Origin of the sequence: Paraburkholderia aromaticivorans (assembly GCF_012689525.1) — a bacterium.
GTDB lineage: Bacteria > Pseudomonadota > Gammaproteobacteria > Burkholderiales > Burkholderiaceae > Paraburkholderia > Paraburkholderia aromaticivorans_A.
This window is the reverse complement of sequence record NZ_CP051516.1, coordinates 2,692,896-2,805,942: the sequence shown is the minus strand read 5'-3', so window position 1 is coordinate 2,805,942 and position 113,047 is coordinate 2,692,896. Positions and strand designations below refer to the sequence as shown.

Here is a 113,047-nt window from a genome sequence, read left to right as displayed (position 1 = left end):
GCCGTGCTTTTGCTGAAGCATTCTCCGATGTTGGGGCAGGAGGCTTCTTCGCAGACCGTGTGTTGTCCGTGTTCCCGCAGGATCCGCTTGACGTCGCGGAACGTTTCGCTGTTCGACAGCCGGACATGGATCCAGTCGGGTTTCGTGAGCGCGGTGGGCGGCGTGGTCTGATCGTGGATCGGCCATACGCGCCTCGTTTTATGTACGCCGCGCTGGCCTTCGGGGAGGGCAGCCATCGTATTTGCTTGCAGGTCAAAGCCAGAATGCCAGCGGAGCATCGGCGGATCGTCCGGCTTGCGAGCGCTCCGAGGCGGCGTCGACCACCGCGACCGCCGTCATGTTGACGATGCGCTGCACGGTCGACGACGGCGTCATGATATGCACCGGTTTCGCCGCGCCCAGCAGGATGGCGCCGACCGTAATGCCGCCGCCGGCAGCCATCCGCAGCAGGTTGTGCGCGATGTTCGCTGCGTCGACGTTGGGCATGATGAGCAGATTCGCTTCTTCCACCAGGCGCGACTCCAGGCAGACGTCGTCGAGAATGGCCTTGGATAGCGCCGCGTCGCCACGCATTTCGCCGTCGACCGCAAGCGTGGGAGCGCGCTCGTGAACCAGCGCCAACGCGTCTCGCATCTTCAGCGCCGACGGCGCGTTCGAACTGCCGAAACTCGAATGGGACAGCAGCGCGACACTCGGCGTGATGCCGAAACGCCGCACGGCTTCAGCGGCGAGCAGCGTCATCTCCGCGATCTGTGCCACGGACGGTTCGAGGTTGACGTGCGTATCGCAGATAAACAGCTGGCGCTCCGGCAGGATCAGCATCTGCAGCGCGGCGAACGTGCTGACGCCAGGGCGCATGCCGATCACATCGTTCACGTACTTGAGGTGGTCGGCATAGGTGCCATAGGTCCCGCACAGCATGGCATCGGCTTCGCCGCGTCGCACCAGCATGGCGCCGATCAGCGTCGTACGGTTGCGCATCTCGTCTCTCGCGAGCGCACGCGTCACACCCTTTCTCGTCACCAGGGCGTAATACTCATTCCAGGTCTCCTGATACCGGGGATCGTCGAGCACGTTCACGCATTCGCAATTCTCGCCGAGCTTCAGACGCAGTCCGAAGCTCTCGATGCGCTCGGCAATGACGTTCAAACGGCCAACCAGCACCGGATACGCAATCCCTTCGTCGACCACGATCTGAGCCGCGCGCAAGACCCGCTCTTCCTCGCCCTCGGCGTAGACCACTCGTCTTGGGTTTTTTTTGCCGCTGCGAATACCGGCTCCATCCTGCTGCTGCCGGACTGATAGATGAAACGCCGCAGCTTGAGCCGGTAGGCCTCGAGGTCGGCGATCGGTTGCGTGGCGATGCCGCTGTCCATCGCCGCCTTGGCGACCGCTGGCGCAATGCGCTCGATCAGCCGCGGATCGAAGGGCTTGGGAATCAGGTATTCCGGACCGAAGCGCAGACCCTGGGCGCCATAGGCGCTGGCGACCACATCGGGGATCTCGGCATGCGTGAGATCCTTGATCTTCACTTCCTTGACGATGCCGGCTTCCGATGCAGGCACTTCCATCGTGGCCTTGTCGGACTCGATCGTGATCAGCGGATCTTCGAGCTGGACGGTGTCGCCAGCCTTGATAAGCACTTCGATGACCGGTATGTCGTTGAAGTCGCCGATGTCCGGAACCCTGATCTCTTTGATAGTTGCCATGTCTTCCCCACGAACGATTCGATGTCGATGCGTGAGGTGACGCCGTAGCCGGTATCACCTCAAACGACTTGTCTGAATGCGAGCGCAGACTGCGCGCGACTAGACAGTCCAGGGATCGGGCCGCTCGGTATCGAGGCCGTAAGTCGCGCGACGCGGCTGACGGCTACGATGGCGGCTGGGTCGCCCACCCGGGGCTTGTGCCGATCGCGATGGCCGAGTTCGTCAAGGTGCTGGGCGACGAGCCGAACCAGATCGGCAAGCAACGCGATGACGTGCAGGTCAGCGCGAAGGACCTGCTCGACTTCAGTCCGGAAGGGCCGATCACCGAAGCGGGTTTGCGCAACAACATCAACGTCGGCATTCACTACCTGGGGGCGTGGCTTGCGGGCAATGGCTGCGTGCCCATCCACAACCTGATGGAAGATGCCGCGACCGCGGAAATCTCGCGCTCGCAGGTATGGCAATGGATCCGTTCTCCAAAGGGTAAGCTCGACGACGGTCGCAAGGCTACCGCCGAGCTCGTGCGCAACCTGACCGGCGAGGAACTGGACAAGGTGAAGAAGGAGGTGGGTGGCGACACGACGCAGTATGACCGTGCGGCACAGATATTCGAAGAAATGTCGACCTCGGAGCAGTTCACGGACTTCCTGACACTGCCGCTATACGAGGACATATAAAACAACCCGCGCCTGTAGCCAGGCGTATCCGCCGAACGGTTCGGCCGTGGAAAGGACTGATCAGCCTGGGCGATGCGCGGGCGCTCGCCTGCCGGCCGGTAACGGTTGCCAACAGCGTGTGTTCATGTCGTAATCATACGACCACGAACTGACACAACCCAGGTACAGCAAGGTTCGCTTGTAAGCGGATTTTCCATTCTGCGATTGCAATGCAAGCGTAATGTGAAAAGCGCGTGCGGTTCAGCCCGCTGGAGCGCGAAGTCAGGCAGAATCCCAGCATGAATGCCGGTCTGTGGCGCAGTTCGCCAATTCACTTCACGTTCTTGAGGCAATGAATGGCTACCCAGCAACCTACCATCATCTACACCCTGACCGACGAAGCGCCGCTGCTGGCCACGAGTGCCTTCCTGCCCATTATCCGCACCTTCACCGCGTCGGCCGGAATCCACGTCGCCGCGAGCGACATTTCAGTGGCTGGCCGCATTCTGGGGGAATTTCCAGAATTTCTGACCGAGGCGCAACGGGTGCCCGACAACCTGGCCGAACTCGGTCGCCTGACCTTGCTGCCCGATACCAACATCATCAAACTGCCCAACATTAGTGCCTCCGTGCATCAGTTGGTCGGTGCGATCAAGGAGTTGCAGGGGAAGGGCTACAAGGTGCCGGATTTCCCCGAGGAACCGAAGACCGAAGCCGAGAAGGCAATCCGTCAACGTTACTCCAGGTGCCTGGGCAGTGCCGTCAATCCCGTGCTGCGCGAGGGCAACTCGGACCGCCGCGCACCCGCCGCCGTGAAGAATTTCGCTCGCAAGAACCCGCACAGCATGGGCGAGTGGAGTATGGCGTCGCGCACCCACGTGGCCCACATGAAGCACGGCGACTTTTACCATGGCGAAAAGTCCACGACGGTGGATCGCGCTCGCGACGTGAAGATGGAATTGCTGACACAAAGCGGCAAGGCTATTGTGCTCAAGCCCAAGGTGTCGCTGCTGGACGGTGAGATCATCGACAGCATGTTTATGAGCAAGAAAGCGCTGTGCGACTTCTACGAAGAGCAAATGGAAGACGCCCGCAAGACTGGCGTCATGCTGTCGCTGCACGTCAAGGCCACGATGATGAAGGTTTCGCACCCCATAGTCTTCGGCCACGCGGTGAAGATTTTCTACAAGGAGGCCTTCGAGAAGCACGGGAAGCTGTTCGACGAACTGGGTGTGAACGTCAATAACGGCCTCGTCAATCTGTATGACAAGCTGGAAAGCCTGCCCAGCTCGAAGCGCGAAGAAATCATCCGCGATATGCACGCCTGCCACGAGCACCGCCCCGAACTGGCGATGGTGGACTCGGCCAAGGGTATCTCCAACCTGCATGCACCCAACGACGTGATCGTGGACGCCTCGATGCCGGCCATGATTCGCATCGGCGGCAAGATGTGGGGCGCCGATGGCCGTCCGAAGGACACCAAGGCTGTAATCCCGGAGAGCACGTTCGCCCGCATCTACCAGGAGATCATCAACTTCTGCAAAACCAACGGCAACTTCGACCCCGTCACGATGGGCACGGTTCCCAATGTAGGGTTGATGGCCCAGCAGGCCGAGGAATACGGCTCGCACGACAAGACCTTTGAAGTACCCGAAGCAGGTGAAGCCCGCATCGTCGACCTCGCCACCGGCGAAGTGCTGCTCACGCAGAACGTTGAAGAAGGCGACATCTGGCGCATGTGCCAGGTCAAGGACGCGCCGATCCGCGACTGGGTCAAGCTGGCCGTCACGCGCGCCCGCAACTCCGGTATGCCGGCTATCTTCTGGCTGGACCCGTACCGCCCGCACGAAGCCGAGGTGATCAAGAAGGTCGAGACCTACCTCAAGGACCACGACACCACGGGCCTGGACATAGAGATCATGTCTCAGGTGCGAGCCATGCGTTACACGCTGGAGCGCGTCATTCGCGGGCTGGACACCATCTCGGTCACGGGCAATATCCTGCGCGACTACCTGACCGATCTGTTCCCCATCATGGAGTTGGGCACCAGTGCCAAGATGCTCTCCATCGTGCCGCTGATGGCCGGCGGCGGCATGTACGAAACCGGGGCAGGCGGCTCGGCTCCCAAGCACGTGAAACAACTGGTGGAAGAAAACCACCTGCGCTGGGATTCTTTGGGTGAATTCCTGGCGCTGGCGGTGTCGTTGGAAGATCTGGGTATCAAGACTGGCAATGCCAAGGCCAAAATACTTGCAAAGACGCTGGATGAGGCCACTGGCAAGCTACTGGAAAACAACAAGAACCCGTCTCCAAAGACAGGACAACTGGACAATCGCGGCAGTCAGTTTTATCTCGCCATGTATTGGGCCCAGGGACTGGCTGCGCAAACCGAAGACGCCGCTCTTGCCGCGCATTTCGCGCCGTTGGCGAAGCAACTGACTGAGAACGAGCAGGCCATCGTGGCCGAGTTTTCGGCAGTGCAAGGCCAGCCGGTAGACATCGGCGGTTACTACCAGCCCGACACCCAAAAGCTCGACGCCGTGATGCGTCCGAGCAAGACGTTGAATGCGGCGCTGTCGGCGACTGAGGTTTAAGGAATGCCGGCTGCCCTGTCAATCAGGGCAGCCTTTGACGCTTGAATGACCGCTACCTCTCCACCCTCGATGCCACGTCAGGCTGGTAATGATCCCGTTATGTCCGGCTGGCAGATGTACACGCCGAAGTGAAGCCTGTGCCTGCAGCGGTCATGCGCTACCCATCCGCGAGTTTTCTGCCAGCGCCCATTCGAACAACTCGCGCTTCGTGCGAACCCCCAGTTTCGCGAAGGCTACGCTTCACGTAGGACTCCGCTGAGGATAGCTTGACGCCCAGGTAGTCCGCCGCATCGGGAATCGTCCTTCCGTTTAACAGTAGCTTGCAGATTTCATACTCGCGACGGGACAACTGCATGTTTTGCGCCGCCGGCCGCTCATCGAACCCGGCGTTTGGTGTTGTATTGGTAAATTCCATATCACCGCGCGATGCGAGCGGCACCAATGCCAATGACGCGACCGACCGGCCTGTGGACGCATGTGCGATGGCTTTCTGTTTAGCGCACTCGCGTAAGTCACTCTTCTTGCGCCAGCCGTACGAGGACGTCGGCAAGGGCACGAATCTTCGGCTGGGCCGCACGTTGAGATGGGTAAACGAGAAAGTACGATGCACTGTTTCGTACTACTTCTCGAAATGGCGTCATCAGGGAACCCACATCAAGCCTTTCTTGCGCCATGTGTGGGTCGCCGATTGCAACCCCATGACCTTCTGCTGCGGCAGTGAGCGTCAATTCAAGTGTATCGAATACAAGCCCCTGTCGAGCATTGATGTGCGTCGCCCCGACACCATCAAGCCAACCACGCCATTCCGCATAACCAGGTCCAGGATGTAGCAATATCGCGTCCGCAAGATCAGCGACCGACTTGAAAGATGCAGCCAATGCGGGTGTGCACATTGGCGCGAGCGTCTCGGCAAACAGCGGTACCGCTTCTACGCCCACCCACTGTCCGTTGCCACGCACGACAATGGCGTCGACATCCGGCGCGGTGAAATCCGGCGTGTCGTCAGCGGATGTCGAGATGCGCAGTTCAGTTCCGCCCAGCGCATGGTTGATTTCTGCCAGCCGCGGGAGCAACCAGCGAATCGCAAACGTGGACGGTAACCGCAGCGTAATCACCGACGTCGCGCCCTGCTGAATGGCAGCATGCTGAACGAGTTGCGTCAGCACGTGGACTGCCACCGTCAGCAGCGTGTCTCCCTCTGCCGTCAATGCCAGCCCCGACGCGTGGCGCACGAACAGCGCACATTGATAGTGCGCTTCCAGTTGCTGGATCTGCCGACTGACCGCTCCCTGCGTGCGGCACAGATGATCAGCGGCCTTACTCACGCTGCCAAGAGACGCCGCGGCGACGAACGCCTGAAATCCAGCTAGCGACGGCAGCGGGCGGGTCAGATCTGCCAGCGGGTATGTTCCGGGTGCATACCCCGCTTGCGGATTTTTCGATTGTTCGGTCATCGGCGGGTCGCTATCGTGTTCAACCAGGGGCGTGCTCGTTTGACCGGGCCGCATCTTTAACGAATTATCGGAGGTTACTGTGGTGTCGTCGCCGGAATTACTCTATACGCAGCAGGTTCGCACCTACCTCAAAGAGTTGGAGCGCGGCGACGTCGCCGCGATCTGTGCCCTGTTTGCACCGGACGCACAGATTTTCTCGCCGTTTCTCGGTTGGATGCAAGCTGCACCGTTCTTTGCCAAAGTCAGCGAAGCATCGGGAGACAGCACGATCAGGCCTATCGACATCTGCATGAGCACAACAGGCGCTCGGCGTGCGACGGGTTACTTCATCTACGATTGGGTGCTGAAAGACGGTTCCGCCGTGAGCTTCGAGTGCGTCGATGTGTTCGAGTTCGACGCCAATGGTCTGGTCGAGCGCATGATAATTGTGTACGACACTTATCCCATCCGCAGCACTGTCGGCGATAAGTACGCGTAGTTTGCCGACTAGTCGTTTACTCGGTCATGTCTCGCCCCACTCTCCACGCATCGTGACCAGCATCACGATGGGCATGCGGCATTCGTGTTGCAGCGAGAGCATGTTGATGCAGTTGCCCACGCCGCTCGATTGCAGCAGCAGTACGCCGCGCTGGCCACCGACCCATGCGCCGCCCATCATGGCCACGCCTTCTTCTTCGGTGGTCAGCGAAACCGCATGGATTTCGGCATCTGCTTCGCAGAGTTCGATACGACGTTTGTGCCCCGCATCCGGCACGTAGGCCACTTGCCGCACGTCAGCGGCTTTGAAGTGCTCGAAGATTGTTTCCGGCCAGTTGACTGACATGATGACGAGTTTTGGTAGGTCGATGAAAACGGAGAGCCGTCGCGCCAAGCAGGGCCGATCGATTACCTTGCTTTGATGAGTGATAGCGTGCATCAGCAAAAGTCGTCGCTCAATTACTGATTGCGGAAGGCGCGATTAGGCTGGGGTTAACGGGGTTGGCCGACGTGAATTCACGCACAGATCCTTTCCGTGTTGGCTGGCGTCGTGTGCATTCGATCGCCTGAAATGCGGTGTTCCAGAATGCCGAATTCCAACCCTCGGTTCGAGTAAGCACACTAGCGTGCAAACCGATTGGAGAGGGAACCATGAAGATTGTTGTGCCGGTTAAGAGAGTGGTCGATTGCAACGTGAAGGTCCGGGTGAAATCGGACGGCACGGGCGTTGACCTGGCGAACGTAAAAATGTCGATGAATCCGTTCGATGAAATCGCGGTTGAAGAAGCGGTGCGATTGAAGGAAGCGGGCGTGGCGACGGGTGTCGCTCAATCGCAAGAAACGCTGCGCACGGCGCTGGCGATCGGTGCGGATCGCGCGATTCTGATCGAGTCGTCTGAGGACCTGCAACCGTTGGCGGTTGCGAAGGTGTTGAAGGCGCTAATGGATAAAGAGCAACCTTCTTTGGTCATTCTCGGCAAACAGGCCATCGACGACGATTCGAACCAGACTGGTCAGATGCTGGCTGGTTTGCCGCAAGCGACCTTTGCATCGAAAGTTGTCGTCGCTGACGGCAAGGCAACCGTTTCGCACGAAGTCGACGACGGCGCTGAAAATCTCGGGTGCGATCCAGCATCTGGCCGGGATGAAAGACAGCAAAGTCATCGTCACGATCAATAAAGACGAAGAAGCGCCGATCTTCAGCGTCGCCGATTACGGTCTGGTGGGCGATCTGTTCTCGGTCGTTCCGGAGTTCGAGGCCATGCTGTCTTAAGCGTACGTCGAGGGAAAGTCCAGGTCGGATGAGGTGAAACGTGAGCAATTTGAATGATATGAGGCATGTCAGAGCGGCGGCGGCCTTAGCCGCTAATGCCGAAGATGCCTCCATTTGGCGGTGGTTCGCATTGCTGCTTGAAGAGCGAAGGATTCGCTGGTGCTGTAGCAGTGGCCGTTGGCTCGTGAGCGTTGACAACCGGCACGTCGCCACGGATAGCAGCTTCGACAAAGCCATCCGGATCGCGAGGGAAACCGTAAAGTCAAAGGAGACCATGCAGTCGTGAGCGCTGACGCCGCCCAAAAAGATCTACAAGGTTGCCCATCAGATATCGGCCCAGTTGTCCCCGAAGACCAGCGCTAGCGCGATTCCGCGGCGCCGGTCGCCGCCGGCGCTCCGCAATGGCGACGCCTGTTCTGGCGATTAAACCCTCACGAGCAACTTGCCGATGTTGCCGCCTTCGAACAGGCTATTCAGCGCAGCAGGCAGTTGTTCGAATCCATCGACGAAAGTCTCCTTGAATACGATCTCACCGCTCTTAACCCAAGGCGCCACTTGCGCCACCATTTCGTCCATACGATTGGTGTAGTCTCTTGCCAGCACGCCCTGGATGGTGGCGCGCTGAAAGAGCATATGCTGTAGAAATCGTGGTCCCACGTCCGGCGTGTCCAAGCCACCGTCGTATTGACTGATCGCTCCGCAGATCACGATGCGGGCTCGGCGCTTGATAAGGGGGATCACGGCATCCGTGATCGGGCCGCCGACGTTGTCGAAATAAACGTCCACCCCTCCTGTGGCTTCGAGCAGCGCGCTCGTCAAGTCTTCATGTGTCTTGTGTTCCCGATAGTCGACCGCGCGATCCAGTTTCAGTTCGTCGAGCAGGAATCGGCACTTGTCTGGACCGCCGGCAATGCCCACGACCTTGCAGCCCGCCTTTTTCCCGAACTGCGCAACCAGCGAGCCGACGGCCCCGGCCGCACCGGAAACAACCAGCGTATCGCCGGGGCGCGGCCGGCCGGCTTCCATGAGGCCAAACCAGGCGATACGCCCTGGCATGCCGAGCACACCGAGTGCCGTGGAAACTGGCGCGCTTGCAGGATCGAGTTTGGTGAGTTCGCTGTGATGGCACCGCGCATATAACTGCCAACCCGAATAAGTCGACACCCAGTCGCCTTTGGCGAACAACGGGCTAGCCGACTCGACCACTTCGCCCACGACACCGGAGCGTTGCACGATGCCGAGGGGATGAGGCACGTCATACGTATTGCGCTCGTGCTGCTGGATGCGAATGTACGGGTCCACGCTGATGTATCGTGCGCGAACGATGACTTCGTTCTCCGCCAACGGTCCAGAGATTTCGCTTTCACGAAGCTCGTAGTGCTCCGATCCAACGCGACTCGTGGGACGTTTTACATAGAACCATTGGCGATTCGAATAGGGTGCGTTCATGGATTGGATTTCCGGTGTGAATTGCGATGCCGTGGGAACGATTCACATGAGTCGCTTGAGGTCTTTGCGATGTTGGTTTGACGGATTCAACAAGGCAAGGGCAGCGATCTCTGGCGGCTGGTTTCGCGAAGTGATATTTTAAGTTTTTTGGACAGCCACCGTCGAATCATTATTTATCCAGCTTGGCAGTAGTTTTTCTACTGTCTGGCCGCGTTCGCTTTGCTGTCGCGGGTTTTAGTTCATATCGGGCCTGCGTGATCAGCCAGTCCCGCATTGCCCGAATAGTCTCCGAATCGCGCCGGTCCTCGGGATAGACGACGTAATAGCTCAGCGAGAGATGCAGCGCGAAATCGAAGAGGCGGCACAAGCGGCCTGCGGCGAGATCCCGTTCCACGAGTTGTTCGCTGGTCAGAGCGATGCCTTGGCCCGATATCGCGGCATCGATTGCAAGGGCGGACTGGCTGAACCGAGGACCCTTACTCGGATCGACATGTCCTCCTTCGTTCAGCGCTTCGAGAAATTCGGGCCACAGGTCGTGTGAATCATGCAGCAAAACGTGATGCTTCAGATCGGACGGCTTCCTCAGTGGTCGTTTTGAGTCGGCCAATGAAGGGCTGCAGACAGCATAGATATCGACCGGAAAGAGTGGATCGGCAGCGAGTCCTTTACCGAAAGGCGGCTTGCCGTGGCGGATCGCGATATCGACTCCGTCGCGTTTAAAAGTCGAGAGTTGTTGATCCGCGATCACACGCACTTCAATGGATGGATAAGCGTCCGTAAATGTGGCCAGCCGTGGGATGAGCCATTTCGACGCAAATGAAGGCGTCGTGCTGACCGTCAAACTCGATGCCCGGTGCGCGAGCGCTTCCGTTGCGTTCGCGATGATCGTCAGCGCGCGCTGCACCGATGAGAAGTAGATCGAACCATGGGTAGTCAGCGCGAGCCCGCGCGGTAGGCGATCGAACAGCTGAAGTCCAAGAACGTCTTCGAGATTGCGCACCCGTTGGGCAACTGCACCTTGAGTGACGCCTATTTCCTCTGCCGCGACACGGAAGTTGAGGTGACGCGCGGCGGCTTCGAATGCCCGCAGCGCGTTTAAAGGGGGAAGGCGTGGCGCCTTGGTTGGGGACGGCATACAGTGGAAAAACTACAGCCTTGGAGTAAGCAATGGTTCGACGCGATTGGCGTCCGGCCGCGCTAAGTTAGCATATCGTGGCGCGAGCAAGGGCGTGTTCGCTTTGCGGCCAGGCCAGGCACCAGCCTCTACCCCTTGGGTTTGCAGGCATTTCGATCAATCGAACTTGGCCAGGTCCTGAAAAATAAGCTGAGCCCACGTGTTGCCGCGTGCCTGGACGAGCAGGCCGCCTTCGCCGATCTTCCCCAACTCGATCGGCGCAAATCCGAGCCGTTCGACAAGTGCCGCCACCGAGGCGCTAGCCGCACCATCGTCGCTGGAGATGAAGACGACTCGCCGGCCGCCTTGGGGAGTCTTCGACCCTTGGGCCAGGACGGCGGCTGGCAGATGATTGAAGGCCTTCACCACCTTCGCCCCTGGGAACGACTTCGCGAGGGCGGCAGTCGATGGCAGTCCGCCCAGTTCTTCCGGGGGAACGCCGAACGCATTGGTGGCGTCGATCACGATCTTCCCCTGCCAGCTTTCAGCTGCGCGGCCGATATCCCGGTGGTTCGCAAACGGAACGGCCAGAATAACGACGTCGGCCTTGACTGCGTCCTCCAGCCGTCGAGCAACGATTGACGGGCCTATTTGCGCCGCGCTCGCGTCCAGTGGCCGCCTGCCTGCCACAACTACTTCGATATCCTGATTAGCGAATGCCTGGGCGATGGCCGTGCCGATCTTGCCAAGCCCGATAATTGCGTAGCTCATTGAATTCTCCTTTGTGTATCGAAAGGTCTTGGCGGTGACTTTGCGTCTCAGACCTGACCGATGCCGCCATCGGTCATCAGATCCGCACCCGTCATGTAGGAACTCTGGTCGGACGCGAGAAAGAGCGCCGCGTTGGCCATTTCGTCGGCCCGTGCGAGTCGGCCGATCGGGACCATGCTCTGGTACATGGTCACCAGATCCTCGCGTGTCGCCGACTGGGCGTCGAGAATCGGGGTATCTGTCACGCCAGGGCTGAGCAGGTTGACGCGAATGCCGCGATCCTTGAATTCCGCGGCCCAGGTGCGCGCATAGGAACGCAACGCAGCTTTGGTCGCCGCGTAAGCGGTGTGGCCAGGAATGCCCATGCCGTGCATGGCGGATGAGACTAGAACGATCGAGCCGCCAGCTGCCATCATCGGCAACAACTTCTGCACCAGGAAGACGGGGCCGCGAGCCATGAGATTGAACGCCTTGTCGAAATGCTCGGGCGTGAGGGTGTCGATCGAAGCCTGCTCCGTAAAGCCCGCGTTCGACACGACGATGTCGACGACTCCTTTTTTGTCCCTGACTGTTGCCGCAACGCGGTCGAGGTCGTCGAGATTGGCGGCGTCAGCCTGGATCGTGGTGACGTTGCGTCCAATCAGTCCCGCGGCCTCGTCGAGTTGTGCCTGCCGACGGCCAAAGATAAAGACGTGAGCGCCTTCGGTGACAAACCGCTGGGCGATCGCCAAACCAATACCGGTCGTTCCGCCGCTAATGACGGCAATCTTGCCTGCGAGGGTGGACATTGAAATCTCCTGTCTGTTCGTGAATGACAGGACCATAGTAATTCTCGTCGTGGACGATGATAATCATTGGATTTTTCATAAGATTCATGCTCTAAGAGAATAGGTCAACCGAGGGGAGCGTTATGGATCGGTTTCACGAAGTGAACGCCTTTATTGCCGTCGTCGAAGCCGGCGGCTTTTCCGCTGCGGCGCGTAGAACCGGCGACTCACAATCCGTCATCAGTAAGGCAGTCGGCGCGCTGGAAAAGCGCCTTGGCGTCATGCTGCTCAATCGAAGCACTCGCAGCGTGACCCTGACCGACCAGGGGCAGCGATACTACGATCGGACCAAACCGCTCATCGACGAAATGGACGAAGCCGACGGCGAACTGACCAGCAGCACGTTTAATGTCTCGGGTCTCATCAGAATCGCTGTGTCCGGCACGTTTGGCCGGCTTCACATCCTTCCGCTGATACCGGAGCTGTTGTCACTCAATCCCGGCCTGCAGGTGGATCTGATCCTCTCTGACTTCGTGCGGGATATGGTGGAAGACCGGATCGATCTGGCGATCCGGGTGGGCCCTGTGAACGATCCTGACGCGGTCGTCAGACGCGTGGCGAGCACCCCCTTGGTATGTGTCGGATCTCGCCGCTACTTCGAGCAGTACGGCATACCAAAGACGCCCACCGAACTCGCCGATCACAATTGCCTTTTATATGGCGGCCTGGTGGAGTCGGCGAATTGGCCATTTGTGGGACCGGAGGGTCGATTCAATGTGTCCGTTCGCGGCAATCTTTCGTCTAACAGTGTCGAAACGATCCGCGCAGGCGTTTTGGCCGGCGTTGGCATCGGCCTGTTCGCCAAGGTCTCTCTGGCCGATGAACTGCGGCATCCGGACGTGATCACGGTTCTCGACGAATTCATCAGCGACGTCAGAGACATTAGCCTTATCTGGCCAAAACGCCGGTTTGTACCGGCACGCGTGCGCAGCGCGACTGATTTTTTTGCCGCTGCGCTGGCACAGCGTATTCAGGATTAGGGCTCTGCCGCGACCTGCACGACGACTTTGCCGAAGTTGCGCCCTTGCAGCATGCCGAGAAATGCTTCTGGGGCCTTCTCCAGACCATCGACGATATCTTCCTTGTAGCGAATCCGTCCTTCGCCAATACCGTTGGACACGATGCGCAGAAACTCGGGATAGTGTTCGTCGGCAAACTCGTAGTTGATGAAACCTCGCACCAGAAGGCTTTTAGTCAGTATCTGGCGCATCGTGGCCGCAAGCTGGCCGTTGGCGTTTTCCTGATCGCCGCTGTATTGCGCGATGAGGCCGCAAACTGGCACACGCGCGAAGCGGTTGAGCAGAGGCAGCACTGCCTGCCATATCTTGCCGCCGACGTTCTCGAAGTACACATCGATTCCATCCGGACAAGCCGCAGCCAATTGTTCGGCCATGTCGGGCGCGCGATGGTCGATCGCGGCGTCAAAACCGAGTTCGTCCAGCACGTAGCGGCACTTCTCCGAACCGCCGGCGATTCCTATTGCCCGCGCCCCGGCTATTCGCGCAAGCTGTCCGACGAGTGAGCCGACCGGACCGCTGGCCGCTGCAACCACGACCGTATCGCCGGGTTTGGGCTTGCCGATCAACATGAGGCCGGCGTACGCGGTGAATCCCGGCATGCCGAGCACGCCGAGCCGGGCTGACGGTGACGAGAGATCGGGGTCGACCTTGCGTAATCCAGTACCGTCGATCACCGCATAGTCGCACCATCCGGTTGGAGCAAGTACGAGTTCACCTGCGCGATAGTCCGGATGTCTGGATTCGATTACCTCGGCCACGGCTTCGCCGACCATCTTGTGATCGATTTCGACCGAAGGCGCGTACGACTTGCGCGCATCCATTCGGCCGCGCATGTACGGATCGAGCGACAGGTACAAAACACGGAGCAGCAGACCATTCGGTGGCGTGTCCGGCAGAGTGGCTTGCTCAAGACGGAAATTGTCGACGGTTGGCTGTCCATCGGGTCGAGAGGCAAGAACGATCTGTTTGAAAGTGTCTATTTTCATGGTAGATATCCGCTTCGTCAGGACATTGGCCCATCAGATCCGTACGTTGCTATTGCAATACCGAAGCACAAAGCTTCGCCAGCCGATCGTCGAGTGAGCGGCCTTGAACGTCGATCTGGGCGCTGTGGAACTGGCTGAGTTGAGTCGACGGCTTATCGTACTCGATCGTCGTGCCACCCTGTGCGTTTTCGTAAACCATGATACGCAATGGCGCATACAGTCCTGCCGCCATATTGACGCTGGTCATTTCAGTCGCGGTGAGAACATTGCCGGTGAAATACTCGGTGCCGTTCCTGCGCTGTCCTTTCAGCATGAGCCAATCTCCATGCAGCCCAATGTAGTGAATCACAAGACCGTCGTTGCCGGCGGCTTTCTGAAGGGCGGCGCGCAATTCGTCGACCTTGTCCTGTTTCAGCAGCGTGCGGATATGATCGTCAAGTCGACCGAGACGGCTCTCCAGATCCTGTTTGACGGAAGCGTAGGGTTTGCTGGAAGAGACGGTCACGTGATCGATAATCGTCTTTGTTTCCGATACCTCGACGGTCGCCGCCATCGCGGGCGCGCAGAACACGTTCATGCTGATCGCAGCAACGGCAGCCGTCGACAATGCAAGTCGTGAAGCGGCAGTACGTAAGTTAATCACTGGGTGTCTCCTTGTTGGACAGGTAGGTAGATTGCGCGCTCTCGCGTCAGTGTTCCGACGCGGCTTCCGCTCCAAGGCCGCTTAGCATTCGAAGTTGCTGAGCATCGAAGGAACCGTCGCCGGCGTTCTGACGTGTCGTGACCGATCCGAGCCAGCCCGCGATAAAGCCCACCGGAATGCTGAACAGACCGGGATTCGAGAGCCAGAAAGGCGGGGTGGAATCCTTGAAGATGATGCCTTTCGCTCCGATGACGGCCGGCCCCAGGAGCACGAGGCCAATCGAGGAAAGGGTGCCGGCGAGCACCGCGGCCACTGCGCCTCGATCCGTAAAACGCCGCCAGTACATCGAGAAGAGAACCACGGGCAAGTTTGCGCTTGCCGCGATGGCGAACGCGAGCCCGACGAGAAACGCGACATTGAAGGTCTTGACGAGCAGCGCGAGTCCCATGGCGGCGATACCGAAGACTATCGTGGCGATCTTCGCGATTACGACCTGCCGGCGCTCCTTATCGCGAGACGCCGAGAAGAGATGGCCGAAGATGTCGTGAGAGATGGTCGAGGCCGAGGAAATCATGATGCCCGAGACAACCGCAAGAATGGTCGCAAAGGCAATTGCTGAAACGCACGCGAGCAGAAGTTCGCCGCCGGCAGAACCCGCACCGCCGCCGAGTGTCGTAGCGAGCAGGGTGATGGCGCTGTTTCCGGAACTGTGTGTGGCGAGAATCGCCGCCGGTCCCACGATCGCGGTGGCGGAAAATCCGAGCACGATCATCATTACCGCAAAGGACGTCATCACAATCAGGCCGATTTTCGCGGACTTTCTCGCCGCGACGGCGGACGGCACCGTGTAAAACCGGGTCATGACGTGTGGCAGGCCTGCCGTGCCCAACGCGAGGGCGAGCGTGAGTGACAGCGTATCCAGCGGATCCTTGAAGTAGCCGCCCGGCACAAAGTACTGCGCTGGATGCAGCGATGACAGGCGAGCCTTATTGAACAGTGCGCCCACGTCGAAGGAGAAATGCGCCAGAGCAAACAGCACGAGCACCGCGCCGGCAGTCCAGACGAGCACGGCCTTGACGATCTGCACGTAAGTCGCGGCCACCATTCCGCCGAACAGCACATACGCGATCATGAGTACACCGATCAGCACGATCGCGGCGTTGGTGCCGATCGGCAATAGCAGACTGGCCAGCGCGCCACCGCCAACGAGTTGCGCGAGTAGATAGGCTAACGAAATGATCAGCGAAGAACCCGATGTGGCCGCTCGCACTCCGCGGCTGCGCAGACGGAGTGCGACCACATCGGAGAGGGTGTATTTGCCGCAGTTTCTGACCGGCTCGGCGACGATCAGCATGATCATGATCCATCCGGCGATGAAGCCGACCTGATACACGATGCCGTCGAATCCGAACAGGGAAACGAGTCCCGTCACACCGAGAAACGATCCGGCGGACATGAAGTCTCCCGCCAGCGCGAGGCCGTTCTGAAACGGCGACAGATTGCGTCCGGCCACGAAAAAGCCGGAGGTTCCACGCGATCGGCGAGCACTCCATCCGGTCAGAATGAGGCTGAGTCCGATAAATCCCACGAAGGCGATGATTCTGAGCCCGCCATGACTGATCAGATTATTCATGTCGATCACCGTTCGATTGTGCAAACGCGCTGCGAAGCAGTTCGGCCGCTTTCGGGTCGTAGGCTCGCTCGGCCCATGCACAGTAGCCCCAGAAAGTGGCGATCGTGAGCGCGAACTGAACGACTACCGCGAGCAGTCCAAGGTTGAGCTCGCCGTAGACGGATAAGGACATCACGCCGGGAAACTCCAGCACTGCGATTAACAGGCCGAAATAGATGCCTAACGACGTGTAAAGCAATGACCATACGAAGCGGTTCCGAAACTTTGCGAGCGCTTGCGTCTTCTCGACAAGGGACAAGCCGGATGATCTGACTTTCGTCACGTTTTGCCTCTCGAACTCCGCGTTGATTGATTCCATCGATTGCATGTCGGGTCTCCTCCGTTATGGTGCTCATGACAGACCTATGAAGAGGTCATCGCGAGAGTTTTGCCGGCAAAACTTCGCCGCGGCTCTCTCCAAATCCGATTCGTGCAAAGCCTGCTTTCTCACAGTAGCCGCGCAGGATAATGGCGTCGCCATCCTCCACGTAGCTGCGCTTTTCACCCGTACTCAGCGTGAGCGGCTCGCTTGCGTTGCGTGCAAGTTCCATCAGCGCGCCCGCTTCCGATTTCTCCGGGCCTGAAATGGTGCCGCTGCCAAGCAGATCTCCCGGACGCAGATTGCAGCCGCCCACGGCGTGATGCGTGACCATCTGTGCGATGCTCCAGTACTGATGCTTGAAACTCGTGAGTGAGAGTTGCGCCGCCGGGAGATTCCCGGCTCTATGGTGAGCAGTCTCCATGCAGACTTCCAGTTGGATATCGATGGCGCCAGTCGTGCTATTTCTGTCGGAATCCAGATAAGGCAGCGGCTTTCCATCCGCGTCCGGGCGCGGCAGGGGAAGCCTGAACGGAGCCAGTGCCTCCATGGTCACGATCCACGGCGAAATGGTGGTGGCAAAATTCTTTGCCAGAAACGGCCCTAATGGCTGCATCTCCCAAGCCTGAATATCGCGAGCGGACCAGTCGTTGAGAAGACATAGCCCGAATACATGACTGTCGGCCTGATCCAGGTCGATCGGCTCGCCGGCCGCGTTGCCTTGTCCAATGTAAATGCCGAGTTCAAGCTCGTAGTCCAGCTTGCGCGACGGCGAGAAGATCGGCGCTTCTTCGCCCGGAAGCATGATTTGACCCGCCGGGCGCCGGAACCGCTGACCACTTAGCCCGATGCTCGAAACCCGGCCGTGGTAAGCAATGGGTATCGATTTGAAGTTGGCGCCCACACCGCTCAGGCCGAGTAGCTTGCTGATGTTGGTCGCGTGATGAATCGAGGTATAGAAATCCGTGTAATCGCCGATCTGCGCAGGCAGGCTGTATTCCATTTCCGCTAGCGGGACCAGACATGCCTCGATCGCCGCGCGATCGTCCGAAGGGGCGCGCTCGTGAAGCGCCGCGAATAGCGCGTGTCGCAATGCGCGCCATGCGGACGGACCCATTGAGAAGAACTCGTTGAGCACGGGCTGCGCGCACGCCCGCGCAGCCTCGCCCGCGATTCCATTCAGACCGGCACGAGACGCCCAGGCGGCGATATCGACCACCTGATCGCCGATAGCGACCGCACCTCGAAACGCCTCATCGGAATGCTTTCTGCGGATAACCGAAAACGGCAGGTTCTGGATTGGAAAGTCACACGCCTGTGCATTGGCGGACTCGACCCAACTGCGCGCAGCGGGATCATGCGTCTGATTCAGAGTGTGTTGCATGTTCGTCTCGATTCATTCGGGGTAAGGTGCGAGTCGTGCGCGTCAAGGCATCGACGTTCAGTCGAACGGGCGCGTGGGGCTGTGCCTGCTGAGAAGGATTCCGCGTTCCTGCAAATCCCGAATGAACGCCGCGCTGAGCTTGCGTTCGGAGAGCACCTCGGCGTTATGCTCGCCCTGGAAAGCGGGGCTGCCCGGCTGCGGCAACTCGGACTGGCTGAAATGCCACGGCGCGCCGGGCATGCGTGTCGTGCCGCCCGATCTGTCGTCTACATCGACTAGCGCACCCCATTCCCGCACCCACTCGGAGTCGGCGAACTCGTTGACGCTCCGGACCACGCCAATGGCCAATCCCGCTTCGCTGACCTGCGTCTGGAGCTGATCCAGGTCGTTGAACGTGAGAAGCCACGCGCGGACTTCGGCCAGCAAATCAGCAATGTTTTGCCGCCGCAAAAGCGCCGTGCCGAAGCGGGGGTCACTCAGCAAATCGTTGCGACGCATCATCGCGCAGTAACGCGAAAACATCGGTGTGTAGATCGGGCTACCCGCGATGGTGAGTTGGCGTCCATCGGGCAAATCGAAGATGTGCGAATCAGGCGCCGAAAGAATGATCGGTTCGCCCTCCGTATCGATTTCCGACAGTTGTGCGCCCACGCGTTCGTTCACCGATAGCATGGTGGCGGCCATCGAGACATCGACATGTTGCCCCTCGCCGGTTCGCACCCGATGCTGAAGCGCGGCCAGAATGCCGATGACGCCGTGAAGTCCGGTGTACATGTCGGCGTGGCTGCATGCGTCGTTACGGACTTCGGTGAGCGCGTCGCCAAAATGGTGCTGGACGATGTCGGTCAGTCCTGACTCGGCTTGTACGGTCGGCGCGAACGCCGGACGGTTTCGCCATGAGGTCGATTGTCCATAGCCACTCAAAGAGGCATAGATCACGGACGGGTTGAAAGCGCGCACCTGCTCATAGCCGAGCCCAAACCGGTTCAGCGTCCCGGGGCGAAAATTCTCGACGATGATGTCCGCGTCCCGGCACATGTCGACCATGATCGAACGCGCCTCCGGGAAGTTGAGATCGAGGCTCACGTTGCGCTTGCCGGCGTTCTGCTGCACGTAATACAGCGACATGTCGCCGATATGCGGCATGCTCACGCGGCCGATGTCGCCGGAGGGTGGCTCGATCTTGGTCACGGTGGCGCCGAGATCGAGGAGAGTTTTGGTGCAATGCGGTCCGGCCAGCACTCGCGTGAAATCGATCACGCGAATGCCTTCGAGCGGTGCTGACATGATCAGTCTCCCTTGAATTCGGCGGTGGCGGGCCCGGTCGAAAAGAACGAAGCGAAACCTCGTTCGCGGTCGCCCGTCTTCCAGATCATGTTGTTGAGGTTGATCTGTTCCAGGTCTGCGCTGCGCACGCCGCCGTTGGCGGCGAGATTGGCCTGCTGCTTGATGCCGTTGAGGACTTTGGTCGGGCCCGCTGCCAGTTGCCGGGCGAACGACATGGCGGCAGTCTGGAGTTCGGCTTCGGGCACGACGTGATTGATGATGCCCCAGCGTTCGAATGCTTCCGCCGGGTGCCGCCGTCCGATCAGCGCGATTTCCTTGGCGCGCACGACGCCCGCTCGCTGAACGAGTCGTTGCGTGCCGCCGAGCAGCGGAATCAGGCCCACGATGCTCTCGACCTGGCCGAAGTAGGCCGTATCCGCGGCGACGATCATGTCGCAGGTGAGCGCCAGTTCGAGGCCGCCGCCAAGCGCGGCGCCGTGAACGGCGGCGACTGTCGGGACCGGTGCGTTCTCCAGCACGTCGAGGAACTCGAAGAATTGATCGGCGTTGTGCTGGATCACCGTCTTGCCATCGGTGAAGGAACTCATTTCCGCACCCGCGGAAAAGTGCCGCATGTCGCTTTTGAGCACGATCGCGCGGGCCCCTTCGGCGACTACGCCGCGATACGCGGCGAGCAGATCCGCGATCATCGCGTCGTCGATCAGGTTGTGCGGTGGCTTGGCTAATGAAACGATTCCGACGGCGCCATCCATTTCAATCTTTACTGTGGTCATGGTTCTCTCTGCAATGTGCGATAGCGGAGCAAAGGCCGCTGGCTGTAAGCGGCGTTTGCGACGTTGTGGGAGTGTCGGCTGACGAATCCGTACCGATGCGTTACACCGAAGCCGCGATAGCTCGAATCGGCGGAGCGTGTTGCGTCGCCGCATGGACGGGACCGATCGCGCCATCCATGTGTTCCGGATGGGCATCGATCAGGGTTGTCGTTAGTGCCGGAGCGGGGTTGACTGAGGGCTTCATGGCTTGTCTCCATCTGTTTTTCGGCTTGCGCCGTTGATGGTTACTATCTCAGCGAGCTCATTGAGCGGCAACGTCCAACCCTGCCAATTGCCGTGTCAAAATGTGCCAAACGTGCCCGGCGAAGATCGGAAAAATGTGCGAGCATGTCTGCAACTGGAGTGAGACACATCGTGCGACCACCGAAAATCATCACGCCGTTGCACCCGGATCTCGACGCGCCGACGCAGAGTCTTCTGGGCTTGGCCGCGCTCGCCGCCGAACTGGCCGCGGAGGGCGTTTCCGTCAACAAACTGTTCGCGAATACGGGCGTCCATGCGAATCAGTTGGAGGATTCGCAGGCGAGAATTTCGCATCGTCAACGTCTCGCCATTTATCGAAACGCTCAACGGCTTGCTACAAGAGCCGATGTTGGATTGCTTGCGGGTGCGCGTCAGAGGATCAGTGACTTCGGCATATATGGCTATGCCATGGTCAGCAGTACGACCTTTGGAGACGCCCTGAAATTCAGCGTCGAAAATGTCAGGATGGCCGGCGCGGTTTTGCAGATCCGCTATTCCACCGAAGGGAATACCGGCATTCTGAGCAGCCACGGGCTCGCATCGCTTGGCGACATGTTGCCGTTTGTCGCCGAATTCTGGCGAAGCTCGATGACGGTGTTATTCAGCCGGGTGCTGGAAGCGCCTTTTCCGTCGAAGCGGATGGTCATGGCGTATCCGGCGCCGCCACATTGGCGAAATTACGAAAGAATGTTCGACTGTCCCGTGGAGTTCGGCGCCGATACGATGGAGTGGCATTTCGACGTGCATGTACTGGACCGTCCGTGTCCGAATGCGAATCCGATTACCGCGCAAATCTGCCAGCAACTGTGTGATCGCATTCTCGAAGAACGGGATGGCATTCCCGAACTTCCGCGGCAAATCCGCATGGCCTGCCTGAACGCACCGGGCGTGTTCCCATCCGCCGAGAAGATGGCTGCGCAACTCGGCATGTCACTGCGGACCTTGCATCGACGGCTGGCCGACGATAACTACTCGTATCAAACCTTGTTGAACGATGTTCGCCGGTCGCTCGCCATCGAATTTCTGGAGAATACGAGGCTTCCCATCGATCAGGTCGCCGAGCGCATTGGATTCTCGGATGCGGCGAGCTTTCGCCGGTCTTTCAGGAAGTGGACTGGAAACTCACCCAGTCTGTATCGGAAGGGAACGGGCGAGGATGGGTGAGGGAAGCGGCGCGCCGTTACGCAATCGAGTTGCATAGGTCTGCGCATAGTGCCATGGCGAGCGCCGGTGATCGTCCAGTTGCAGAGCTTCAACATGTCGGTCGGAATTGACGACCTTGTTCCCAAGGTACGATTGCGGGTGGTGCTCCACTGTCGGAGATGCCGCTGACTCTAAAAGAAAACATGAGACGACTATTCCTCGCTTCACTCGCAGCCATCTCTTTGGTGACCTCTGTTCATGCGCAAAACAACGCGCCCGGGCCGCTCGACACGCCTTCTGGCGCACTGGAATTCGTGCGCGCCGACCGTGATTTCGTGGGGATGCTCGATAAGGAAGTTTTCGATCGCTTCGGCGCGAACGCGCTCACGCATTTTGATGAGATCGGTAACGCAAGCGACACCGTGACGCGCACGCTCGTGCAGACTGATTCCGGTCCGGTGCTGTACGACTTTCGCCATCGTCCGCCACTCGTGCAGCGCTCGGGTAAGCGCATGACGGTCAAGCGCGTGTTCTGGCAAGGCGATGAGGTCGTGATGCAAAGCTCGCAAGGCTGGTTCAGATTCAAAGGCGGTGTGCTGACGAAGCTGCAGTCGTCTACGACGACGTACCATTGATTACGCGGGTACGCCTAGCGTAAAGCGGTGAGTGTAGTAGACCGCTGGCATGCGTCGCACACCGATCCCGGCTTCAGGCGCGGCGATAGGCGTCAGTGCGTGCGCGAGGCATCAGGCTTCTGTGCGCTGTTCCTTGAACAGCATCAGCGCACAGAAGCTCACCGCACACGCCGGCGCCACATACCAGGCCGCAGACATGGGATCGCCGGTCCATCTGATCAGTCCCGTCACGATGAATTGAGCGGTGCCGCCGAACAAGGCGACATGCAGCGCATGCGAAACAGCCATGCCACTGGCGCGCACCCGCGCAGGAAGCGCTTCGAGCACAAGCAGGGCGACGGCGACAGCGCTAAGCGCCACCATGGTGCTAATGAGCGCGACGCCACACAGGATAGGCAGCGCGTTGGTCGCACGGGTGATCATCAGAAAGACCGGATAGACCAGAATCGCGGTGCATCCCGAGGCGAGGAGGGCCAGCGGCTTGCGGCGAGGCAGACGGTCTATGAGCCGGCCGGCCAGCGGCGGAATGACGATCAGCAGCAGCGCGGACAACGCGGAAGCCAGGAATCCGGTGATGGCGGGCATGTGGATCACGCGAGTCACATAACTCGGCATGTAGTAGACGATCGCGTAGACCGGTATGGTTTGCCCCGCCATCATCAACATCGCCAGCAGGATCGTCGCGCCATGTTCGCGGCACAGTTCGACGAGCGGTGTACCGCCATTTCTGGCGGCTGCGGGAATCGGATCCTCAGGAAGCCGACGCCGAATGTAAAGACCGACTGGCGCGATGAGCAGACCGATCAGGAATGGAATCCGCCAGCCCCACGAGGCAAGCGCACTTGATGACAGCGTGCTGGTAAGTAGCACGCCCAGGGTTGCGCCCAGCAACGCGGCCGCGCCCTGGCTAGCGAGCTGCCAGCTGAGCAGATAGCCGCGCCGCGACACTGGTCCTGCCTCCATCATGAGGGTCGCGGCAACGCCGATGTCGCCGCCGACGGCAAAACCCTGCAACGATCGGCCGGCGATGATAATGAGCGGGGCAATCAGGCCTATGCTGGCAAACGACGGGCACAGGCCGAGCGCCGCCGTCCCCAGGGCCATCATCCAGGTGGTCCTCGTCATCGCTGCGCGGCGTCCCACGCGATCCGCGTAAGCGCCAAACATGATCTCGCCAAGAGGTCGCATGAGAAAGCCGACGCCGAAGGTGCCGACTGCCCACAGTAACGAAGTCAACGGATCTTTCGCGGGAAGAACTGGTCTCCGATCATCACCGCGAAGAAGCCGAAAACGGTGAAATCGAACATTTCAAGGCCAGTCACAAGCGACGCTGCGACAACGGTTTTGAGAAGCTCGCGGGAATTTCCCCGATTGCCGGACGGCTGGTCGCACGTCGCGAGGGGAGGCGTGAACATTCTTTTGTAAGGCCGTCAGTAAGGGCGCGTGAGTTTCATGTTGAAAACGCATTCTCACTGCGCGACGCGTCACACGATATCACGCGCGCCCCTTCGCTGATCGGCTGCTCACAGATAACTCATCGGTGTCATTGCAGAGGACAGCATCAGTCCCGCATTGACGACGTCGTCAATCGTGAACTCGCCGATCCCAACCAGGCGCCGACGCCGACGATAGAAATCGCGGGCCAGCACGACACGTCGTTTCTTTAGTGCCGCACCCGGCTCCCATGCAGCCAGTTGATGCTCGCGAAGAGCAGCACGGCGAACACGATCAGCATCGTCGCCACGGCGAGGATCGACGGGTCGATCGAGTCGCGAATCCCGCTCCACATCTGCCGCGGCACGGTTCTTTGATCCGGGCCGCCAATGAACAGAATGACGATGACTTCATCGAACGAGGTCGCGAAAGCGAAGACGCTGCCGGTCGCGACCGCAGGCGTGATGAGCGGCAGGGTCACGCGCCTGAATGTGGCCCAGGGCGTCGCGCCGAGCCCGGAAGCGGCGCGCAACAGACTCTGATCGAACGACAGTAGTGACGCCGTCACGGTGATCACGACAAACGGCGTGCCGAGCGCCGCATGCGCCAGCACCACGCCGGGATACGAGTTCACGAGGCCCAGTGGCGCAAAGATCAGATAGAAACCCGCGGCCACAACGACAATCGGCACGATCATCGGCGAGATGAGGATCGGCATGATTAGCGAGCGCAGCGGAAACTGCGTGCGCGAAATGCCCAGCGCGGCGAGCGTGCCGAGACACGTGGCGATCAGCGTTGACGCCGCGCCGATGCCGATGCTGTTCAGCAGCGATCGCTGCCAGTCCGCGCTCGTGAGCGCCTGCTCATACCAGCGCAGCGAAAAGCCTTGCAACGGGTAGGAGAAGTACGAGCCCGAATTGAACGAGAGCGGGATGATCGCGAGAATTGGCGCAATCAGGAAGAACAGCACAAGCGCTGTATGCAGCCGCACCCAGCGCGCGGCGACGCGTTCCGTCAGCACCTTGTTGCGTTGCTCTTGCATGTCGTTCCCTGGTATGTCAGCGTGTTTAACCGAAGCGCAAGCGGTCGATGCCCACGATGCGGTTGAACAGAAAATAGAAAATCGCCGTGAAGATCACGAGATACGCCGAGAGCGCTCCGGCGAGGCCCCAGTTGAGTTGCGTGTTGGTCTGTATCGCAATGAGCTGGCTGATCATCTCGTCGCCTGCGCCGCCAAGCAGCGCGGGTGTGATGTAGTAGCCGAGCGCGAGCACGAACACGAGGAAGCAGCCCGCTCCCACGCCGGGGAGCGTCTGCGGAATGTAGATCCGCACGAACGCTGTGAACGGGTGCGCCCCGAGCGATTGCGCGGCCCGCACGTACACGGGCGATACGCTTTTCATCACCGAATAGATCGCGAGAATCATGTACGGCAGGAGCACATGCGTCATGCCGATGAGCACGCCGGCGCGGTTGAAGATGAGCGGCAGTGGATGGGTGGTGAGTCCGAGACCCATCAGCAGGCTGTTGATGACGCCGCCCGGTTGCAGCAAAACGTACCACGCGGTCGTGCGCACGAGCAGCGAGGTCCAGAACGGTACGATCACGAAGAGCATCAGGCGGTTGCCGCTTTTCGCGGGCAAGTTCGCGAGCAGCCATGCGACCGGATAGCCTAGCACGAGGCACAGCAGCGTGACCGTGGCGCTGATCGAGATCGTGCGCACGAACGCCTGCCGATAGACCGAAGCGTTGTCCGGCACGAACGCGACCGCGCCTTGCGGTGTCACATGCGCATCGACGGCCGCAAGCAGATAGTCCGGCGTGGGCGACGTGGCGGCGCGCTTCAGCAAGCGCCAGGTCTCCGGCGAATTCCAGCGTTGGTCGAGTTCGACGAGCGCCGGTTTCCACGCGGGCGGCGCATCGGCGGGCAACTGGCGCGCGGTGCGCATCAACAGGCTACGGAACTCGGCCTGATCGAAGTTCAGCCGCCGCGCGACAGTGCCGAGCTGTCCGCTTTGCTGCGCCTCCCTGAGCCCCGCGGCGAGCAGGGCGAACATGCGCTCGTCCGGCACGCCGCTCCCGTCCCATGCATCGAGCGCGCGGGTAAGCGCGGGCATGCTGTCGGGCACTTCGCGGTTCTCCACGCTGCGCGCGAGCAGGAGCGCGATCGGCGCGATGAACGTCGATAGCAGAAACACGATCAGCGGCAGCGCGAGCAACAGCGCCTGCACCGAAGCGCGGCGGCGCGCCTTTTGAAACGACGCGCGGCCGTCGGCTCTCGTCGGAGAGCCCGGGGCCGTGGCGCGGGCCGAAGCGGGCATGTGAGTAGTCAAGTCGGGCTCTCGTCGGACGGTTGTATTACTGCGTCAGCCACACCTGGAAGCGCTTATTGATCTGGTCCGCGTTGTCGGCCCAGAAGTTCGCGTTGATCTGCAAGGCGCGCTTGAAGTTCTCGGGCGCGGTCGGCAGATCGGCGAGGCGTTGCTTGTCGATCAGCGCGATCGCGTCCTTGCGCGGCGGCGCATAGGCGATGTACTTCGACAGATCCGCATACGCCTTCGGCTGCGAAGCGGAGGCGATGAATTTCGCGGCGGCGTCGGCGTGCTTCGCGCCCGTCGGAACGGCCCACCAGTCGAAGTCGTAGACCTGCGCGTCCCACACGGTCTTGAATGGCTTGTTGTCCTTCTTCGCGGCGTCGGAAATGCGGCCGTTGTAGGCCTGCGTCATCACGACCGCGCCGTCCGCGAGCAACTGCGGCGCCTGGGCACCCGCTTCCCACCACACGATGTTCGGCTTGATCGTGTCGAGCTTCTTGAACGCGCGATCCACGCCGGCGGGCGTCCCGAGCACTTTGTAGACGTCCTTCGGATCGACGCCGTCCGCAATCAACGCCCATTCCATGGTGACCTTCGGCGACTTGCGCAGGCCGCGCTTGCCCGGGAATTTCTGCAGATCGAAGAAGTCGTTGAGGGTGGTCGGGGCGGTCTTGAGCTTGCTCGCGTCGTACGCGTAGACCGTGGACCAGACCATGCTCGCGACCGCGCAATCGCTGATCGTTCCGGGGATGAAGTCGCTCGTCTTGCCGATCGTCTTCTTGTCGAACTTCTGCAGAAGGCCTTCGTCGCAGGCGGTGATCGCATCGTTCGTTTCGAGGTCGATCAGGTCCCACGTGGTGTTCTTCGCCTGCTCCATCGCGGAGAGCTTCGCCAGGCCGCCGTCATACGATTCGGTCGAGAAGCCGATGCCGGTGGCCTGGGTGAACGGTTCGAAATAGGCCTTCTTTGCCGCCGCTTCGTATGCACCGCCGAAGGTCACGACGGAGAGCGTTTCCGCCGCCTGGGTGGTCGCGGTGGTAAAAGCGGCTGCTGCGAGTACTGCGAGTGCGACGTTTTGTGTTTTGATGAGAGTGCGCATTTTAGTTGGCTCCTGCAGGTGCGGTCGTGATGATGGAGGGTGAGAGCGGGGTGGATGCGGGGATCACGGGCGCGCTACGTGGCACGCTCATCGCGAGAATCTTGCAGTCGTCGTGGCGCCATGCGATCTCGATCTCGCTGCCGGGCGAAGGCAGCGCATGGCGCTGTGTATTGGGCACTTTCACGACAAAGGAATCGCGCGAACCGAGCGCGAGGTGCACGCGGTGATGATCGCCGCAATACACCAGTTCCTGGACATGTGCGCGCACCACGTTGCTGTGTTCATCGACGTGCGCGCCTTCGCTCGGGATATGCGCGCGTTCGGGGCGCAGCGCCAGCATCGCTTCGTCACCCGCGCGCAGGCCGGGTTCGCTGCGGCCGCGAATGACGCTGCCGTCCGAGAGCGCGAGCGTCGCCCAGTCCTCGCCCACACTGACGACGCGCCCAGTCAGCCCGTTGTTCTCGCCGACGAAGTTCGCGACGAAGGCGTTCTGCGCGTTCTCGTAGAGTTCGCTGGGCGTGGCGGCTTGCTGAATCCGGCCGTCGGAGAACACGGCGACGCGGTCCGACATGGTCAGCGCTTCGGCCTGATCGTGCGTCACGTAGACGATCGTCAGCGACAACTCGCGATGCAGACGCATGATTTCGTATTGCATGGTTTCGCGCAGGCGCTTGTCGAGCGCGCCGAGCGGCTCGTCCATCAGCACGACACTCGGCTCGAACACGAGCGCGCGCGCGAGCGCCACGCGCTGCTGCTGTCCGCCGGAGAGCTGCGCGGGACGCCGGTTCGCCAGATGCGGCAGCTCGATCATTTCGAGCGCGCGCTTCACGCGCGTTTTCTGGTCAGCACGGCTGACGCGCCGCACGGAGAGCGGAAACGCGACGTTCTCCGCAATCGTCAGATGGGGAAAGAGCGCGTAGTTCTGAAACACCATGCCGATGTCGCGCTGATGCGGCGGCTTGTCGTCGAGCCGGCGGCCGTCGAGGCGAATCTCGCCGTGCGTGGGCGATTCGAATCCCGCGAGCATCATGAGCGTAGTCGTCTTACCCGAACCGGACGGGCCGAGCAGCGACAGGAATTCTCCCTTGCGCACGTCGAGGTTCAAGTCATCGACGACGTATTGGGCGCCGTCGTACGATTTGCTCACGCCCGAGAACGAAATGAAAGAAGGGTTTGACATCGTGATCGCGTCCTGTCGATGGTGCGTCGTAATCAATGCGTGCCAAGCGGCGTCGCGCCGATCTTGCTGGCGATATAGCGCGCGAAGTCATAGTTGGGACGTTCGAGAGGGCTCAGGTGACCGGGCTTCGCGAGCGGCGCATGCACGCCGTGAAAGACGGCTTCCACGCCGCGTTTATCTTCCGCGTTCACTTCGTCGAGCAGCTTCTTCAACGTCGTCATATGCGCGTTGGCCTCGGGATCGGCGATGAACTCCGGCGCAAGGCCGCCGCCGAAGCGGATATGCACGCGCTCCACGCCTTGAGGCTGCAGCACGAGATACCAGAAGTAACCCGGCGTCAGCGTGACGAGATGCGTCGGGTAGATCGCGAGCAGCGCCGTGGTCTTGCGCCAATGTCCCGTGAGGCGCGTGTTGTCCGGATGCGCGTTGCCGATGGGCAATGACGCTTCCTTGGTGATCCAGTGATAGTTGAAGGCGGGATAACCCGGCGGGCATTCCATTTCTTCAAGCCGCGAATGCGGTCCTACCGTCGCGCGATGCAGCATGGGCAGGTGGTAGCTTTCCATGAAGTTTTCCGCGAGGATCTTCCAGTTCGTGTCCCACACGTGCTCTTCATGGAAAGTTTCGATGTAGTCCGACATGCCGTATGCGCCGATGAGTTCACTCAGTCTGGCGAGCTGCGCCTGAACGGGCGGCGCGTGTTCGTCGAGTGTCACGTAGATCCAGCCTTGCCATTCTTCACAGCGTACGGTGGGCAGCCTGTAGCTTTCCTTGCAAAAACTCTCTTGCCGATCCATGAGCGGCGCGCCTTGCAATGCGCCGTCCAGCGAATAGTTCCACGCGTGATAGGGGCAGACGATGCGGCGCACGTTGCCACGTCCTTCGAGCAGCACCGACATGCGATGCAGGCACACATTCGACATCGCCTTGAGCTGCATCTGTTCGTTGCGCAATACGACGATCGGTTGCGCTCCGAGCCGCGCCGTCATGTAATCGCCGGGCACTTTGAGCGCACTGGCGCGGCCGACGCATTGCCATTCACGCTCGAATATAGCGCGCTCTTCCAGTGTGAGGAATTCGGGCGACGTATAGACGCCGGGCGGCATCGCATGCGCATCGCCGAATGGCCGTTCGCAACCCGTCTGCAGTTCGTCGACAAGTGCTTGCACTGCGATCGTCCTTGCCGGGTTGGCCATGGTGTCCCCCTTGATTCGTCACGGTGAGAGCGCGTCAACGCGAGGCTTTACGGCGTAGCGCTCAACATGCACACCAATCTATCAAGCCAAATTGCAAGCCAAAATATTGTTTTCAGATACAAAGCAAAGCTTTTGCCTATGCAGCGTGCGCAGGCTTGAAGCAGACAATCGCGCTTGCCTCATCATGCGTCGAAATGCAGCCTCTGGATATAGGTCTCGCAGAACGACGCGAAGCGATGCACAACCTGGCGCGGCTTCATCGTGCGCGATTGCGCGATGCCGAGCATCGTTGCATTGACGTTGTCTTTGAAACGCTTAATGACGAACTCTTCGCCATCCACAGTGCGATTCGATTTGAGCGGAAAGTTCAGGAGGCTGTAGCCGAGACCGTTGGCCACCATGCCGCGCACGACCTCCGGCTGCGACGAACGGAACGCGGGCACGGGACGGCTGCCCACCGAATCGAAGAGTGCGGCGAAATACTCGCGGCTGTGCGGCAGGTCGAGCATCACATACGGCTCGGACAAGAGGTCGGCGAGCGATACCTTGCGCGCGCGTGCTAGACGATGCGTCTTCGGCAGGATCGCATAGGGCGGCAGTGAGAGCAGCGGCGTGAAGGCGATCTCCTCGGTCAGGTCGAGGCTGTAGGTGAGGGCAATGTCGAGCGAGCCGTCGTGCAGGCCGCGTAAGAGGCCATCCTGATGCGCCTCGACAGTGCGGAACGAGATGCCCGCGTGCTCGTCGATGAATCGGCTGATTAGCCGCGGCATGAGCGGCGGCGCAAGCGAGACGAGGCAGCCGAGCGTGATGGCGCCCGTCATGCCGCCGTCCATTTCCTTCGCGGTCGTCTGCAATTCCTCTGCAAACTTCAGAAGATTGCGCGCTTGCCCGAGCAGATCGCGACCGGCTTGCGTGAGCGAGAGACCGCTCGCGTGATGCCGTATGAAGAGTTGCACGCCGAATGATACTTCGAGATCCGCGAGCGCCGTCGAGATCGACGGCTGTGAAATGTGCAGGCGCTTCGCGGCGGCGGTGAAGGACAGCACTTCCGCAGTGACCACGAAATAGCGCAACTGACGCAACGAGTAGCGTAACGGTTGACTCTCCATCGACGACGCTCCGTGTTCCAGGTCTCCAATGGGCGGCATTGTGAATTGGTCAAAAAGCCTTGCATAGGTAAATCCGATGCTATGCATTTTTTAAATATATTTTTCAAATTCTGATAGGGCGCGTAGATTTTTACGAGAGACAACGGACCGGGCGGCAACGCATTGTCGGAAAACACGACCTGGTCTGCAACGATTGCGAGGCGCTCAAAGGCCGCGACGCCGCGATCAAATCGAAATATTCCGCCTTTTTTAGAAGGACACAGCCATGACAGTGGAAACAACGTCAATCGACACGCTCGTAGTCGGCGCCGGTCAGGCCGGCGTCGCCATCAGCGAACATCTGAGCAAGCTTGGCGTGCCGCATCTCGTGCTGGAACGCGCCCGTATCGCCGAGCGCTGGCGCACGGGACGCTGGGATTCGCTGGTTGCCAATGGCCCCGCGTGGCACGATCGTTTTCCCAATCTCGAGTTCGCGGACTTCAATCCCGACGCATTCGCTTCGAAGGAGCAGGTCGCGGATTATTTCGTCGCTTATGCGAAGAAGTTCGAAGCGCCGATCCGCACTGGCGTGGAAGTGAAGAAGGTCGTGCGCAATGCGGGGCGGCAGGGCTTCACCGTCGAAACCTCGGAAGGCACGATCGAGGCCAATCGCGTGGTGGTCGCAACCGGGCCTTTCCAGCGTGCCGTCATTCCGCCCATCGCGCCGCAAGATTCGAGTCTTACGCAGATTCATTCCGCCGACTATCGCAATCCCGATCAATTGCCCGAAGGGGGCGTGCTGGTGGTCGGTGCGGGATCGTCGGGCGTGCAAATCGCGGACGAGTTGCAACGCGCGGGTAAGCGCGTCTATCTGTCGGTCGGCGCGCACGATCGTCCGCCGCGCGGCTATCGCGGCCGCGACTTCTGCTGGTGGCTCGGCGTGCTCGGCGAATGGGATGCAGAGGTCATGAAGCCGGGCAGGGAGCACGTCACGATTGCGGTGAGCGGTTCGCGCGGCGGCCATACGGTGGACTTCCGGCGTCTCGCGAATCAGGGCATCACGCTCGTGGGTCTGACGAAATCGTTCGATGACGGCGTGGTGACCTTCGAAGCGGATCTCGCGGAGAACATCGCGCGCGGCGACGAAAACTATCTGTCGCTGCTGGATGCGGCCGACGCCTATGCCGAGCGCAACGGTCTCGATCTTCCCGAAGAGCCTGAAGCGCGCGTCATTCCCGCGGATCCGGAATGCGTGACGCACCCGTTGCACGATCTCGATCTGGCGAAAGCCGGCGTGACGTCGATTATCTGGGCAACCGGTTATGCCGTCGATTTCAGCTGGTTGAACGTCAACGCCTTCGATGAAAAGGGTAAGCCGAAACATCAGCGCGGCGTATCGAAGGAGCCTGGCATTTATTTCCTCGGTCTGCCCTGGCTATCGCGCCGTGGCTCCGCATTCATCTGGGGCGTGTGGCATGACGCGAAGCACATCGCTGATCACATCGTCACGCAGCGCAAATACGCGGCTTATTACGGCGACGCGCAACACCAGGCACAGAGCTGCGGCGAGGAAAGCGTTGAAAGCGTTGAAAACACATCCGCCGATTCACGCGTCCACAAAGTCAGCGAGTTCGGCGTGAATTGATGCGTACGCTCTCTAATCCGCGATCCATTTCTTCCTAGCATTAAGGTGCATTGATGAACCAACCTACGCATACCCGTATCCGCATGTTCAACACGAAGGATACATATCCGAACCAGACGCTCGACAACGATCTTTGCCAGGCCGTGCGCGCCGGCAACACGGTCTATGTGCGCGGTCAGGTGGGCACGGATTTCGACGGCCGCCTGGTCGGCATCGGCGATCCGCGCGCCCAGGCCGAGCAAGCGATGAAGAACGTGAAGCAGTTACTGGAAGAAGCGGGCAGCGACCTGTCCCACATCGTCAAGACGACGACGTTCCTGACCGACATCCGCTACCGCGAGCCGGTCTATCAGGAAGTCGGAAAGTGGTTGAAGGGCGTGTTTCCTATTTCGACCGGCCTGGTGGTGGTCGCATTGGGTCAGCCGCAGTGGTTGATGGAGATCGACGTCGTCGCGGTCATTCCGGATGGATGGACGCCGCCGAAAGCCTGAGGAGCGGAACATGACATTCTCAATCGTCGGACGTTGTCCGGAGTCCGGGCAGCTTGGAATTGCGATCAGTTCGTCCAGCATCGCGGTGGGCGCTCGATGCCCGTGGGTCCGCGCAGGCGTGGGCGCGGTGGCGACGCAGAACATCACGCTGCCCGCGCTAGGCCCGCAGATTCTCGATCTTCTGGAGCACGGGCAACTCGATCCCGCCGCGGCATTGGACCGCGTGCTCGGTGCGAGCGAGTGGAGCGAATACCGCCAGGTCACAGTGATCGACGCGCAGGGCCGAACGGCGTTCTTTAGCGGCAAGGAAGCGCTGGGCACGTATCACGCCGTCGCCGGCAAGCAGTGTGTAGCGGCAGGCAACATGCTCGTTGGCGTCGAAGTGATCGAGGCCATGCTTCCGGCGTTCGAGCAGGCATCCGGCACGCTTGCCGATCGCCTGCTCGCGGGCATGCATGCCGCGATAGCCGCCGGCGGCGAAGCCGGGCCCGTGCATTCGGCGGCGCTCAAGATCGTGGGCGACGTGAGCTGGCCGATCGTCGATTTGCGGGTCGATTGGGCGGATGACGACCCCATCGGCCAGCTCGACGGCCTATGGCAAGCGTATCGGCCGCAGATGCAGGACTACCTGACCCGAGCGTTGAATCCGACCGCCGCGCCGAGCTACGGAGTGCCCGGCAATGAATGACAGATCTAGCCGCGCGCTGCTCGAACGGCTGATCGGCTTCGCCACGGTCAGCCGCGACTCCAATCTGGACATGATCGAATTCATCCGACGTTACCTCGATCAGCTCGGTGTCGAGAGCGAGTTGTTCTACAACGCCGAACGCACCAAGGCGAATCTGTTCGCGACCATCGGTCCGCGTGAGGGCGGCGGCATCGTGCTGTCCGGCCATACCGACGTGGTGCCCGTCGATGGCCAGGCATGGACCGTCGATCCTTTTCGCCTCACCGAGCGCGACGGGCGGTTATATGGCCGCGGCACGGCCGACATGAAGGGGTTTATCGCTTCGGTGCTGGCGGCGGTGCCCGGGTTGCTCGAACACGAGTTGAAGCTGCCGGTCCACCTCGCTTTTTCGTACGACGAAGAAGTTGGATGCCTCGGGGTGCGACCCATGCTCGCGGAATTGGCGCAGCGTGCGCACAAGCCGGCCCTGTGCCTGATCGGCGAGCCGACCGGGCTTAAGCCGGTACTGGGCCACAAGGGCAAGCTGGCGATGCGCTGTCAGGTGAAAGGCGCGCCTTGCCATTCGGCCTATGCGCCGTATGGCGTCAACGCCATCCAATACGCGGCGCGGATGATCGGCCGTCTGGAAGAGATCGGCGAGCAGTTGGCGCAGCCCGAACATCACGACGAGCGATTCGATCCGCCGTTCTCGACCGTGCAGACGGGCGTGATCAACGGCGGCCGTGCGCTCAACATCGTGCCGGCCGAATGCGAGTTCGACTTCGAAGTGCGCGCGCTGCCTGGCTTCGACGCAAACCAGGTAGCCGACCAGTTGCAGACCTACGCCGAGGCCGAGTTGCTACCGAAGATGCGCGCAGTGAAGTCCGACACCGACATCCGCCTGCAACCGCTGTCTGCCTATCCGGGATTGGCCACTTCTCCCGACAGCGACGCGGCGCGTCTTCTGGCGCTGCTCAGCGGCTCTATCGAGTTCGGCACGGTCGCATTCGGCACCGAAGGCGGCCTCTTCGATCAGGCGGGCATTCCAACCGTGGTCTGCGGACCCGGCAGCATGGACCAAGGGCATAAGCCGGACGAATTCGTCACCGTGGAGCAATTGCGCGATTGCGATGCGATGCTGGCTCGCCTGGCGGATTACGTTTCGGCCGCATCCTGAGACGTGTACATCGAGGACGCATGGGACCGGAGTAAGGCGCTGAAGCGCCAACTCCGGTCGACACAACAGAAGGAGACGAACTTGAATACTTCGGAACACAATGCCCCGGCATTGATCGAAAAACACACCATCGGTTATGTGCCGCCCGAGGATCGCCATGGCAAGGTGCGCGATCTGTTCACACTATGGTTCGGCGGCAACATCGCTCCCTTGCCCATCGTCACCGGCGCGCTCGGCGTGCAGATCTTCCACTTGAACTTGCTGTGGGGCATCGTGGCGATCGTCGTCGGTCAGGCCGTCGGCGGCGTGCTGATGGCGTTGCATTCGGCGCAGGGCCCGCAAATGGGCATCCCGCAGATGATTCAGAGCCGCGCGCAGTTCGGTTCATGGGGCGCGCTGCTGGTCACCGTGATCGCAGGCGTGATGTACGTCGGCTTCTTCGCGTCCAATATCGTGCTCGCCGGGAAGTCTCTTCATGGCATCGAAAAGGGCATTCCGGTTCCTGTCGGCATCGTGATCGGCGCGTTGGGGTCAGGGCTGATTGGGATCATCGGTTACCGGATCATCCATATCCTGAACCGCATCGGAACCTGGGTACTCGGGATCGGCATCTTCATCGGATTCGGCTATATCCTCACGCATATCGCGACGGACGATTTTCTGACGCGCGGCGGATTCAACATCGCCGGCTGGCTCGCGACCGTTTCGCTGTCGGCGCTCTGGCAAATCGCTTTCGCCCCGTACGTTTCCGACTATTCGCGCTATCTGCCGCAGAACGTGCGCGTCGCATCGACGTTCTGGGCGACCTACCTCGGCTGTACGATCGGCTCGACGCTCGCGTTCGTTTTCGGCGCGGTAGCCGTGCTCGCGGTGGCGCCCGGCGCCGACGCGATGGACGCCGTCAAGCAGGCCACCGGACCGCTCGGGCTGCCGATGCTCGTCCTCTTCCTGCTGAGCGTGATCAGTCATAACGCGCTGAACCTGTACGGCGCGGTGCTCGCGGCCATCACGTCGCTGCAGACATTCGCCTATCGCTGGATTCCCACGGCGAAAGCGCGGGCCGTGCTGTCGATTGCGATTCTCCTTGCATGCTGCTATGGAGCGATCGGCGCGTCGACGAATTTCGTCGGCAACCTGGTCGATCTCGTGCTTGCACTGCTGGTCGTGCTGGTGCCGTGGACCGCGATCAATCTGATCGACTTCTATGTGATCCACAAGGGCAAATACGACATCCAGTCGATCTTCCAGGCGGACGGCGGCATCTACGGCCGCTTCAATCCACAGGCGCTGATTGCCTATGGGATCGGCATCCTCGTGCAGATTCCGTTCATGAACACGCCGATGTATGCGGGTCCCGTGCCGAAGTATCTAGACGGTGCGGATCTGTCGTGGGTTATCGGACTGCTTCTGACGTCACCGCTGTATTACTGGCTCGCGTCGCGGGACACCGAATATCGGCGCAGGCAAACGGGTGCAGGTGTCACAGGTTGTGCGGCGAGACAGTCATGACTGTTGGGGGGCTTGCGCGTGGGAGCATGGAGACGCTCAGTGTATGAAGACGAGTGTCCCCATCAGCGGCCGCGCGGCGAGCGCCGCGTGCCCTTGACCGGAGGCTTCGACACCGTACTGTCGGGTTCCTCAAGACCCGGCAGTACGAGTTCTTCCATTAACGCCAGTGTCCGCAGGCAGAACTCGTTGCCCGCAGCGCGTTCCGCCTCCGAAAAGTGTGCCATCGCAGGCGCGATCGACGACTCTTCCGCCAGCTTGACGATCGCCTTCTCAACGACATCAAGGCCTTTCCTGGTCAGATGCACGATGAATCCGCCGCCGTGACTTGGGTCATGCTGACGTTCCACCAGGCCAAGGCTCGCGAGACGGTCGATCTTTTTGGTTATTGCGCCCGAGGTCACGAGTAGCGCCCGGTACAAGTCCGTCGGGCGCTTCGCGTACGGGTGGCCGCTGCGGCGCAGTGCCAGCAGCACACGCATGTCCGACCCGCTAATACCACACAGGCCCTGGCACATTTTGTCGAACGACTGCTCTACGAGCGTGCCGAGCCGCATGAAATAGATCGCGAGCAGGAAGTTGGAGAGATCGAGCCCGCTGTGTTCACGTTGCCACTGCAGCGTGATGAATTCGATCAGGCTGCTACCAGGAAGATGCGGTTTCCTGGCGGGCTCCGACTGTTCCACTACCGCATTCTTGCGGGTTCGGGTAGACGCGGGTCGCTTGGGTGCGGCGATGCTCATCTCGATGACTTCCTTGGAAGGATATTCACTCCCGGCAAATTGTAGCGGGACTGGCTCAATATGGCCGCGCACAATTGTACGTAAAATTTCCGGCAGCGAGTCAAAGATCAGGCGCCCAATGGGCGTCGTTATACCGCTTGCACCGCGTTGCGCAATACGTCGGCTATCTGGCGCTGGGCCAACGTCGCCGCGTCGACCTGGCCGCGCATACTGTAAAAGGTATGCAGCATGCCGAGGTATCGCACGCACGTCGCCGGAACGCCCGCTTCGGCCAATTTCCGCGCGTAGGCTTCGCCATCGTCGCACAAGGCATCGCACTCAGCGGTGATGACAATGGCCGGTGGAAGCCCCGCATGGTTGTCGGCAAGGAGCGGCGAGAGCTTCCAGCTTGTGGGCGTCACACCATGATCCAGTGCATACGTGCGAAATGCGTACTCGACGTCGGCCTTGCGCTGCATGAAGCCTTCGGCATAAGTGGACAGCGAGGCCACCTGCTGACGGGCATCGGTTGCCGGATAGACGAGTGCCTGGGCGAGAATGCGCGGCTTGGCGTGGTCCCGCGCAAGCAGGCAGACCACTGCCGCGAGATTGCCGCCGGCCGACTCGCCGAACACGGTCAAGCGTTCAGACGGAAGCCCCTGTTCGTGCCCGTGCTCGGCGACCCAGCAGGTCGCGGCCCACACATCGTCCAACGCTGCAGGGAAGGGGTGCTCGGGCGCGAGCCGATAGTCGACACTGACCACCGCCAGTCCGGAGTCGTTGGCCAGATGCCGGCATACCGCGTCGAAGCTGTCCCGATTGCCCATCAGCCATCCGCCGCCGTGAAAGGCCATCGTGACCCCGGTGGCGCCTTCCGGATGGTAGATGCGTACGGGGATTTCGGCGTCGAAACCCGGAATGACGAGATCGAAAACCTTGTCGATACGGGGCCCGGATTCCCGTGCGGCAGTGCGTGCGGCGATGCCTGCGCGCGCCTCCTCGGGGCTCACCTCGGCCATGCTCGGTTTCGCCGCGGCGTTGGCGGCGATAGCTCGAAGCGACGGGTGAATGGGGTTTTGAGAGGAAGAAGACATCGTCGATTTCAGGGAGTCGGAGTCGCCGAGGGAGCGAACGTGATGGAGGGAATGGCGGCAAGGACGCTGAGGCCGCCATCGACAGTGATGATTTCACCGGCCATATGGGCGCTCAGGTCCGAGGCCAGGAACAACAGGTGGCCCGCGATTTCTGCCGGCGTGGCAGCCCGGCCAATCGGAATCGCCTTACCGACTTTGGCCCACGTCGCTTCGTCCAGCCGCTGATTCAGTCGTGGCGTGCGGACGAAACCCGGCGACACTGCATTGATGCGCACGTTGTGAGGGGCATACTCGACGCCCGCGCAGCGCACGAGGTGATGCAATGCCGCCTTCGACGCCGCGTAGGCAACCTCGTTCGGCACAGCGCGATCGCCGGCGAGCGAGCCGACAAACGCAAAGGTGCCGCCGCCATCGGCCTTCATCATTTCGCCGGCAATCTGAATCGCGAGGTACGCGTGGCGTACGACGATATCGAATTGCTGGTCCCACGACGCATCGTCGACGGCGGATAGCGGTTTGATTCCCGCGACACCGATGATATCGACGACGCCATGGACGCGGCCGAAGTGCTGGCGCGCAGTGTCGAATACGCGCTGCATGTCGACGCGAGATGTTGCGTCCGCCACGCACGGTATCCCGGCCACGGCGTCTGCAATGTTCCGGGCGAGCGCCTCGTCGCGGTCGACGCAGAGCACGCGAGCACCGGCCTGTGCCAGTGCGCGAACGGTCTGCTCGCCGATACCCTGGCCGGCGCCAAGCACGACAAAACCGCGACCGTCGAGTCGCAACAAGGACAAGTAGTCCGGAACGTCGTTGTAGGTGTTGTTGGTCATGCGAGTCTCCTTCTCAGGCTGCCACTACCTGGCGATGTGACGGCAGCAGGTCTTGCCAGGCCACACCGTCTTCGAGTTGTCGGTCGCAGGCGCTCACGCCCCGGAGGTCGAGGCCGAGCGCGGGCGGTTGCTGGTTTTGCGTCACGCGCTTGATCGAATCCAGCAGCACACGGCGCACGCGCACGACAGCCTGGTCGGCGGGCACCAGATGCTCGCGCGAGCGGTCGTAGAGAGGGCCCTGAGACAGCCCGATCGTTGCGTCCTCTACCTCGACGCCGCGCAATCCGGTCCAGCTTTCCTTCATCAACTCGCGGCTCTGGCCAAAGGTGTCCGTCCAACCCGCCGTGAACGTGCAATTCTTACGGTCATAGTACGCGGGGTCGTTCAGCCCGAGCAATTCGATGATCTTCTCTTCACTCACTGGGGCGTCGCCGTGAACGACGATGTAGGTGCTGGTGTGCGTGTCGTCTTCGGGGACTTCGAGGACGGTGAACTGAAACGCCGGGGCCGGGATGATGCGGCCATACGGGACGATAAATGGGACCACGCGTGCGTTACGGACTCCCGGGTCATCGGTCTTGCGCAGAGCGACATAGTGGAAGCCGAACGCCGTCTCTTCGATTTTCAGAGCCGGTTCCAGGTCATTAGATGCGAGCGCCGCGGGATTGATGACGTCGGGGTTGCGTGTGAACTCGTTGTCTTTCCAGCCGGGGCGCGCCATGTTGGTGTGCAGGACGCCGACATGAGAGCTGTCCTCGCCACCTTCGACCAGCTGCAGATAGTTGCAGGAGACGTTGACGCGCAGCACGACGCGATGGTTCGGTTCTGCGTCCATGAAGGCATAGCGGGAAAACGCCGGGAGCAACTCGAGCGGCCCGACATACGCCCAGACAATGCCGCCTTCCTCGCGTACTGGAAAGGCGGGTGCCTTCATCCGCGACGCGTACTTCGGATCGGCGTGGTTCGGCGTTTCCATGACGGTGCCGGACGCGCTGAACTTCCAGCCGTGATACAGGCAGCGGATGCCGCCTTCCTCGACTCTTCCAAGTGCGAGCGATGCGCCCCGGTGCATGCACAACTCTTCCAGAAAGCCGACCTTGCCCTCGGTGTCGCGGAACGCGACATAGTTCTCGCCGAGCAGACGGACGCGCAGTGGCGCGCAGTCCGTATGCGGCAACTGGGCTGAGGTGCACACTGGGTGCCAGAAGCGTCGCATCAAGGTGCCTCCAGGAGTATCTGGACCGATACGGCAAAGAATTTCGTTGTCTTGGTGACTCAACATGTATAGCTCCTTTCTTGACTGTCTTTATTGACTGCGCTCTGCGCGTGTACCGTGGGATGAAACGATCCGATGGTGTGGAACCAGAGTGCGCCAGTTCTCGTCGATACCGATCTCACCGGACACGCCGATTGCGCTGCCGGAATCCGCTCGCAGCGCGGCTATGTCCTGCTGGTCGCGGGCCGCTCGGGCGTACGTCAGCAAGCAGCGCTGAAGACGACTGATCGCGATGTCGGCAGTGGATAGCATTTCCTGCGACCGGTCGCGAATCGCGCCGCTCGACACGCTGCACGCGGCGTCTTCCTGCGTGATGCCGTCAAAGCCGGTGAAGTGACCATTCCGCTGCAGCCCGCGGTCCTGGCGGTAGCCATTGGCGACGGACATTGCGGCCGAAGAGTCACAGGTGTCGGCCGTCATGCCGTATTTGCGCAGCGTCGGCTCATCCAGGCCCACGAACGTGAGTTGCTCACTGCGCAACGGTTCTTCGCCAATGCGCTTGTCGGCGTCCCACCACACGTGATACAGATTGCAGCGCTCGTCGCTCACCGGGACGATTGCAAGCCAGACATCCCCGTTCGCGTTGGCGATGAAGCAGGGTGCGATGAACGCTGTGACTCGAGCGATACGTTTGTCGCCGGTTTGGCGAATTGCGACATAGTGGAAACCGAAGTCGGTCTCGTCTGCTTCGATCTTTGGGGTTGCGTCGAACTGCATGTGCGAAGTCTTTTTCGCATAGTCGAGATTGGAGTCGTTAGTCCTGGCCAGCGCGGAACTATGAAGGACGGTCAAATGCGATGAGTCGACGAGACCTTCCATCACCTGAACAAAATTGGCGTTGATGACTGCGCAGGCGTTGATACGGTGTGCGTCCGGCTGGTCCATAAAGGCCGTGTGCGGGAAGGGGGGTTCTTCACCCTTGGGACCCAGATAACCCCAGACGATCCCACCCGCTTCCCGCACCGGGTAGGTTCGACCCTTGATACGCTCCTTGAATTTCGGGTCCTCGATGTTCGGGGTCTCGAGAACAGTCCCGTCCACCGCAAACTTCCAGCCGTGATAGATGCAGCGCAGGCCATCGCCTTCCGAGCGGGCCAACTGCATTGAAGCACCCCGGTGCAGGCAACCCTCCGCATAGAGGCCGGGACGACCCTGCTGGTCGCGCCACACGACAAATCGCTCGCCCAGCAGCTCGATCGTCTGTGGCTCTCCATTCGCCTGCGGCATGTCCGACGACTGGATGACGGGCAGCCAGAAGCGGCGCATTGCCTCGCCCATGGCCGTACCTACTCCGATGCGGCACATCAATTCGTTATCTTGCTTGGTCAACATGTTGATCCCCTCGCTACAGTGTCAGGCAGTGAGTAACAGGCGGCCTCAAAGATCGAGCACCAGCCGGGAAGTCCTGGCGCGCGAGCAGCACGGCATGAAGCTGTCGTTGCGTGCCCGCTCTTCGTCCGTCAGATAAAGATCTCGATGGTCGGGTGCGCCGGCCAGCACCTTCGTCATGCAGGTGCCGCAGACACCCTGTTCGCAGGACAGTGGCAGGTTGAACCCGGCGTCGAGCAGAGCGTGCGCGGCGCTTTGATCCGCGAGAACCTCGATGACCTGGCCGCTGCTGCCGATCTCGATTTCGAATCGTCCGTCCTCCGAAGAATCGATTGGCGCTGCCGCGAAATATTCACGGTGCAGGTGTCCCTCGTCCCAACCGAGTTCGCGCGCGGTCTGCAGGACGTGGTCCATGAAGCCGTTGGGTCCACACACGTAAAGATGCTTGTCGGAAGATGGCGAGCCGATTGCGGAGCGGGCATCGAGTTGCTGGTCGGGGGCGCCGTCGTCGACGTGTACGTGCATCTGCGACTCGTCGCCAGATTGCGCGTGTTGCAGGCGATCGATGAAGGCCATGCGCGACAGCGTGCGCCCACAATAGTGCATCGCGAATGGACGATGCTCGCGCGCCAGTTGCTGCGCCATGCACAGGATCGGCGTGATACCGATGCCACCCGCGAACAGGATCGAACGGTCTTCCTGACCGTTGTGCAGGCTGAAGTGGTTGCGCGGGGCGCTGATCGTGAGCGTGTCTCCCGCCTGCACGTTCTCGAGAAGCTTCACCGAACCGCCGCGGGATTGGGGATCGCGCAGCACGCCGATCCGGTAGCACGGGTTTTCGCCCGGTAAGTCATACAAGGAGTACTGACGTACCGGGCCGCCGGGTACGTGTACGTCGATGTGCGCACCGGCTTCGAAGGCAGGCAATGCATCCTCCGACAATGGCGTGAGTTCATAGCCGGCAATGTCGTCTGCCAGCCAGGTCCTGGCAGAGACTTTGACTTGCAGCACAGTGTTCATAGGAGTCGATTTGTGTTCCATGACGGATATAGGCCCAAAATGAGGAGAGCGTGTCAGGCGGCGATGTGAAGTCGACGCCGGATGACTACTGGCGAGGCGCCAAGCTGTCGCTGAACCAGCCAGCGCGCCAGACCTTGGTCCATCACGCGAACATGCTCCGGAAACCAATCCACCAGCGCTCGGGCAAAAGAGCGGACGACCTCGGTCCGTCCATCGGCCAACATGGCCCGAACATCGTCGAGGGATCTCAACACGGCGGCGTGCTCCTCGATATGGCAGCCCGCTGAACCGTAGGTTGTCTCGCGCATCGAGGCGTCCTCGTCGTCAAAGTGGCGGCGCGCATGCTCGGCAAACGCTTCGAGCGCACTCACGAGATTTTCATCATCCGTTGTCAGCAGCGCGTGTACGCATGCGACAAATTCGTGGTGGGTCTCGTCCATTGCCGGATGGCCAAGGGCATAGTCGTCATGCCAGGCGAAGCCGGGGAGCACACGATCCTTCGCCCAGGTTTGTGCCGCTGTCTGCTTGTCTTTCAACTGCATCATTTTCAACGAACTCCTGCTCAATCGATCACGTTCATTCAATACGTCTTCCATGGAAGATACGATTTTGTGCGGTGAGTGTCGAGGTAGGGCAAACGCTAATACGTGAAAATCTCGTAATACACCGCGAATTATGCGGACTAATCTCGTTGTGTCTGGCCATCATAGGGCTTCGTCGCATCCAGATGAGGGTAACTCCCAACGGCAAATCGTTTGACATGGAAGACGACTAAAATTTATCTTCCATGGAAGCATATAACCAAAGGGAGACAGATGATGAGTACGCGGTTGAGTCTTACGGGATGTGCCTTCTCGTGGCGTCAGGCAATGTGGTGGGGATTTTCCTCTCTTGCGGTATGCGTGCCGGCGGCATCGCAGGCACAGAGCTCTGTCACGCTGTACGGGATTATCGATACGGGGGTCGAGTATGTGACGAACGTCGGCGCTCACCAGTCCAGCGTAGTGCGTATGCCGTCGCTCACGGGGTCGATACCCTCGCGGTGGGGTTTCCGTGGCAAGGAGGATCTGGGCGGCGGTCTCAGCGCGGTTTTTGTATTGGAGTCGGGCTTCGCGCCGTCACAGGGCACACTGAATCAAGGTGGCCGCCTGTTTGGCAGGCAGGCCTATGTCGGACTGTCAGGGCGGTGGGGGACCTTATCCCTGGGCCGGCAATATTCTCAGATCTATTGGGCTTTGCCGGGCGACACGATGGGGCCGAATGTCTATGCCGCCGGTGATCTGGACCCGTACCTGTCTCAAGCGCGACTCGACAACGCTGTCGCCTACAGCTTCACGTCATCGGGGCTGACCGTGGGCGTGACCTATTCGCTCGGGCGTGACGCGGTGGATTCCGCGCCGGCCGGCGGATGCGCCGGGCAGTCGCCGACGGACTGGCGGGCCTGCAAGTCAATGTCTGCCATGGTGAAATATGAAGCGGCGACATGGGGCGTGGCGACGGCTATCGACCGCAATTACGGCGGTGGCGGCATCGGTTCGCCCCAGCCCAATACTTCGCAGACCGATACACGTGCGGTCATCGACGGCTACATGAAGCTCGGTACCTCGACGATCGGTGCGGGATTCCTCCATAGAATCAATCACGGGGTGCAGACGCCGACTGTTGTCGATGCGGTCAGCAACTACTGGTGGTTTGGTGGGACCTATTTCCCCGTTCCGCAATTCGCCCTCGATGCCCAGTTCGGACATATATCGGTGAACGGCGGGAGTTCCGCGGGAGCCTCCGTGATCGCTGCGCGCGCGACATACTTATTGTCCAAGCGCACTTCCGTGTACCTCACAGCGGGGCGTATGTTCAACCAGCGCAATGCAGCGTTCACGATTGACGGCGGCGTGATTCCTCCCGCTTCTACGCCATTGCCCGGGGTGGATCAAACGGGGGCGATGGTGGGTGTTCGCCACCAGTTCTAAATGGATAGTGAACGCTCGATGTCACTGCGCGGCAGTCGGGCGTTCACACTGGAATTCGTGAGCGCGTTCTCGCCACGTCGCGTGGTTGGAATTGTTCGCCCCTTATCCGAAACGTGGCGCTCGATACAGCGTGACGCGTGCTGAATACGTGTTTGCCGCGGCCCGACTTCCACGCGAATAGCCGTCGGCCACACGACGACACTTCGCCCCATCCGCATCCCTCTAGTCCGCTGAAACCCCCGTCAAACAAGGCTTGCTGAAATGTGGCATGGACTCTGCATTACATAGCGTCCGGCCGTAGCACGACACGCCCATCCATCGAACCCGGATGTCCCGCATCGGATGCACGCCTGGAACCCAGGTATCGCGCCCCGTTCGTGCCGATACGCAATCGACCCGCTCGCCGACCGGAGGACGTCTTGTTCATCTATCTATACCCGCTGTTGAGAAAGGCGCTTGACCGTGCTGAACACAATCGTCGTGACGCGTACCTCGCGTCCGCTGCCGACATGAGCGAGCTCGAACGCCGCATGCATTGGACAGAGATTGACCGCTGAGATAACACACCAACGCGCCCTCTATCGATCAGTCTGGACGCCTGGACATGCGCGCCGGCGTTTCGATCATAGCCAGCCGCCCGCGCCGCGCCGATAGTGGAGACTTCCGCGTTCCGGCGTCCGTGCGCCCAACTCCTGAGCTCGTGAACCCTATGAATAGCACTCTCGCATCGCAAACCTTCTCATCCGCGACGTCGGTGATCGCACTGCATTGCTCCGGGTCGGGAGCGGCTCAATGGCGCAAGCTTGGCGAGGCGCTCGGCTCGCGCCACGCGTTCGTCGCGCCCGAGCACTACGGCTGCGATAGCACGGGCCCGTGGAACGGCGAGCGCGCGTTCACGCTCGCCGACGAGGCGGCGAGGACCATTGGCATCATCGACGCCTCGCGTGGCAAGGTGCATCTCGTCGGCCACTCGTATGGCGGTGGCGTGGCGTTGCGCGCGGCCGTCGAACGGCCGGAGCGCATCGCGAGCATAACGCTCTACGAGCCCTCGGCGTTTCATCTGCTGAAGGTGATGGGCGCACACGGCGCGCATGCGCTCGCGGAAATCATCGATATTTCAAAGCGCACCGCCGATGGCGTGACTTGTGGCGACTATCGGGGCGCGGCGGCTTCGTTCGTCGATTACTGGGGCGGCCGGGGCGCATGGGAAGCGCTGCGGCCCTCGGTGCAGGCGGCGCTCACGCGCTGGGCGCCGAAGGCGCCGCTCGACTTCCGCGCGCTGCTCGACGAACGCACGCCCGCCAGCGCGTACTCGGGCCTGCGGGTCCCGGCGCTGATCCTGCGCGGCCAGCACGCGCCCGTCCCGACGCGCGCGATCGCTGAGCGGCTGCCGATGCTGCTGCCCGCGGCGCGTCTCGCGATCGTCGAGGGTGCGGGACACATGGGACCGCTCACGCACGCCGACAGCGTCAACGCGATGATCGTGCGGCATATTGCCGAGGCGGACGCGACAGCGTTCGGGGACAAAGCGCCATTGTGGGCCGACTAAAAACCTGGTTGGAACGAGTCTGCTTCCCCACCTGAGCGCACAACTACGCGTTTCAAAGCCGAGCGATTTGCTCGCACCGTTCCAGCGTGCGCACACGCAGTCAGCTTTGCGACGCGGTCAGCATCCGGAGTTGCTCCAGCAACTTCACTGCCGGGCCAGGCAAAATTCCCTGCCGCCGTCGGAAGGCCGTCAACGTGCGCCGTCCCACCACGCCGGCAATCGCCAGCGTATCGAACACGCCGGCTGCGGCCTCGGTGTCGTACATCGGCGTGGCCATCCAGCTCAGAAATCCCGCGCGCGTCACGAGGCTTTTGAGTACGGTGATCGAGCGCGTCTCGACCGCGATCGGTGGCATGCCGAACTTGGAGAATGGCACCGTTATTACGCCATTTTCGATCTGTCCTTTGAGTTCTGATCGAGCGGGAAGGGTGTTCGCCTACATCGCGACGCAGAGGCGATATGCGTCATAGATCGCTGTGTGAATGTCGCGCGACGCCACCGCGTCGCCGATCCGGTAAAGATGGAACTGCGCATCGCCATTCGCGGCCTGCAAGACCGGCTGGGCGTTTCCGCGCGCGAACGCGGCGAGGTCCATCTGGCCGTCGTTGACCGAGTGCACGCGGGCGGCCTCGAAGAGATCGTCCACGGCAAGGGTCCCGCGTTCGACGACCACGTGCTCCGCTTCCATCTCCACGAGTTCGTCGGTCAACTGGTGCCTGAAGATCGCACGCAGCATGCCGGCGTCGTCGTGCCGCACTTCGACGAGTTCGAGATGGGCGCGCACCGGCACCTGCCACTTTTCGAGGTTGCGAAGCCACACGAGGTCGTCGCCCTTGCCGCCGGTTTCCTGCGCGGGCAATGCGTCGAGTACGGCGAGGCGCACGTCGAGTCCCGCCGACACGAAGCGCTCGGTGCATAGATACGCGTTGTGACGGCCGGTGCCATCGTAGACGAGCACGCGTCCGGCGCTGGGCGGCGTATCCGACAACGCATCGACCACCGAGCGGCACGATTCGCCGCCCGGCAACGCGTCGAGATCGGGCGTGCCGCCGGTTGCCACGATCACCACGTCCGGGCGCTCCTGGAGTACGTCGCCGAGTTCGGCGTACTGGTTGTAGCGGATCTCGACGCCCATCCGTTCCAGTTCGGCGAGACGCCAGGCGACGATACCGATCAGATCCTTGCGCCAGCTTCCCGACGCTGCGAGCAGCACCTGTCCGCCTGCGCGGTCGGCCGCTTCGAGCAGCGTGACGCGATGGCCCCGGCTCGCGCAGACGCGCGCCGCTTCGAGTCCGGCCGGCCCCGCGCCGACGATCAGCACATGGCAAGGTGTCGCGGACGGCTCGATGTCGTGCGGCAGGAAGGTTTCGCGCGCGCTCGCCGGGTTGTGGATGCAGGTCGCCTTCGTATTGCGGCAATGCGAGCCGCCGACGCAAGGGCGCGCGGCCGCCTCGCGGCCCGTCTCGATGAGCCGCACGAGGTGCGGCTCGGCGATGTGTGCGCGCGTCATGCCGACCATGTCGATGAGGCCCTCGCCGATCGCATAGCGCGCGGTGGCGAGATCGGCGATCTTGGCGGCGTGAAAGACCGGCAGCCGCACCGCGCGGCGGAACGCGGCGGCCTTGGAGAGCCAGGGCGCCGACGGCATGAACATGCCGGGCATGCTGTTGACGACCAGCGACATCTTCGTGTCCATGCGGCCGTAGACCACGTTGAAGAAGTCGAAAATTTCGCTCTGCTGCAGGATGCGGGCCAATTCCAGACTGTCTTCGAAGCTGCAGCCGTCTTCGAGTGCGAAGCGAAAGCCGACCGGATACGCGTCGCCGACTTCCTTGCGGATCGCCTCGTGAACCTCGATCGCAAAGCGGCACCGGTTCGCCGCCGAGCCTCCATAGCGATCGCTGCGCAGGTTGACGGCCGGGCTGAGGAATTGCCCGATCAAATGGCCGCCCGCATGCGTCTCCAGACCATCGAGGCCGCCTTCCAGGCAGCGGCGCGCCGCGCGTCCGAAGTCGGCCACGATGCGCTTGATGTCGTGCTCGTTCATCGCTTGCGGGATCGCGCGATGCAGCGTTTCGCGGCGCGGCGACGGCGCGAGCATCGGCAGCCACGGTTCGGCATAGGGATCGCCGCGCCGGCCGAGATGGGTGATCTGACACATCAGCGCGGCTCCGTGGGTGTGCACGCGTTCGGAGAAGTGCCGCAGATGCGGGACGACTTCGTCGACGCCCATGTTGATCTGCTGGAACGTGTTGGGACTGTCGATGCTCACGTTCGACGAGCCGCCGAACATGGTGAGCCCGATGCCTCCCCTGGCCTTCTCCTCGTGATAGCGTTGATAGACTTCCTGCGGGAATTCGTTTTGAATGAGACGGCTCGCGTGGCTCGTGCTCATCACGCGGTTCTTCAGCACCAGATGCCTGAGCGTCAGCGGTTGCAGCAGGGGATCAGACGAAGCGGCCGGCCGCGCTTCGTCCGCGTTGTGCTCTGTCATGTCGGGACTCTCTCGATGGGTCTGCCGACAAAGTAGAGTTGGCCTGAAAGCGCGTCAATTTACATGTTCGTCAGCGGGGATAACATGGTGTTAGCAGATGGGACTTAGACTTCCTTCGCTTCAGGCGCTGCTCGTTTTCGAGGCCGCCGCGCGTCACATGAGCCTCACGCGCGCGGCGCTCGAACTGAATGTGACGCCGGTCGCGGTGAGCCGCATGGTGGCGCGTCTCGAAGACGCGCTCGGCTTCATGCTGTTCAAGCGCACGAAGACCGGGCTTGCCCTCACCGACGAGGGCGCGAAACTGCATGTCGCGGTGGCCTTGGGGTTCGGCCAGGTGAGCGACACGATCACCGAACTGAAGAGCCGCAAGGAAGAGAGCGAGACAGTCACACTCTCCATCTCCAGCGGGTTCGCTTCGCAGTGGCTGCTGCCGCGCCTCGAGCGTTTTCAGCATGCGTTTCCGTCGGTGAACCTGCGCTTGCAGGTGATGGCGAGCCGCCTGTATGGTCCACTCGACGGCGCCGATCTCGGTATCCGTCTGCATAAGCCTGGTTCGGAGCACGATGCGCTCTGTTTCTGTCCGGAGCTGATCATCGCCGTATGCAGCCCGGACTATCTCGCGGAGCACGGCCCTCTCGACGCGCCGCGTCAGGCGTGCGGTCACACGCTGATTCACCTCGAACCGACGACGCACACCTGGGCCGACTATTTCGAGCTGACGCGGGTGATGAACCACGCATCGGCGAAACACGCCAGCTATTCCGATCCGGGCCTTGCGCTGCAGGGTGCCATGCTCGGACACGGGGTGCTGCTCGGCTGGCTCCTCGCGGTCGCCCCTCCGCTCAATACTGGGGCGATCGTTCCCGCGTCGGACCGGCTGGTGGAGACGGGTTGCAATTACGTGCTGGAATGCCGTACGCGCGAGCCATCGGGATCGGTGCGCCAGGTGTCGCAATGGTTGATCGACGAGATGCGCGCGGAGCTGGCGAAGGTCGCGCCGATACTGGCTTCGCTGGAGCGGATAAGGAGTGGGGCAGCGAATTGATGCTGGCAGCACGGGCCGAACGTGTGAGTCGATCGGCGCCCGTGCGGCGAATGACGGTGTTTCGTCGAACTCCCTCCGTAACCCGCTATCATCGTTTTTCGTCCCCAAGGAGAACAAGCGATGGGTCGCCCCGATTTCATCAAACACTGGACCGAACTGGAAGAACCCCATGCGCATTGCTATCGCGGCGATTCCGAGCCGATGGGCCTCGACGCGCCACTCTCCGCCGCGATGGGTATTACGCGAATCGGCATTCATCATGTGAGGCTTCTGCCGGGTCGGCGCACGTCATATCCGCACGCCGAAAGTACCGAGCAGGAGTTCGTCTACGTGCTTCATGGCAAGCCCGAGGTCTGGATCGACGGCGTTCTGCATCCTCTTGCTGAAGGCGATTCGGTTGCTTTTCCGGCCGGCACCGGTATCTGCCACACGTTCATCAACAATACCGACGACGACGTCAGGCTGATGGTGATCGGTGAGCGGCCGCGCGAAGACAACCGTATCCGCTATCCGCTCAACGAAGCGCGCGAACTGACGCGCGCGGACCGCTGGACGGACTGGCCTATTAGACCTCTCGGTGAGCATGACGGGATGCCGGACTAATGCTTTCGGGATCGGTCGCGGGAGCAGTCATTTGGCGGCGTCGTGAATTCAAAATTGTCCTCTGAAGTGGCTGTGCCATATCGTCAGGGAAACTGCGCGACCCGTTGATCGTCATGTATGTGGTAATTGCGCGACCCACAGGACGCTCGCGCACAGGGGATCGAGACGACCTATCAGAATCTCGCGCTCGCTGACAACCTCGATGTCGGCAGCAACATCTCCTCGGATGCGAGCCGACGCGCTGAAAGCGCAGGGCGTGTCCGTGATTCTGACCTCGCATACCTTCACGATTGAGTCGCGCCTTATGACAGCGCGAGATTATTTAGATAATAGAAAAATTATTCATTGGGAAACAATTAATAACCGCAAATTGAGTTGTCGGAATAGCAATGGAATGCAAAAATCTTCTCTTTCACCAATATAGAGCTGTGACTGTTCTCGGCAAATGTCCTGTCAAGCCTGACGGGGCTTGCTTCTTTATCGGTTCATGCCGGGTGGGCGCATTCGCACTCCACCTATCGTCAGACAATACGATCGTCCTTTTTTATTTCATCGAAAACAATAAACTTTTTGCGAGGTTTGTCGTTATAGCATTGCGCGACCAAAAAAATGGCCGGCCCGTCATTTCATTTGGAAAAGTCAGAAATCGTGCTGGCGTCGTCAAGCGTGCTGCCGAAGCTCCTGATCATTCAGGTGCACTGAGAGACCCGCGTTCGCCTGTGCAGTGTGAAAATGAACCATGGATCGAACCAATTACGCCACGAACAGCACCAGATCCTCCCGCCACGCGCTAATTCTGGTGCCCGCGCTGACCGTCCTGGTCCTCGGCATATTGTGGGTAACCATACTGTTGCGCCTGCAGGTCGAGAAGGCGTCCGTGATGCGCGACACGCGCGTGGCTGCCCGCACGCTGGCCGATGCTTTAGAAACCCATACGTTGAAGACTGTCCACGATGTCGATGAGATCGCGTTGCTGGTCAAATACGGATACGAACGTACCCCGCAAACCTTCGATCTTGCAGCGTACCGGGCATACGGGTTGATTACTGCGGACACGGCACTGCAGGTCACCATTGCGGGTGCCGACGGCCGCGTGATTGCATCGACTTTGCCATTTTCGGGTACGGTCGATCTCAAGGACCGGGAACATTTCCGGGTCCACCTTTCCCCGGCAAACATCGGGCTGTTCATCAGCCAGCCTGTGATTGGACGTATATCCAGGCAGTGGTCCGTGCAGGCAACGCGCCGTATCGACCGTCCCGACGGAAGTTTCGGTGGGGTAGTGATCGTCTCGGAAGATCCGGCTTATCTGACCGATGGCTTCTACAACAATCCTGCGCTGGGCGAGCGCGGCATGATTGCCGTTTTGTCCGGTCGTGGGTTCATGTTGTCGCGTCGTGCGGGGAATTCACCGAGCCGGTCTGGCGAGGCGCTGCCGAGCAGCTACGTGCCCCTCGGCAAAACCGTGCTGGCCGACTTCTCCGATCCTATCGATCATGTCGAACGTGTGGTAGCGAGTCGTCATCTCGAGAAATATGGTTTGACTGTCGTCGCCGGCCTTTCCGTCGATGAGGCGCTGGACGATTACTTCAGGATGCGCCGCGTGTATGTGACGATGGCCTCGACCATCACGGTGATGCTCGCTGCACTATCGGCCTGGATTACTGCTCTGATCGTCAAACTCCTCAACGGCAAAGAAGAATTGCGGCGTCTTTCTCAAACGGACCGACTGACGGACTTGCCGAACCGCGGCAAGATTGTGGACCTGCTGGATGAGGCGATCGCGGCACCAGATGCGGTCGGAAAAGTCGCTGTCATTTTTGTCGATCTGGACAACTTCAAGGAACTCAACGATACGTACGGCCACCAGTGCGGCGACGAAATTCTGGCCATGTTAGCGGCGCGCCTGCAGGCTACCGTACAGGAGCGTGGCGTAGTAGGGCGACTCGGCGGAGACGAGTTCCTCGTTGTACTCAAGGCTGACGCTATGTCCGACGTAGTCGAGCAAATGGTCGCTGAATTGACGGCTGCTCTGCAGGTTCCCCTGAATTCACGCTGGGGGGTTGAGACGGTCGGTGCGAGCTTCGGTATGGCTATGCTGAAAGCGGGCGAGGACTCCAATGAACTCATCAGGAAGGCGGACTTCGCGATGTACCAAGCCAAGAATCGCGATCCCGCTTGTCGAATAAACTCTAATAAAGACCGCATTCTTGCCGGGTGAGTCTTCCATTAAGCGGAGCAAGAGAGATTGGTGGGCATCCTTCCGGATCGGCTCATCGAAGAAGGCGATCCATCGTCAGCGCAGCATTATTGGACTGGTCAGTAAGATCAGGAAGCTGAGATAGATCGCCATCCTAATCGATGCTTACCTGCCTTGAATCAACATGCCAAGCGGAGCGAGCGGGCCGACTGGCAACAGATCGAACGTCATCAGGTCCGCAGCGGTGAGCGGCAATGATACGGGGACGCCGGAGCAGTTGATCCCGGCGCTCAGTCGACCGGACGTGAGGACGGCCAAAGCGCAGCTGCTGGAATGGCATGCTGACGGCGCGCGTATTGCCGCGTCCTGCATCGGGACGTTTCTTCTGGCGGAAACCGGACTGCTCGATCATCGGGAAGCGACGACGACGTGGTGGCTCGGTCCGCTGTTTCGGCAGCGCTACCCCAATGTTTTGCTCGACGAGTCTCGCATGCCGGCGCCGACAGACGTGGGCGTGACAGCCGGCGCAGCGATGGGGCATCTCGATCTCGCCCTGTGGTTGATACGCCAGGCTAGTCCCGAACTGGCAGCCGTCGTCTCTCGCTACCTGCTTGCCGACATTCGCTCCTGGCAGGCGCCTTACATCATTCCGACTCATCTGGCGCAGGCGGATCCCCTTATTCTTCGCTTCGAACGGTGGGCGCGAGACCATCTCAAGGCCGGGTTCTCGCTGCAGTAAGCCACCAACGCTTTGGCGACGAGCGCGCGGTCATTGCAACGCCGGTGTCAGGAGGTGCTCGGCAAATCGCCGCTGGCTTACTTCCAGGATCTGCGTGTCGAACGTGCGCAGTCTCTCCTGCACGGCAGCGGTCTTGACCTCGACGCCATCGCAGCCGAGGTCGGTTACGTCGACGGAGCGACGTTACGAACACTGTTGCGCCAGCGCCTGGGACGGGGGAGTCCGCGATCTTCGCGCCGACCTGCGCTGACGGCGCTTACTTCTTTTTATGGGGCGGATATTGCGGTGATTCAGGTGGCCACGCGCCGTCGTTGGTCGGGGTCCGCTTTCGGCGCGGTAACGTTGCGCAGGTTGGTGATGTCGTGCGTTTCCGCGCTACGCCAACGAGTTCGCCAGGGTGCGCAGAGTCTGGCTCGGATCCTCTTCGATGGGTGAACCGTGCGACACGAGAATGCGTTTCAGCGACTGAAGTTCCGCCCATTCCAGAAGCTGGGCACGCAGCGCCTCTTTATCCGCGACGAGGATCAACTTCACCGGTTTCGGAATATGCGGTTCGTCTCCCGCGAATCCCATCATGCGCAGGAACCAGCCGCCGAACCCGGATTCATGGCGAATGTTGCCGACCAGATCGTTCAGCACCAGCGTCGTGCCGTTCGGCGTGCGTATGACGAGCGCCGCCTCATGTCCACGCGTTCCGGGTACCGTCACGAACTGCACGTTGGGATCGCCGAAGCCGGGGTCCGTCGTGTCGACGTGCACCGTTTCTTCCACCTTCGTCCGCGAGCCTTCGGGCGCGACGACCTGCATCAACGGATAGCGCTCTTTCCAGATTTTCGCGTCCAGCCGATGATGGTCGTTGGGCACCACCAGAAAGGCCGGACGCCCGTAGTCTTCGAGTGCTTGCATCTCGTCCTCATCGAGCGCAATTGCGCTGAATATGACCAGTCGCGAATCATTCAAACGCGCCACCGTCATACGTCGCGGGAGGTCGGTGAGCGGCATATGGAGTTCGCCGGTCACCGTGAGAACGTTTTCATCGACTTCCGTGAGCTTGCCGTGCGGCAAGACTTTCCACTGCTGAAAAGGCTTGGTCATCGTCGGGCTCCTTGTTTGGAGGCGGTCACTGTAGATAGGCAGTGTGCGCGCAAATAGAGGACGGTCAAGCGGATGATGTGAATGACAACGCTCTTCGAACCCGATATTGCAAGCGGAACTATTCGAAAATTCTCTTCGTCGCCGCGCATGCAAGTGCGATGTACACTTTCCTGCAGGGGCATTCCACGGTTTCAGGACCGGGTAGAACACGCAGGATCGTCAATGAAAAGAATCTACGGGTACAAAGGCTTCGAGGTCACCGTGGAGCTAGAACCAGTGTGGGAGACCGCGGGCAGCGTTACGCTGTTGCCTCCGCGCGGCTTCGTTGCCGTCGTGCAAGTCAGAACGATTGGTGCGGTGGGCGCAACGCGCCCCGTGGTTGCGCCGATCCGCCTCGGGGCGACCGTCCAGCAACCGTTCCCGACCCAGGCCGAGGCGCTCATGGCAGGATATAGCGCCGGGCAGCGGGTGGTGGACGATACGTTCGCGCGCTGACGCTAGTTTCTGGACGAAAAAAAGCCGCAGACATCGCTGCGGCCCGAACACACACGCCGCGCATGGGGCGCTGACGTGGGTTCCATCCTACACATCCGCATTTCCGAGGCAATCAGGTGTCTCGTCTGAATATTTGCGCGCGGCCGCGTTGCCGCATCTGCCGTGGGACGGGCCTGGGTCGTCGCTGACGCAGGCGTTGCGGAATGGCCACAGGGCCAGTCGTCCGGCATCGGGACCACGGTATTCGGAACTTTATCTGGCTGGGGCTTTCGCCTGTATATCGTTCCGGCGGGTCAACGAACCAGGCTCCGTAATCGGGAGGTGATCGTCGCGCGCGTCGATCCACTCAATTGCCCATTGCCGCGCGACCTCGATTGCCTCGTCTTCGGTTTCGAACCAGGCAAGATTGCGCTCGATGTGCATTTCAGTGTCCACATCGTCGTCAGGTGATGTTCGGATGATCCGCGCATGCGCGAAGAACTGACCAAGCGAAAAATCCGCGGTTGCGTCAATGACCCAGCCGCCGTACTCGTACTTCATGTTGCCTCCGATACCTGCTAATCGAGATTCGAACAGACAAAGCATGGATTCATCAAGCTGTCTTCGCTAAACCTCCACGGGTGAATTGCCGACTTCGGGGTCGGCCGGCCGGGCAGCACGCAGCCCGTCGACTCCGCGGCGCCATATTGTTATAGATCATTCGTGGTCGAACTGGCCGCGCGGAGCAGAGGCCAGCGGTGTACACAAGGATATTCTTGAGACTTGTCAGCGGTGCTTCTGGTTCTGGAAAAGACGCCTGGTTTGCAAAAAAATTCAGTGTGTCAATGCCGGCGAGCTTCTCAGGCTTGTTCAGATCGGCCGCGCGGAACGCGGCCGCGCGGCGTCACCCAAACACGCAGGGCGCTCAATTGTCGTCCGACCTGCTCGGCAGATGCTCGTGCGGCACCGGTTCCGCTTCCACGGCATCAGGAACATCGACCGTAGTGCGTGGCGCAGATTTAGGAGCCGGCGACCGGGTGCCCGGCGTAACGCCGCGGATGGGGTGGTCCGGAATTCCCGGCCGGTGAATGGGGCGTGTGGGCGGGGTTGAGGGCATGATTTCCTCCTACGCAGACGTGACCAGCAACAACCATCATACCTCTGTCGAAGACACAGAACGCACCGGCCCGAGCCAGTATTTGACTACCCCTCAACGAGACCGCAGACATGGCCCGCCGAGCGCTCCCGAGCGGTAGCCCCCGTGTTTACCCGGCAAACGAGCTCAATGCGTGCTCTGTAATAAATATTTCGCAATTTTGGGGTAATGCTAACTAACATGCCGCTGGCCTATGAATATACGATTCAAATATAAACCCGGCAATGGATTCGCGATAAATCGGCGTCATCAAGTAAGTGAGTTATTAAAACAATAATAGGTAATCCTGATAAATACAAGCGAAGCCAGTAGGGCGTTTCAGCGATAGTGTTGACAGACGTGACATGCTTATAGTTGCTATCCGATATAAAAAGAAAACCGATTGCCGTAAAAAAAGCATTCCGCATATTGCGTTCAAAAATTGAGCGGTTATGATGGCGTCTCCGTGACCCGATTTCTCGCATGATTGCTTCACGGAGGGGGCGGCAGGAATATTTGCCGGCATTCACGCAGGAGAGGTAATTAATGCTCTCCGCGCAGAGAGACTAAATCGAGGAGACGCTATGTTGAGTCCCCATGAATTCGCCACCTTGATGCTCATCAAGGACGCACCGGACCAGATCGAACTAGGCCGCGCCGAACTCGACACGCTGCTGGAGAGGCAACTCATCTCGCTGGAAAACTTTGCGTCAGGACGCCCGCGTGCTCACGTTACAAGCGACGGCGATTCCGTTCTCAAGGCGGTCGCCCGGATCCGCTAGACATTCGCGGCGTGCGCCTCCCGGCGAGCGCGCCGAAGACGCAGTCATGAACGCAGCGTTGTGACTGCGGGTTGGTTTGTAGTGCCTGTTGATGTAACGACCGTCGAAGTTCTCGCGACGCATTCTGCCTGACAGGCGTCCTTGCGCTTTGATTTATCCACCATCGCGATCCGTCGCAACACACCCGTCCGATCGGGGGTTTCGTGCATCGGATCGAATTTTGAGGAATTCAACTATGGCTCTATCGAGTCCCGACCAAGCCGCTGCCGCGAAGGCCAGCCTCGACGCATTTTTCGGGTTAACCGGAAAGGTCTTTGAAGGCGCGGAGAAACTGGTTGCGCTGAACCTGCAGGTCGTCAGGTCCACGCTGGCTGAGGCGCAGGATATGACGAAGGCGCCCGGCACGACAGACCCGCTGCAATGGTTCGCGCTGCAGTCAGGCCTCACCGGGCCTTTCGCGGAGAAATCGCTGTCATACGGCCGGCAAGTGTTCGACATCGCATCGAGCACGCAGGCTGAACTCACTCAATTCGCGCAGGCACAGTACGAGCGGCATAACGCACGTGTGCAGGCATTCGTCGAGGAAGCGGCGAAGAATGCTCCGGCAGGTTCCGAAGCAGCGATCGCCGCGTGGAAGTCCGCGATCGGCGCCACCGCCACGCTTTACGAAACGCTGCAGAAAACCGGGCAACAGGCCGTGCAGGTCGCCGGGAGTAATTTCGATGCGGTCACAGCCACAGCGTCAAAGGCCGCGCGACGCAACGCCGAGCAGGTTCCCGTAGCCGCCGGCGCGAAGGGATAAGACCGACGCGGGCAGCGATGCCCGCGTTGCCGTTCTTATTTTATATGAAGGAATACTGACGGAGTGGCGGGTTCCTGTTTCCAGTACATCAAGTTCTTGACTGAATGCAGTGTGGCTCCAGATATCTACGAGGCCGATTTTTTGCGAGGACGATTCGATGGCAAAGCAGATCGCGGTGGTGACGGGTGGAATGGGCGGACTTGGTGAAGCAATCAGCATCAAGCTGCATGACGCCGGGTATGCGGTCGTGGTCACCTGTTCGCCGGCCAACACCGGCGCGGACGAGTGGCTCGCACGGATGGAAGCGCAGGGACGACAGTTTCGCGCGTACGCGGTTGACGTCGGCGACTACGACTCGTGCGACAGATGCATGGCGCAAATCAGAGCCGAAGTCGGCCCGGTCGATATCCTGATCAATAACGCCGGCATCACGCGCGACGCGAGCTTCAAGAAGCTGGACAAGATCAACTGGGACGCGGTAATTCGAACCAACCTCGATTCGGTGTTCAACATGACGAAGCCGGTGTGCGACAGCATGGTCGAGCGTGGCTGGGGCCGCATCGTCAATGTGTCGTCGATCGTCGGCTCCAAGGGCGGCTTCGGTCAGACCAACTATGCGGCGGCGAAGGCCGGCATGCATGGCTTCACGAAATCGCTGGCGCTCGAGGTGGCGAAGAAAGGCGTCACCGTCAACACGATCTCGCCAGGTTACATCGCGACGAAGATGGTGATGGCGGTGCCCGAGGAAATCCGCGAGACGAAGATCATTCCGCAGATTCCGGTCGGCCGGCTCGGGCAGCCCGACGAAGTCGCCGCACTCGTGCTGTATCTGTGTTCGCGCGAAGCCGGTTTCGTCACCGGAGCCAACATTGCGATCAATGGCGGCCAGCACCTGCAATGAAGCGGATAGTCCGCAACGGAGGTTCCGATGGATGAAGCAGTGGCAATCGTCGTAGGTTCGTTCGTGATGGCGACCGCATGTGTGTTCGTCGCCGCTCACTATCACCAGGAGAAAATGCGTCGAAAGCGGCTTAGACAGATGGGGCACCATCACTACTGGCCGCATTGGCGGAGCGCCCGGCATTGAGCCGAGCTACCGCGCTCTCAGGCGCGGTGAAAGCCCGCGGATTCTGCTGGTCCTCTCGATCAGCGGAATTCCTTGAACCAGCGCAATGAAACACACTTTCTTGGTAACGCGACACGCCTACGCCTGATCCTCCCAGGCGCGCCATCCGACCGGATGCGATTCCCGATATCGGTTCACCGCCTGCAGCATCCGAATCGCCTATGTCGCGGCCCACGCCCCATTTTTTGTAGCAATAAAAGTAGGAACTTCCGCGATCCACGCCTTGCCCACGAAGCTCGCCGCCAGCCGATCGGCCGGCATGAACCGCGAGGAGGATGTATCGAAGGAAAAAGGAGGTGTTGCCGCGCTCGACGTCGGTCGGGCGCTCGCGATCGTCGGTGTCGTTGCAGTACACCCGTCGTTCCAGCTTGCGTTCTCGCGCGCGTCCGACCGCATCATTCAGGGACGCGCGACGCGTCTGTCGCGCGGCATCCTCGCCCATGTCGACGGGTGCTTTCACCGGCGCAGCCGGGGCGTGATGAACTATACGTGCAAGCGATCCTGAGGCACGTCGGTTGCTGATAGATAGCAGGGCCATGAATGAGAATCGGAGTTCGGCCGCGAACACGCCTGTCTTCTTTCTCGGGCCATGTCTTTTGGCATTTTCCGCGCTATCGTGATGCATGGTTAGGCAGCCCCCGTGACAGCGAGCCGCTGCACAACGAGGGGAGAAGCACTGTGCATGAAGATCTGGCGGTGTCGCGCGAGAGGATGGTCGAGCGGCAACTGATCGCGCGTGGCATCGCGGAGCCGCGCATTCTCGACGCGATGCGGCGCGTGCCGCGCGAGGCCTTTCTGAGTCCCGATCTGCGCGCATGGGCTTATGCGGACGCAGCCCTTCCGATCGAAGCCGGCCAGACCATCACGCAACCGTTCATGGTCGCGCGGATGCTGCAGGCGGCGCGGCTCAAGCCGAGCGACCGTGTACTGGAAATCGGCACCGGTTCCGGCTACGCGGCCGCCGTGCTCGCGGAAATGGTTGCACACGTCGATACGATTGAACGTCATCCGCAACTGGCTGAGAGCGCCGCTGACCGGCTCAACACGCTCGGCTACGCCAACGTGAACGTCTACACCGCGGACGGCACACTCGGGCTGCCGGCGCGTGCGCCGTTCGATGCAATCGTCGCCACCGCATCCGGCCCGGGCGTGCCACCCGCGTGGAGCGCGCAACTCGAGATCGGCGGCCGAATCGTGATGCCGGTGGGTCCGGATTCGGACCATCAGCGGCTGATCCGGCTCACTCGCGACAGCAGCACGACTTACCACGAGGAGATGCTCGACCTCGTGCGTTTTGTGCCGTTGATTGGTGCTCAGGGCTGGGGCGACGTCGCAGGGCGGTAAGTCGGCGCGGACACAGGCGTCAACCGACGCGCCTTCGAAGGCTCCGCCCGCGTCAGGCATTCGTCAGGCGGCGGATTCCAGCAGGAAATTTCTTACCCTTGCGGCAATGCACAGGGACAAAAGTACGCATCGAGCGCCCACGGTAGCGCGACCAGCCGGCCCACCATCGCCGCGAGTGTATCGGGCGACACCGCCGCAAACGTAATGGACATTTCTTCGTAGCAGTGACGGCGATCCACACGGATCCGGACGTGGTCCGCCTGGGGTGCCTCGCAACCGAGAACCTGCCAGGCAGCAACGACCCTCAGATTCCCTGCCTTTGCGCGCACGGTGAGCCGGTACCGATCGTGCTGGCCCGGTGTGCTGTTCCCAACCGTCATCCCCTTCATGGAGGGATCGTCCGGTGACACTTCGATTTGCTCGTCGGTCGCTTGCATTCTGAACTCCGAATGGCCAGTCATGCGGGACAGGAGCTAGAGCCGATCGGCCGCTCGCAGGACGTCCGCTGTATGAGTACCGTTATAGTCCGCGAGTTCACCGAACGTTAGGACTGCGCGCCGAAATCGGCGACGGTCTATGCGTCGAGGCGTGCTCAGTCGTTCGACAATACTGCGGCTTGGCGTGTCGTTGCCATGCTGCGACCGCTCCGTCGAAGAAAGGGTAACCAACGATATCGTTGGCTGAATCCCTTAGCGGTTTATAGAAGAAGCACATGTCGTCGGATTTTTACCCCGCATTGCAATTTGTGCAAAGCACCGTATGCCGTGAGAAAACCGCATCTTCGCGACGTTTCTATAGGTATGTTTTTTGCGGCGTGCTGAAGGGCCCGGCGTATTGTCAGGCACGAGTACGGCAGCGAGTACGAAGGTGCCTTTTTTGCCGAGCAAGCGGACGGTTAGGGGGCTCCATCAATGGAATATGCGTTCGAATTCCGGCGTACCGTCGTGTGGCCGCCGATCCATCACACTTCCCTTCGCGGGACAGCGGACAGCGGACGGCGGCGGCGACGAACCATGCAGAAGATTGAGCCGATCGGGAAGGACAGCGAAGCGCCGAACGCGAAGCGATACTGGCTCGCATCGCAGCACGTTATGTATAGCGCGTTGCCACGCGCATTTTAAGGAGAAACGCAGCATGGACAACGATTTCGAAGCCCGCATTCGCACCCGGGCGTATCGGCTCTGGGAAAACGATCCGTCACCGGACAGCAACGCTGAAAAGCACTGGGAGGAAGCGCGCCGGCAGATCGAGGCCGAGGGTGATGACACGCAGGACAGTGCTGAACCCAACGTCGATCAATCGGCGGATCGGGAGAAGGGCGGTCGGATCGCACCGGAAGAGCAGTTGCAGGACTTGTCAGGCGGCGATGCGGATGCCGCATCTCGAGAAGAACGGTAGCGTCGGCGTGGCCAAGGCGTTCGGATTTCCGAAATGTGCCGTTCGTCTTTGCTCGTTCAATGCGCTGCGCGCAAGCGACGCCTGGCGTCAGTGATGTCAGTGTCTTTCGGCTTTTGACACAGCGAAGAAGTGACGTCCGCGCTTATTCAACGATGAATCTGCTCCAGACACACTGCGTTCGCTGTCGACGGTTCAGTGCAATTCGAGCCACATCGGCTGATGATCCGAGGCCTGGCTGTCCGGATCGACCTCGCAGGCCGCAATGCGCGATGTCAGATCTTCCGTAACAAAAATGAAATCGCAGGCGAATGGACCATCCGGCCATTGCTCGTGATCATATAAGCCCACCGTCGGGGCGCGCGGCGCGCGAGGATGCGCGCTGGCCCACGCATCGATAAAGCGCGGGGCGTCGGCAATCGGTTCTAGCATCCGGCAATATGCGTTGCTTTCGAATGCACTGTTAAAGTCGCCACAGACCACCGCGCTCATAGGCCGCGCCGTGTCGGAAAACGGGCTGTCGATTTTTTCCGCCTTGGCGGGCGCCCGCGCGTGGTCGCAGGCTTCCCTGTGCAGCTCCCGCAATCTGGCGAGTTGCGCGAGCCGCTGCTTCTCCGAATAGAACTCGAGATGCGTGGAGACCACCCGTGTCGCGCCGATATCGGTTTCGATCACGGCTTCGAGCGCCACTCTCATCATCGACGGTTTGACAGGATCCGCAGGCCAAGGCAGCGAGTGACGCAGCACTTGTCTGACGGGCAAGCGCGTCACGATCGCGTTGCCGAATTGACGCCGATGGCGGCTCGCGCCGAGCGCCGGAAGATCGGCGCCCACTGCGTCGAGCACCGTGAACTGCGGAAGCAACGCGGCCAGTTCGGCGAATTGATCGGCAGATGGCCCGCCGGCCAAACCGCCGGACGCTGGATCCTCATGAAAGCCACGCGTGACCTCCTGCATGCAAAGGATGTCGAAATCGCACAGCGCACGCGCTTCGCGCACGATTCGGGCGAGGTCGACCCGGCCGTCCACGCCGCGACCCCATTGAACATTCCAGTCGACGAGTTTCATGGCGGTTTCTTCTTCATTCGGCTCACGCCGGCAGGTTCCTTTGGTGTAGCGGCTAGTCGTCCGTGTCCGGACCAAGGTAGCCGGGCAATCCCAGCGCCGCGGTGCTCTTTGCCAGCTTGATCGCTTCGTCCACTAGCGCGGCGAACTGCTTGTCGCTGTCGGGCTGCGGCAGAGTCGAGCGAAAGAAGTCGGCCCATCGGAATTCTTCCAGAGGGACACTGGTTTTGTCATAGCCGCCGGCATCACGGACTGCCGCCGCGAGGCTGCGATACTCGTCATCCAGCAGTTCCCAGATATGTTCCGGCAAATCGGAAAACGGCCGGCGCCGGCCTTTAGCGTCGTACGGGAACGTCCATCGTTGGTTTTCCATGCTGAGCCAGAAGGAAGCCTGTGAATAGGACGACAGATCCCTGACCAGGACGATCGGCACAGACCTGACGCCGACATGCCAGAGCGCGGCCGCCACGTGATGATGATCGATCGCAAACGGCGCGTCGTTGGGTCCGTAGACGACGGGTATCGGTTTCTCGGCGATGGCCATCTCCAGATCGTGCCCGCTCAGCGCTTTGTATTGTTTGATTTTTTCGCGGACCTCCCGCGCGCCGTGTGTCATCTGGGTGGGACGTAGCCGTTCGATTTTTAGTTGGGTCATGCCTGTCTCCTGTCGACCAGAGTGGGCGCTTCAGCGCCTTACTCGGGTCCGATGCAGAGCGGTCTCCTGCAAAGCACTTTCGTTACCGCGCCGCGCCGGTGAATCTCATATCGTTCCCCGACGCGAGGAGCCTGCCGCAAGATGCATGCCGTTGTCGCAAGGGGCACTGTGCACGCGTGGAATTCGCCTTTACCGATGCTCACGCATTGGCACGTCGTGCGATGAACGTCGATCAGCTGGGCCTGTGTCTTGCTTCTAGCTTAAATCATGGCGGCATGCAATCCAATAGCAGGCGCTGCATCCTCCGACGCCGCAAGGAGTATGAACTCGTGCCGAAAGCTTCCCCGTCAACTCCGCTTGGAATTTTCGAGCGAGTCGTCATTAGCCTCTACGACGGCGGCGTCCTGTCGCCAGCGGTGCTCGAGCGCGTCATTGGCGCGTTCGCGCAAGCGCGTGTCGACTGGCATGGCACTTCTACCGGCCGTTCCGTCGATGGCCGCTCGCTGCATCAAATCGTCGTACAGACGATGCTTCCGGGCGATGACCTGCAGTCGGCTTCAACGTCGTTCATGACGGTGGTCGAACACATCGCGGGAGCCGCGCACTCAGCTAGCGCTGCGAATGAAACTGCCAAAGAAGCTGAACCGCGGCGCGCCAAAAGCAGAAAAACCGCCGACGCAGAGGAAGACGAACACGCTGGTGCGGATGAACTGCTGGCGCAGTTGTCGGGCAGTTCACAACCAAACAGGCGACGTCGCTCGAACAAAGTCGACGCGCCGGCCAGTTCGGGCAGCTTCAATCCTTTTCTGAATGCGGCACTGCCGCGTACGAGGAAGTCGTAACAGCCGTTCGGGATCAGAGGCGATGGGATGAGCGGGGAAAAACCCATACGTGAAGAAGCCAGACTTCATGCATCACAAGCGACCTTGGCTTCACCGCAGGAAAAATCAGGGCGGACCCGTGCCTCTTTTGAAGGCCCGTTTTGAGCACACTCAGCGGCGCAAACGAGTCATCGGGTGCGGCAACGCCTGCCAGGGTCGAACGAGAACGGACGCTGGATGCGGTCGAGCTACCGGCACATTTTCATGTAGTATTTGTTCGCGGTGAACTGCAACGTCGACTAGAACAAGTCATACATTCGGCGCGAGACGCTCTTGCCAATCAGGCCTGTACCCATCAGCCTCAAGTGTTCCTGATATTGCTGCAGAGCGAAGCGGCCCATGTGCGCTGGGTAACCTGTGGATGACGCGTAAGACACTGCGCAATGCGTGCAAAACGCAACCGGCCATCACCGAAGCGAAGCCCCTCCAGGAGAATCTGCCATGAATACGAAGCAGGGTAAAAAGGGACATCTCGATGCTGCTGCATCGCATCACGAGCAGGCAGCGCGATTTCATCGCGAGGCGTCGCAGTACTACGAGGCGGCCAAGGACTATGATCACGCCGCCCATCAGGCAGTGTTGGCGCAAGGCCATGCACTGTATGCCATCGAAGAGTCCAATCTCGCCGCCAAGCATTCAGGCGCTCCATTGCCGGCAGGGTCCGTTGAAAGCGGCCTGACTGCTGCGCAACATCATGCAGCGGCGTCGGAACTTCATGGGCAGGCGGCGCAACATCTGCGGCGCGCGGCAAAAGTCTTCGAAGAAGACCGCAGCGCAGTCGCCCATGAAACTCAGGTGGGGTTCTCTCTGGCGACACGGGCGGTCGCGCATGGCAATGAAGCGGCCAAGCAATATGTCGCGTCGCTGCGGGAAAAGGGAGTTTAAATTTTTACCTGACGTAAAGCCGCGCTCAGCCAATGAGCGCGGCTTTTTGATCTTTTCTCTGAATGCAAGTGCGGTCGTCGGGCCATCTGTTCGGGTAGCGTTTGTGCTTTCAACATAACAGGAAGTCGGTGCATGGACGACGACGCACGTGCCTTTAACGGGCTGCGCCCGCGATTGCAGAAGATTGCGTATCGAATGCTGGGGTCGGTTGCGGAGGCCGAAGATATCGTGCAGGACGTCTGGCTGCGTTGGCATGCGACAGCCCGTGAAGCCATCGACAACGCGGAGGCGTGGCTGGTCGCGGTCACGACGCGAATGTCCATCGACCGTCTGCGCGCGGCGAAGATTCAACGCGACCACTACGCGGGCATCTGGTTGCCCGAACCTCAGATGACCGATTTCCCGGCTACGCCAGAGGAGGCCACGGAGCGCGCCGACGATGTCTCCGTGGCTTTTCTGACGCTGCTCGAGCGGCTGACGCCGGAAGCCCGTGCGGCATTCCTGCTGCGCGAGGTATTCGACGCCGACTATGACGAAGTCGCCCAAGCCATCGGCAAGACGGAGGCGGCGTGCCGTCAGCTGGTGAGCCGTGCAAAAGTGCAACTACGCGACGAACGTCCGCGCTACGAGGTACCGCGCGAGACGCATCTGCGCTTGCTGCGAACATTCGTGCAGGCGCTGCAGCGCGGCGACTTCCACGCGATCAACGCATTGCTGGCCGAAGACGCGATGCTGATCGGCGACGGCGGCGGCAAAGTCCCGAGCTTCCCGAAACCGATGGCGGGCGGCCGGCGCATCGCGCAGCTGTTCTACGCGTCGTCGCGGCGTTATGGCGACGAACTCGGCGTCAAGCTCGTGGTGCTCAACGGCCAATGGGCGCTGCTGCGGTTTATCGAAGGCAAACTCGAATCGGCACAGTCGTTCGAAACAGACGGCGAGCGCATCGTCCGTATTCATGTGCAGCGCAATCCCGACAAGCTCGCGCGCATCGCGGCAGCACACGCCAACGGCTGAACGCCAGTCTCTCTCTCCGGCGCCGCGCGCCTCGACGCGCCGATTGGTGCCTCGCGGACAACATTGTGAGCGCGTCCCCAAGCCTACCGTGACGCGCCGCGCCCGCCTACGATGACTTTGTGCGGCTCATTGCCGCTAACAGCACCCGCAAGCAGGGTGGCCACTCATCGTCGCCAGGAGAAATCATGACGCAGCGTATCAACTATGTGCAGCAATCGCCCGAACTGTTCAAGAAGTTTTTCGAACTCAGCAATCTGCTGAAAGACAGCACAATCGAAGAATCGATCCGTGACCTGGTGTCGATCCGGGCGTCGCAACTCAATGGCTGTGGATTCTGTCTGGACATGCACGTGAAGGAAGCGCGCATCCACGGCGAGCGCGAGTTGCGCGTCCATCACCTCGCGACATGGCGCGAGTCGACGCTTTTCGCGCCGCGCGAACGCGCCGCGCTGGCCTGGACGGAAGTGTTGACCCGGCTTCCCGAACACGGCGTACCCGACGAGCTCTATGAGCGCGTGCGTACCCAGTTCTCCGAAAAGGAACTCTCGGACCTGACGTTCGAAGTGATGGCGATCAATGGATGGAACCGCGCGAACGTCGCGTTCAAGACCGTGCCGGGTTCGTCCGACAAGGCATTCGGTCTGGACAAGGCGAACCTCGTCTGAGCAGACGAGGTTCGCCGTTTGTGCAGTTCAGGCCCGCGCCGGCGGGCCGCGTTACTCAGGGACACACTATCATGCTTCGTTTGAGAAATACGGCCAAGGCCGCGCTCGTCGTCGTGAGCGCGTCGTTGAGCGTGGCCCGCGCCGAGGCGCCCGCCGCCATCGTCACGCCGTTGATGACGCAACCTCTTGACGACTATGCGGGCAAGGAAGCCTTGATGATCACCGTCGAGTATCCGCCGGGCGCGGCGGACCCCGTCCATCGGCATCATGCGCACGGGTTTATCTATGTGCTGGAAGGATCGATCGTGATGCAGGTCAAGGGCGGCAAGGAAGTCACGCTGACACGCGGACAGACCTTCTATGAAGGTCCAAACGATATTCACACAGTCGGACGCAACGCAAGCCAGACGAAGCCGGCCAGGTTCCTCGTGCTACTGCTGAAGGATAAGGGCGCGCCCGTTCTCGTTCCGGAGAAATAGCCGCCTCTGCGCGTCGCATCCGGTTTCAAAAAATGGCGGACCGTGTCACAAATGGCAGCGCTGATACGTCTAGTCGCTATGGACTTCACGAACCGCGCTTCCATGTCAGACGACCCAATACGCCGCCCCATCGCCAGCGCCGCCGACCCGTTCGCAAGCAGTTTTGCGACCAGCTACGCCGGCGTCGTTTCTTTTCTCGCCGTTGCGAACGAAGGCAGCTTTGCCCGCGCGGGCGATCGCCTCGGCATCGGGCGTTCCTCCGTTAGCCGCAATGTGCAGAAACTCGAGGCCCAGCTCGACGCGCGCCTCTTCCTGCGCACAACGCGCAGCACGTCGTTGACGCGCGAGGGCGAACTCTTCTATGAGAACTGTCAGCCTGGCATCGAGCGCATCGCCCAGGCGCTGGAAGATATGCGGGAGCTGCGCAACGGGCCGCCGCGCGGCCATCTGCGCATCGTCTCGGCACCGGGCTTCGGCCGCAAGATCGTCGCGCCGCTGCTGCGGGGTTTTCATACGCGCTATCCCGAGATCGCCCTCGAACTGCTGCTGAACGATCGTCCCGCCGACTTCACATCCGATCGCGTCGACGTTTCGTTTCACGACGGGCGTTTGGACGACAGCGGGATTGTGGCGCGCCAGCTGATTCCGATGCAGATGCTCGTCTGCGCGTCGCCCGCTTATGCACGAAGACACGGGTTGCCGCGGCATGTCGATGAACTGGCGGATCATCGCTGCATCAACTTCCTGGCTGCGTCCGGCCGCATCAGTGAGTGGGAGTTCAAGGTCGATGGCCTCTTGCAGCGGCGCCAGCCCGTTGCGCAGCACACATTTAACGACCCGGATCTGATCGTGCAGGCGGTGCTGGACGGGCTGGGTATTGCGCAGTTGCCCGCATATCAGGTGTGCGACCTGCTGGCCGGCGGGCAATTGCTCAGTTGTCTCGCGCAGCACGCGCCGGAAGATGGCGGCCACTACCTCTGCTATCTCAGCCGCAAGCAACTTCCCGCGCGGGTCCGCGTGTTCGTCGACTACATGACCGAGCACACGCGAGCGCTCGACCTGCAGTGTCTGACGTCGATGACGACTCGATCGTCGTTATCGACGGTCGAGTGACGGCATCTGAACGACCTTGCGTTGATTGATGCTCATCATGCAACACGGTGCGTCCCGCTGCGGCTCTACCGCATGACGCAGTGCGTACCTACTATGTTTTCTGTACGGACGGCACGCGTGAATCGCGGCCCGTCCGGCAAAGCACCGGCGGACCCATCCGCACTATTCGCACCATCCGTTGCGCGATGCAAAGCCGGAGTCGAACAATTGGCAGCGGCGCGAGAGCCGCGTGCAGGCTCATGGAGAGACATCATGAAGATCGTCGTGATCGGTGGCACGGGACTCATCGGCAGTAAAGTCGTCAAGAATCTTCGCGCGCGCGGTCATGCGGTCGTCGCCGCGTCGCCCGCATCGGGCGTGAACACAATCACTGGCGAAGGTCTGAACGAGGCGCTGACGGGCGCGAATGTCGTCGTCGATCTGGCCAACTCACCGTCGTTCGAAGATGCCGCCGTGCTCGAGTTCTTCGAGACAGCCGGACGCAATCTGTTTGCGGCGGAGATTGCCGCGGGCGTACAGCATCACGTCGCGGTGTCTGTCGTCGGCACCGACAGGCTCGCGGAAAGCGGCTATTTTCGCGGCAAAATCGCGCAGGAAAAGCTGATCCGCGAATCGGGCGTGCCGTACACGATCGTCCATTCGACCCAGTTCTTCGAGTTTCTTGGCGGCATCGCGCAATCGGGCAGCGACGGCCAGACCATACGGCTGTCTCCGGCATTCTTCCAGCCGATCGCATCGGACGATGTGGCCGCAGCCGTTGCGGACTTTGCCGCCGGCGAAGCGCGCAACGGCATCGCGGAAATCGCGGGCCCGGAACGCGTTCGGCTCGCGGAGATGGTGCAGCGTTTCCTCCTGGCGACTCACGATTCGCGCAAGGTCATCGAAGACCCGCAAGCCCGCTACTTCGGCGCAAAGTTGCAGGACGACACGCTCGTCCCGGGGGCAAATCCGCGTCTGGGCACGATGAACTTCGAGGCGTGGTTCGCCCAGACGCAAGCCGCGAAATAAGCGACGAGCCGTTGAGGCGCGCCATGACCCCATTGCGTCCACCGCCGCTGACCCTGCTCGACAAGTATCACGGGCGAGACCCTCAAACGCTGTATTCGACCACCGTTACCGTAACGGGCGGCGACGCGGGGCACGGGCGCGCGTCGGGCATCGCCCGTTCCGATGACGGCAATCTCGCCGTCCACCTGCGATTGCCGGAAGCGCTGGGCGGCCCTGGCGGCGGCACCAATCCGGAGCAGTTGTTCGCGGCGGGATACGCGGCCTGCTTTCATGGCGTGCTGAGTCTGCTTGCGGCACGGGCGAGCATTCCGATTCCCGGTGCCTCGGTGCAAGTCACCGTCGATTTTGGCCGCGACCCGATGGACGGCCTGTTCATCCTGACCGCAGAGACCCGTATTCGATTGCCCGGTGTCGAGCGGGTCGTTGCCGAGGAACTGGTCCGCAACACCGAACGCTTTTGCCCTTACACCAAGATGGCGCGGCAGGGAATCGGGAATGTCGTCGCGCTGGTGCAGCAGGACGACGCCGGAGAGTCGTAGCGTCGCGCGAGTTTTCGTTGTGAGCCGATTTTGTCAGGCAGCGATTTATCGATGCGGACGGTTCGATGCGCCGAATGGTCCTAAGTAGCCGCCCGCGACCGCAAGTTGTTGGCACTGTACTTTCGCGTTTCCAGATACAACGCTGCTTTGCCCGGCGACGTTCCAGCAGGAATCGATTCAGCGTTTAGCAGCACGGAAGAGGGCGCTGCGGCGTCATTTTTTGTTCACTGCTGCTGTTTCGTGGCAGTCGGCGTGGCGGATTCGGCCAGCTCACGTGCCCGGATGAGTGCGTTGCTGATCTCGGCCAGTACTTTCTCGCGGTCCGCATCGGCCTGCTGCCGTAACGCGAACGATGGATGATAGGTGGCGATGCCCCAGCCGCCTTGCACTCCGAACGGCGCATCGAGATGGTCGCTCAGGCTGACCTTCCCGCGCAGCAAGGCGGTGAGCGCCGTAGCGCCAAGCGCGACGATCACCGCCGGGCGCACCGTGTGCAACTCACGCTCGAGCCAGTAAGAACACGCTTCGATCTCACGCTGTCCCGGCGTTTTGTGCAGTCTGCGCTTGCCGCGCGGTTCCCATTTGAAATGCTTCACCGCGTTGGTCAGATAAACCTGCTCGCGCGACAATCCGGCGCGCGTCATGGCAGTCTCCAGCAATTGCCCCGCCGGCCCGACGAACGGCTGACCGCTCAGATCTTCCTGGTCGCCGGGCTGCTCGCCGATCAGCATGATGCGCGCGTCGCTTGGCCCCGAACTCCCGACAGCTTGCGTCGCGTTGCGCCACAGGTCGCAACGCCGGCAAGTATCGAGCGACGAGGGTTGGTCGCGGGCCGGTTGCGCCATGTCCGCTTCGATCGGAATGGTTTTGCCGGCCAGCGCGCCGACGCCGCTCGCCTGCGCCACGCGGCGCGCGCCGCTTTTCGCTTCACTGATCATGGCGGGGATCAGATGACCCTCCGGCAAGCCTTTCCAGAAGCGTACCGGCATGTGCTGTTCGAGCGCCGCTTCGTTCAGCCGCGCCGGATTGAACGTGCTGCGGTAGTAGGTGAGCCATAGCGTTTCGGCTTCGTCCGCGGTATCGCAACGATGGTCGCCGGGCAGGGCGCGGCGCTGCTCCAGATGAAGTTGCTGACCGTCCCAGAATGCCGCACCGCGCGGCGTCGTGATCATCCAGGTCGAGCGTCCCATGCGTTGCGCAAAGTGTTCCGCGGCCCACGCCAACACATCATGCTCGGGCTCGTACCAGGCGATGTATTCGGGTGTCTGCACCGCTGACGCCGACGTCTGCTTGCGAAACCGCACGTACGCGATCATGTCGTGCTTGGCACGCCGCACGCTTTTGGCCATGCGATGGAGGCGTGCGCCATCTGTGTCTGCCGGCGAGGCGGCCGCGCGGTCGCCGTGGTGCCAGCGCCACAGGACTTTGTACAAAAACGCCCAGCGCTGTGATTCGCGGTACAGCGCGGCGTCTTGCAATAGCGCCGCTAGTTCCTTCGAAACATGCACGGCAGTGGATCGAGGCTCTGCTTCCTCGGACGTCGCGCCATAGTCGAACAGCGCCTGCTCTTGCGGCGACTCAGGTTCCTGCTTGACGCGCCATTCAATCGTCTCCGGCGCGAGGCCTTCGGCTAAAGCGCCAAGCGACGCGGCGCGCCAGGAGGCGAAATGGTCTTCGATAACGATGGAACGCATTGCGACGCTTCACAACAACGCCAGTTGCACCGGCGGCGCCAACACCCGGCGCAAGCGAGCCGACGACGTGTCATGCAGCGCCGCGCGATAGTCTTGCGTCACGACAAACGGCTTGATCTTTTCCAGCGGACAACGCAGCCGTACGAGGTCCTCGTAGCGCACCCGGCGCGAACGCCGTAACTCGACCAGGCGTTTCGCGTTGCGCATGCCGATGCCCGGCACGCGCGCAATCATGCGCAGCGGCGCGCGGTTCAGGTCGACCGGAAACTGGTCGCGATGCGCCAACGCCCACGCGAGCTTCGGATCGATGTCGAGCGACAGGTTGCCGGGTTGTTCGAACAACTCGTCCGCACTGAAGCCGTAGCCGCGCATCAGGAAATCGGCCTGATACAGCCGGTGTTCGCGTAACAACGGCGGCGCCTGAGCCGGCAATGCGGAAGGACTATCGGGAATCGGGCTGAAGGCGGAGTAGTAGACGCGCTTCAGCTTGTACGCTCCGTAGAGCGTCGCGGCGGTCTGCAAGATCGTGCTGTCGTTCGTCTGATCCGCGCCGACGATCATCTGCGTGCTCTGGCCCGCGGGCGTGAACTTCGGCGCCTTGGCGTCGCTATGCGCCTCTTCCTGCGCAAGACGGATCGAGCCCATGGCGAGCTTGATGGTGCGGACGTTTTTTTCCGGTGCGAGCAGCGCGAGGCTTCTGTCCGTAGGCAGTTCGATGTTCACGCTCAAACGGTCGGCATAACGCCCGGCTTGCGCAATCCATTGCGGATCGGCATCGGGTATCGTCTTCAGATGAAGATAGCCGCGAAACTGATGATCCTCACGCAACGACTGCGCGACGCGCACGAGCTGTTCCATCGTGTAGTTCGATGACCGAATGATCCCGGAACTCAGAAACAGTCCGTCGATGTAATTGCGCCGATAAAAATCCAGCGTCAGTTCGACGACTTCCTCGGGCGTGAAGCGCGCGCGTGGCACGTTGCTCGAGCGCCGGTTGACGCAGTACTGACAGTCATACAAACAGAAATTGGTGAGCAGAATTTTCAGCAGCGAGACGCAGCGCCCGTCTGGCGTGAAACTGTGGCAAATGCCCGCGCCGGTGCTGGCGCCCAGGCCGGCAATGCCGCGCGAGCCGCGTTTGGGCGCGCCGCTGCTTGCGCATGACGCGTCGTACTTCGCGGCGTCCGCCAATACTTCCAGCTTTTTGAGCAGTTCCACGTTGCCACCAATACTGTATGGATGTACAGTATTGTACGTGGGCGAGTCGTGACTGCAAGCGGCTTTTTAATGGGAAACGGGCGTTGTCTGCGGGGCGTGCCCGGCGAACAAGCGGGGGCGGGCAGACGCGATACAACGGGAATTGGGCGTATGCGGAATGGTGGTGCGTTGGCTTGCAGCAGGGCTCTATCTCAAGAGTCGCGATGGGTTTGATAACAAGGCGATTGTGGAACCTCGCACAGTCGAGCGGTCTGAATGGATCAGGTACGCGGGTGAGCCCGCACAATGAACGGAGATTCATCGACATGCCGGCTTTATCCGGTCAGGAACGCCATGCCTGAACAACTCTGGCTGCCTGGGCTCGAGGCGCCGCCAACGCCGACAGACGGCCTGTTCTTTGCCGTCTTTCCCGATGCCGCTACAGCGGCCAGCATCTCGAAGCTCGCGCAACAGCTTTGCGGGGAGACGCGCGCGCGGAGTAAGCCGCTTGCAGCGGGCCGTCTGCATGTCACCTTGCATCACTTGGGAAATTTCGCGGGCGGCCTGCCGCAGGAGCGAGTCGATGCGGCGATGCAAGCGGCTGCGTCGATCAGAATGGAGCCGTTTAGCGTCGAATTCGACGCGGCGGTCAGCTTTGCGTCGAAGCCGCGACCGGGCCCGCTTGTGCTGGGCGGAGGCGAGGGCGTCGCTGGCCTGCACGTGCTGCACGACGCCTTGGGCCGTGCGTTGCAGAACGCCGGTTTGGGGGACCACGCGGTCTCTTCTGCGGCGCACTACATCCCGCACGTCACGTTGGCGTACGGGATGCCGTGGGCCGCGGCACGTCCCGTTGAGCCGGTCTGCTGGAACGTGCGTGAATTTGCGTTGATGCACAGTTTGCTCGGGCGCACGCGGCATGTCGCGTTGGCTCGCTGGACTTTGGCGGGCGCCGAGTCATAGCGCGCGTTGCCTTGGGTGACGGCGGCGTGTCGAAGGACGCCGGGCTAGAACCGCATGCCGGTCGCGCAACCGCCGGCGAAGCCGCCACCGCTTCCGCCTGCGCCACCGCAGAAGACGCCACAACCGGATAGCGCGAGCGAGAGGGTCACGGCGGCTAGCGTCGCGCGTAGCCACGGTTTTGGAAAGTGTTTGCCGGGATGCACGAGGTCCGCGGCGGGATGCGGACTGATGCCGGCGTCGACAGGGAGGATGGCGTGGTTACGGCTTGAATTGGTCATTCGGGATTTCATAACGTCAGTGGCTTTGGGAAGCGGTGAGCGAAGGCTGCTTACCGCGTCGTTCTCTGAAAGTGTTTTGTCAGGTTTCGGTGGGGAAAATGGGGCGGCACGCGGCGCGGCCGCGAATCGCTGAGGCTAGCGCACGCCCTATATCCCTCAAATACGCAGAATCTGAAAACGTAGGAGGTTTCGTCGGTTCGAGAAGCGGAACGATCGTGCGCTCCCTGATAGAATGCTTGGGCCGCAACGTAGTGGATTGCAGATGAAATTGCTTGATGCGTTAGTCGAACAGCGTATTGCCGCCGCCGCCGCGCGAGGCGAGTTCGACGAGTTACCGGGCGCAGGCGCGCCGCTGTCCCTGGACGACGATGTTCTGGTCCCCGAAGAAGTGCGCGTCGCCAACCGGATTTTGAAGAATGCGGGCTTCGTGCCGCCCGCTGTCGAGCAGTTGCGCGCGTTGCGTGACCTGCAAGCGGAATTAAATGCCGTGAGCGACCGGGCTACCCGTTGCCGTCTCCAGGCGCGCATGCTGGCGCTCGATATGGCACTTGAATCATTGCGTGGCGGTCCGCTGGTTTTGCCGCGCGAATACTGCCGGCGCATTGCCGAGCGGCTATCCGAGCGCGCCGGCAACCTTGATACGGCAGACGCGGGTTCGCAGTGAGCGAGCCGCTTGCCCACTCCGCCGTGCCGGATGCAGACTCTGTCGAGTCTCAAAACGCGCTGAACGTGCTGGGTTCCCAAGCCTCAGTGAGCGGTGTCGCTGAATTGGCTGCGACCGATTCGGGCCTTGCCGCCGCCTCGGCGAGTTCAGATCCCGCCCTTGGCGAGCCGCCCGCATCTTCCACCGTCCCCGAAGTCTCGGAGCGCGATCGCCGCTTCATGGCGCTGGCGCAAGCCGCCGCCGAAAAGGCGCGCGCCGCCGGCGAAGTGCCCGTCGGCGCGGTCCTCGTGCGCGGCGACGAAGTCATTGCGACGGGTTTCAATCATCCGATCGGCGGGCACGACCCGTCGGCGCATGCGGAAATGGCCGCGTTGCGCGCCGCGGCGCAAGCCGTCGAGAACTACCGTCTGCCGGGCTGCGAACTCTACGTGACCCTCGAGCCGTGCCTGATGTGCGCCGGCGCGATCATGCATGCCCGCATCGCCCGGGTGGTGTTCGGGGCGCGCGATCCGAAAACTGGCGCGTGCGGCAGCGTCGTCGATGCCTTCGCGAACCCGCTGTTGAATCATCACACGACGGTGATCGGCGGCGTCCTCGAAAATGAATGCGGCGCCGCGCTCAAGTCGTTCTTTGCCGAACGGCGGCGCGCGAGCCGCGAAGCACGCGCGGCGGCACGGGCCGACGCAGCCGGCGCACCGGGCACCGAACCGGGCCCGGCTGAGTCGCTCTAAAACAACAACATCCAACCAGGTCTTGCCAATGACCGTCCATCGCACCATCGAACTGATCGCGCCGTCCGGGTATCCGCATGACCCCGAGGTGCTGCATCGCGCGTTGCAGCGCTTCCATGCGCAGGGGCATCACGTCGAAGGCGTGGAAGCGACGAAGCGTCGCTACCAGCGCTTCGCCGGTACCGATGGCGAGCGCGCGGCCGATCTGAACCGCCTCGCCGATCCGTCGCGTAAGTTGCCGGACATCGTGCTGGCCGTGCGCGGCGGCTACGGCGCGGTGCGCATCCTGCACGGACTCGACTACGAAGGGTTGCAACGGCGGCTGACCGATCAGCCGATCGCGCTGGTCGGACACAGCGATTTCACCGCGATCCAGCTTGCGCTGCTGGCGCGCGCCGGCGTGAAGACCTTTGGCGGCCCGATGGTGATGAGCGACTTCGGCGCGGAGGAACTGAGCGAATTCACCATGCAGCACTTCTGGTCGGCGGTGACGAAGCCGACCATGACGGTCTCGAACAACACGCCGCAAGCGCAGCCGGTCGACGTCTCGGGCATGCTGTGGGGCGGCAATCTGGCGGTGCTGGCATCGCTGATCGGCACGCCGTACATGCCACCGGTGCAGGGTGGCATCCTGTTTGTCGAGGACGTCAACGAGCAACCGTTCCGGGTCGAGCGGATGATCTATCAGTTGCACCTGTCCGGCATTCTTGCGCAGCAACAGGCGCTCGTGCTGGGCGATTTCTCCGGCGCCAAACCCTACGAATACGACAACGGCTACGACCTGCACGCAATGATCGAGCAAGTGAGGTCGGTGATCGGCATTCCGGTCGTCACCGGCCTGCAATTCGGGCATGTCCGCAATATGCTGACGCTGCCGATGGGCGCGGACGCGCATCTCGTCGCGGATGCACACGGGTTCAAACTGAGTTTATCGGGCTATCCATACATCGCCTGAACTGGCGGACGAGGGCGGCGGGCAGTTGCCCGCTTTCTTTTTAACTTCATCAACGCAACTAACGGTCAGTTCATATAAGCTGCCACCAACAGAACGGCCCCTGAAGGTCCAGCGATTTTGTTGACAAAACCAGCCTCCAATAGACGACCCCCGACTCACCTAATTAAACTCATACTGAGACAGCACCGGACACGCGGGCCGAGCTGGCGGCCCACCAGCTCAGCCGCACCGCGAAGATTGTCGAAATTAAAAGCAAAAATTGTTGACAATTTTTATGTCCATCCTATGATGACCAACATACCGAGACGAACATCATGTCCGACACAGACTCCGCCGCCGCGAATAGTTTGAAACCCGAGGCGATCACCGAGCGCATCCGCGCCGCGATCCTCGAACATCGGCTCGCGCCGGGCGCCAAGCTGACAGAAGCACAGTTGTGCGAAGTATTCGGTGTGAAGCGCGGGCCGATCCGGCAGGCGCTGGCGCAGTTGGCCACCGACCACCTCGTCGATCTCGAACCGAATCGCGGGGCGTTCGTGGCAAGCCCGTCGCTACAGGAAGTCCACGAAGTGTTCGAGATGCGTCGCATCATCGAGCTGGCGGTGGTCGAAAAGATTTGCAGCGGTCACGGCATGCGGCGTTTGAAGAGCATCGGCAGCATGATCGGCCGGGAACGCAAAGCGTTCGAAACACGTGATTTTCCGGCGTGGATTCGTCTGTCGGGCGAGTTTCACACCGAGTTGGCGGGACTCACCGGCAACGCTGTGCTGTGCGACTGCCTGAACGGTCTGGTGGCGCGCTCCACGCTGATTTCCGCGCTGTACGAGTCGCTCGGACGCAGCCCATGCTCGTTCGAGGACCACGAAGCCATTCTCGCCGCGCTCGACGCCGGCGATGCAAAAGAGGCGGCGGCATTGATGTCGCGCCATCTGCAAAGCGTCGAGTTGAAGATGCTGGACCGCCCCGCACGTGGCGCGGCCGATCTGCACGAAGTGTTCGGCGCGCTCAACGGTGCAGCCAGAGATTCATCGAAGACAAAGTCCGCGCCAGGCTAAGGCAGGCGGCCGGCGTGCGCCCGTTCCCGGTGCGCGCCGCACTGAATTGAACTGAACGAATCAAGCGTTGCAAGGCGGCTCGGCGTGAGCGCTGCCGGCTTGTGCACGCGTGTCCGCCGCCGGGCGACGGGCTTCGAGTAGTAACGCATCGCCGGACTTCGCGGCTGCCGGCGGTGCGATAACCACAAGTACTTCAAGTACGGAGACATCCGCGGCACGGCCGGACAGACGCGTCAAAACCCCTCGATTCATACGGACGAGGCGGGCGCGACTGGCATGGCCGATGCAACGTCCTTCGATTCGCTATCGATGGTCCCTATTCCAAGGAGGAATCATGGCTCAGTTCAGTGCAGCGCCCGGCAACCCCGCAATTCCCACTTATGCAGACGACGGCGCGCCCAGCGAACCGTCGATGCCCGCAGGCTACAGCGACCGGCTCTACAACGAGGATCTCGCGCCGTTGCGGCATCAAACCTGGGGCGCCTACAACATCTTTGCGTTCTGGATGTCGGACGTGCACAGCGTCGGCGGCTACGTGTTCGCGGGCAGTCTGTTCGCGCTCGGCCTGACGAGCTGGCAGGTATTGATCGCGCTGCTGGTCGGCATCACGATCGTCAACCTGTTGTGCAACCTGATTGCCAAGCCGAGTCAGGCGAACGGCGTGCCGTATCCGGTGGCGTGCCGCGCGACCTTCGGCGTGCTCGGCGCAAATATTCCCGCGGTGATTCGCGGCCTGATCGCGGTCGCGTGGTACGGCATTCAGACCTATCTGGCGTCGAGCGCGCTCGTGATCGTGGTCTTGAAGTTCGTTCCGCAATTACTGCCTTACGCCGATGTTCATCATCATGGCTTCATGGGACTCTCGACGCTCGGCTGGACGGGTTTCATGCTGCTGTGGGTGTTGCAGGCACTGGTGTTCTGGCACGGCATGGAGACCATCAAGAAGTTCATCGACTTCGCCGGTCCCGCCGTCTATGTGGTGATGTTCATCCTCGCGGGCTACATGGTTTATCGCGCAGGGTGGCGCAACATCGGCATCAATCTGGGTGGCGTCAAATATCACGGCATGCAGGTCGTGCCGGTGATGATCACGGCGATCTCGCTGGTGGTGTCGTATTTCTCCGGGCCGATGCTGAATTTCGGCGACTTTTCGCGCTACGGTAAGAGCTTCCGCAGCGTGCAGCGCGGCAACTTCTGGGGGCTGCCGGTCAACTTTCTGGCCTTCTCGCTGGTGACGGTGATTACGACGGCGGCCACGCTGCCGGTGTTCGGCCAGCTGATCACGGACCCGGTCGAAACCGTGGGCCATATTGACTATCCGACCGCCGTGATTCTTGGCGCGTTGACCTTCACGATCGCGACCATCGGCATCAACATCGTCGCCAATTTCGTGTCGCCGGCTTTCGACTTTTCCAACGTGGCGCCGCGCCTCATTAGCTGGCGCATGGGCGGCATGCTCGCGGCGGTGGCGTCGATTTTCATCACACCGTGGAATCTGTTCAACAACCCGGCCGTGATTCACTACACGCTCGACGTGCTCGGCAGTTTCATCGGACCTTTGTACGGTGTCCTGATTGTCGACTACTATCTGGTGAAGCGTCAGAAGATCGTGCTCGACGATCTGTACACGGTCGCGCCCACAGGTTCGTACTGGTATCGCAACGGCGTCAACTACCGGGCGGTCGCCGCGTTGCTGCCGGCTGCCGTGATCGCGGTGATTTGCGTAATGGTGCCCGGGCTCGACGGCATGGCGAATTTCTCGTGGTTCATTGGCGCAGGCCTCGCTGCGCTGTTCTATCGCGTTCTCGCACGCTGAATTTTGCAGACGCAACAGGAGTCGATATGCGCATCAAACTGATCAACCCGAATACGACCCAACGCATGACGGAAGCGATGTGCCGCTGCGCGCGTGAAGTCGCCGCGCCGGGCACCGAAGTCATCGCGGTGAATCCGACCATGGGACCGCCGTCGATCGAAGGGTATTACGACGAGGCGCTCGCCACGCCGGGCTTGCTCGCGGAAGTCGCCGCCGGTGAGCGTGAAGGCTGCGACGGTTACGTGATCGCCTGCTTCGGCGATCCCGGTCTGTACGCCGCGCGTGAGCTGGCGCGCGGCCCGGTGATCGGCATTGCCGAGGCGGCGATGCATGCAGCCAGCGTGCTGGCGCCGGGCTTCTCAGTGGTAACCACGCTGGCGCGCACGTGCGGCATGGCGTGGCACCTCGCCGAGCGCTACGGCATGAAGCGGTTTTGCCGCAACGTGCGCGCCACCGACGTCGCCGTGCTCGACCTCGACAAGCCGGGCTCGGCGGCGCGCCGCATCATCCTCGACGAATGCCGGCGTGCGCTCGCGGAAGACGGTTCCGACGCGATCGTGCTCGGCTGCGCAGGTATGGCCGAACTGTGCGCGGAAATCGAAGACGCGCTCGGCGCGCCGGTGATCGAGGGCGTGACAGCGGCGGTGAAGTGGACCGAGGCGCTGGTCGCGCTGCGTCTTTCGACGGCCAAACGCGGCGATTACGCGCGGCCGCTGGCCAAGCGCTACGACGGCGCGCTGGCGTCCTTCAGTCCGACCGACGCCGATCCGAATCCACTTGCACCGCGCGGCTCTACCGTCGTTTCCGCCGCAAATGCGCCGGAAAGCGCAGGAACGGCCGATTTATTGCGGGTAAACACTACAGAATCGGGGCCGCACATACATTCAGTCTGACACGCACTATCTGCCCGGGTGTATGGGCGCATCCGGGTGTTTTCGCTACACTGGTCCAACTCGGCGCGGGCTGCCTGAAAGGCTTTTTTCTGCTGCTTTCGGTACTGCTTCTGTTGTTTTTCCACCCGCGCCTAGGTGAGCCACGTGCACGCAGCCCACCAGCTCACGCCAATCCCACGTGCATGCCACGTGAGTTCCACGCGAATTTTTACGTACCGTCACCACGCATTCGTCAAACCATGCCACTCGACCCGACCTACCCACGCGATCTGATCGGCTACGGCCGCCACCCGGTGCAGGCAAACTGGCCGGGTCGAGCGCGTGTCGCAGTGCAATTCGTCCTGAATTACGAAGAGGGCGGTGAAAACTGCGTGTTACACGGCGATCCTGGCTCGGAGCAGTTTCTGTCGGAGATCGTCGGCGCCGCGGCTTATCCGGCTCGCCACATGAGCATGGAATCGATCTACGAATACGGTTCGCGCGCGGGCGTCTGGCGCATCCTGCGCGAATTCGAGAAGCGCAAGTTGCCGCTCACGGTGTTCGGCGTCGGCATGGCGGTCGAGCGGCATCAGGAACTGGCGCGCGCCTTCGTCGAACTCGGGCATGAGATTGCCTGCCACGGTTATCGCTGGATTCACTATCAGGACATGTCGCCGGAGAAAGAAGCGGAGCACATGCGCCTCGGCATGGAAGCGATCGAGCGCGTGACGGGCGAGCGTCCGCTTGGTTGGTACACCGGCCGCGACAGCCCCAACACGCGGCGTCTCGTTGCTGAATATGGCGGTTTCCTGTACGACTCGGATTACTACGGCGACGATCTGCCGTTCTGGATGGACGTGGACGTGACAGGCGGCGCGAAAGTGCCGCAACTGATCGTGCCGTACACGCTCGACACCAACGACATGCGCTTTGCGAGCCCGCAAGGCTTCAACACCGCGGACCACTTCTTCACGTACCTGCGCGACGCATTCGACGTGCTCTACGAAGAAGGCGACGAAGCGCCGAAGATGCTTTCGATCGGCATGCACTGCCGTCTGCTCGGACGCCCTGGGCGTTTCCGCGCGCTGCAACGTTTCCTCGACCATATCGAACAGCACGATCGCGTGTGGGTCACGCGGCGCGTCGATATTGCGCGCCACTGGCGCGAACATCATCCTTATCAACAAAACAACCGCGGGGCTGCGGCATGAAGGCGATGCAATACACTCTGGACCAACTCAACAGCACCTCGACCGACGCGTTCGTGGCAGCGCTGTCGGGCATTTTCGAGCACTCGCCGTGGGTCGCGGAAATCGCCGCGCAGCAACGGCCTTTCACCAGCATCGAAGAGCTGCATCGCAAGATGTCGAACATCGTCGAGACGGCAGGCGTTGAGAAGCAACTGGCGTTGATCAACGCCCACCCGGAGCTCGCCGGCAAGGCCGCGGTGCGCGGCGAACTGACCGCTGAATCCACGCGTGAGCAGAGCGGCGCCGGCCTCGCGCAATGCACGCAGGAAGAATTCGACAGACTGGTCGCGCTGAACGCCGCGTATCGCGAGAAATTCGGTTTTCCGTTCATCCTCGCCGTGCGCGGGTATGACCGTCACGGCATCATCGCGAACTTCGAGGCGCGCTTGAACAACAGTCGCGCCGACGAACTGCGCGCGAGCCTCGATCAGATCTACCGTATCGCACGTTTCCGGCTCGACGACCTGATCGACGCGTAAGGTTTTGCCGCGCGCCGCTGGACTCGAACCGAAACGTTTTTTGAGCACTGACTAACACTAAGGAAGACAAAGATGGCACTCCCGATTCTCGACCCCAACGCACCGGAATTCACGCGCCGCTATGTGAATCTGGCGGACCCGCGCCTGGGCGCGCAGGCGCTCGAGTCCAGCGACGATTTCTTCGCACCGAAGGAACGCATGCTGAATCCGGAGCCGGCCGTCTTCATTCCGGGCAAGTACGACGACAACGGCAAGTGGATGGACGGCTGGGAAACGCGCCGCAAGCGCGCTAACGGCTATGACTGGTGCGTCGTGAAACTGGCGCGCCCGGGGGTGCTCAAGGGTCTCGATCTCGACACCAGCCACTTCACGGGCAACTTCCCGCCGGCGGCGTCGGTGGAAGCCGCGCGTGTGGTGGACGGCGTGCCGAACCAGTCGACGCAATGGACCGAAATCGTGCCGTCGACCACGTTGCAAGGCAATAGCCACCACTATCACGAAGTCAGCGACGCGAACGCGTACACGCACCTGCGCGTGAACATCTATCCGGACGGCGGTATCGCGCGTCTGCGCGTATATGGTCAACCGCAAGTGGACTGGGCCGGCGCGAGCCGCACGGAGCAGTTCGATCTGGCGGCGATGGAAAACGGCGCATATCTGGTCGCGGCGAACAACCAGCACTTCGGCGCTGCGTCGACGATCCTGATGCCGGGCCGCGGTGTGAATATGGGCGACGGCTGGGAAACGCGCCGCCGTCGCGAACCGGGCAACGACTGGGCGATCGTCGCGCTGGCGCAGCCGGGTGTCATCAGGAAGATCGAAGTCGATACGGCGCACTTCAAGGGCAACTTTCCGGACCGCTGCTCGATTCAGGCCGCGTACGTGACGGGCGGCACGGACAGCTCGCTGATCACGCAGGCCATGTTCTGGCCGGTGCTGCTCGGCGAACAGAAGCTGAAGATGGACAACCAGCACTATTTCGAAAGCGAAATCGCGGCGCTGGGTCCGGTGACGCACGTGCGCTTTAACATCATTCCGGACGGCGGCGTGTCGCGTCTGCGTCTGTTGGGCACGCTCGCATCATGAAAACGCTCGCGATCGAACCGTTGACGAAGGAAGCGTTCGCCGCGTTCGGCGACGTGATCGAACTCGAAGGCGCGAAGCAGATTCCGATCAACCTCGGCACGACGATCCGCTTTCACGATCTCGCGAAAGTGGACGTCACCGACGAGAACGGCCGCACGCTCGTGAACCTGTTTCGCGGGCAGCCACGCACGCTGCCGTTCGAAGTGAAGATGCTCGAGCGGCATCCGCTCGGCAGCCAGGCGTTCGTGCCGTTGAACGACAAGCCGTATCTGGTGGTCGTGGCGCCGGCGGGCGAACTGGACGTGTCGAAGATTCGCGCTTTCGTGACGAGCGGCTGGCAGGGCGTGAACTATGCGAAGGGCGTCTGGCACCATCCGCTGATCGCGTTGGGCGACGTGAGCGACTTTATCGTCGTCGATCGTGGCGGGGATGGCCTCAATCTCAATGAGCAGGATCTCGCTGAGCCGTTGTGGCTTACGGAAGATGCGTTGAGCGCGGTGGCTGTTTAAGTTTATCGCTCTGACGTAGCACTTAGGTCGATGTACGAAAGACCCACAGCTTGAACGCTGTGGGTCTTTTGTTTTGACGGCGAATCAAAAACGTAGCGCGTTTCGGCCGTTCCGCTTCTAGCCACGCTTGCCAAGAAGCGGCGAACGCCCAATCACCTCGCGCGCGCGTTCCGCCGGTTCCGGCGCGGAAAAACCCGCAGCTTCGATCGCCGGTTTGAGTCCTTTGAATTGCAGACTCTTCTTCGGCGAGCGCAAGGACGCCATGCCGTCGTCCCAGGCGTGAAGCATGTGCTTCGCGACGGTGTGCCATTGCGGTTCGTTGCGCGCCGCTTCGATCAACTCCTGACCGACGGCGACGGCGGAATCGCACAACGCCTCGACCATCTGCGCGTATTGCCGCGGCGCGATGCCCATGCGCGTATTGAAAAAACGCTCCAGCGTTTTGCCGGCCGCCCAGGTTTTGCGGCCGTCGATCGGCAAGCCCGGCGGATTGGCCGCGAAACGCGGGTACGCCTGCGTCGTGACGATGTCGTAGACGGGCGTGAATGCGACATCGTCGACCGATGTATAGAACAACGCCACGTTCTTCGTATGACAGTCTGCGTTGCGTACGACGTAGTTCGTCAGCAGATGCCAGCCGAGATGTTCGAGTTGCGGCCGCATGGTGTCGCGATCGAGCAGATACGCTCGCGCGGCATTGAGCATTTTCTCGCTGGTCGAATTGTATTTTTCGTGTGGTGGCAAACCCAAAAGACCGCACATGTCTTCGACACCATAGGCTGGCAGCCCCTGTGCGTCGACGTCGAAGCGCTCGACGATCAGCGCCCGGCCATCGTCCGACATCTGCGTGCGCGCGACCGGTGCGACGCCGAGCCGCTCCAGCACGCGCATGGAATAGAACTCGTTGAAGCCGAGAAACGGCGTGCTGTCGTCGGAGCCTTTGACGATGTGGCGACTCGTCCGGATAGTGGGTTTGCCGAGCGGCATCGGCGTGGACGTACTGGACGTTCCGCCCTGAGGCGCGATGAACTTCGGCACGGCGCCCGAGATGGCCGCGCGCGCGTACTCGCGCACGAGTTGCGCGAAATGTTCAGCGGTGTTGTCGCCATGCAGAATGTCTTGCACGTCGAGCGCTTGCAGTTCCGTGCCTGGCGCGACGCCTTCGGGCGTCACGGTGACGCGGCCGATCCCCATGGCGCCGACTACGGCGAGCAACGACAGGTCGGTGCCGTCGAGCAACGGTCCGAACTGCTCGCGGATCAGGTTCAGCAGGTAACCCTCCGGCAGGTTCTGCCGGAAAAACGGATGCAGGTCGCGCGGCCAGCGCCAGGTCTCTTCACGCACCGGCATGGTCAGGCTGACGAAGTCCGCCGCGCTCGCGTCGCGGTTGTATTTGAGGACGTAGTCGTCGCGCTCGCGAAATAGTGTGGCGACGTTCTTGCCCAGTACCTGAACGTCGAGTCTCATGAGTTCGCGTCCGGATTGCGTTGTTCAGCGAGGATATCTTCTAGCGTGCGCCCGTGCCCATGCGCGACGAACTTGAGATCGTAGCCTGCTGCTTCGAGCAGGCGCACGAGCACGGACACGCTCATATCGTTTTTCGCGAGCGTTTCCATGCGCGCGACGGTGGTGCGCGCGACGCCCGCCCGGCGCGCGAACTCCTCTTGCGACAGATTGCTTTCGCGGCGTACGGCTTTCAGCATGTCTGAGACATCGGCGAGATTGGTCATTTGTAGCCCTAGGGCGTCAATTTTGATGGATTCGTTCATTATTGTAGCCCACGAGACACAAAACTGATTATGAGATTTGTGCCTCTCGGGCTACAATTTGATCGAATTTGGATATTTTGTAGCTCGTGGGCTACGAAATATCCAGGCCCAGCCTTAAAGAGCCGACACCAGGAACGAGCGCAAACAAAAGCGGGCTTCCCGCTTGCGCGAAAAGCCCGCTTCACATTGCTTCATCCATCGCCACGCCGGGCAGTAATGCCCGGCAAAACCATTACTTCACTGCGCCACCCTGGAACCATGCGGCGATCTTCATGCGCTCGTCGTCGGTCATGTGTGTCACGTTGCCAAGCGGCATGGCCTTCAACGTCACCGCTTGCTGATAGATCCGCTGCGCGTTCTGCGAGATTTCATCCGGCGTATCCAGCAGCACGCCGGCCGGGGCGCTGCCCATCATCGTCGGATGTGCGGAGTGGCAAGCCACGCAGCGCTGTTGCAGCACCGGCACGATGTCGGCCACCTTGACCGTCGGCGCGTTCGCCGCTTGCGCTTGCGGCACGATCGGTTTCGGCATGGTCCAGAAGAGGGCGACGAACATCAGCGCGATGCCCACCAGCGGCAGATACCACAGCACCTGGCCACGGTGACGCATCACGAAGAACTGACGGATCAGCGCGCCGGCCAGCATGATGACCAGCAGCACGGCCCAGTTGTACGGATGCGTATAGGTCATCGCGTAGTGGTTCGACAGCATCGCGAACACCACCGGCAACGTGAAATACGTGTTGTGCACCGAGCGTTGCTTGCCGCGCTTGCCGTAGATCGGGTTCGGCGTCTCGCCCTTGAGCATCGCGTCGACCATCTTGCGCTGGCCCGGAATGATCACGAAGAACACGTTGGCCGACATGATCGTGGCCAGCATCGCGCCCATGATCAGATAAGCCGCGCGGCCCGCGAAGATATGGCATGCGAGCCACGCCGCGATCAGCACGTACACGCCGACGCAGATCCCGAGCACCTTATCCTTGTTACCGAGAATGCGGCACAGCGAGTCGTACACGATCCAACCAGCGGCGAGGAAGCCGAGCGCCGAGGCGACAGCGACCACCGGGCCCATATCCAGCACGTTCCTGTCGATCAGGTAAGTGGTCGGCGAGAACAGATACAGCACGGTGAAGAGACCGAAGCCCGACAGCCACGTGGTGTACGACGGCCACTTCGACCAGTGCAGATCGTCCGGCATTTCCGGCGGCGCGACGGTGTACTTCTGCATGTTGTAGAAGCCGCCGCCGTGCACGTGCCACAGTTCGCCGAACACGCCGCGCTTGCGCTGGTTCGGGTCCGTTGGTGGTTTCAGGCTGTTGTCGAGCGCGACGAAATAAAACGATTCGCCGATCCATGCAATCGCGGCGATGACGTGAAACCAGCGAATCGCCAGATTCAACCAGTCTGTGATAAAGCCTTCCATGAAACTCCTCCACTTCTGATTCGTTGTACACGCAGCGACGTTATGTGCCTTCTGATACCCGGCTGACGGGTCGATGGCAGGGCAGCACGTCGCTGCGCAGACTGCGGGGTGAAGACGCGATGCGCTCAGTTCGCACGGCGCCGTTTTTTATTGGCTCGTCCGGTTGGTCGGGTTGGGTTCGAATCGGGTCGAGCCGCGTGCGTTCGATTGCGTTTCGCGGGTGCTCGTGCGTGTCTCCGTGAGCATCTGCGCAATGCAATCGAGCGCGATCGTCATGCTGCGCGAACTCGACCTCGCTTCCTTCAACCTCTTTCCAACACCTCGCGGCAGATGTCTCCTTAGCTGCCGCGATACGTGCTGTACGACCACGGCGACACGAGCAGCGGCACGTGATAGTGCGCGCCAGCATCGGCCACGCCGAAGCGCAACACGACGCGATCGACGAAGCGCGGCTCCGGCACCTTCGTGCCGATCGACGCGAAGTAGTCGCCGGCGCCGAACACGAGTTCGTATTCGCCCGCGACTAGTGCGTTGCCTTCGAGCAGCGGCTGGTCGCAGCGGCCGTCGTCATTGGTGGTAGTGGTTTTGAGCGCGCGGCGCGTATCGCCGGAGAGCGCGAAGAGTTCGACCTTGATGCCCGCGCCGGGACGGCCGTTCGCGGTGTCGAGCACATGGGTAGTGAGCTTTCCCATTCGCAATTTTCCTTATGTGAATGCGAGGTTTCGGCGGCAGCCCGATCCAGATACGTTTGCGGCGGATCGAGGCTCCACGTCAGTGGCTACATACCCGTCGGCGAAATTGAAGCGAGCGCCGTGACAGCCATTGTAAAAAGGATGTTCCGTTCAGCGCGCGCGAGATAGGAAAGATAATAGCTGGCGCATGACGGACAGCCTGCTGAAAGCCGCAAAGACTCGATTCTTTCGACTATTACAGCGCATTTGCCTTACCGGTGGATCGTACCGGCGCCAAAAAAGGCCCACTATATCGACGGCGTGAAGTTGGGTATCGCATTGGCGTGAGTTGCCAGCATTATTTTGGCCGTCGAAGGTTACGTCTGTGCGTTGCAGCAAACGCGAATCGACGACGATTCAGCCGCGGCGCACACCCCGAAGACGGCGGAAGCACGCTGGGTAACCGGGCCAACGGCGTTCGACGGGACGCGGCGGCACGGTAGCGCGCCGTCACATCGCGTTCGAACGGCTTTGCACGGAAGCAATGAAGCGGAGAAACGAATGACGATGGAACAAGCGGCTAATCAAACGAATAAGCCCAAAAAAACGATGCTGGTGAAGCACGCGGACGTGCTGGTCACGATGGACGGCGCCCGGCGCGAACTGCGCGACGGCGGCCTGTATATCGAGGACAACCGCATCGTTGCGGTCGGACCGACAGCGGATCTGCCGCAAACCGCCGACGAAGTGCTGGACATGCGCGGTCATCTGGTGATCCCCGGCCTCGTGAACACGCACCATCACATGTATCAGAGCCTCACGCGCGCGATTCCCGCCGCGCAGAACGCCGAACTGTTCGGCTGGCTGACCAACCTCTACAAGGTGTGGGCGAACCTCACGCCGGAGATGATCGAAGTCTCGACGCTGACGGCGATGGCCGAGCTGTTGCTGTCCGGCTGCACGACTTCCAGCGACCATTTGTATATCTATCCGAACGGCAGCCGGCTCGACGACAGCATCGCCGCGGCGCGCCGGATCGGCATGCGTTTTCATGCGGCACGCGGCAGCATGAGCGTGGGGCAGAAAGACGGCGGCCTGCCGCCGGATTCGGTGGTCGAACGTGAAGCCGACATTCTGAAGGACACGCAGCGCCTGATCGAGACGTACCACGACGAAGGGCGTTACGCGATGCTGCGCGTGGTGGTCGCGCCGTGCTCGCCGTTCTCGGTGAGCCGCGATCTGATGCGTGAGTCGGCGGTGATGGCGCGGCATTACGGCGTGTCGATGCATACGCACCTGGCGGAGAACGTCAATGACATCGCATATAGCCGCGAGAAGTTCGGCATGACGCCGGCGGAATATGCGGAAGACCTCGGCTGGGTCGGACACGATGTATGGCATGCGCACTGCGTGCAACTCGACGACGCGGGCATCGACCTGTTCGCGCGCACCGGCACCGGCGTCGCGCATTGTCCGTGTTCGAACATGCGGCTCGCGTCGGGCATCGCGCCGGTGAAGCGCATGCGTTTGGCGGGTGTGCCGGTGGGCTTGGGCGTCGACGGTTCGGCGTCGAACGATGGCGCGCAGATGGTTGCCGAAGTGCGTCAGGCTTTATTGCTGCAACGCGTCGGTTTCGGGCCGGATGCGATGACCGCACGTGAGGCATTGGAGATCGCGACGCTGGGCGGCGCGAAGGTGCTCAATCGTGACGACATCGGCGCGCTGGCGCCCGGCATGGCGGCGGATTTCGTGTCGTTCGACCTGCGCCAGCCGCTCTTCGCGGGCGCGTTGCACGACCCGGTCGCGGCACTCGTGTTCTGTGCGCCGTCGCAAGTGAGCTACAGCGTGATCGGCGGCAGGGTGGTCGTGAAAGAAGGGCAGTTGACGACGCTGGAACTCGGACAGGTCATCGAACAGCACAACCGGTTGGCGAAGACGCTTTACGAAGCAGCGGCGTAACGGAAAAGAGCGTGGTTATCGGCGGCCGCCGCGCATGCACTGGCCGCCGATAACCCGCAAAGCAAAAACTCAAGGCTTTTCGATCAACGTCTTGGTCGCTTCGGCGACCAGACTGCGCAGCCAGCGCACTTCATCGGAGTAATGCACGCGCTCGTGCCACAACTGGTAGTACTGCATCGGCGGGAAATCGAGCGGCGCGGGCACGACTGTGAGCGGCAGGAACTTGGCGTAGTAATCGGCAAAGAGGCGAGTCGTCGTGAAGATCAGATCGGACTTGATCAGCACGTACGGCGCCAGATTAAAGTACGGCAACGTCACGACCACATGACGCTTTAACCGCTCGCGCGCGAGATGCACGTCGATCGCGCCGCGCTGGCCCACCGAATAAGGAGTAGGCGCGAGATGCGGCGCATTCAGGTACTGGTCGAGCGTGAGGCCGCCGCGTTTGGCGAACGGATGCGTGTTGCTCATCAGGCAGACGATCTGATCGACGAACAGGTTCGACAGGTGCAACTGCTCGGGCGGCTCCGGCCAGTTGCCGACCACGGTGTCGAGCTTGCCGTCCTCGAGCGCGAGTTCGTAGTCGAACGCCGGCCCCAGCGAGTGAAACTCGAGCGTCGCGTTCGGCGCGGCCTGGCGAAAGCGCTCGACCACCGTCGGCACGAACAGCACGTTCAGGTAGTCCGGACAGCCGATCCGATAGCAACGGATGGACGTGGCCGGATCGAAGTTGTGCTGCTGGAACTTGATGCGTTCGATCTCGCGCAGCGCGTTCTGCACCGGTTCGAGCAGGCGCAAGCCGTATTCCGTCGGCACCATGCCGGATTTGCCGCGCACCAGCAGCGGGTCGCCGGTGATGTCGCGCAAACGGCGCAGCGCCGCGCTGATGGCGGGTTGCGATTGATTCAGTTTGACGGCCGCGCGCGTGACGCTGCGTTCCATCAACAGGGTGTGCAAGACGCGTAATAGGTACGTATCGATCGCCTCGCGTTGCTGACTCATGACTTCTCCGAAATATATGTTCTGGCTGATCGAACGGGCGTGGGTATATATGCGTTTTAATATGAACGTGACGCCGCGTCAAGAGTGGGATACCCGCAGAGCGCGCTGCGGCGCGGGTTTGCGGGGAATTTTGGCGGCTCGACTGACTGGGTCGAATTAGGTATTGTCATCCGGTTGTGGTGACGGATCGGCCGCCGGCAAGGTGGACGGACGCGCTGTAACCGGCAGTCACTGACGTACTACGGAATCACATGAGCGACTCTTCTTATAGCGACGGCGCCGCCGCGCAGCCGGCAGACAGGCCGGAACAGGCGGCGCCCCGGTTGATGCTTCAGGGCATCACCAAACAATACCCGGCCGTGCGAGCCAACGACGACGTCACGTTGATCGTCGCGCCGGGCGAAATCCATGCCGTGCTCGGCGAGAATGGCGCCGGCAAAAGCACGCTGATGAAAATCATCTACGGCGCGGTGCGGCCCGACGCCGGCGAGATCCGCTGGGAAGGTCAGACGGTCGAGATCGCCAACCCGGCGGCGGCGCGCAAGTTGGGCATCGGCATGGTGTTCCAGCACTTTTCGCTGTTCGAGACGCTCACGGTCGGCGAAAACATCGCGCTCGCGCTCGACGAACCGTTCGATCTGAAGACGCTGTCCAAGCGCATCCGCGAAGTCTCGGCCGACTACGGCCTCGATATCGATCCGCAGCGTCACGTGCATAGCTTGACCGTGGGCGAGCGGCAACGCGTCGAGATCGTGCGCTGCCTGCTGCAGAACCCGCGCCTGCTGATCATGGACGAGCCGACCTCCGTGTTGACACCGCAAGCGGTCCGCAAGCTGTTCGCGACGCTACGGCGGCTGGCCGCCGAAGGCTGCAGCATCCTCTACATCAGCCACAAGCTCGACGAAATCCAGGAACTGTGCGACGCCGCGACGGTGATGCGCGGCGGCCGCGTGACCGGGCATGTGAAGCCGAAGGGCGAAACCCATGCGTCGCTCGCACAACTGATGGTCGGCCATTCGCTGCCGGATTACACGCGGCGCGAACACAATCCGGGCGCGGTGCTGCTCGACGTGAAGCACCTCTCGGTGGAAAGCGACGACCCGTTCGGCACCTCGCTGCGTGACGTGTCGTTCGGCGTGCATGCGGGCGAAATCTTCGGCATCGCGGGCGTCTCGGGTAATGGGCAGGCGGAACTGCTGTCGGCGCTGTCGGGCGAAAAGCGCGGCGTGCGCGCCGACACGGTCACGATTTGCGGCAGGGCGGCCGGGCGCCTCTGCGCGGGCGGGCGGCGCGCGCTCGGCTTCGGCTTCGTGCCGGAAGAGCGCCTCGGCCGCGGCGCGGTGCCGGCCATGACGTTGTCGGAAAACGCGCTGCTCACCGCGCATCGTCAGCAGATGGTGAGTTCGGGTTGGATCAAGGCCGGTGTGATGCGCGCGTTTGCGAAGCGCTGCATCGACGCCTTCGACGTGCGCTGCGGCGGCTCCGAAGCGCTCGCGCAAAGTCTGTCGGGCGGCAATTTGCAGAAATACATCATGGGCCGCGAGATTCTGCAGGCGCCCAAGGTGCTGGTGGTCGCGCAGCCCACGTGGGGCGTCGACGTCGGCGCGGCGGCGTTCATTCGCCAGCAGTTGCTCGATCTGTCGGCGCGCGGCGTGGCGATTCTAGTGATCTCGGAGGAGTTAGAAGAGTTATTCGACATCTGCGATCGCATCGCGGTGCTCGCAGGCGGCAGACTCTCGCCGGTGCGCGCCACGGGGGCGACCAACGCTGAGGAAATCGGCCGCTGGATGGCGGGCCTGTTCGGCGACCGCGAGGGCTCGGCGCCTTCGGCGGACCAGCCGACGCATGCCTGAGCCGGCGTCGCGCGCAAAACCGCGTGACGTCGCCCGGCATCAAAACCAGAACTAGAACCCAGATAAGCACACGCTACCCATGATTCTTCCGTATCGACTCGAAGCACGCACGACGCCCTCGCGCACCATGCAGATCGCCGTGCCGCTGATCGCCGCGTTGCTCACGCTCGCGATCGGCTTTCTGATCTTCAGCCTCGTCGGCCGCGATCCGCTGCAAGCCATGCACGCGTTTTTCATCGAGCCGCTGTCCAGCGTGAACGGCTGGTCCGAACTGCTGCTGAAGGCGTCGCCGTTGTGCCTGATCGGCCTGGGTCTTGCCATCGGCTATCGCGCCAACGTCTGGAACATCGGCGCCGAAGGGCAGATGCTGCTGGGCGGCATCGCCGCGAGCGGCGTCGCGATCTATTTCGACCAGGCCACCGGCTGGTGGATTCTGCCGACCATGATGATCGCCGGCGTGCTCGGCGGCATGGCGTGGGCGGCGATTCCGGCGCTGCTCAAAAGCCGCTTCAACACCAACGAGATTCTCGTCAGCCTGATGCTCACGTATGTGGCCACGCAACTGCTGATCTACCTGGTGAGCGGCCCGTGGCGCGACCCGCAAGGCATGAATTTCCCGCTCTCGGAGATGTTCAGCGGCGACGCGCTCTATCCGACCTTCTCCGGCGACTGGCACTGGAAATGGCTGCGCGGCACGCGTCTGAACGCCTCGGTGTTCGTCACGCTGATCGCGATTCCGCTCGTGTGGATCTTCATGCGCAAGAGCTTCGCGGGCTACCGCATGAACGTCGGCGGTCTCGCGCCGCTCGCCGCGCGCTACGCCGGCTTCTCGGACAAGAAGACGATCTGGACGTCGCTGCTCATCAGCGGTGGCCTCGCGGGTCTCGCCGGCATGGGCGAGATTTCCGGTCCGATCGGCCAGTTGCAGGCAACGTGGTCGCCGGGTTATGGCTTCACGGCAATCATCGTCGTATTCGTGGGACGGCTGCATCCGCTCGGCATCGTGCTCGCGAGCCTGCTGATGGCGCTGCTGTATCTCGGCGGCGAAGCGGTGCAGACCTCGATGCAACTGCCGCAGGCGCTTTCCGGCGTGTTCCAGGGGCTGTTGCTGTTCTGCCTGCTGGGTGCCGACCTGTTCGTGAACTACCGTGTGCGCCGCCGTACGCTGGCCGCCCCGGTTCACTGACTCGCTCACTGCTTATCGTTCACTGATTTTTGCGCCGGATCCAAATGGACATTCAACAAGCCAGCTCGCTCACCTCGAGCGCCGTCACCGCCGCGATTCCGCTGATGTTCGCGGGTGCGGGCGAACTCGTCACCGAGAAATCGGGCGTCCTCAACCTCGGCGTCGAAGGCATGATGCTGATGGGTGCCGTGACCGGCTACGCGGTCACCGCGATCACCGGCAGCCCGTGGCTCGGCGTGCTCGCCGCGATCGGCGCCGGTCTTGCCATGTCGCTGCTGTTCGCGTTTCTCACGCTCACCATGCTCGCCAATCAGGTCGCCACCGGCCTCTCGCTGACGATCTTCGGCATCGGCCTCTCGGCGTATGTCGGCAAGCCTTATACGTCGGCGGCGGTGCGCGCGACCATCGACACGTGGACCATTCCCGGTCTTTCGAAGATTCCGGTGCTCGGGCCCGCGTTTTTCAGCCTCACGCCGCTCGACTACCTCGCGTTCCTGATGTTCGCGGTGATCGGCTGGTTCCTGTACCGCACGCGCGCGGGACTCGTGCTGCGCTCGGTTGGCGAATCGCCGCAGGTGGCGCACTCGGTCGGCTTTCCGGTGATCGGCGTGCGCTACGGCGCGGTGGCGTTCGGCGGCGGCATGGCCGGGCTCGCGGGCGGTTACTACTCGATCGTCAATCTGCACCTGTGGCAGGAGCAGCTCACCTCGGGCCGCGGCTGGATCGCGCTCGCGCTGGTCGTGTTCGCGACGTGGCGCCCAGGGCGTCTGCTGATCGGCGCTCTGCTGTTCGGCGCCGTGACCGGCCTGCAGTTCTACGCCCAGGCGATCGGCGTGCCGGTGCCGACGCAATTCCTCGCGATGCTGCCGTACGTCGCGACGGTCGTCGTGCTGGTGCTGATCTCGCGCAATCCGAACACGATCCGTCTGAATGCGCCGGCATCGCTGGGCAAACCGTTTTTCTCGGCGGGCTGACCGACCATCGACCCCACGTTTCACATCATTCGATAAACACGACAGGAGAAAACATGAAGAGAAGAAATCTGCTGACCGCTTTCGCTTGGGGCGCGGCCTCGCTGGCGCTCGCCGCGCCGCTCGCGCAAAGCGCGCGGGCCGCCGATGCGCCGGGCGTCGCGTTCGTCTACCTCGGCAATCCGGGCGATGCCGGCTGGACCTTCGCGCACGATCAGGGCTCGAAGGAAGCGGAAGCGAAGTTCGGCAACAAGATCAAGATCACGCGCATCGAAAACGTGCCGGAATCGGCCGACTCCGAGCGCGTGTTCCGCGATCTGGCGAACAAGGGCAACAAGATCATCATCGGTTCGAGCTTCGGATATCAGGACTTCGAACTGAAGGTCGCGAAGGATTTCCCGGACACTGTGTTCCTGCACGCAACCGGCTACAAGAAGGCGCCGAACTTCGGCACCTATGACGTGCGCATGTACCAGGGCGCGTACCTGGCCGGCGTCGCCGCGGGCTATGTGACGAAGACCAACACGCTCGGCTTCGTGGCGTCGGTGCCGATTCCCGAAGTGATCCGCAACATCAACGCGTACACGCTCGGCGCGCGCTCGGTGAATCCGAAGGTGCACACCAAGGTCATCTGGATCAACAGCTGGTTCGATCCGGGCAAGGAAAAGCAGGCGGCTGAAACGCTGATCGGCCAGGGCGCCGACGTGCTGCTGCAAAACACCGATTCGAGCGCCACGCTCGCCACGGCGTCGGCCAAGCACGTGCACGCGTTCGGCTGGGATTCGGACATGAAGAAGTTCGGTCCTGACGCGCACCTCGGCTCAGTGGTCGCGCACTGGGGCGTGTATTACAACGCGGCGATCCAGCAGGTGCTGGACGGCAAGTGGAAGAACGATCCGGTGTGGTGGGGTATTCCGCAGAAGGCCGTCAACCTCGAGGATCTGAACACGTCGGCGATCTCGGCTGACGCGCAGAAGCAGGTCGCGGCCAAGCGCGACGAACTGGCGGGCGGCAAGTGGGATGTGTTCACGGGACCGCTCAAGGATCAGTCCGGCGCGGTAAAGGTGCCGGCCGGCAAGACGCTCACCGATCCGGAACTGCAACGCCTGAACTGGTATGTGGAAGGCGTGGACGGCACGCTGCCGAAGTAACGCCGTCGTCGAAAGTCGATCAGGCGGCGGTCTCAGCAACCGCTGTGCTCAGGAGCTGCGTCCAGTACGGACGCAGCTTTTTTTCTTGGGTTTTAACGCCGACGGCCGGGCTGCTGGCGCATCAGTCGATGCGCAAGCCGACCTTAATGGTCACCTGCCAGTAAGCCACCTTGTCGTTTTCGATCTGGCCCCGCGTTTCCGTCACTTCGAACCAGTGCAGATTGCGCAGCGTTTTCGACGCTTTTGCAATGGCCGTGCTGACGGCGTCGTCGCTCGATATCGTCGACGAGCCGGTCAGTTCGATCTGTTTGTAGACGTGTTCGGACATGGACTTCCTCCTTTGATCTTCGTTGGTGTTCAAAAAGTATAGGCAACGGAAGTGCCGCAGACGGCCCTCGCATTGACGACTCATATCGCACATGGCGTGCCCGGTATGCCGTGGCGGGACGCCGCCGTTATCATGTCCGCGCAACTCAATCTGATATCCGACGAGGTTCGAACGTGGAAATTGGTTTTTGCGGTCCCGGTTTGATGGGCGCGCCGATGATCCGGCATCTGCTACGCGCGGGGCATACCGTGCATGTCTGGAATCGGACGCGGGCCAAGGCGGAAGCGTTGGTGGCGGACGGCGCTCGGGTGGTCGACACGCCGCGCGAACTCGCGACACGATGTGACGCGGTGCTGCTGTGCGTCGCGGACGCGGCGGCGGTGGAGGAGACCGTGTTCGGCGCGGAAGGACTCTTGAGCGCCGCTGCGTCCCTATCGGGCAGGTTGCGCTGGATCGTTGATCACTCCAGCATCCCGCCGGCCGCGACGCGCGCATTCGCGCAGCGCGCGGTGGCGCTGACGGCGGTTCGCGCGACCGAAGGCGCGAGATCGGGCACGGACGAGGGCGAGGGCGCGGACGAGGACGAGGACGCAGGCACAGGCACAGGCACAGGCACAGGCACAGGCACAGGCACAGGCACAGGCACAGGCACAGGCACAGGCACAGGCACTCGCGAGATTGCGGGTGCGGGCACGGACGCGAATGCAAACGCGGTCGAAGGCGCGATCGTTAGCAGCATCGGCTGGATCGACGCCCCGGTGTCAGGCGGCGTGGCCGGCGCGGCCGCCGGCACACTGGCGGTCATGGCGGGCGGCGTCGCGGCCGACGTCGAAGCCGTCAGGCCATTGCTCAGCGCCTACGCCGCGCGTGTCACGCACATGGGCGACGTCGGTGCGGGCCAGACCGCCAAGCTGTGCAATCAGACCATCGTCACCGCGACGCTGGCGGCGATTGCCGAAGCGGTGAGCCTCGCGCAGCGCAGCGGCCTCGACGCTTCCCGGCTGACCGAAGGTCTGGCCGGCGGCTGGGCCGACTCGGTGCTGCTGCAGACGTTCGTGCCGCGCATGACACAAAGCGGCCTCCCGCCGATCGGCGCGTTCCGGACCTTTCAGAAGGATATCGACACGGTGGCGGCGACCGCGTACGAGACCGGCACGCCGATGCCGGTGTCGTCGACGGTTCAGCAATTGCTGCGGCTCGGCGCGGCAATGGGGCTCGGCGAGGCCGATCTGTCGGCCTTCATCGACGTTCTGCAGACGCCGCGCGGCCCCCAAAGCCAGTAGCGCGCCGCGCGCGCGGGTCGATTTCGCGATAACCTGCTAAAATATTGGGTTTTTCGCCGATATCACATTCAAAGGGACGCGCCGTGCTGTCTACCGCCAATATCACCATGCAATTCGGGCCAAAGCCCCTCTTCGAGAATATCTCGGTCAAATTCGGGGGAGGCAACCGCTATGGCCTGATCGGTGCGAACGGCTGCGGCAAGTCTACCTTCATGAAGATCCTGGGCAGCGATCTGGAACCGAGTTCGGGCACCGTGATGCTCGAACCGAACATCCGCCTCGGTAAATTGCGCCAGGATCAGTTCGCGTACGAAGATGTGCGCGTGCTCGACGTCGTGATGATGGGCCACGCTGAAATGTGGGCTGCGATGACCGAACGCGACGCGATCTACGCGAACCCGGACGCGACGGACGACGACTACATGCACGCCGCCGAACTCGAAGCGAAGTTCGCCGAGTACGACGGCTACACCGCCGAAGCACGCGCGGGCGAGCTGCTGCTCGGCATCGGCATCGCAATCGAAGACCACAACGGCCCGATGAGCAACGTGGCGCCGGGCTGGAAGCTGCGCGTGCTGCTCGCGCAGGCGCTGTTCTCGAAGCCGGACGTGCTGCTGCTCGACGAGCCGACCAACAACCTGGACATCAACTCGATCCGTTGGCTGGAAGACGTGCTCAACCAGTACAACTCGACGATGATCATCATCTCGCACGATCGACACTTCCTGAACCAGGTCTGCACGCACATGGCCGACATGGACTACGGCACGCTGAAGGTCTATCCGGGCAACTACGACGACTACATGCTGGCGAGCACGCAGGCGCGCGAGCGTCAGCAGAACGCCAACGCGAAGGCGAAGGAACGTGTGGCCGACCTGCAGGACTTCGTGCGCCGCTTCTCGGCGAACAAGTCGAAGGCGCGCCAGGCCACCAGCCGTATGAAGATGATCGACAAGATCAAGATCGAGGAATTCAAGCCGTCGTCGCGGCAGAACCCGTTCATCCGCTTCGAATACGAAAAGAAGCTGCACAACATCGCGGTGGTGGCCGAGAAGATCTCGAAGAAGTACGAGCGCCAGATTTTCAACGACTTCAGCGTCAGCGTGCAGCCGGGCGAACGTATCGCGATCATCGGCGAGAACGGCGCGGGCAAGACCACGCTGCTGCGCTCGCTGCTCGGCAAGCTCGCGCTCGATCACGGCACGGTGAAGTGGGCCGAGAACGCGAACATCGGTTACATGCCGCAGGACACGTACGAAGAGTTTCCGGACGACCTCACGCTGATGGACTGGATCGACGGCTACCGCCAGGAAGGCGACGACGAGCAGATGGTGCGCGGCACGCTCGGCCGGCTGCTGTTCAATGCCGACGACATCCGCAAGTCGGTCAAGGTGCTCTCCGGCGGCGAGAAGGGCCGCATGATCTGGGGCAAGCTGATGCTGGGCCGTCACAACGTGTTGCTGATGGACGAGCCGACCAACCACATGGATATGGAATCGATCGAGTCGCTGCAGATCGCGCTCGACAAGTTCGAAGGCACGCTGATTTTCGTGTCGCATGACCGCGAGTTCGTGAGCGGTCTCGCGAATCGCGTTATCGAAGTGAAGACGAATGGCACGTTGAACGACTTCGGTGGCAATTACGAAGACTTCTTGTTGAGTCAAGGCGTGCAGTAAAGCAAGGCTGAATCGCTCGCCGCATCAAGCTGCACCGCAAAGCCCGCTTCTTCGAAGCGGGCTTTTTTCATGGCGCGCGCTTCGCGCGTCGGCCCTCCCCAAAAGGTGCTGGTTAGAATAGAAGACCATTCCAGAGACACAGTCAGGAACCGACCATCATGAATACCTACGCGCAACTCTATATCGACGGCAAGTGGATCGCGCCATGCGGCACCGGTACCATCGACGTGATCGACTCGGGTACGGAAGAGATCATGGGCCGCATCCCTGAAGGCGTCGAGGCCGATGCCGAAAGCGCGATCGCCGCCGCACGCGTGGCGTTCGACGGCTGGGCCGCGACGCCCGCTGCCGAGCGCGGCGACTATCTGCGCAAGATCGCGGCGAACCTGAAAGCGCGCACCGAAGAACTGGCCGGCTTGATCGCCGGCGAAGTCGGCATGCCGCTGAAGCTCGCACGCGCCATTCAGGTCGGCGGCCCTGTCTACAACTGGGGTGCGTACGCGAAGCTCGCGAGCGAATTCCGGTACGAAGAACGCGTCGGCAATTCGCTGGTGGTGCGCGAACCCGTCGGCGTGGTGGCGGCGATCACGCCGTGGAACTATCCGCTCAATCAGGTCACGCTGAAGGTCGCGGCGGCGCTCGCCGCGGGATGCACGGTGGTGCTCAAGCCGTCGGAGATCGCGCCGCTGAACGCGTTCGTGCTGGCCGAGGCGATCCACGAAGCTGGGCTGCCGGCTGGCGTGTTCAATCTCGTGAGCGGTTATGGGCCGGTGGTAGGCGAAGTGCTGGCGAGCCATCCGTCGGTCAATATGGTCTCGTTCACCGGTTCGACTCGCGCCGGCAAACGCGTGGCCGAACTGGCTTCGGCAACGGTCAAGCGCGTGGCACGGCAAGTCGGCGTCAGTCATTCTCGACGATGCGGATTTCGCCGCGGCGGTCAAGGGCACGGTCAGCGCGTGCTTTCTGAACTCCGGACAAACGTGTTCGGCGCACACGCGCATGCTGGTGCCCGAATCGCGCTACGACGAAGCACGCGCGCTGGCGAAGCAGGCCGCCGAAGCCTACGTCGCCGGCGATCCGCGCAATGAGACGACCCGTCTTGGTCCGTTGGCGTCGGCGGCGCAACAGGCACGCGTGCGGCAGTACATCGCGAAGGGGATCGAGGAGGGTGCCGAACTGGTGACGGGCGGCGCGGGCTTGCCGGATGGCTTGACGAAGGGCTTCTTCGTCAAACCCACCGTGTTCGGTCGCGTGCATCCCAAGGCGACGATCGCGCAAGAGGAAATCTTCGGCCCGGTGCTGTCGATTCTGACCTACAAGGACGAAGAGGAAGCCGTTCGGATCGCCAACGATTCACCATACGGTCTCGGCGGCGCGGTATGGGCTGGCAGCGACGAGCGTGCCGCCGGCGTCGCGCGGCGGATTCGAACCGGCCAGGTCGATATCAACGGCGGCACGTGGAACATGGCCGCGCCGTTCGGCGGTTTCAAGCAGTCGGGCTTCGGCCGCGAAAACGGGGTCTACGGACTCGAAGAGTATCTCGAGCTCAAGTCCATGCAATTCAAGGCGTGATTCGACTGATCGGTGTCAACAGAAGGGCACACATGACTTGGACATTCGCCCACTCATTGATCTGAAGCAACGCAGGCTGCGCCCGACCGACGATTATCAACGTTTCGATAATCCGCCATCGGGCCAGTCATGCTCACCTCTCATTCCTTCACGCCGCTAGTCATTCGCGGCCGCTCGTTACTGCCGATCGTGCAAGGCGGCATGGGCGTCGGCATTTCGGCGCACCGGCTGGCCGGCAGCGTCGCCCGTGAAGGCGCGCTGGGCACCATCGCCAGTATCGACCTGCGGCATCATCATCGCGATCTGATCGAACGTTGCCGCAAGTCGCCCGAGCGGGCCACGCTGGAAGAAGCCAATCTCACCGCGCTGGCCCGCGAAATCCACTCTGCCAAGGCACTGAGCGAAGGCCGCGGCATGATCGCCGTCAACGTGATGAAAGCGGTCAGCGCGCAAGCCAACTACGTGCGCGTCGCTTGCGAGAGCGGTGCCGATGCGATCGTCATGGGCGCGGGCTTGCCGCTCGATCTGCCGGACATGACCCAGGGCCACGATATCGCGCTGATTCCGATTCTGTCGGACAGCCGCGGCGTCGCGCTCGTGTTGAAGAAGTGGATGAAAAAAGGCCGTTTGCCCGACGCGGTGGTGATCGAGCATCCTGCGCATGCGGGCGGCCATCTCGGCGTCAACAACCTGGCCGATCAACACGATCGACGCTTCGATTTCTTCTGCATCCTCGAAGAACTCGACACGGTATTCGCCTCGCTCGGCCTGAACCGTCAGGACGTGCCCTTGATCGTCGCGGGCGGCATCAATAGTCACGAGGCCGTGCGCAAGTTGCTGAACGCGGGCGCCAGCGGCGTGCAACTCGGCACGCCGTTCGCCGTCACCGAGGAAGGCGACGCGCATCCGAATTTCAAGCGCGTACTGGCTGACGCTACGCCAGAAGACATCGTCGAATTCGTCAGCGTGACGGGACTGCCCGCGCGCGCCGTGAAAACGCCGTGGCTGATGCGCTATTTGCGCCATGAAACGAAGATCCGCGAGAAAGTCGGCGCGCTCAAACATGTCTGCCCGACCGCGCTCGAATGTCTCAGCGTGTGCGGCTGGCGCGACGGTATCGAGAAGTTCGGCCACTTCTGCATCGACACGCGGCTCGCGGCGGCATTGCGTGGCGACGTGGCGAACGGTCTGTTCTTCCGCGGCCGCGAAGCGTTGCCGTTCGGCACGGCGATTCGCAGCGTGCACGACCTGCTTGAACTGCTGCTCACGGGCGCGACGCGACCGGCTGTCGCAGGTCGCTGGGCATTCTCGCTGGGTTGACACGCGTCAACCTGCCGCGCGACGAGACCTTCGACAATCCCCGCATGCAAACAATCAAAGCGGGGAAGCACATGAAGCACTCGTTCAGGAAGAGAATCGGAATCAGAGCCGCCGCCATCGCATCGAGCCTGCTGTTCGCGGGCGCGCTCGCGCCGCAGGCGCACGCCGCCGGCGACGACGCGATGAGCGGCATTCACGCCGGCGACGTGCTGGTGCGTTTGCGCGCCATTAGCATCGTGCCGAACGTGAGCACGACCCAATCGCTGACTGCGCTCAACGTCGGCGTGAACAACGCGATCGTGCCGGAGCTGGATCTGACTTACATGATCCGCGACAACCTCGGCGTCGAGCTGATTCTCGGCACCTCGCGGCATCAAGTGACGTCGAACCTCGGCGGTCTCGGCGGCGTGAACGTATTGCCGCCCACGCTGCTGTTGCAATATCACTTCAATCACGCAGGACGCATTCGTCCGTATGTGGGCGCGGGTCTCAACTACACGCTGTTCTATAACAACGGCCTGAACGCGGGCGGCCAGCCGATCTCGATCACCAATCACAGTTGGGGACCGGCGTTGCAGGCCGGTGTCGACGTGCAGGTCACCAAGTCCTTGTTCGTCAACGCGGACATCAAGAAGATCTGGATGCACACGGATGCCTCGCTCGGCGGTCAGCCGCTTGGCCGCTTGAGCATCGATCCGGTGGTGGTCGGTCTGGGTGTCGGGATGCGGTTCTGATTGTCACGCGCCGCTTGCGCGCTTGACCAACAGGCATTGCCATGTGAAAACGCCGGGTGCAGTTCAGCCCCGGCGTTTTCTTTTGACGTTTGAATCTGAGCGGCCAGCGCCGCAAGCATCATGCGACCGGAAGCCGCCAAGCAAATCTATAGCTTGTCGTTCGCAAACCGCATTGCCGTGCCTTCCTGCTCGATGCGAACCCATACGGCGCGCTTTTCCTCGTCGTTCAGGAAAACCCAGTTGGACACTTCCATGGCGGTGCGGCCGCAGCCTTTGCAGATGTCGTCGAACAGCGTGGAACAGACGCCGATGCACGGGCTGTCGGGAAGATCGTGGAGATTCGAAACCATCGGAAACCTTGGGGCGGAGAAGCGAAGTTCCGCTATGTTAACCGATGCGCGCGATGCACCTCGCCGTGCGCGACCGGCATGGCCGCGGTTCGCGCACGCCTGGCAGCATCCGCCGCATGTTTCGACCCCACCTTCGACGCGCGATGTCGCCCGTACACATCAGCGCGCGATGCTGTAGCCGATCCGCGCGATCCAGTGCTGGCGGTTGTTGTAGTCGAGCAGGTCCTCGCCGTAGCCGTTGAAATAGCCCACCCACACGTAGCCGCCCCACGCGCTGCCCAGCAGTTTGGCGAGCGGATAGGTGAATTGCGAATCCACGCTGCCGTACCAGCGCTTGGTGCCTTTGCGCAGCGTGGTCGCCAGTTGCCAGCCGTCCGGGCTGCCGTATTTGACCAGCAAGTCGACGTAGCCGCGATAGTCGGCGATATCGGGGTTGCTGCTCGTGCCGACGTAGTAATAGATCTTCGGCGACACGGTCAGGTGATTGGCCGTGAGATCGCCGAATTCCCAGGTCGGCCGGATAAAAGGCATGTTGATGCTGCGCGAGTCCGCGCCGGCCTTGCCGTTCGATTCGTGCGCAACGCCGGCTGCAAAACCCATGCGCGTGAAGAACGGGCTCTGCCAGCCGGTGTCCGGCACGTAGTAAAACAATTGCGGCGAGTAGGTCGTGTCGCGGAACGGCCGCGAATCGGCGGACAGATCCCAGATCGAAGTCTGCGTGTACGCGAAGTACAGGTTGTCGAGGAAGGCCTTCGAGCGCAGATCGTCCGGTATCAGGATGCGGTATTTGAAGCTCAGTTGCAGCCGTGCGTTCGTGTCGCCGTTGTGGCCGAAGGCGATGTACATCGGATCGTAGTAGGAGAGGTGCGAGAGCACGCCGCGCCCCGTGGTTGCGAGCGAGTCACCGGGCGGCGCGATGGCGTCGCCGGTCGGGCCGCCGACCACGGCTGCTGTCGCCGCGGCCTGCGCGGGCGTGGTCGCCTGGCTTTCCGCGCGTTCCGCCTCGGCGATCGCGTCCTGTTGCGGTCAGCGATTGATCGCAATGAGCGCGGGCGACGCATCGAAGCCCACCGGATCGATGCGCACCCCGCCACGCGCAGACTGCGGCCAGGGCGCCGAGAAACGCACCTTGCGGAACTGGCCGGGCCGCAGATGCAACGTGTCGGGCACGCCCGGTTCGCGCTGCAAATCGAGCGGCTGCGGCGACTGTTCGCCTGTGCTCAGCGTCACGCGAATAGTCGGCGGGACGGTGAGGGTCAGGGGTTTGGCGTCGTCGGCGGAGTAGAGCAGCGTGATCTGCAACGGCTCGTTGGCCGCGGCTACGCGAGCGGGTTGCAGCATCGCGACCGTCGCGCGCGCCTCGCCGGGCAGCACAGCGCAGACGACAAGCGTGGCGAGCAGCGTGACGCGGGAGACGCGCGTCGTGAGTTGACGGAACTGAGGGAAGGCGTTGCGGGCAAGGCGGTCGATTGAGGCGTCAAAGCGCATGGGGCTGTCGTCCTGGAGCAAGGGCAGCGAGCAAACCGGACGCGGCAGGCATCGAAAGACGACACCCGCAATGCTCACCGGATCGATCGCGCTGAAGCGCTGAAGGGCGCAAAAAATGGGCACAAAAACGGCTGCCGCAAACAACCCGGCAGCCGAGATGAAACGGGCCGCATGGCCGGCGCGCCGCTGCAACGGACAGCGTCGCCGGTCATGGCGAAATACTCGGAGAATACTTACAAAATCACTTCATTTACAGCCCGGTCTAAAAACGGTCTTTCAGCTACCGAACGTCAACTGCCACAACAACGCACCGTTGAGCATGATGATGAAGGCGGCGGACAGCCACGCGAGCACGAGCGGCACGCCGCGCACGCGCCAGCCGCGCATTAGCGCGGCGTCCGACGTGAAGCGGATCAACGGCACGACCGCGAGCGGCAATTGCAGGCTCAACACGACCTGGCTTGCGACCAGCAACTGATTGGAACCATGCTGGCCGAACAGCGCGACCGCGCAGAGCGCCGGCCCAATCGCCAGCGCGCGGGTCAGCAGGGCGCGCTTCCAGCGCGGCAGACGGATGCGCAGAAAGCCTTCCATGACCGCCTGGCCCGCCAGCGTGCCGGTGACGGTCGCGCTCAGCCCGCAGGCGAGCAGCGCCGCAGCGAACAGAATGCCGGCCCAATGCGTGCCGACTAGCGGTGCGATCAGGCGGTGGGCATCCGCGAGATCGGTCACGTCACGGTGGCCACTTGCATAGAACACGGCGGCGGCCACGATCAGAAGCGCCGCATTGATCACGAAAGCAAACGACAGCGAACCGAAAGTGTCCAGATTGACGACGTGCAGCGCGACCTTGATCTGCGCGTCGCTGCCATCGGGCGCGTGATGCTTGACGAGCGCCGAGTGCAGATAGAGGTTGTGCGGCATCACCGTCGCGCCGACGATGCCCGCCGCCAGCCACACCATGCCCGCATTGCGCAGCAACTCGACGCTTGGCACGGTGCCGGCGAGCGCCGCGTGCCAGTCCGGCCGCGCCAGCGCGACTTGGACCACGAAGCACAGGCCGACGAAGCCGATCAGCGCCGCGATCACCGCTTCCAGTTTGCGGCCGCCTTTCTGCTGGAGCGCGAGCAGCGCGAAGGTGCAGACCGCCGACATCAGCACCCCGACCGTGAGCGACACACCGAGTAGCAATTGCAACGCGACGGCACTGCCGACCACCTCGGCGACGTCGCACGCGATGATCGCGACCTCGCTGGTCAGCCACAGGAAGAGGGTGCCGCGGCGGCCCGTGCGTTCGCGACAGACCTGCGCGAGGTCGCGCCCGGTCACGACGCCCAGGCGCGACGACAGCCACTGCAGCAGCATCGCCATCAGGCTCGCTAGCAGCACGATGCCGAGCAGGCGGTAGCCGTAGCCCGCGCCGGCGCCGAGCGCGGTCGCCCAGTTGCCCGGATCGATATAGCCGACCGCGATCAACGCGCCTGCGCCGACGAACGAGAACCAGTGCGCCGGACGTGCCGGCCCACTGTCCGGCAGACGCCGGCGGCGGTTGGGACGCAATGCGAACGGATTCGTGTTCATCGATGCCTGAGGTTCAAGATTGCATCCTCTTGCAAGCCACGTGCCCGCTGCGCGTACGGCGGGCGGGGCGTCGAGGCTGGGACGCGACAGCGCGATTTCCGGCGCGCTGCCGTTCGGCGTTCGAGAGGCTTCGAGAGCTATTGTGCACCGTCGAACGCTTCGCGGCTTGAGTGCACTTCGACCTTCGCCGTCCGGCATAAAAATCACGCAATGCGGTCGTCGGCCACCACCATCTGCGCGAGCGAGGCGCGCCCTGCACACCGGCAACTTGACAATCAGATAACAGCGCAACCGGTACAGGTGTTTTTTTCGGGTGGACACGCGCGCATAACCCGCTAAAATTGCGGCCAATTTTCCAGCGGTGCGGCTGACGCTGTACCGTTTGTGCGACAGCCTGGTATTTTTTTTGGCCCGCGCAATAATTGATGGTACTTTTCGGGTTTTTCAGGGGAGCCGTGGGTGCAGTGCCGCGGCGCAGGTGAGGACGGCCGGCAACGGGCCGGTCAGGATCGGAGAACGGAATGAAAAGACGGGTAGTGGGGCAAGTGGCGGCGCTGGTCTTGTGCGCGGCGCCGTGGTTGACGGCCGCTGCGAAAGACACGCAGCTCAACGTGTATAACTGGTCCGATTACATCGCCAAGGACACCATCCCGAACTTCACCAAGCAGAGCGGCGTCCAGGTCAAATACGACAATTACGACAGCGACGACACGCTGCAAGCCAAGCTCCTCACCGGCAATTCCGGTTACGACATCGTCGTGCCCACCAGCAATTACGCCGGCAAGCAGATCGCCGCCGGCATCTTCGCGCCGCTCGACAAATCGAAGCTGCCGAATCTGAAATACCTCGACCCTTCGCTGATGGCGCTCGTCGCCGGCGCTGATCCGGGCAACAAGTTCACGGTGCCCTGGGCATACGGCACGACCGGCCTCGGCTACAACGTCACCAAGGCGCAGCAGATCCTCGGCAAGAGCGTGCCGCTCGATAGCTGGGACGTGCTGTTCAAGCCGGAAAATATTTCGAAGCTGAAGGCTTGCGGCGTCTCTGTGCTCGACGCGCCGGACCAGATGTTCGCCGCCGCGCTGCACTACATCGGCAAGGATCCGATGAGCACGAACCCGGCCGACTATCGCGCCGCGCTCGAGATGATGAAGAAGATCCGCCCGTACATCACGCAGTTCAACTCGTCGGGCTATATCAACGACCTGGTCGGCGGCGACGTGTGCTTCGCGTACGGCTGGTCGGGCGACGTCGTGATCGCCAAGCATCGCGCGGTCGAGGCGAAGAAGCCCTACAAGGTCGAGTATTACATTCCGAAGGGTGGCGCGCCGGTGTGGTTCGACGTGATGGCGATTCCGAAGGATGCGAAGAACAAGGAAGCCGCGCTCGAGTGGATCAACTACATCGAAACGCCGCAGGTGCACGCCGCGATCACCAACGCCGTCTACTACCCGAGCGCGAACCTCGAAGCGCGCAAGTACGTGGACAAGGACGTGGCGAACGATCCGGCCGTGTATCCGCCGGCTGAAGTCATCAAGACCCTGTTCCTGCTCAAGCCGCTGCCGCCGGAAATCCAGCGGCTGCAAACGCGGCTGTGGACTGAATTCAAGTCCGGCCGCTGACCCGCGGCCAGAATGAACGGGTAAGCATCATCAAGAAGCCCTCGGTGTTCACCGGGGGCTTTGTTCGTCAAACGCCGGAGTGAAGCATTGTGATGAGTAGTGACCAGTCGGGCGCGCTGGCAGGGGCCGTCGCACCGTCCCTGAACCAGAATGCCGTAACGGACGACGCCACGGACAACTTCGTCCGGGTTGTCGATGTCGTGAAGAAGTTCGGCGAGACCGTAGTGGTCAAAGGGATCAACCTGTCGGTGAAGAAGGGCGAACTGTTCGCGCTGCTCGGCAGTTCGGGCTGCGGCAAGTCCACCTTGTTGCGCATGATGGCCGGGCTCGAAAGCGTGACCTCGGGCAAGATCCTGATTGATGGTGAAGACCTCGCTCAATTGCCGCCGTATCGTCGACCGGTCAACATGATGTTCCAGTCGTACGCCTTGTTTCCGCACATGACGGTGGAGGGTAACGTCGCCTTCGGTCTGAAGCAGGAAGGCGTGCCGAAGTCCGAATTGAAGGACCGCGTGCAGACCGCGCTCGAACTCGTGCAGATGGGCCGCTTCGCGAAGCGCAAGCCGAATCAGCTCTCGGGCGGCCAGCAGCAGCGCGTGGCGCTCGCGCGTTCGCTGGTCAAGCGGCCCAAGCTGTTGCTGCTCGACGAGCCGATGTCCGCGCTCGACAAGCAGATCCGTCAACGCACCCAGATCGAACTGGTCAACATTCTCGACAAGGTCGGTGTGACCTGCATGATGGTGACGCACGATCAGGAAGAGGCGATGACTATGGCGAACCGCCTTGCCGTGATGAGCGAAGGCGAGATCGTGCAGCTCGGCACGCCGCACGAAGTGTACGAGTATCCGAATAGCCGTTTCTCGGCCGAATTCATCGGTTCGACGAATCTGTTCGAAGGCCATACCGTCGAAGACGAGCCCGATCACGTGTTCATCGAAACGCCGGACCTGCCGTGCCGCCTGTATGTCAGTCACGGCATCACCGGTCCGCTCGGCATGCCGGTGACGATTTCGGTGCGCCCCGAGCGTATCGCATTGACGCGCAAACCGCCTGAGGGCGCATACAACTGGGGCAAGGGCGTCGTCACGAATATCGCCTACATGGGCGGCTATTCGCTTTATCACGTGAAGCTCGACGCCGGCAAAACCGTGATCGCGAACGTGACGAGTCTTGCGCTGACCGAGATCGATCCGCCTACGTGGGGCGACGAAGTGTACGTGCGCTGGAGCGCATCGGCCGGCGTGGTGCTGACGTCATGAAGCGCTCGTTCAATTCGTTCGCCACGTGGCCGGTGCGGCGCTTCAATCTGAACGCCCGCACCGCGGTGGTGGCCGGGCCGTTCATCTGGCTGCTGCTGTTTTTCCTCGTGCCGTTCCTGCTGGTCGTCAAGATCAGCTTTGCCGATTTGCAGCTCGGCATTCCGCCCTACACGGAGTTGACCAAATTCGCGGACGGCGCGATTCACATCACGCTCGATGTGTCGCATTACGCGTTTCTGCTGACCGACAGCCTCTATTTCGCGACCTATGTGAATTCCGTGGTGGTCGCCGCGATCTCGACGCTGTTGTGTTTGCTGATCGGCTATCCGATGGCGTATTACATCGCGCGTTCGAATCCGGGCAGCCGCAATCTGCTGATGATGGCCGTGATGCTGCCGTTCTGGACGTCGTTTCTGATTCGCGTGTATGCGTGGATCGGGATTCTGAAGAACAATGGCTTGCTGAATAACTTCCTGATGTCGATCGGGCTGATTCACTCGCCGATCGAGTTGTATCACACGAATACCGCCGTCTATATCGGCATGGTCTATTCGTATCTGCCGTTCCTTGTGATGCCGCTGTACGCGCATCTGGTGAAGATGGACATGACGCTGCTGGAAGCCGCCTACGACCTCGGCGCGAAGCCGTGGAAGGCGTTCTGGCAGATCACCTTGCCACTCTCGAAGAACGGCATTATCGCCGGTTGTCTGCTCGTGTTCATTCCGGCGGTAGGCGAGTACGTGATTCCCGAATTGCTGGGCGGCGCGAATACGCTGATGATCGGCCGCGTGATGTGGAATGAGTTCTTCGACAATGCCGATTGGCCGATGGCGTCCGCCGTGACGTGCGCAATGGTGTTGTTGTTATTGGTGCCGATGGCGTTTTTCCAGTACGCGCAGGCGAAGGCGATGGAGGAAAGGCGCTGATGAAACCGAACCGGATTTTGCAGTTGATTGCTTTGGGGATCGGGTTTTTGTTTCTCTACATACCGATCGTGAGTCTGATTGTGTATTCGTTCAACGAATCGCAATTGGTTACGGTGTGGACGCGGTTTTCGACGCGCTGGTATGCGGCGTTGTTGCAGGATGACGAACTGATCGCGGCGGCGTGGTTGTCGTTGCGGGTGGCGTTGTTGACGGCGTTTGCTTCAGTTGTCATTGGCACGTGGGCCGGATTTGTGCTCGCGCGGATGGGGCGGTTTCGCGGCTTCACGTTGTATACGGGGATGATCAATGCGCCATTGGTGATTCCTGAAGTGATTCAGGGGATTTCGCTGCTGCTGCTGTTCATCGAAATGGCCAAGTGGTTGGGATGGCCGGCCGGACGTGGCATTTTCACGATCTGGATCGGGCATGTGATGCTGTGTATTTCTTATGTGGCGATCATCGTGCAGTCGCGGGTGAAGGAGTTGCATCCTTCGCTCGAAGAGGCGGCGCTGGATCTTGGGGCTACGCCGTTGCGCGTGTTTTTCTTTATTACGTTGCCGTTGATTTCTCAAGCGCTCGTTTCTGGGTGGCTGCTGTCGTTCACTTTGTCGATTGATGATCTGGTGCTGTCCGCGTTTTTGTCTGGGCCTGGGTCGACTACTTTGCCGCTCGTTGTTTTCTCGCGCGTTCGGTTGGGGTTGAATCCGGAGATGAATGCTTTGGCTACTCTCTTTATCGCTGTGGTCACTGTTGGGGTCGTGGCGGCTAATTATTTTATGCAGCGGGCGGAGAGGAAGCGGGCCGTGATGGCGGTTTGATTTGGTGTGTTTTTATGGTGTTGGCCTTTCGTTGAATTCACAGTCGTCTATTGGCGTGTCCCTGAACCTGTCCGCAATTCTGAGTGCGAGGCGGTTAAGGGAGTTACCCGCGTGCGTTCGTAACGGGCCGTGCCTGGTGATCACCGTCTTGCCGCTGGCGCCGTTGCGTTCGTTAGTCTGGCCAGAGGGCTTGGGCTGGCCCGGGCGGCAGGGGGTAGCCCAGATGCATGTTCATCTGGCCGCCCATCGCGCGCTCGATCAGTGCTTTGTTGAACGCCAGCATCGGGTCCTGGACCTGGGGGCGGGCGTCATCGGACCCTTCACCAGTCCATCGAGCAACGCGTCAGGCAGCGCCCCGCGGGCCGAAAAATACCTCAAACCCGATACCCAACCCGAACGCCCCCCCAGTGCCGGCCATTGACGAAAACCGGCGCCGACGCATCCTTCATCAACACAAACTCCCCACCTCCCATATCACGCCGATACGTCTGCAACAAAAACCGTTTCCTATGTGAAGCCGCGGCAATCCCAGTCCGATCATCGAACATTCGCCGATTCCGGCAATTCGCCGTATTCCAGACCACATCGCCATCACGCTGCGGCAAAGAAAACTTCAGATTGTGCGTCGGCAAATAACCCCGCAAATCGACCGCGGCACAAAACGCCACACGCGGATCGAGACCAAGCAAAGGCTCCTGAATAGCCGGCAACACCCTGTCGGTCAACGCAGTAAACCGCGTCAAAAACTGCGGCGGATTACTCCCCACCACCGGCACATAGTGCCGATCAAGCAGATCCTCAATCGACACTTCACCACGCGCCACCGCCGTTTCGAATACCTTGCTCACGGCGGCCGCCGCTCGCTGCACGGCCTCGATAAACCGCGTATCCGCCGTTTCCACACCCGTCGCAGCGGTCAGCTCGATCAGGGTTTCGGACACGCCAAGCAGATTCCCCAAACGGTCCTTCGCCTGCACGAAATTCTCGCTCGAATCCTCGACGCCGCTCGCCATTTCCAGCACCTGCGCCTCGAGTCCGTCGCACTGCGATTCGATCTCGCCGGTCAACACGGCGATCTGTCCCGCCTCGTCATTCAGATGCGCGATCGCATCGCCGGTTGCATGTACGACGTCGCCGATCTTGCGCGTGCCTTCACGCACGCGGTGCGCCCGCGCGGTGTTCACGGATCCCTCGCTGATCAACTGCTCGGTCTGTTGCGTGAGGTGCGCCAGCGTCGTCTCGATCTGCCCGGTGGCCTGCGCGGTCTTCGCCGAGAGGTTCTTTACTTCGGCCGCGACCACCGCGAAACTTTTGCCGGAGTCGCCGGCGCGCGCGGCTTCGATCGCGGCATTCAGCGCCAGCAGATGAGTCTGGCGGGCGATCAGCGAAATCTCCTCGGAGACACGGCTCACATGCGCTAGCGCGCTGCGCAGCGCGCCGATCTGGCTTTCGATGACCGTCACGCCTTCCACCAGTCCGTGGATGTCAGCCAGCGACGCTTCGAGCGTTTGCTGCGATTCCTGCACGCCGGTCGCGGCTTCGGCGGATACGTGGCTCATTTTCCGCGCGGCAGCGGCAATGCGATGATTACCCGCGAGCGTCTGCGCAGCCGATTCGCGCAGCGCGCGGCATACTTGCGCCTGGCGTTGCACGCGCGCGGCCACTTCTTCGACGTGGCCCGATACGTCGCAGATCTCGATGCCCAATTTGCCGGCTTGCGCGGCAATATCGCCGACGACCGTGTGCGAACGGGCCGAACGGCGAAAGCTGAAACGCGTCATGGTGGTCTCCTTTGTCGACCCGAGTTGGCGCTTTGGCGCTTTAGCGCCTACTCGAGTCCCATGCAAAGCTGTCGATCGGAACTGGCGCTTTAGCGCTTACTCTGGTCCCATAGCCCGTTACTCCGGTCCCATGCAATATGTTCTCTGCTGGCGCGCTCGGCGCGCTCGGCGCAGTCTATTGGCGCAGTCACCCAACGCGGATACAGCGTCTCCTCGACGCGTTTACGGCAGTCTTTCAAGCGACTTGATACGGGGTATCCCGCAGTCGCTATGATGTGCGGTCAAACTGCGATCCACGCCTTATCCGCAGACCTTTCCGTTTCTTACCGGCAACCCATGATCGACTCCTTCGCGCGCGTTTCGGGCTGGCAACAGCTCTATCACCTGTGGCAACTGATCGTCATGCTCTGCAAGTTTCTCTGGGGACTGTTGCGTCTGCTGGGCGGTGGCTGAGCGCGTCGACGCGCCGCGAGGGAAGGGCGTGCAAGATTCGCGCGCGATATGAACGCGCGAGCACGCGCGAAGCATCGATCGAATGAATCGCGGGGAAGAAAGCAGTCGGGTCAGGCCGGCGCGCGACGCGTGCCTTCGTCAACCGGAACAGGCGCTCCGCGCGTACCGAGAAACGCGCGCAAATCGGTCATCACGCGCTCGGGTGCTTCTTCCATCGGAATATGGCCGAGCCCCGGATACATGACCGACTTCGCGCCCGGAATGCGGCTGGCGAATTCGGCGGCGTGCGCTGTCGGAATCCAGCGATCCTTCGCACCCCATAGCACCAGCGTCGGCACGTCGAGTGTCTTCAGCACGTCGGTGTCGACATCCTTGAAGTCGAGCGTGGGCACCATCTTGCCGATCGCGGTGCGCGTGCCTTCGCCGTGGAAGAACTCGACGTAGCGCCGCAGCGTCACCGCATCGATCTTGCGCGGATCGCCATAGACGTTGCGCACCGCGCTTTTGACGATGACCTCAGGCAGCCACCACGGCGAACTGACCCGCACCAGCGCGCTATTGAACAGGCCGATATAAATCGGCAGTTTCATCGGAAAGCCGGCCGAGTCGATCAGCACGAGCCGTTCAACCGCTTCGCGATGACGCACCGCATAGTCCCACGCAATCAGCCCGCCGAGCGAATTGCCGATGAAGGTCGCGCGCGAG

The 113,047-nt window shown here is 61.6% G+C and carries 105 protein-coding genes and 10 pseudogenes (2 of these 115 only partly in view); 60 read left to right on the top strand and 55 right to left on the bottom strand.

Annotation, left to right across the window (positions count from 1 at the left end; translation table 11 throughout):
• The 3 genes and pseudogenes from HF916_RS40765 to HF916_RS51790 form a co-directional block, all read right to left on the bottom strand.
• Positions 1–236, bottom strand: a pseudogene (locus tag HF916_RS40765) (lipoyl synthase) (its annotated part extends 361 nt beyond the left edge of the window); the annotation flags it as partial.
• 16 nt (positions 237–252) lie between these two features.
• Positions 253–1,209 carry a phosphate acyltransferase gene (locus HF916_RS40760; protein WP_346777738.1) on the bottom strand — a complete coding sequence of 319 codons (957 nt, stop codon included), beginning with the start codon at positions 1,207–1,209 and terminating at the stop codon, positions 253–255.
• Complete coding sequence (locus HF916_RS51790; RefSeq protein ID WP_346777737.1) at positions 1,146–1,709, bottom strand: biotin/lipoyl-containing protein; 564 nt, start codon at positions 1,707–1,709, stop codon at positions 1,146–1,148. The genes HF916_RS40760 and HF916_RS51790 overlap by 64 nt, the downstream gene beginning before the upstream one ends.
• A 107-nt stretch (positions 1,710–1,816) precedes the next feature.
• On the opposite strand from HF916_RS51790, the pseudogene HF916_RS40755 reads away from it, so the two are divergent.
• Positions 1,817–2,386: pseudogene (locus HF916_RS40755) on the top strand (malate synthase A); the annotation flags it as partial.
• A 335-nt stretch (positions 2,387–2,721) separates the two neighbouring features.
• On the top strand, positions 2,722–4,959 hold the full coding sequence (locus HF916_RS40750; RefSeq protein WP_168794352.1) for an NADP-dependent isocitrate dehydrogenase: 2,238 nt from the start codon (positions 2,722–2,724) through the stop codon (positions 4,957–4,959).
• Between the two features lie 150 nt (positions 4,960–5,109).
• Here HF916_RS40750 and HF916_RS51235 read toward each other — a convergent pair.
• Both HF916_RS51235 and HF916_RS40745 read right to left on the bottom strand, forming a co-directional pair.
• A pseudogene (locus HF916_RS51235) lies at positions 5,110–5,353 on the bottom strand (helix-turn-helix transcriptional regulator); the annotation flags it as partial.
• Between the two features lie 118 nt (positions 5,354–5,471).
• Positions 5,472–6,413, bottom strand: coding sequence for a LysR substrate-binding domain-containing protein (locus HF916_RS40745; protein ID WP_168794351.1), 942 nt, complete (start codon positions 6,411–6,413; stop codon positions 5,472–5,474).
• Between the two features lie 79 nt (positions 6,414–6,492).
• Between HF916_RS40745 and HF916_RS40740 the strand changes: the two genes are divergently transcribed.
• Complete coding sequence (locus tag HF916_RS40740) at positions 6,493–6,891, top strand: nuclear transport factor 2 family protein (protein WP_168794350.1); 399 nt, start codon at positions 6,493–6,495, stop codon at positions 6,889–6,891.
• A 24-nt stretch (positions 6,892–6,915) separates the two neighbouring features.
• Here HF916_RS40740 and HF916_RS40735 read toward each other — a convergent pair whose 3' ends face one another.
• On the bottom strand, positions 6,916–7,236 hold the full coding sequence (locus HF916_RS40735) for a thiamine pyrophosphate-binding protein (protein ID WP_240975712.1): 321 nt from the start codon (positions 7,234–7,236) through the stop codon (positions 6,916–6,918).
• Positions 7,237–7,541: 305 nt separating this feature from the next.
• On the opposite strand from HF916_RS40735, the pseudogene HF916_RS40730 reads away from it, so the two are divergent.
• Both HF916_RS40730 and HF916_RS40725 read left to right on the top strand, forming a co-directional pair.
• Positions 7,542–8,009 (top strand): annotated as a pseudogene (locus tag HF916_RS40730) (electron transfer flavoprotein subunit beta/FixA family protein); the annotation flags it as partial.
• Positions 7,996–8,163 (top strand): annotated as a pseudogene (locus HF916_RS40725) (electron transfer flavoprotein subunit alpha/FixB family protein); the annotation flags it as partial. The pseudogenes HF916_RS40730 and HF916_RS40725, both read left to right, overlap by 14 nt.
• A gap of 423 nt (positions 8,164–8,586) precedes the next feature.
• On the opposite strand, the gene HF916_RS40720 reads toward HF916_RS40725, so the two are convergent.
• From HF916_RS40720 to HF916_RS40705, 4 genes are all read right to left on the bottom strand, one after another.
• Positions 8,587–9,612, bottom strand: a complete 1,026-nt coding sequence (locus HF916_RS40720) for an NADP-dependent oxidoreductase (RefSeq protein ID WP_168794349.1) — start codon at positions 9,610–9,612, stop codon at positions 8,587–8,589.
• 169 nt (positions 9,613–9,781) lie between these two features.
• On the bottom strand, positions 9,782–10,747 hold the full coding sequence (gene gcvA, locus HF916_RS40715; RefSeq protein WP_168794348.1) for a transcriptional regulator GcvA: 966 nt from the start codon (positions 10,745–10,747) through the stop codon (positions 9,782–9,784).
• A 156-nt stretch (positions 10,748–10,903) separates the two neighbouring features.
• Positions 10,904–11,497 carry an NADPH-dependent F420 reductase gene (locus HF916_RS40710; protein WP_168794347.1) on the bottom strand — a complete coding sequence of 198 codons (594 nt, stop codon included), beginning with the start codon at positions 11,495–11,497 and terminating at the stop codon, positions 10,904–10,906.
• A gap of 47 nt (positions 11,498–11,544) precedes the next feature.
• Entirely contained in the window at positions 11,545–12,285 is a 741-nt protein-coding gene (locus HF916_RS40705; protein WP_168794346.1) for an SDR family NAD(P)-dependent oxidoreductase, read from the bottom strand.
• A gap of 122 nt (positions 12,286–12,407) precedes the next feature.
• Between HF916_RS40705 and HF916_RS40700 the strand changes: the two genes are divergently transcribed.
• Positions 12,408–13,304, top strand: a complete 897-nt coding sequence (locus HF916_RS40700) for a LysR family transcriptional regulator (RefSeq protein WP_168794345.1) — start codon at positions 12,408–12,410, stop codon at positions 13,302–13,304.
• On the opposite strand, the gene HF916_RS40695 is transcribed toward HF916_RS40700, so the two are convergent.
• The 8 genes from HF916_RS40695 to HF916_RS40660 all read right to left on the bottom strand — a co-directional run bounded on the left by HF916_RS40695 (position 13,301) and on the right by HF916_RS40660 (position 20,651).
• On the bottom strand, positions 13,301–14,329 hold the full coding sequence (locus HF916_RS40695) for an NADP-dependent oxidoreductase (RefSeq protein ID WP_168794344.1): 1,029 nt from the start codon (positions 14,327–14,329) through the stop codon (positions 13,301–13,303). The two genes, HF916_RS40700 and HF916_RS40695, sit on opposite strands and share 4 nt — an antisense overlap.
• Before the next feature lie 49 nt (positions 14,330–14,378).
• Positions 14,379–14,936 carry a DUF302 domain-containing protein gene (locus HF916_RS40690; protein WP_240975711.1) on the bottom strand — a complete coding sequence of 186 codons (558 nt, stop codon included), beginning with the start codon at positions 14,934–14,936 and terminating at the stop codon, positions 14,379–14,381.
• A gap of 82 nt (positions 14,937–15,018) precedes the next feature.
• On the bottom strand, positions 15,019–16,605 hold the full coding sequence (locus tag HF916_RS40685) for a solute symporter family protein (RefSeq protein WP_168794342.1): 1,587 nt from the start codon (positions 16,603–16,605) through the stop codon (positions 15,019–15,021).
• Complete coding sequence (locus HF916_RS40680; protein ID WP_168794341.1) at positions 16,598–16,972, bottom strand: DUF485 domain-containing protein; 375 nt, start codon at positions 16,970–16,972, stop codon at positions 16,598–16,600. Before HF916_RS40680 ends, HF916_RS40685 begins: the two co-directional genes overlap by 8 nt.
• A 46-nt stretch (positions 16,973–17,018) precedes the next feature.
• The gene (fahA, locus tag HF916_RS40675; RefSeq protein WP_168794340.1) at positions 17,019–18,347 is read right to left on the bottom strand and encodes a fumarylacetoacetase; all 1,329 of its coding nucleotides are present in this window, start codon (positions 18,345–18,347) and stop codon (positions 17,019–17,021) included.
• Between the two features lie 57 nt (positions 18,348–18,404).
• Positions 18,405–19,634, bottom strand: coding sequence for a CaiB/BaiF CoA transferase family protein (locus tag HF916_RS40670; RefSeq protein ID WP_168794339.1), 1,230 nt, complete (start codon positions 19,632–19,634; stop codon positions 18,405–18,407).
• A 2-nt stretch (positions 19,635–19,636) separates the two neighbouring features.
• Complete coding sequence (locus tag HF916_RS40665) at positions 19,637–20,407, bottom strand: enoyl-CoA hydratase/isomerase family protein (RefSeq protein ID WP_168794338.1); 771 nt, start codon at positions 20,405–20,407, stop codon at positions 19,637–19,639.
• Between the two features lie 100 nt (positions 20,408–20,507).
• On the bottom strand, positions 20,508–20,651 hold the full coding sequence (locus HF916_RS40660; RefSeq protein WP_168794337.1) for a hypothetical protein: 144 nt from the start codon (positions 20,649–20,651) through the stop codon (positions 20,508–20,510).
• Positions 20,652–20,821: 170 nt separating this feature from the next.
• On the opposite strand from HF916_RS40660, the gene HF916_RS40655 reads away from it, so the two are divergent.
• Together HF916_RS40655 and HF916_RS40650 are read left to right on the top strand one after the other, a co-directional pair.
• On the top strand, positions 20,822–21,874 hold the full coding sequence (locus HF916_RS40655; RefSeq protein ID WP_168794336.1) for an AraC family transcriptional regulator: 1,053 nt from the start codon (positions 20,822–20,824) through the stop codon (positions 21,872–21,874).
• A gap of 182 nt (positions 21,875–22,056) precedes the next feature.
• A complete protein-coding gene (locus tag HF916_RS40650; RefSeq protein ID WP_168794335.1) occupies positions 22,057–22,488 on the top strand; it encodes a hypothetical protein in 432 nt (143 codons plus the stop codon).
• Positions 22,489–22,599: 111 nt separating this feature from the next.
• On the opposite strand, the gene HF916_RS40645 is transcribed toward HF916_RS40650, so the two are convergent.
• From HF916_RS40645 to HF916_RS40615, 8 genes are all read right to left on the bottom strand, one after another.
• Entirely contained in the window at positions 22,600–23,724 is a 1,125-nt protein-coding gene (locus tag HF916_RS40645; protein WP_240975710.1) for an MFS transporter, read from the bottom strand.
• The gene (locus HF916_RS51230) at positions 23,721–23,903 is read right to left on the bottom strand and encodes a hypothetical protein (protein WP_240975709.1); all 183 of its coding nucleotides are present in this window, start codon (positions 23,901–23,903) and stop codon (positions 23,721–23,723) included. Before HF916_RS51230 ends, HF916_RS40645 begins: the two co-directional genes overlap by 4 nt.
• Before the next feature lie 248 nt (positions 23,904–24,151).
• Complete coding sequence (locus HF916_RS40640; protein WP_168794334.1) at positions 24,152–24,964, bottom strand: ABC transporter permease; 813 nt, start codon at positions 24,962–24,964, stop codon at positions 24,152–24,154.
• Between the two features lie 25 nt (positions 24,965–24,989).
• Positions 24,990–26,243, bottom strand: coding sequence for an ABC transporter permease (locus HF916_RS40635; RefSeq protein WP_168795826.1), 1,254 nt, complete (start codon positions 26,241–26,243; stop codon positions 24,990–24,992).
• Between the two features lie 37 nt (positions 26,244–26,280).
• A complete protein-coding gene (locus HF916_RS40630; RefSeq protein ID WP_168794333.1) occupies positions 26,281–27,336 on the bottom strand; it encodes an ABC transporter substrate-binding protein in 1,056 nt (351 codons plus the stop codon).
• Position 27,337: 1 nt separating this feature from the next.
• Complete coding sequence (locus tag HF916_RS40625) at positions 27,338–28,516, bottom strand: ABC transporter ATP-binding protein (RefSeq protein ID WP_168794332.1); 1,179 nt, start codon at positions 28,514–28,516, stop codon at positions 27,338–27,340.
• Between the two features lie 32 nt (positions 28,517–28,548).
• Positions 28,549–29,712, bottom strand: coding sequence for an SRPBCC family protein (locus HF916_RS40620; RefSeq protein WP_168794331.1), 1,164 nt, complete (start codon positions 29,710–29,712; stop codon positions 28,549–28,551).
• A gap of 182 nt (positions 29,713–29,894) precedes the next feature.
• The gene (locus HF916_RS40615; RefSeq protein ID WP_168794330.1) at positions 29,895–30,821 is read right to left on the bottom strand and encodes a LysR family transcriptional regulator; all 927 of its coding nucleotides are present in this window, start codon (positions 30,819–30,821) and stop codon (positions 29,895–29,897) included.
• A gap of 265 nt (positions 30,822–31,086) precedes the next feature.
• Here HF916_RS40615 and HF916_RS40610 point away from each other — a divergent pair, with 265 nt between their 5' ends.
• The 5 genes from HF916_RS40610 (at position 31,087) to HF916_RS40590 (ending at position 36,289) form a co-directional block, all read left to right on the top strand.
• The gene (locus HF916_RS40610; RefSeq protein WP_168794329.1) at positions 31,087–32,445 is read left to right on the top strand and encodes a flavin-containing monooxygenase; all 1,359 of its coding nucleotides are present in this window, start codon (positions 31,087–31,089) and stop codon (positions 32,443–32,445) included.
• A 53-nt stretch (positions 32,446–32,498) separates the two neighbouring features.
• Positions 32,499–32,936 carry a RidA family protein gene (locus HF916_RS40605; protein ID WP_168794328.1) on the top strand — a complete coding sequence of 146 codons (438 nt, stop codon included), beginning with the start codon at positions 32,499–32,501 and terminating at the stop codon, positions 32,934–32,936.
• 10 nt (positions 32,937–32,946) lie between these two features.
• Positions 32,947–33,624: a DUF1028 domain-containing protein gene (locus HF916_RS40600; RefSeq protein ID WP_168794327.1), complete on the top strand. Its 678-nt coding sequence runs from the start codon at positions 32,947–32,949 to the stop codon at positions 33,622–33,624.
• The gene (gene argE, locus HF916_RS40595) at positions 33,617–34,780 is read left to right on the top strand and encodes an acetylornithine deacetylase (protein WP_168794326.1); all 1,164 of its coding nucleotides are present in this window, start codon (positions 33,617–33,619) and stop codon (positions 34,778–34,780) included. Before HF916_RS40600 ends, argE begins: the two co-directional genes overlap by 8 nt.
• An 81-nt stretch (positions 34,781–34,861) precedes the next feature.
• Complete coding sequence (locus HF916_RS40590) at positions 34,862–36,289, top strand: purine-cytosine permease family protein (RefSeq protein ID WP_168794325.1); 1,428 nt, start codon at positions 34,862–34,864, stop codon at positions 36,287–36,289.
• A gap of 62 nt (positions 36,290–36,351) precedes the next feature.
• Here HF916_RS40590 and HF916_RS40585 read toward each other — a convergent pair whose 3' ends face one another.
• The 7 genes from HF916_RS40585 to HF916_RS40555 form a co-directional block, all read right to left on the bottom strand.
• On the bottom strand, positions 36,352–37,029 hold the full coding sequence (locus HF916_RS40585; RefSeq protein ID WP_168795825.1) for a MarR family winged helix-turn-helix transcriptional regulator: 678 nt from the start codon (positions 37,027–37,029) through the stop codon (positions 36,352–36,354).
• Between the two features lie 128 nt (positions 37,030–37,157).
• Entirely contained in the window at positions 37,158–38,027 is an 870-nt protein-coding gene (locus HF916_RS40580; protein ID WP_168794324.1) for an alpha/beta hydrolase, read from the bottom strand.
• 83 nt (positions 38,028–38,110) lie between these two features.
• Positions 38,111–38,935 (bottom strand): SDR family NAD(P)-dependent oxidoreductase, encoded by an 825-nt coding sequence (locus tag HF916_RS40575; RefSeq protein ID WP_168794323.1) that lies wholly within the window; start codon positions 38,933–38,935, stop codon positions 38,111–38,113.
• 13 nt (positions 38,936–38,948) lie between these two features.
• Positions 38,949–40,217, bottom strand: a complete 1,269-nt coding sequence (locus HF916_RS40570) for a Rieske 2Fe-2S domain-containing protein (RefSeq protein WP_168794322.1) — start codon at positions 40,215–40,217, stop codon at positions 38,949–38,951.
• Between the two features lie 24 nt (positions 40,218–40,241).
• Positions 40,242–41,543 (bottom strand): Rieske 2Fe-2S domain-containing protein, encoded by a 1,302-nt coding sequence (locus tag HF916_RS40565; RefSeq protein ID WP_168794321.1) that lies wholly within the window; start codon positions 41,541–41,543, stop codon positions 40,242–40,244.
• 45 nt (positions 41,544–41,588) lie between these two features.
• Positions 41,589–42,560 carry a PDR/VanB family oxidoreductase gene (locus HF916_RS40560; RefSeq protein WP_240975708.1) on the bottom strand — a complete coding sequence of 324 codons (972 nt, stop codon included), beginning with the start codon at positions 42,558–42,560 and terminating at the stop codon, positions 41,589–41,591.
• Positions 42,561–42,613: 53 nt separating this feature from the next.
• Entirely contained in the window at positions 42,614–43,156 is a 543-nt protein-coding gene (locus HF916_RS40555) for a bacteriohemerythrin (protein ID WP_240975707.1), read from the bottom strand.
• Between the two features lie 273 nt (positions 43,157–43,429).
• Here HF916_RS40555 and HF916_RS40550 point away from each other — a divergent pair, with 273 nt between their 5' ends.
• From HF916_RS40550 to HF916_RS40540, 3 genes are all read left to right on the top strand, one after another.
• Positions 43,430–44,530, top strand: a complete 1,101-nt coding sequence (locus tag HF916_RS40550; RefSeq protein WP_240975705.1) for a porin — start codon at positions 43,430–43,432, stop codon at positions 44,528–44,530.
• A gap of 263 nt (positions 44,531–44,793) precedes the next feature.
• Positions 44,794–45,087 carry a DUF3563 family protein gene (locus HF916_RS51785; protein ID WP_346777736.1) on the top strand — a complete coding sequence of 98 codons (294 nt, stop codon included), beginning with the start codon at positions 44,794–44,796 and terminating at the stop codon, positions 45,085–45,087.
• A 152-nt stretch (positions 45,088–45,239) separates the two neighbouring features.
• Complete coding sequence (locus HF916_RS40540) at positions 45,240–46,079, top strand: alpha/beta fold hydrolase (RefSeq protein WP_168794319.1); 840 nt, start codon at positions 45,240–45,242, stop codon at positions 46,077–46,079.
• Positions 46,080–46,179: 100 nt separating this feature from the next.
• Here HF916_RS40540 and HF916_RS40535 read toward each other — a convergent pair.
• Positions 46,180–46,437: pseudogene (locus HF916_RS40535) on the bottom strand (LysR family transcriptional regulator); the annotation flags it as partial.
• Between the two features lie 78 nt (positions 46,438–46,515).
• A complete protein-coding gene (locus HF916_RS40530; RefSeq protein ID WP_168794318.1) occupies positions 46,516–48,573 on the bottom strand; it encodes an FAD-dependent oxidoreductase in 2,058 nt (685 codons plus the stop codon).
• 97 nt (positions 48,574–48,670) lie between these two features.
• Between HF916_RS40530 and HF916_RS40525 the strand changes: the two genes are divergently transcribed.
• The 4 genes and pseudogenes from HF916_RS40525 to HF916_RS40505 form a co-directional block, all read left to right on the top strand.
• Positions 48,671–49,618: a LysR substrate-binding domain-containing protein gene (locus HF916_RS40525; protein ID WP_168794317.1), complete on the top strand. Its 948-nt coding sequence runs from the start codon at positions 48,671–48,673 to the stop codon at positions 49,616–49,618.
• Between the two features lie 120 nt (positions 49,619–49,738).
• A complete protein-coding gene (locus tag HF916_RS40520) occupies positions 49,739–50,221 on the top strand; it encodes a cupin domain-containing protein (protein WP_168794316.1) in 483 nt (160 codons plus the stop codon).
• 739 nt (positions 50,222–50,960) lie between these two features.
• Positions 50,961–52,442, top strand: a complete 1,482-nt coding sequence (locus tag HF916_RS40510; protein WP_168794315.1) for a sensor domain-containing diguanylate cyclase — start codon at positions 50,961–50,963, stop codon at positions 52,440–52,442.
• Between the two features lie 244 nt (positions 52,443–52,686).
• Positions 52,687–53,410, top strand: a pseudogene (locus HF916_RS40505) (GlxA family transcriptional regulator); the annotation flags it as partial.
• Positions 53,411–53,535: 125 nt separating this feature from the next.
• Here HF916_RS40505 and HF916_RS40500 read toward each other — a convergent pair.
• Positions 53,536–54,255: a hypothetical protein gene (locus HF916_RS40500; protein ID WP_168794314.1), complete on the bottom strand. Its 720-nt coding sequence runs from the start codon at positions 54,253–54,255 to the stop codon at positions 53,536–53,538.
• Between the two features lie 222 nt (positions 54,256–54,477).
• Between HF916_RS40500 and HF916_RS40495 the strand changes: the two genes are divergently transcribed.
• The gene (locus tag HF916_RS40495) at positions 54,478–54,750 is read left to right on the top strand and encodes a hypothetical protein (RefSeq protein ID WP_168794313.1); all 273 of its coding nucleotides are present in this window, start codon (positions 54,478–54,480) and stop codon (positions 54,748–54,750) included.
• Positions 54,751–55,002: 252 nt separating this feature from the next.
• Here HF916_RS40495 and HF916_RS40490 read toward each other — a convergent pair whose 3' ends face one another.
• A complete protein-coding gene (locus HF916_RS40490; RefSeq protein ID WP_168794312.1) occupies positions 55,003–55,290 on the bottom strand; it encodes a hypothetical protein in 288 nt (95 codons plus the stop codon).
• A 1,158-nt stretch (positions 55,291–56,448) separates the two neighbouring features.
• Here HF916_RS40490 and HF916_RS40485 point away from each other — a divergent pair.
• From HF916_RS40485 to HF916_RS40465, 5 genes are all read left to right on the top strand, one after another.
• On the top strand, positions 56,449–56,646 hold the full coding sequence (locus HF916_RS40485) for a hypothetical protein (protein WP_168794311.1): 198 nt from the start codon (positions 56,449–56,451) through the stop codon (positions 56,644–56,646).
• 235 nt (positions 56,647–56,881) lie between these two features.
• Positions 56,882–57,448: a TIGR01841 family phasin gene (gene phaP / locus HF916_RS40480; protein WP_168794310.1), complete on the top strand. Its 567-nt coding sequence runs from the start codon at positions 56,882–56,884 to the stop codon at positions 57,446–57,448.
• 157 nt (positions 57,449–57,605) lie between these two features.
• On the top strand, positions 57,606–58,349 hold the full coding sequence (gene phbB, locus HF916_RS40475; RefSeq protein ID WP_168794309.1) for an acetoacetyl-CoA reductase: 744 nt from the start codon (positions 57,606–57,608) through the stop codon (positions 58,347–58,349).
• Between the two features lie 448 nt (positions 58,350–58,797).
• Positions 58,798–59,079 (top strand): hypothetical protein, encoded by a 282-nt coding sequence (locus tag HF916_RS40470; protein WP_240975703.1) that lies wholly within the window; start codon positions 58,798–58,800, stop codon positions 59,077–59,079.
• 173 nt (positions 59,080–59,252) lie between these two features.
• On the top strand, positions 59,253–59,918 hold the full coding sequence (locus HF916_RS40465) for a protein-L-isoaspartate(D-aspartate) O-methyltransferase (protein ID WP_168794308.1): 666 nt from the start codon (positions 59,253–59,255) through the stop codon (positions 59,916–59,918).
• A gap of 92 nt (positions 59,919–60,010) precedes the next feature.
• Here the strand turns inward: HF916_RS40465 and HF916_RS40460 are convergent, their stop codons facing one another.
• Entirely contained in the window at positions 60,011–60,355 is a 345-nt protein-coding gene (locus tag HF916_RS40460; RefSeq protein WP_168794307.1) for a hypothetical protein, read from the bottom strand.
• Between the two features lie 697 nt (positions 60,356–61,052).
• Here HF916_RS40460 and HF916_RS40455 point away from each other — a divergent pair.
• The gene (locus HF916_RS40455; RefSeq protein ID WP_168794306.1) at positions 61,053–61,316 is read left to right on the top strand and encodes a DUF2934 domain-containing protein; all 264 of its coding nucleotides are present in this window, start codon (positions 61,053–61,055) and stop codon (positions 61,314–61,316) included.
• Positions 61,317–61,508: 192 nt separating this feature from the next.
• Here the strand turns inward: HF916_RS40455 and HF916_RS40450 are convergent, their stop codons facing one another.
• Complete coding sequence (locus HF916_RS40450) at positions 61,509–62,381, bottom strand: endonuclease/exonuclease/phosphatase family protein (RefSeq protein WP_168794305.1); 873 nt, start codon at positions 62,379–62,381, stop codon at positions 61,509–61,511.
• A gap of 52 nt (positions 62,382–62,433) precedes the next feature.
• Positions 62,434–63,033 carry a ParB-like protein gene (locus HF916_RS40445; RefSeq protein ID WP_168794304.1) on the bottom strand — a complete coding sequence of 200 codons (600 nt, stop codon included), beginning with the start codon at positions 63,031–63,033 and terminating at the stop codon, positions 62,434–62,436.
• Positions 63,034–63,209: 176 nt separating this feature from the next.
• Here HF916_RS40445 and HF916_RS40440 point away from each other — a divergent pair, with 176 nt between their 5' ends.
• The 8 genes from HF916_RS40440 to HF916_RS40405 all read left to right on the top strand — a co-directional run bounded on the left by HF916_RS40440 (position 63,210) and on the right by HF916_RS40405 (position 69,617).
• Positions 63,210–63,875: a hypothetical protein gene (locus tag HF916_RS40440; protein WP_346777735.1), complete on the top strand. Its 666-nt coding sequence runs from the start codon at positions 63,210–63,212 to the stop codon at positions 63,873–63,875.
• 480 nt (positions 63,876–64,355) lie between these two features.
• Complete coding sequence (locus HF916_RS40435; RefSeq protein WP_168794303.1) at positions 64,356–64,799, top strand: hypothetical protein; 444 nt, start codon at positions 64,356–64,358, stop codon at positions 64,797–64,799.
• Positions 64,800–64,931: 132 nt separating this feature from the next.
• Complete coding sequence (locus tag HF916_RS40430) at positions 64,932–65,813, top strand: RNA polymerase sigma-70 factor (protein WP_168794302.1); 882 nt, start codon at positions 64,932–64,934, stop codon at positions 65,811–65,813.
• Between the two features lie 185 nt (positions 65,814–65,998).
• Entirely contained in the window at positions 65,999–66,478 is a 480-nt protein-coding gene (locus HF916_RS40425) for a carboxymuconolactone decarboxylase family protein (protein WP_168794301.1), read from the top strand.
• Between the two features lie 71 nt (positions 66,479–66,549).
• The gene (locus tag HF916_RS40420; protein ID WP_168794300.1) at positions 66,550–66,957 is read left to right on the top strand and encodes a cupin domain-containing protein; all 408 of its coding nucleotides are present in this window, start codon (positions 66,550–66,552) and stop codon (positions 66,955–66,957) included.
• A gap of 102 nt (positions 66,958–67,059) precedes the next feature.
• Positions 67,060–68,070: a LysR family transcriptional regulator gene (locus HF916_RS40415; RefSeq protein WP_168794299.1), complete on the top strand. Its 1,011-nt coding sequence runs from the start codon at positions 67,060–67,062 to the stop codon at positions 68,068–68,070.
• Between the two features lie 252 nt (positions 68,071–68,322).
• Positions 68,323–69,078 (top strand): SDR family oxidoreductase, encoded by a 756-nt coding sequence (locus tag HF916_RS40410; protein ID WP_168794298.1) that lies wholly within the window; start codon positions 68,323–68,325, stop codon positions 69,076–69,078.
• Positions 69,079–69,101: 23 nt separating this feature from the next.
• Positions 69,102–69,617: an Ohr family peroxiredoxin gene (locus tag HF916_RS40405; protein ID WP_168794297.1), complete on the top strand. Its 516-nt coding sequence runs from the start codon at positions 69,102–69,104 to the stop codon at positions 69,615–69,617.
• 224 nt (positions 69,618–69,841) lie between these two features.
• Here the strand turns inward: HF916_RS40405 and HF916_RS40400 are convergent, their stop codons facing one another.
• Both HF916_RS40400 and HF916_RS40395 read right to left on the bottom strand, forming a co-directional pair.
• A complete protein-coding gene (locus HF916_RS40400; RefSeq protein ID WP_168794296.1) occupies positions 69,842–71,311 on the bottom strand; it encodes a UdgX family uracil-DNA binding protein in 1,470 nt (489 codons plus the stop codon).
• Between the two features lie 9 nt (positions 71,312–71,320).
• On the bottom strand, positions 71,321–72,529 hold the full coding sequence (locus tag HF916_RS40395) for a putative DNA modification/repair radical SAM protein (protein ID WP_168794295.1): 1,209 nt from the start codon (positions 72,527–72,529) through the stop codon (positions 71,321–71,323).
• Positions 72,530–72,862: 333 nt separating this feature from the next.
• Between HF916_RS40395 and HF916_RS40390 the strand changes: the two genes are divergently transcribed.
• The gene (locus tag HF916_RS40390) at positions 72,863–73,468 is read left to right on the top strand and encodes a 2'-5' RNA ligase family protein (protein ID WP_168794294.1); all 606 of its coding nucleotides are present in this window, start codon (positions 72,863–72,865) and stop codon (positions 73,466–73,468) included.
• 44 nt (positions 73,469–73,512) lie between these two features.
• Here the strand turns inward: HF916_RS40390 and HF916_RS40385 are convergent, their stop codons facing one another.
• Positions 73,513–73,746 (bottom strand): hypothetical protein, encoded by a 234-nt coding sequence (locus HF916_RS40385; RefSeq protein WP_168792183.1) that lies wholly within the window; start codon positions 73,744–73,746, stop codon positions 73,513–73,515.
• 262 nt (positions 73,747–74,008) lie between these two features.
• Between HF916_RS40385 and HF916_RS40380 the strand changes: the two genes are divergently transcribed.
• From HF916_RS40380 to HF916_RS40335, 10 genes are all read left to right on the top strand, one after another.
• Positions 74,009–74,410 carry a DnaJ family domain-containing protein gene (locus HF916_RS40380; RefSeq protein WP_168794293.1) on the top strand — a complete coding sequence of 134 codons (402 nt, stop codon included), beginning with the start codon at positions 74,009–74,011 and terminating at the stop codon, positions 74,408–74,410.
• A gap of 65 nt (positions 74,411–74,475) precedes the next feature.
• Entirely contained in the window at positions 74,476–75,141 is a 666-nt protein-coding gene (tadA, locus tag HF916_RS40375; RefSeq protein ID WP_431311442.1) for a tRNA adenosine(34) deaminase TadA, read from the top strand.
• A gap of 28 nt (positions 75,142–75,169) precedes the next feature.
• Positions 75,170–76,096: a muramoyltetrapeptide carboxypeptidase gene (gene ldcA / locus HF916_RS40370; protein ID WP_168794291.1), complete on the top strand. Its 927-nt coding sequence runs from the start codon at positions 75,170–75,172 to the stop codon at positions 76,094–76,096.
• A gap of 314 nt (positions 76,097–76,410) precedes the next feature.
• The gene (locus HF916_RS40365; protein ID WP_106285568.1) at positions 76,411–77,151 is read left to right on the top strand and encodes a GntR family transcriptional regulator; all 741 of its coding nucleotides are present in this window, start codon (positions 76,411–76,413) and stop codon (positions 77,149–77,151) included.
• Positions 77,152–77,485: 334 nt separating this feature from the next.
• Complete coding sequence (locus HF916_RS40360) at positions 77,486–78,967, top strand: NCS1 family nucleobase:cation symporter-1 (RefSeq protein WP_168794290.1); 1,482 nt, start codon at positions 77,486–77,488, stop codon at positions 78,965–78,967.
• Between the two features lie 26 nt (positions 78,968–78,993).
• Positions 78,994–79,860 (top strand): aspartate/glutamate racemase family protein, encoded by an 867-nt coding sequence (locus HF916_RS40355; protein WP_168794289.1) that lies wholly within the window; start codon positions 78,994–78,996, stop codon positions 79,858–79,860.
• 239 nt (positions 79,861–80,099) lie between these two features.
• Complete coding sequence (gene puuE, locus HF916_RS40350; RefSeq protein WP_168794288.1) at positions 80,100–81,050, top strand: allantoinase PuuE; 951 nt, start codon at positions 80,100–80,102, stop codon at positions 81,048–81,050.
• A complete protein-coding gene (gene uraD, locus HF916_RS40345) occupies positions 81,047–81,568 on the top strand; it encodes a 2-oxo-4-hydroxy-4-carboxy-5-ureidoimidazoline decarboxylase (protein ID WP_168794287.1) in 522 nt (173 codons plus the stop codon). Before puuE ends, uraD begins: the two co-directional genes overlap by 4 nt.
• Before the next feature lie 72 nt (positions 81,569–81,640).
• Entirely contained in the window at positions 81,641–82,654 is a 1,014-nt protein-coding gene (gene alc / locus HF916_RS40340) for an allantoicase (protein ID WP_168794286.1), read from the top strand.
• Entirely contained in the window at positions 82,651–83,163 is a 513-nt protein-coding gene (locus HF916_RS40335; RefSeq protein WP_168794285.1) for an ureidoglycolate lyase, read from the top strand. Before alc ends, HF916_RS40335 begins: the two co-directional genes overlap by 4 nt.
• A gap of 117 nt (positions 83,164–83,280) precedes the next feature.
• Here the strand turns inward: HF916_RS40335 and HF916_RS40330 are convergent, their stop codons facing one another.
• From HF916_RS40330 to uraH, 4 genes are all read right to left on the bottom strand, one after another.
• A complete protein-coding gene (locus HF916_RS40330; protein ID WP_168794284.1) occupies positions 83,281–84,630 on the bottom strand; it encodes a type II toxin-antitoxin system HipA family toxin in 1,350 nt (449 codons plus the stop codon).
• On the bottom strand, positions 84,627–84,893 hold the full coding sequence (locus tag HF916_RS40325) for a helix-turn-helix domain-containing protein (RefSeq protein ID WP_168794283.1): 267 nt from the start codon (positions 84,891–84,893) through the stop codon (positions 84,627–84,629). The genes HF916_RS40330 and HF916_RS40325 overlap by 4 nt, the downstream gene beginning before the upstream one ends.
• Positions 84,894–85,164: 271 nt before the next feature.
• Entirely contained in the window at positions 85,165–86,358 is a 1,194-nt protein-coding gene (locus HF916_RS40320) for a urate hydroxylase PuuD (RefSeq protein WP_168794282.1), read from the bottom strand.
• Positions 86,359–86,696: 338 nt separating this feature from the next.
• A complete protein-coding gene (uraH, locus tag HF916_RS40315) occupies positions 86,697–87,050 on the bottom strand; it encodes a hydroxyisourate hydrolase (protein WP_168794281.1) in 354 nt (117 codons plus the stop codon).
• Between the two features lie 540 nt (positions 87,051–87,590).
• Between uraH and HF916_RS40310 the strand changes: the two genes are divergently transcribed.
• The gene (locus tag HF916_RS40310; protein WP_168794280.1) at positions 87,591–88,988 is read left to right on the top strand and encodes an 8-oxoguanine deaminase; all 1,398 of its coding nucleotides are present in this window, start codon (positions 87,591–87,593) and stop codon (positions 88,986–88,988) included.
• 69 nt (positions 88,989–89,057) lie between these two features.
• Here HF916_RS40310 and HF916_RS40305 read toward each other — a convergent pair whose 3' ends face one another.
• Positions 89,058–89,990, bottom strand: coding sequence for a LysR substrate-binding domain-containing protein (locus HF916_RS40305; RefSeq protein WP_168794279.1), 933 nt, complete (start codon positions 89,988–89,990; stop codon positions 89,058–89,060).
• Positions 89,991–90,241: 251 nt separating this feature from the next.
• On the opposite strand from HF916_RS40305, the gene HF916_RS40300 reads away from it, so the two are divergent.
• The 4 genes from HF916_RS40300 to HF916_RS40285 all read left to right on the top strand — a co-directional run bounded on the left by HF916_RS40300 (position 90,242) and on the right by HF916_RS40285 (position 95,151).
• Entirely contained in the window at positions 90,242–91,843 is a 1,602-nt protein-coding gene (locus HF916_RS40300) for an ABC transporter ATP-binding protein (RefSeq protein WP_168794278.1), read from the top strand.
• Between the two features lie 79 nt (positions 91,844–91,922).
• Positions 91,923–93,029, top strand: a complete 1,107-nt coding sequence (locus tag HF916_RS40295) for an ABC transporter permease (protein WP_168794277.1) — start codon at positions 91,923–91,925, stop codon at positions 93,027–93,029.
• Positions 93,030–93,073: 44 nt separating this feature from the next.
• A complete protein-coding gene (locus HF916_RS40290; protein ID WP_012433315.1) occupies positions 93,074–94,003 on the top strand; it encodes an ABC transporter permease in 930 nt (309 codons plus the stop codon).
• Positions 94,004–94,056: 53 nt separating this feature from the next.
• Positions 94,057–95,151, top strand: a complete 1,095-nt coding sequence (locus HF916_RS40285) for a BMP family ABC transporter substrate-binding protein (protein ID WP_168794276.1) — start codon at positions 94,057–94,059, stop codon at positions 95,149–95,151.
• A gap of 121 nt (positions 95,152–95,272) precedes the next feature.
• On the opposite strand, the gene HF916_RS40280 is transcribed toward HF916_RS40285, so the two are convergent.
• Positions 95,273–95,479, bottom strand: a complete 207-nt coding sequence (locus HF916_RS40280; protein WP_168794275.1) for a dodecin — start codon at positions 95,477–95,479, stop codon at positions 95,273–95,275.
• Between the two features lie 203 nt (positions 95,480–95,682).
• Between HF916_RS40280 and HF916_RS40275 the strand changes: the two genes are divergently transcribed.
• The 5 genes and pseudogenes from HF916_RS40275 to HF916_RS40255 all read left to right on the top strand — a co-directional run bounded on the left by HF916_RS40275 (position 95,683) and on the right by HF916_RS40255 (position 102,064).
• Entirely contained in the window at positions 95,683–96,762 is a 1,080-nt protein-coding gene (locus tag HF916_RS40275) for an NAD(P)-dependent oxidoreductase (RefSeq protein WP_431311466.1), read from the top strand.
• 83 nt (positions 96,763–96,845) lie between these two features.
• Entirely contained in the window at positions 96,846–98,438 is a 1,593-nt protein-coding gene (locus HF916_RS40270) for an ABC-F family ATPase (RefSeq protein ID WP_168794273.1), read from the top strand.
• 158 nt (positions 98,439–98,596) lie between these two features.
• Positions 98,597–100,010 (top strand): annotated as a pseudogene (locus tag HF916_RS40265) (aldehyde dehydrogenase family protein).
• 129 nt (positions 100,011–100,139) lie between these two features.
• Entirely contained in the window at positions 100,140–101,330 is a 1,191-nt protein-coding gene (locus HF916_RS40260) for an NAD(P)H-dependent flavin oxidoreductase (RefSeq protein ID WP_168794272.1), read from the top strand.
• Between the two features lie 71 nt (positions 101,331–101,401).
• Positions 101,402–102,064: an OmpW/AlkL family protein gene (locus HF916_RS40255; protein WP_168795819.1), complete on the top strand. Its 663-nt coding sequence runs from the start codon at positions 101,402–101,404 to the stop codon at positions 102,062–102,064.
• 146 nt (positions 102,065–102,210) lie between these two features.
• Here the strand turns inward: HF916_RS40255 and HF916_RS40250 are convergent, their stop codons facing one another.
• The 3 genes and pseudogenes from HF916_RS40250 to HF916_RS40240 form a co-directional block, all read right to left on the bottom strand.
• The gene (locus HF916_RS40250) at positions 102,211–102,414 is read right to left on the bottom strand and encodes a DUF1289 domain-containing protein (protein ID WP_168794271.1); all 204 of its coding nucleotides are present in this window, start codon (positions 102,412–102,414) and stop codon (positions 102,211–102,213) included.
• 159 nt (positions 102,415–102,573) lie between these two features.
• Positions 102,574–103,902 (bottom strand): annotated as a pseudogene (locus HF916_RS40245) (phospholipase A).
• 276 nt (positions 103,903–104,178) lie between these two features.
• Positions 104,179–105,483 (bottom strand): Nramp family divalent metal transporter, encoded by a 1,305-nt coding sequence (locus HF916_RS40240; RefSeq protein WP_168794270.1) that lies wholly within the window; start codon positions 105,481–105,483, stop codon positions 104,179–104,181.
• 521 nt (positions 105,484–106,004) lie between these two features.
• Between HF916_RS40240 and HF916_RS40235 the strand changes: the two genes are divergently transcribed.
• From HF916_RS40235 to HF916_RS40220, 4 genes are all read left to right on the top strand, one after another.
• Positions 106,005–107,105, top strand: a complete 1,101-nt coding sequence (locus HF916_RS40235) for a polyamine ABC transporter substrate-binding protein (RefSeq protein WP_168794269.1) — start codon at positions 106,005–106,007, stop codon at positions 107,103–107,105.
• Between the two features lie 92 nt (positions 107,106–107,197).
• Complete coding sequence (locus HF916_RS40230; protein WP_168794268.1) at positions 107,198–108,364, top strand: ABC transporter ATP-binding protein; 1,167 nt, start codon at positions 107,198–107,200, stop codon at positions 108,362–108,364.
• Positions 108,361–109,290, top strand: coding sequence for an ABC transporter permease subunit (locus HF916_RS40225; protein ID WP_168794267.1), 930 nt, complete (start codon positions 108,361–108,363; stop codon positions 109,288–109,290). The genes HF916_RS40230 and HF916_RS40225 overlap by 4 nt, the downstream gene beginning before the upstream one ends.
• On the top strand, positions 109,290–110,108 hold the full coding sequence (locus tag HF916_RS40220; protein ID WP_012433302.1) for an ABC transporter permease subunit: 819 nt from the start codon (positions 109,290–109,292) through the stop codon (positions 110,106–110,108). The genes HF916_RS40225 and HF916_RS40220 overlap by 1 nt, the downstream gene beginning before the upstream one ends.
• Before the next feature lie 117 nt (positions 110,109–110,225).
• Here HF916_RS40220 and HF916_RS40215 read toward each other — a convergent pair.
• The 3 genes and pseudogenes from HF916_RS40215 to HF916_RS40205 form a co-directional block, all read right to left on the bottom strand.
• A pseudogene (locus HF916_RS40215) lies at positions 110,226–110,486 on the bottom strand (IS256 family transposase); the annotation flags it as partial.
• Complete coding sequence (locus HF916_RS40210; protein ID WP_168794266.1) at positions 110,483–111,889, bottom strand: methyl-accepting chemotaxis protein; 1,407 nt, start codon at positions 111,887–111,889, stop codon at positions 110,483–110,485. The gene HF916_RS40210 and the pseudogene HF916_RS40215, both read right to left, overlap by 4 nt.
• A 563-nt stretch (positions 111,890–112,452) precedes the next feature.
• A protein-coding gene (locus tag HF916_RS40205) for an alpha/beta fold hydrolase (RefSeq protein WP_168794265.1) crosses the window boundary here: on the bottom strand, positions 112,453–113,047 show its 3' portion. Its footprint extends 395 nt past the window's final position; the window shows 595 of its 990 coding nt (coding positions 396–990); the start codon falls outside the window, past its right edge; its stop codon occupies positions 112,453–112,455.

What these genes read in the sequence shown, in the direction of transcription:
- HF916_RS40540 (WP_168794319.1), top strand. Translation starts at nt 45,240, where the DNA reads ATGAATAGCACTCTCGCATCGCAAACCTTCTCATCCGCGACGTCGGTG.
- HF916_RS40365 (WP_106285568.1), top strand. Translation starts at nt 76,411, where the DNA reads ATGTCCGACACAGACTCCGCCGCCGCGAATAGTTTGAAACCCGAGGCG.
- HF916_RS40300 (WP_168794278.1), top strand. Translation starts at nt 90,242, where the DNA reads ATGAGCGACTCTTCTTATAGCGACGGCGCCGCCGCGCAGCCGGCAGAC.
- HF916_RS40500 (WP_168794314.1), bottom strand. Translation starts at nt 54,255, where the DNA reads ATGACCAAGCCTTTTCAGCAGTGGAAAGTCTTGCCGCACGGCAAGCTC.
- HF916_RS40530 (WP_168794318.1), bottom strand. Translation starts at nt 48,573, where the DNA reads ATGACAGAGCACAACGCGGACGAAGCGCGGCCGGCCGCTTCGTCTGAT.
- ldcA (WP_168794291.1), top strand. Translation starts at nt 75,170, where the DNA reads ATGACCGTCCATCGCACCATCGAACTGATCGCGCCGTCCGGGTATCCG.
- HF916_RS40410 (WP_168794298.1), top strand. Translation starts at nt 68,323, where the DNA reads ATGAAGATCGTCGTGATCGGTGGCACGGGACTCATCGGCAGTAAAGTC.
- HF916_RS40260 (WP_168794272.1), top strand. Translation starts at nt 100,140, where the DNA reads ATGCTCACCTCTCATTCCTTCACGCCGCTAGTCATTCGCGGCCGCTCG.
- HF916_RS40390 (WP_168794294.1), top strand. Translation starts at nt 72,863, where the DNA reads ATGCCTGAACAACTCTGGCTGCCTGGGCTCGAGGCGCCGCCAACGCCG.
- HF916_RS40430 (WP_168794302.1), top strand. Translation starts at nt 64,932, where the DNA reads ATGGACGACGACGCACGTGCCTTTAACGGGCTGCGCCCGCGATTGCAG.
- HF916_RS40605 (WP_168794328.1), top strand. Translation starts at nt 32,499, where the DNA reads ATGAACCAACCTACGCATACCCGTATCCGCATGTTCAACACGAAGGAT.
- HF916_RS40565 (WP_168794321.1), bottom strand. Translation starts at nt 41,543, where the DNA reads ATGTTGACCAAGCAAGATAACGAATTGATGTGCCGCATCGGAGTAGGT.
- HF916_RS40250 (WP_168794271.1), bottom strand. Translation starts at nt 102,414, where the DNA reads ATGGTTTCGAATCTCCACGATCTTCCCGACAGCCCGTGCATCGGCGTC.
- HF916_RS40610 (WP_168794329.1), top strand. Translation starts at nt 31,087, where the DNA reads ATGACAGTGGAAACAACGTCAATCGACACGCTCGTAGTCGGCGCCGGT.
- HF916_RS40455 (WP_168794306.1), top strand. Translation starts at nt 61,053, where the DNA reads ATGGACAACGATTTCGAAGCCCGCATTCGCACCCGGGCGTATCGGCTC.
- HF916_RS40525 (WP_168794317.1), top strand. Translation starts at nt 48,671, where the DNA reads ATGGGACTTAGACTTCCTTCGCTTCAGGCGCTGCTCGTTTTCGAGGCC.
- HF916_RS40415 (WP_168794299.1), top strand. Translation starts at nt 67,060, where the DNA reads ATGTCAGACGACCCAATACGCCGCCCCATCGCCAGCGCCGCCGACCCG.
- HF916_RS40575 (WP_168794323.1), bottom strand. Translation starts at nt 38,935, where the DNA reads ATGACCAACAACACCTACAACGACGTTCCGGACTACTTGTCCTTGTTG.
- phbB (WP_168794309.1), top strand. Translation starts at nt 57,606, where the DNA reads ATGGCAAAGCAGATCGCGGTGGTGACGGGTGGAATGGGCGGACTTGGT.
- HF916_RS40240 (WP_168794270.1), bottom strand. Translation starts at nt 105,483, where the DNA reads ATGAACACGAATCCGTTCGCATTGCGTCCCAACCGCCGCCGGCGTCTG.
- HF916_RS40230 (WP_168794268.1), top strand. Translation starts at nt 107,198, where the DNA reads ATGAGTAGTGACCAGTCGGGCGCGCTGGCAGGGGCCGTCGCACCGTCC.
- HF916_RS40710 (WP_168794347.1), bottom strand. Translation starts at nt 11,497, where the DNA reads ATGAGCTACGCAATTATCGGGCTTGGCAAGATCGGCACGGCCATCGCC.
- HF916_RS40625 (WP_168794332.1), bottom strand. Translation starts at nt 28,516, where the DNA reads ATGTCAAACCCTTCTTTCATTTCGTTCTCGGGCGTGAGCAAATCGTAC.
- HF916_RS40735 (WP_240975712.1), bottom strand. Translation starts at nt 7,236, where the DNA reads ATGTCAGTCAACTGGCCGGAAACAATCTTCGAGCACTTCAAAGCCGCT.
- HF916_RS51230 (WP_240975709.1), bottom strand. Translation starts at nt 23,903, where the DNA reads ATGTTCACGCCTCCCCTCGCGACGTGCGACCAGCCGTCCGGCAATCGG.
- HF916_RS40700 (WP_168794345.1), top strand. Translation starts at nt 12,408, where the DNA reads ATGGATCGGTTTCACGAAGTGAACGCCTTTATTGCCGTCGTCGAAGCC.
- HF916_RS40330 (WP_168794284.1), bottom strand. Translation starts at nt 84,630, where the DNA reads ATGAGACTCGACGTTCAGGTACTGGGCAAGAACGTCGCCACACTATTT.
- HF916_RS40630 (WP_168794333.1), bottom strand. Translation starts at nt 27,336, where the DNA reads ATGCGCACTCTCATCAAAACACAAAACGTCGCACTCGCAGTACTCGCA.
- HF916_RS40520 (WP_168794316.1), top strand. Translation starts at nt 49,739, where the DNA reads ATGGGTCGCCCCGATTTCATCAAACACTGGACCGAACTGGAAGAACCC.
- HF916_RS40650 (WP_168794335.1), top strand. Translation starts at nt 22,057, where the DNA reads ATGAGACGACTATTCCTCGCTTCACTCGCAGCCATCTCTTTGGTGACC.
- HF916_RS40305 (WP_168794279.1), bottom strand. Translation starts at nt 89,990, where the DNA reads ATGAGTCAGCAACGCGAGGCGATCGATACGTACCTATTACGCGTCTTG.
- HF916_RS40285 (WP_168794276.1), top strand. Translation starts at nt 94,057, where the DNA reads ATGAAGAGAAGAAATCTGCTGACCGCTTTCGCTTGGGGCGCGGCCTCG.
- HF916_RS40705 (WP_168794346.1), bottom strand. Translation starts at nt 12,285, where the DNA reads ATGTCCACCCTCGCAGGCAAGATTGCCGTCATTAGCGGCGGAACGACC.
- HF916_RS40360 (WP_168794290.1), top strand. Translation starts at nt 77,486, where the DNA reads ATGGCTCAGTTCAGTGCAGCGCCCGGCAACCCCGCAATTCCCACTTAT.
- HF916_RS40405 (WP_168794297.1), top strand. Translation starts at nt 69,102, where the DNA reads ATGACCCCATTGCGTCCACCGCCGCTGACCCTGCTCGACAAGTATCAC.
- HF916_RS40235 (WP_168794269.1), top strand. Translation starts at nt 106,005, where the DNA reads ATGAAAAGACGGGTAGTGGGGCAAGTGGCGGCGCTGGTCTTGTGCGCG.
- HF916_RS40290 (WP_012433315.1), top strand. Translation starts at nt 93,074, where the DNA reads ATGGACATTCAACAAGCCAGCTCGCTCACCTCGAGCGCCGTCACCGCC.
- HF916_RS40685 (WP_168794342.1), bottom strand. Translation starts at nt 16,605, where the DNA reads ATGAATAATCTGATCAGTCATGGCGGGCTCAGAATCATCGCCTTCGTG.
- HF916_RS40310 (WP_168794280.1), top strand. Translation starts at nt 87,591, where the DNA reads ATGACGATGGAACAAGCGGCTAATCAAACGAATAAGCCCAAAAAAACG.
- HF916_RS40555 (WP_240975707.1), bottom strand. Translation starts at nt 43,156, where the DNA reads ATGGAAGACGTATTGAATGAACGTGATCGATTGAGCAGGAGTTCGTTG.
- HF916_RS51790 (WP_346777737.1), bottom strand. Translation starts at nt 1,709, where the DNA reads ATGGCAACTATCAAAGAGATCAGGGTTCCGGACATCGGCGACTTCAAC.
- alc (WP_168794286.1), top strand. Translation starts at nt 81,641, where the DNA reads ATGGCACTCCCGATTCTCGACCCCAACGCACCGGAATTCACGCGCCGC.
- HF916_RS40570 (WP_168794322.1), bottom strand. Translation starts at nt 40,217, where the DNA reads ATGTTGAGTCACCAAGACAACGAAATTCTTTGCCGTATCGGTCCAGAT.
- uraH (WP_168794281.1), bottom strand. Translation starts at nt 87,050, where the DNA reads ATGGGAAAGCTCACTACCCATGTGCTCGACACCGCGAACGGCCGTCCC.
- HF916_RS40320 (WP_168794282.1), bottom strand. Translation starts at nt 86,358, where the DNA reads ATGGAAGGCTTTATCACAGACTGGTTGAATCTGGCGATTCGCTGGTTT.
- HF916_RS40680 (WP_168794341.1), bottom strand. Translation starts at nt 16,972, where the DNA reads ATGCAATCGATGGAATCAATCAACGCGGAGTTCGAGAGGCAAAACGTG.
- phaP (WP_168794310.1), top strand. Translation starts at nt 56,882, where the DNA reads ATGGCTCTATCGAGTCCCGACCAAGCCGCTGCCGCGAAGGCCAGCCTC.
- HF916_RS40425 (WP_168794301.1), top strand. Translation starts at nt 65,999, where the DNA reads ATGACGCAGCGTATCAACTATGTGCAGCAATCGCCCGAACTGTTCAAG.
- puuE (WP_168794288.1), top strand. Translation starts at nt 80,100, where the DNA reads ATGCCACTCGACCCGACCTACCCACGCGATCTGATCGGCTACGGCCGC.
- HF916_RS40510 (WP_168794315.1), top strand. Translation starts at nt 50,961, where the DNA reads ATGGATCGAACCAATTACGCCACGAACAGCACCAGATCCTCCCGCCAC.
- HF916_RS40615 (WP_168794330.1), bottom strand. Translation starts at nt 30,821, where the DNA reads ATGGAGAGTCAACCGTTACGCTACTCGTTGCGTCAGTTGCGCTATTTC.
- HF916_RS40620 (WP_168794331.1), bottom strand. Translation starts at nt 29,712, where the DNA reads ATGGCCAACCCGGCAAGGACGATCGCAGTGCAAGCACTTGTCGACGAA.
- HF916_RS40435 (WP_168794303.1), top strand. Translation starts at nt 64,356, where the DNA reads ATGAATACGAAGCAGGGTAAAAAGGGACATCTCGATGCTGCTGCATCG.
- HF916_RS40585 (WP_168795825.1), bottom strand. Translation starts at nt 37,029, where the DNA reads ATGAGCATCGCCGCACCCAAGCGACCCGCGTCTACCCGAACCCGCAAG.
- HF916_RS40640 (WP_168794334.1), bottom strand. Translation starts at nt 24,964, where the DNA reads ATGCAAGAGCAACGCAACAAGGTGCTGACGGAACGCGTCGCCGCGCGC.
- HF916_RS40450 (WP_168794305.1), bottom strand. Translation starts at nt 62,381, where the DNA reads ATGAAACTCGTCGACTGGAATGTTCAATGGGGTCGCGGCGTGGACGGC.
- HF916_RS40280 (WP_168794275.1), bottom strand. Translation starts at nt 95,479, where the DNA reads ATGTCCGAACACGTCTACAAACAGATCGAACTGACCGGCTCGTCGACG.
- HF916_RS40325 (WP_168794283.1), bottom strand. Translation starts at nt 84,893, where the DNA reads ATGACCAATCTCGCCGATGTCTCAGACATGCTGAAAGCCGTACGCCGC.
- HF916_RS40495 (WP_168794313.1), top strand. Translation starts at nt 54,478, where the DNA reads ATGAAAAGAATCTACGGGTACAAAGGCTTCGAGGTCACCGTGGAGCTA.
- HF916_RS40720 (WP_168794349.1), bottom strand. Translation starts at nt 9,612, where the DNA reads ATGAACGCACCCTATTCGAATCGCCAATGGTTCTATGTAAAACGTCCC.
- HF916_RS40745 (WP_168794351.1), bottom strand. Translation starts at nt 6,413, where the DNA reads ATGACCGAACAATCGAAAAATCCGCAAGCGGGGTATGCACCCGGAACA.
- HF916_RS40225 (WP_168794267.1), top strand. Translation starts at nt 108,361, where the DNA reads ATGAAGCGCTCGTTCAATTCGTTCGCCACGTGGCCGGTGCGGCGCTTC.
- fahA (WP_168794340.1), bottom strand. Translation starts at nt 18,347, where the DNA reads ATGCAACACACTCTGAATCAGACGCATGATCCCGCTGCGCGCAGTTGG.
- argE (WP_168794326.1), top strand. Translation starts at nt 33,617, where the DNA reads ATGAATGACAGATCTAGCCGCGCGCTGCTCGAACGGCTGATCGGCTTC.
- HF916_RS40550 (WP_240975705.1), top strand. Translation starts at nt 43,430, where the DNA reads ATGTGGTGGGGATTTTCCTCTCTTGCGGTATGCGTGCCGGCGGCATCG.
- HF916_RS40635 (WP_168795826.1), bottom strand. Translation starts at nt 26,243, where the DNA reads ATGCCCGCTTCGGCCCGCGCCACGGCCCCGGGCTCTCCGACGAGAGCC.
- HF916_RS40220 (WP_012433302.1), top strand. Translation starts at nt 109,290, where the DNA reads ATGAAACCGAACCGGATTTTGCAGTTGATTGCTTTGGGGATCGGGTTT.
- HF916_RS40335 (WP_168794285.1), top strand. Translation starts at nt 82,651, where the DNA reads ATGAAAACGCTCGCGATCGAACCGTTGACGAAGGAAGCGTTCGCCGCG.
- HF916_RS40490 (WP_168794312.1), bottom strand. Translation starts at nt 55,290, where the DNA reads ATGAAGTACGAGTACGGCGGCTGGGTCATTGACGCAACCGCGGATTTT.
- HF916_RS40385 (WP_168792183.1), bottom strand. Translation starts at nt 73,746, where the DNA reads ATGACCAATTCAAGCCGTAACCACGCCATCCTCCCTGTCGACGCCGGC.
- HF916_RS40750 (WP_168794352.1), top strand. Translation starts at nt 2,722, where the DNA reads ATGGCTACCCAGCAACCTACCATCATCTACACCCTGACCGACGAAGCG.
- HF916_RS40210 (WP_168794266.1), bottom strand. Translation starts at nt 111,889, where the DNA reads ATGACGCGTTTCAGCTTTCGCCGTTCGGCCCGTTCGCACACGGTCGTC.
- HF916_RS40660 (WP_168794337.1), bottom strand. Translation starts at nt 20,651, where the DNA reads ATGAAGCCCTCAGTCAACCCCGCTCCGGCACTAACGACAACCCTGATC.
- HF916_RS40295 (WP_168794277.1), top strand. Translation starts at nt 91,923, where the DNA reads ATGATTCTTCCGTATCGACTCGAAGCACGCACGACGCCCTCGCGCACC.
- HF916_RS40670 (WP_168794339.1), bottom strand. Translation starts at nt 19,634, where the DNA reads ATGTCAGCACCGCTCGAAGGCATTCGCGTGATCGATTTCACGCGAGTG.
- HF916_RS40485 (WP_168794311.1), top strand. Translation starts at nt 56,449, where the DNA reads ATGTTGAGTCCCCATGAATTCGCCACCTTGATGCTCATCAAGGACGCA.
- HF916_RS40460 (WP_168794307.1), bottom strand. Translation starts at nt 60,355, where the DNA reads ATGCAAGCGACCGACGAGCAAATCGAAGTGTCACCGGACGATCCCTCC.
- HF916_RS40355 (WP_168794289.1), top strand. Translation starts at nt 78,994, where the DNA reads ATGCGCATCAAACTGATCAACCCGAATACGACCCAACGCATGACGGAA.
- HF916_RS40695 (WP_168794344.1), bottom strand. Translation starts at nt 14,329, where the DNA reads ATGAAAATAGACACTTTCAAACAGATCGTTCTTGCCTCTCGACCCGAT.
- HF916_RS40445 (WP_168794304.1), bottom strand. Translation starts at nt 63,033, where the DNA reads ATGACCCAACTAAAAATCGAACGGCTACGTCCCACCCAGATGACACAC.
- HF916_RS40665 (WP_168794338.1), bottom strand. Translation starts at nt 20,407, where the DNA reads ATGACCACAGTAAAGATTGAAATGGATGGCGCCGTCGGAATCGTTTCA.
- HF916_RS40255 (WP_168795819.1), top strand. Translation starts at nt 101,402, where the DNA reads ATGAAGCACTCGTTCAGGAAGAGAATCGGAATCAGAGCCGCCGCCATC.
- HF916_RS40275 (WP_431311466.1), top strand. Translation starts at nt 95,683, where the DNA reads ATGGGCGCGCCGATGATCCGGCATCTGCTACGCGCGGGGCATACCGTG.
- HF916_RS40400 (WP_168794296.1), bottom strand. Translation starts at nt 71,311, where the DNA reads ATGCGTTCCATCGTTATCGAAGACCATTTCGCCTCCTGGCGCGCCGCG.
- HF916_RS40420 (WP_168794300.1), top strand. Translation starts at nt 66,550, where the DNA reads ATGCTTCGTTTGAGAAATACGGCCAAGGCCGCGCTCGTCGTCGTGAGC.
- HF916_RS40380 (WP_168794293.1), top strand. Translation starts at nt 74,009, where the DNA reads ATGAAATTGCTTGATGCGTTAGTCGAACAGCGTATTGCCGCCGCCGCC.
- uraD (WP_168794287.1), top strand. Translation starts at nt 81,047, where the DNA reads ATGAAGGCGATGCAATACACTCTGGACCAACTCAACAGCACCTCGACC.
- HF916_RS40560 (WP_240975708.1), bottom strand. Translation starts at nt 42,560, where the DNA reads ATGAACACTGTGCTGCAAGTCAAAGTCTCTGCCAGGACCTGGCTGGCA.
- HF916_RS40580 (WP_168794324.1), bottom strand. Translation starts at nt 38,027, where the DNA reads ATGGCCGAGGTGAGCCCCGAGGAGGCGCGCGCAGGCATCGCCGCACGC.
- HF916_RS40600 (WP_168794327.1), top strand. Translation starts at nt 32,947, where the DNA reads ATGACATTCTCAATCGTCGGACGTTGTCCGGAGTCCGGGCAGCTTGGA.
- gcvA (WP_168794348.1), bottom strand. Translation starts at nt 10,747, where the DNA reads ATGCCGTCCCCAACCAAGGCGCCACGCCTTCCCCCTTTAAACGCGCTG.